The following is a 115,343-nucleotide window of genomic DNA, read 5'->3' on the forward strand; positions in this document are numbered from 1 at the left end:
GCCTTGGTAGGCCATTACCCCACCAACAAGCTGATAGGCCGCGGGCCCATCCTGCACCGATAAATCTTTCCACCACACACCATGCGGCATGCAGTCATATCCGGTATTAGACCCAGTTTCCCAAGCTTATCCCAGAGTGCAGGGCAGATCACCCACGTGTTACTCACCCGTTCGCCGCTCGTGTACCCCGAAAGGCCTTACCGCTCGACTTGCATGTGTTAAGCACGCCGCCAGCGTTCGTCCTGAGCCAGGATCAAACTCTCCGTAAAAGACTCTCGATCAACAGTCGAAACTGCAAATCAGTCATAAACATAAAGAGTCAAATCACTAGCAAAAAACTCAACTAGCAAAACAAATAAAACCTTCTCACCTCAGACGGGAAGAATGAAGCAAGAAGATGTCACGCTCACACCCCAAAAGGCATGAGCGCCAAAAACATTCGGCACTGACATTCATCGACACACTGTTGAGTTCTCAAAGAACACGCACACACCATTCACCTTCGAGCTGAAGCTCGTAGATGTCCGGGGCAACCGTTCCAGCTTAGATCAGATGATCAAGCGCAGTCAAACTGGCTTCACATCCGTGAAGAAGTCGAACCTGTCGGCTTTGACATCTTCATGGTGTCGGAAGCGAACTCCGCGTTGCTCAGGCCTTGCGGTCTGGGCTGGCGTCCGTGTCGCTCTGACCTGGACAAAGTTACGCCCCGGATAACAACGCGTCAAATCCCCAGGTCGTTCACACGTGATTCGCGTGAACGACCTGGTCGCAACCGGTCACTTACCCACCTGACGGGCGTCGTAACCAAATTACATGGATGTGACTCCGCCCACTGACAACAATCGAAGATTCAGCCGGCGATTCGGGCTCCTGCGAAGTTCCGCTTTCCGCGTCGGACCACCAACCACCGGCCGTGCAGGAGATCGTCCGCACCGGGCGTCCATTCTTCGTCGGAAATCTTGACGTTGTTGACCGATGCGCCGCCCTCCTTGACTGCGCGTCGGGCAGCGCCCTTGCTCTCGCTCAACCCCGTAGCGACGAGCAGATCGACGATGGTGTTCGGTGCACCGGCCTCGATGTCGGCCACAGACGCTTCCTGTAGCGCGGCGGCGAGCGTCTTCTCGTCGAGTTCGGTCAGTTCGGCCCGCCCGAAGAGCGCCTGGCTGGCCAGTTCGACCGAGCGAGTCGCGGCTTCGCCGTGGACGAGCGTGGTCATCTCGGCGGCCAGGCGCTTCTGCGCCTCACGCGCGTGCGGACGCTCGGTTGTCGCCGTCTCGAGTTCTGCCAACTCGTCCTTCGACAGGAAGGTGAACCAGCGCAGGTACTTCACCACGTCTGCGTCACCGGTGTTCACGAAGTACTGGTACCAGGCGTACGGGCTCGTCATCTCCGGGTCGAGCCACAGGCTGCCGCCTCCGGTGGATTTGCCGAATTTCTTGCCGTCGGCGGAGGTGACCAACGGAACCGTCATGGCGTGCACCGACTCGGCGTCCTGGCGCCGGTTCAGCTCCACCCCGGCGATGATGTTTCCCCATTGGTCGGAGCCGCCGATCTGAAGACTGCAGCCGTATTGCCTGCGGAGCTGCACGTAGTCGTTCGCCTGCAACAGCATGTAGCTGAACTCGGTGTACGACATTCCGTCGCTCTCGAGCCTGTTCTTCACCGTCTCGCGAGCAAGCATGACGTTGATCGAGAAGTGCTTACCGATGTCGCGAAGGAAATCGATCGCGGACAGCTCCCCCGTCCACGACAGATTGTTCACCACCACTGCACCCGTCGGGCTCTCGTCCAGGTCGACGAACCGTTCGAGCTGACCACGGATACGCGAGGCCCACTCGGTGACGACCTCGGGGGAATTCATGGTGCGCTCCCCTACATCGCGAGGGTCACCGATCAATCCCGTCGCACCTCCGGCGAGGATGATCGGGCGATGGCCGGCCCGCTGGAAACGCTTGAGCGCCAGCAACGGCACGAGGTGCCCTGCGTGCAGCGAGGGACCTGTCGGATCGAAACCGGAGTACAGCGTGATCGGGCCCTCGGACGTAGCCTTCTTCAGCGCGTCCACATCGGTGGACTGTGCGATCAGTCCACGCCAGGTCATTTCGTCGATGATGTTCTCACTCACGACGTCGATCCTCCCGTATGGACGCATCCAGGCGTCGGTCAGGCCTCCGAGCCACCGGGAGCGGTGGCGCGGGGACTGCGTTTGTAGCTCGACACCGCCTGCGACCCGATCACCCAGAAGCGCCACGGACGATCGGCTTCCGAACTCACCCCTACCCGTGGGCCGGATGCAACCGCCTTCTCGTTCAACGGGCGCTCCAGTAATTCGAGGGTGACGGCCGACGACGCGTCGAACACGTCCGATCCGTTGTCCGCCAGCGAGACGCCAAGGGCTCGACCGAGATTTCCGGGCCCGCGGGCCCAACCGGCCTCGACCGGTGCGGACCGCGGACCGCGGCCGGCGCGCCTGGTCTCGACGACATGGTGACCGGCCACCACTTCACCCGCTCGAAGCAACACCGCAGCGGCCGTACCGTCCGGGCCGCAGCTCACGTTCACACAAAGATGCATGCCGTAGCTCAGGTAGACGTACAGACGCCCCGCAGGACCGAACATCACCTCGTTGCGAGGGGTCGGGCCCCGGAAGGAATGCGCCGCCGGATCCGGCCATGGACCATCGAGCGGACCACCGTAGGCCTCGACTTCCACGATGCGCACCGACACGTCGCCCACGGTGACGGTTCCGCCGAGGATGCGTCGGGCTGCGGCGTCGGGTTCCCCGATCTCCAAGTCAGCGACATTCATCGCTTCCATGATGCTTCGCCCTTGACCACCGAGCGCCGACGGGGCTATGACTTCGACATCCGACAAGTCTGGAGGCCGCTATGGCGTTCACCGGTGAACACGCCGTCGAGATCACAGGGCTGACGGTTCGCCGCGGCAAACGAAAGGTGCTGAGCAATCTGTCCCTGACAATCCCCCGTGGTGTCATCACCGGACTTCTCGGTCCATCGGGCTGCGGTAAGACGACTCTGATGCGATCGATCGTCGGCACTCAGATCGTCAGTAGCGGAACCGTGACGGTACTCGGATCGCCGGCCGGCTCGGCACCGTTGCGCCGCACAGTCGGGTACGTGACCCAGGCACCGAGCGTCTACCGAGATCTCACCGTTCGCGAGAACGTGCAGTACTTCGGGTCGCTGTACGGTCGCCGGCGCGCGGACGTGGCATCCGCCATCGCATCGGTCGGGCTGGCCGACCACACGTCGTCACGGGCGGGCGAACTCTCCGGCGGCCAACTGGGGCGGGTCTCCCTGGCCAGCGCGCTGGTTGCCGAACCCGAACTGATCGTCCTCGACGAACCGACGGTCGGCTTGGATCCCGTGCTGCGCTCGGAGCTGTGGTCGCGTTTCGCCGATATCGCGGCAAGCGGCACAACGGTGCTGGTCTCGAGCCACGTGATGGAAGAGGCGGAGCACTGCAGCCGTCTCGTTCTGATGCGCGACGGCACCGTTCTCGCCCACTCGAGCCCGGACGCGCTACTCGCGCGCACGAACGAAACGACCCTCGATCGCGCATTCCTGTCCCTCATCAGATCCACCGAGGAGACATCGTGAACGCGCGGATCTACGCAGCCGGCACGGGCCGCATACTGCGACAGCTACGAGCAGACCATCGATCGGTGGCGATGGTGCTGCTCGTTCCGTCCCTGCTGATGGTGTTGCTGTATTACCTGTACCGAGACGTGCCGACCCCGCCTGATCAGCAGCCGTTGTTCGATCGGATCGCCATCACGATGCTCGGCATCCTGCCGTTCGTCGTCATGTTCCTGATCACGTCGATCTCGATGCAGCGTGAACGATCCTCGGGAACGCTCGAACGCCTGCTGACGACTCCGATGTCCAAACTGGATCTGCTCGCGAGCTACGGGTCCGCGTTCTCGCTGGCCGCCATCGGACAGGCGGTACTCGCATGCACCGTCGCGTTCGGATTTCTCGGGCTCGACATCGAGGGCTCGGTAGGTTGGGTACTGGTGATCGCAGTCCTGGGAGCGATGCTCGGGGTCGCCATCGGACTGCTGTGCAGCGCATTCGCTCGCACCGAGTTCCAAGCCGTCCAGTTCATGCCGGTGGTCGTGATTCCACAGCTGTTTCTGTGCGGACTCCTGGTGCCGCGCGACCAGATGCCGAACTGGCTGAGCACGATCAGCGATGTCCTGCCGCTGAGCTACCTGGTCGACGCGCTCCAGGAGGTATCCAGGTACCCCGGAGTCACCGGGCGCATGTGGACCGACATCGCCGTGGTCACGGCGTTCACCGTCGCTGCGCTGAGCGGAGCCGCCGCGACATTGCGTCGACGAACGCAGTAGTCGACGAACCCAGTAGTCGACGAACCCGGCGCGCGGCCGAGAGTTCTAGGACGTGGCGCGAGCCAGGATCGACTCGTGCTCGGCGTCGTCGACATCGCGGGCGTCGTCGGCGAGCAACACCGGGATGCCGTTCTCGATCGGATATGCACGCCGCAGTCGCGGGTTGTAGAGCAGTTCCCCTTCGATCAACAGCAGCGGGCCCTTGTCCACCGGGCACGCGAGTATGGAAAGCAGTGTCGAATCGATTGCCACAGGTGTCCTTTGCTCTGCTCCGGTCGAACCGGAGTGGTGTACTCGCTTACGCTACCGAACCCGTATTCTTCCGTGCCGACTCGTTCCTACGACGATTTTTCGGCCGCGGCCTCACGCCCGACGAACCGTTCGGCCACAACAGCTTTCGTCAATCGACGGTAGCCGTTCGACTCGGAGTCGTAGAACCACGAACGTGCACTCGGCGTCGGAATGCCGACCTTCTTCAACGCCGTCGCGGTCGGTCGGTACGCGCGTCCCACCGGAATCTCGGGCACCACGTGCACGATCGCCGGACGCTCGGCCGGGAGCAGCACTCCGAGTGCGTCCGTCAATGCACGAGCGGTGATCACCGCCTCCGGTTGCAGCGAGATGGCGCAGACGGCGACCTCGGTGGCCGACGCCTCGACGCGCACCGATCGTGGCCGATCGGATGTCACCCGCACTCCGTAGACCACGGCCGAATCGACCTGATCCAGGTCACCTACCGCATCGACGATCGGCTGGGTGTACACGGGACCGCACGCCGAGCGCACCACGGTGTCCTTACGGTCGACGAGCCAGTAATCGCCGTCGGAATCGCGGCGGAAGAGGTTCTCGGTGGGGATCCAGGCGTCTGTGGGCTCGAAGACTCCACGCATGACATGGCTGGTCGCTTCGCCGTCCCCGCTCGGTCGGCCGAGGAGCAGTCCGATCTCGTCGTCACGGCACTGCCGAACGAAACCGTCGTCGTCCTCTTCGAGGCGGCAGGTGATGGGGTCGTAGGCCGCCAACGCAACCCGTGCACTGCCCGGCAGCGGACGGCCTTTGGAGCCGATCTTCGAGCCGGCCACATTGGCCAGGATGACGTCGTTCTCGGTGGATGCGTAGAACTCGAGCACCCGAGCCGGGCTGAACCGCGCCAGCGTGCGACGCCACAGCCCCACCGGCATACCGGAGCCGATGAACAGGCGCACCGGGTGGCCGGAGTCGACCGGGAACCGGCCATCGTCGAGGATCTGCCGCATCATCGTCCAGGTGTAGCTCACGACGGTGACGCCGTAGCGATACACCTCTTCGCTGAACCGCTCGGGCTCGAGACCACGGGAAAGTGCGATGCGTGACCCGCCCGCAAGCGCACCACCGATCGTGACAAGAATCCCGGCCGAATGATGGAGCGGGGCAAGGCAATAGACAGTATCGCCGGGTCCGAGCGCGGCCGTCGTCGCGGTACCGAACGCCGACAACGCCCAGCGATGATTGGTGATGTATCGCGGTTCGAGACCGCGATCTGTGGTCGTGAACAGGATCATCGCCAGTTCGCGGGCACGACCGGGATCCGGCTCGTACCACTGAGGCAGACGCACCGCGTCGGGATCGATGGCCTCGAGATCGACCACCTCGTAGCCGGACGGGATGTCGAGGCGCCGAGTCTCACCGCCGCCGAGCACCAGGACGTTCGGCGCCACCGGGACCGCCGCCGCAGCGTTCTCCGGATCGGCGATCACCGTGTCGACGTCGACGGTTCGCAGGGCTGCGGTCAGGTCGCTGCCCGGCTGCAGCAGAACAGGTACGGCCCCGATCCGCGAGAGCGCCGCCATCGCGGCCAATGCGCTGGGACGAGTCTCCATCAACACACCGATGCGCGACGCGGGTCGCACCCCGACACTGATCAGTCCGCGCACCACGTTGTCGATGCGGACGTTGACAGCGTCGTAGGTGTGCACTCGGTCGTCGAACAGGAAGCACTCTCCGTTCGGAGACTTACGTCCCTGCTCGGCGATCAAGCGGCCCAACGAGACTCGACTGTGCGGCTGCATCTGCCCGAGGCGGGCGAGCCTCGGCAACGTACGCACGGCCTCGGAAGAGATCTCGCGGGTACCACGCACTGCGCCGGTCGCCGCCGATGCCAACCCGCGGCCGACACCGACGCCCACCTCTGCGATGGAGGCAGCAGTGTGGATCAGGCGATTGGTGATCGACACGCCGCTGTCGGAATCGCCGTGGTCCTCGCGCTCCATCACGCGGACCGCCTCCGGCTTCGGCCCGAGGTCCTCACGCCACCGAATCCAGTTTCCCGTCGTCGGCCAGGTCTGCGCAGCCGCGGTACTGCCGACAACCAAGCCGAAATGACCTGCACGCAAAGTGGTTTCGAACACCTGGGCGCGCGGAGCTGCGCGCTGAATGCCGCGCACGGCCAACGGTTGACCGATGTCGTCGACTTCGCCGACGAAGGCGAGCACGGGCACGGTGAGCTCGGCCAGGGTCAACAACCTGTCCTTGATGACGAACCCGCCGGTCATCATGCGGTTGTGAACGACGAACTGCTTCAACAACTCCGCAACGGCCGGGCCGGACCACGCCACCCACCCGTCCATCGCCAGAAAGCGTCGCTGCGGCTCGCGCGGCAACAGCGCCTCACGGTCGTGAAGCTGACGCAGAAAATCCACTCGCGATCGCACGGTCTTCGCCGGATCGAGTAGCTGAAATCCCGTCCGCGCCATCCACCCCGATACAGCGAGCCGAGTGAACACATGATCGGCCAGGAACTCCGCTCCCCGCGTGGCCACGCCGGCGGGGATCCCGAGAGGCAGACCGGCGAGCGTGTCGACCGGAGCCCCGAACGTGATGAGACTGGCCAGATTTCGGCCGCCTCGGTACGCGGCCGCCTGGTAGCAGAACATTCCGCCCTGGGAGTAACCACCCAGGTGGACGTCGCGGCCGGTGTGCTCGTGCACCTTGTCGACGACCTCGCTGATCGCCACGACGTGATCGGCGAGCGTACGGCCCCACCCGCCTTCTTCTGTATCCGGCGAGCCGAAGTCGACCACCCACGGATCCAGCCCCATGCCGTGCAGGATCCCGGCAGCGCCCTGGTCGGTCGTCACGTCGTAGACGTCCGCGGAGACCATCATCGGCGGAATGAGCACCACCGGAGGACTGTCGGCAGGCACATCGTCGGGGAAGTACCGTCGAAGCCGATACATCGGCTCGCGGTCCATCACCCGAAACGGCGACGGATCCACCTCGGTCTCGAGACCACCGAGACGGATGACCTCGAGACCGTTCTGCGCCGTGGCGATGGCACGGCGCAGTGGACCACGTACGGCGTCTGCATTCAGTCCCACAAATACACTCCTGCGTTCGGCCCCGACGAACGACCGGCATCGATCTTCGCGTGACGAAAGCTTCTCACATCACACTCGAGGAAACCGGCATGGATATCGATTGCGCACTCAGTGCCGCAACACCGGTTCCTCGGCCCATGCGCGCAGGGTCGCGGCCGTGGCCCGCACGCCCCCGAGCTGATGCGCAACCTGCACAGCGGCCGTGCCACCACGCGCATCCCGCGACGAGATGGAACCCTCCACCGTGAGAACCTCACGAACGGCCGGAGTGAGGGACGGATCGATCGCGGCCAGCTCCTCGTCGGTCAGATCCGCCAGCCCGACGCCTCGCGCCTCGGCCGCGCGGACGCAGGCTCCTGCAGCCTCGTGAGCAACGCGGAACGCAATCCCCTGCCGCACCATCCATTCGGCGATATCGGTGGCGAGCGTGAACCCGGCCGGTGCCAGCTCGGCCATGCGTTCGGTGTGGAATTCGAGCGTCGCCGTCAATCCGGTGAGCGCGGGCAGCAACAGCTCGAGCTGCGCCACCGAATCGAACACCGGCTCCTTGTCTTCCTGGAGATCACGGTTGTAGGCCAACGGCTGCGCCTTGAGCGTGGCCAGCAGTCCGGTCAGATTACCGATCAATCGTCCGGTCTTTCCGCGGGTCAACTCCGCGACGTCCGGATTCTTCTTCTGCGGCATGATCGAACTGCCGGTGGACCACGCATCGGCCAACGTCACGTAGCCGTACTCGGGAGTGCTCCACGAGATGACCTCCTCGGCGAACCGTGACAGATCGACTGCCGTCATCGCCAATACGAAGGCTGCTTCGGCGGCGAAGTCGCGCGAGGACGTGGCGTCGATCGAGTTCTCGGCGGACGAGTCGAACCCGAGCTCGGCTGCGATCTTCTCCGGACTCAGACCCAGTGACGAACCGGCGAGGGCACCGGAACCGTACGGGGACACCGCTGCTCGCGTGTCAAAATCTGCGAAGCGCTGCACATCGCGCAACAACGGATGGGTGTGCGCGAGCAGATGATGCGCCAGCAACACCGGCTGCGCGGCCTGCGAATGCGTCTTGCCCGGCATGACGGCCGTCGGATGCGCCGCTGCCTGGGTGGCCAACGCGTCGACCACATCGAGAACGCCGACCGACACCCGGCGAACCGCGTCGCGCAGCCACATGCGGAACAGTGTGGCCACCTGATCGTTGCGCGACCTGCCCGCGCGCAGCCGGCCACCGACCTCCGGTCCAACCCGGTCGATCAACCCGCGTTCGAGAGCGCCGTGCACGTCCTCGTCCGACACGGCTGCCACGAACGCGCCCGACGCGACATCGTCGGCGAGGCGCTGCAAACCGTCGAGCATTGTCTCGAGGTCCTGCGGGGTGAGCAGTCCGGCACCGTTCAGCACTCGGGCGTGCGCCATGGATGCGCGGATGTCGTACGGCGCGAGGACCCAGTCGAAGTGCGTCGACTTGCTCAACGCTGCCATGGCGGCGGCCGGCCCCGATGCGAATCTGCCGCCCCAGAGCGAACCTTCGTTGGTTCCGTGTGCGGTCTCCGAATTCGTCACAGGCCCAGGTCCCTCTTCGCGGCGATCTTCGACGACAATCCGTGCAGCTGAACGAATCCCTTGGCCGCGGACTGGTCGAACGTGTCGCCCTCGTCGTAGGTGGCGAGATTGAAGTCGTACAGCGACTCGCCACTGCGGCGTCCGTTGACGATGATCCCGCCCGCGTGCAGAACCAGGCGAATATCGCCGGAGACGTGCTCCTGCGTGTGCTCCACGAACGTGTCGAGAGCACCCTTGAGCGGGGAATACCACAGGCCGTCGTACACCAGCTCGGCCCACTTCTGGTCGGTGTGGCGCTTGTGGCGACCGAGTTCGCGCTCGAGGGTCACGTGCTCGAGCTCCTCATGGGCGCGGATGAGCACCATGGCACCGGGTGCCTCGTAGATCTCACGACTCTTGATGCCGACGAGCCGATCCTCGACCACGTCCAACCGGCCGACACCCTGCGCTCCCGCACGAGTGTTGAGCTCCTGGATCGCTTCGAGCACCGAGACCGGGCGACCGTCGATCGCGACCGGGCGACCCTTGTCGAACGAGACGATCAGTTCGTCCGGAGCCTGGAAGTTGACCGTCGGATCCTCGGTGTAGTCGTAGACGTCCTTGGTCGGCGCGTTCCACAGGTCTTCGAGGAAGCCGGTCTCCACCGCGCGTCCCCAGACGTTCTGGTCGATAGAGAACGGCGACTTGGTGGTCACGTTGATCGGGATGTCGTTCTCCTCGGCGAACTTGATCGCCTTCTCGCGCGTCCACGCGTAGTCGCGAACCGGTGCCAACACCTCGAGCTCGGGGGCGAGGGTGTTGAAGCCGACCTCGAAGCGAACCTGGTCGTTGCCCTTGCCCGTGCACCCGTGTGCGACAACGGTTCCGCCGTGCGCCCGCGCGTTCTCCACGAGGTGCTTGACGATGAGCGGACGACTGATCGCCGACACGAGGGGATACCGATCCATGTACAGCGCGTTGGACTGCACGGTCGGCAGGCAGTACTCGTCGGCGAACTCGTTCCTGGCATCGACGACGACGGATTCGACTGCGCCGCAATCGAGTGCGCGTTGGCGCACGACGTCCATGTCCTCGCCGCCCTGCCCCAGATCGATGGCGACGGCAACGACCTCCTTGCCGGTCTCCCTGCCGATCCAGCTGATGGCGACGGAGGTGTCGAGTCCGCCGGAGTAGGCGAGGATGACGCGTTCGGCCATGGTGTTCAAGCTCCTTCGTTGTTCTTGATGCGCATGATGGGTAACCGGATCTCAGTTACCGCGTCGAGCAAGCTTTTCGATCTTGTCCGCGACCTCGCCACCGGTGTGTGGCTCGCGGGCGATCAACAGAATCGTGTCGTCACCGGCGATGGTCCCGACGATCTCCGGCATCGCAGCACGGTCCAGAGCGCTGGCCAGGTAGTGCGCCGCGCCCGGTGGCGTGCGAAGGACGGCCTGGTTCCCACTGTGATCGGTGGACACCAACAACTCCCCCAGCAACTTCAGGAGTCGGTCGGTGCCGCCGGACACTCCCCGGACCGGGCTGCCGTCCTCGGGCACGACGTACACCCCCACTCCACCGTCCGGCGCGCGCAGTTTCACGGCACCCAGTTCCTCGAGGTCCCGCGAGAGGGTGGCCTGAGTGGTGTCGATCCCCTCGGCTGCGAGCAACGACGCCAGCTGCGGTTGACTGCGCACCTGATGGGTGGCCAGCAACGCGATGATCCGTGCCTGCCTGCCCGCGCGGGTCGACGCGGTCAACGGCACCGCAGTGACGTCTTCGCTCATGGTCGTCGGGCCTGTTCGAGGAGCCACACAAGCAGTGCCTTCTGCGCGTGCAGGCGGTTCTCGGCCTCGTCCCAGACAACACTCTGGGGGCCGTCGAGCACCTCGTCGGTGATCTCCTCGCCGCGATGTGCGGGTAGGCAGTGCAGCACGACGGCGTCCGACTGGGCCTTCGAGAGCAGGTCCGAATCGATTCGATACGGCCGGAACGGTGCGACGCGATCGAGACCGTCGTTCTCCTGGCCCATCGACGTCCAGGTGTCGGTGACGAGCGCATCGGCACCGGCCGCGGCCTCGACCGGGTCCTCGGTGATGGTGATGGTGGCCCCGGTTTCCTCGGCACGCGCATGCGCCGCGTCGAGAACGTAGCCGAGCGGCGCAAATTCCTTGGGCGCAGCGATCCGCACGTTCAGCCCGGCCGTCACTCCGCCGATGAGCAGCGAGTGCGCCATGTTGTTGGCACCGTCACCGAAGTAGGCCAAGGTCCGCCCCTGCAGATTTCCCTTGTGCTCGATCAGGGTCTGCAGATCCGCCAGAACCTGGCACGGGTGGAACTCGTTGGAGAGGGCGTTGACGATCGGAATCGTTGCGCCGGTCGCCATCTGCTCGAGCCGCTTCTGCCCGAACGTGCGCCACACGACCGCCTCGACATAGCGCGAGAGCACCCGCCCCGTGTCCTGCAGCGTCTCCTCACGACCCAACTGGGTGTCGCGGCCCGTCACCACCACGGCATGACCACCCAACTGCGCGATGCCCATCTCGAACGAGAAGCGGGTCCGTGTCGAGTTCTTCTCGAAAATGACGCCGACCCCCTTGGGGCCCTCGAGCGGACGCTTCGAGAACGGAGCACGCTTGAGTTCGGCTGCCAGAGCAAGGATTTCACCCTGCTGCGCGGGCGTGATGTCGTCGTCCCGGAGGAAATGCTGAACGGTCATGGCTGATGAGCCTCCTGTGCTGCGTCGAGAATTGCCGGTAACGCCGTCACGAACGACGCGGCTTGCTCTTCGGTGATGATCAACGGTGGTGCAAGCCGGAGCACGTCGGGCTGGGCCGCGTTGAGGAGGAAGCCTGCCTCGCGCGCGGCGGCTTCGGCCGCCGGTGCGACGGCGGCGGTGAGGACCACACCGAGGAGAAGGCCCGAACCCCGAACATGGCTCACCAGAGGATGATCCAGATTCTCGATGGAGTGTGCGATGGTCTTGCCGATGCTGTCGGCGTGCGAGAGCAGGTCCTCGTCGGCGATGGTGCGCAGCACGGCCAGAGCCGCCGCCGCGCATACAGGGTTACCACCGAACGTGGTGCCGTGCTTGCCCGGATGCAGCAACTCCCCCGCCGCTCCGATGCCGATGCAGGCCCCGATGGGCAGGCCGCCGCCCAGACCCTTGGCGAGTGTGATGACGTCGGGCACGATGCCGACCGACTGGTGGGCGTAGAACCATCCCGTTCGGCCGATACCGGTCTGCACCTCGTCCAGGACCAGCAGTGCACCGTGCTTCGCGGTGATCTCGCGCGCAGCGAGGAGGTATCCCTCGGGCGGAACCACCACTCCGCCCTCGCCCATGATCGGTTCGAGAAACACTGCGGCGGTATCGGAATCGACGACGGCTTCCAGCGCGGCCACATCGCCGTACGGAACGTGGTGCACGCCGGCAGGCATCGGCTCGAACGGGGTCCGCTTGTCCGGCTGACCGGTCAGTGCGAGAGCGCCCATCGTCCGGCCGTGAAAGGACTTCTCGGCTGCCACGATGTTGGGGCGGCCGGTCAGGCGAGCGATCTTGAACGCCGCCTCGTTGGCCTCGGTTCCCGAATTGCACAGGAACACCCGGCCGGTGGCCCCGGCACCGAGGTGCGCGAGCAATTGCTCGGCCAACGCGATACCGGGTTCTGTCGCATAGAGATTCGAGGTGTGCCCGAGAGTGGACAGCTGAGTGGTGACCGCCTCGATCACCGCCGGATGGGCGTGTCCGAGAATGTTCACGGCGATACCCGCGAGCAGGTCCAGATACTGCTTTCCGTCGGCGTCCGTCACCACCGCACCCTCGCCGCGGACGAGCGCCACGCGCGGAACACCGTAGTTGTCCATCAACGAATTCGACCACCGCTGTTGCAGATCGAGGGTGGACTCGGTGCCGGTCATGGCGTGACTCCTGACGTAGACGAGTGATCGGGGGTGACCATGGTGCCGATTCCCTCACCGGTGAACAGCTCCACCAGCACGGAATGTTCGACGCGACCGTCGATGACATGAGCCGACGGAACACCGGCTCGAACCGCCCGCAGGCACGCTTCCATCTTCGGCACCATCCCGGCGTCGAGCGAGGGCAGCAACGCCTCGAGCGTGGACGCATCGATCTCGGAGGTCAACGAGCTGCGATCGGGCCAATCCGTGTACAGGCCTTCGACATCGGTGAGCACCACCATCTTCTCGGCACCGATGGCACTGGCCAGCGCCGCTGCCGCAGTGTCCGCGTTGATGTTGTGGACGACGCCGTCGCGGTCGGGAGCGATGGTGGACACCACCGGAATACGTCCTGCCGCAATGAGATCGAAGACCGCTGCGGGGTTCACCGACGTGACGTCGCCGACGAGACCGATATCGGTCTCGGCGCCGTCGACCAGCACGGTGCGCCGCGTCGCGGTGAACAGGTGCGCATCCTCACCGGAGATTCCCACGGCGTAGGGACCGTGGCCGTTGATCAGGCCGACGAGCTCGCGCCCGACCTGCCCGAACAGCACCATCCGCGCGACGTCCATGACCTCGGGGGTGGTGACGCGGAATCCGCCGCGGAATTCACCTGTCAGGCCGAGTCTGGTCAGCATGGCCGAGATCTGTGGCCCGCCGCCGTGAACGACGACCGGATGGATTCCGACGGTGCGCAGAAACACCATGTCGGCCGCGAACGCCCGCTTCAGATCGTCGTCGATCATGGCGTTTCCGCCGTACTTCACGACGACGATCTTGCCCGAGAATCGCTGTAGCCAGGGCAGAGCCTCGGCGAGCGTGAAAGCCTTCTGCGCGGCCGTCAACTGCTGAGCGGCCGAGGTCATGACGAGTACGCCGAATTCTCTTCGACGTACGCGTGCGAGAGATCGGTGGTTCGAATGGTGGCCGACCCTGCGCCGAGACCGAGATCGATGGTCACCGCGATGTCGACACCGGACAGATCGACCTCCCGAGCCCCCGGCGCTCCCACGCCGTCGATGCACACCGGATTGCCGTTGAAGGACACGGCAATTCGATCCGGATCGAGCTCGATCGGGGCGATACCGATAGCCGCGAGCACCCGACCCCAGTTGGGATCCGACCCGAACAGGGCCGTCTTGGTCAGCGAGTCCCTGGCGACCGCGCGCGCGCCGATCAGGGCGTCGTCCTCGCTCATCGCGCCCGACACGGTGATCCGCACCCGCTTGGTGACGCCCTCCGCGTCGGCCATCATCTGGTCGGCCAGGTCGTCGCACACCGCCAGGACCGCGGCGTCGAGTTCTTCCTGAGACGGTGCGACTCCGCTGGCTCCGGACGAGAGCAGTAGCACGGTGTCGTTCGTCGAGGACGCGCCGTCGACGTCGAGCCGGTCGTAGGACATTCGAGTCGCCGCGCGCAGTGCCTTGTCCAACTGGTCCGCGGTGGCGACGGCATCGGTGGTGATGACGCTGAGCATCGTGGCCAACGACGGTGCGAGCATGCCTGCCCCCTTGGCCATACCGCCGACGTTCCATTTGTCGGCATGATGAACGGCCGCCTGCTTGGGCACTGTGTCGGTGGTCATGATCGCGTACGCCGCATCGGTGCCACCCGAAATTCCACCCGCGAGTTCGTGCACCACCTCGGTCACGCCGGGCAGCAGCTTGTCCATCGGGAGCCGATCACCGATGAGACCCGTCGAGCACACGGCAACCTCGATCGCTCCGGTCTCGGAACCCCAATTGCTCAGTGCGGACGCCACTTCCTCGGCTGTACGGTGCGAGTCCTGAAAGCCCGGCGCACCCGTGCAGGCATTGGCACCACCGGAATTGAGAATCACCGCGCGCAGCCGTCCGGTGGAGAGCACCTGCTGCGACCACAACACCGGCGCAGCCTTGACCTTGTTGCGGGTGAACACACCCGCCGCAGCGAAATCGGGACCCTCGTTGAACACCAAGGCCAGATCGGACTTGCCACTCGCCTTGATTCCGGCCGGAATACCGGCAGCGCGGAAACCCGCAGGACAGGTGACACCCTGCGTGCGCACGAGCTTGCCCGCCACCATGCCGACGGCCTCCGCCTGGCTCCCGACGCTGCTCATGGTGCTACTCCTACGGTAGAGAGACCATCGGTCTCGGTGATTCCCAGTGCAAGATTCATGGATTGGACGGCGGCTCCTGCCGTGCCCTTGGCCAGGTTGTCGATGGCGGCGATCACGACGAGCAAGCCGGCGTCCGCATCGACCGACACGCTCATCTGCACGGCGTTCGACCCGATGACCGAACCGGTCTGCGGAAGGCGACCGGCTGGAAGCACGTGCACGAACGGCTCTGCGGCATATGCCTTCTCGTAGACCTCGACGGCCTGCGCCTGCGTGGCGGTGGTGATCGCGGTGCAGGTGGCCAGGATTCCGCGAGGCATCGGTGCGAGAACCGGCGTGAAGGACACTGCAACAGCGCTACCGGCGAGCGCCGAGAGGTTCTGCACGATCTCGGGAGTATGGCGGTGCGCGCCCGCAACCGCGTACGCCCGAACCGAACCCATCACCTCCGAACCGAGAAGATCGGCCTTCGGAGCTCGGCCGGCACCCGAACTACCGCTGACGGCAACGATATTGACGCGGGGCTCGATGATGCCTGCGGCGACGGCAGGTGCGAGCGCGAGAGACGACACCGTCGGGTAACACCCGGGAACCGCGATGCGAGTGGCACCGACCAATCGCTCACGGCAGCCCGGCAACTCCGGCAATCCGTACGGCCAACTGCCCGCATGGGGACTCTTGTAGTACTTCTCCCAGGCCGCACCGTCGGTGAGGCGGAAGTCGGCCCCGCAGTCGATGATCACCACGGACTCGGGCAGCTGCAGCGCGAGTTCGGCGGACTTGCCGTGCGGGAGCCCCAGGAACACGACATCGTGACCCGCGAGCTCGTCGACGGTGGTCGGCGCGAGAACGCGGTCTGCGAGAGGCAACAGATGGGGATGGAATTCACCCAGCGTCGCACCGGCATTGCCGCCCGCGGTCAGCGTGCCGATGACCAACGAACCGTCGCGCACTCCCGGGTGCCCGAGCAGCAATCGAAGAATCTCGCCGCCGGCGTACCCACTTGCGCCCGCCACCGCGATGCGCCTCGGCGTGGCCTCCGAAATAGTCATGCGGTTTATTATGCAGCATCATGCAAGCTCATTCATGAACGGGTCCGGTGTGTCAACGTCCGCCCATGGACCTGCGGATCTCGTCGAGCTTCTTTCGGCCGGCGTCCTGCCGCTCGTTCCACTGCTCGTCGAGGTCACGGCCCGCCCTGGACTCTCGGTCCAGTTCCTCCGCGCCGACGGCTGTGCCCGATCGCTGTTCGACCTTGTCGCGTACACCGTCCCACGTGGGCACCCCCGAATCGGTGAAGTCACCGATCGGCGCGCTCACCGCACCGGCACCGTATCCGCTACCGACGGGCTGGTCCTCGACCAGCTCCGCATCGATTATCCCCGGAACCGTGCCGCCGAGCGGAGCCCCCGGCGGTGGATCACCGAGCGGCTGGTCGATCCGCGGCTTGGTCACCTGCGGAACGTCGACGTCGGGAACCGTCCCGGGTGGTGCACCGCGATCGGGTCCAGTGGATTCGGGCTCAGCATTGCGCAACTCGACCGCCAGCGCCGATGCGGCTGCCGCCACCGGGGCCAACCGGGACCGACCGGCCACTGCAGCCAGGATCTCCTCGATCACCTGAAGATCCGTCGCCGCACCGTCTGTTCCGAATTCACTCATGCGCTGCTCCCGTCACCCGTCGTACTCGTGACTCCACGCTACGGACACCGGAGCCCGGGTGTGCACGGATCGACTGCGCAACTGCGCTTGTTCAACTGCGCAACTGCGCTTGTTCAACTGCGCAACTGCGCTCCGACGGCCTTCGATGCCGCGTCGACCGCCGCATCGCGTGCAGCCGTTGCCTGATCCTCGGTCAAGGTGCCGTCTGCACCTCGGAACCGCAGCGCGAATGCCAGCGACTTGCGACCCTCGCCGACCTGTTCGCCCTCGTAGACGTCGAACAGCCGGATCGACTCGAGCAGGTCGCCCCCGCCGATCGTGAGCGCGGCTTCCACCGACGCCGCAGGTACGGATGCGTCGACCACCACTGCCACGTCCTGCAGCACCGCCGGATACGGCGACACCTCGGGGGCAGGGAGCGACTCGACGACGGGAAGAGCGCTCAAACTCAACTCGACGGCACACGTACGCGGCGGCAGGCCCGCCCGCTCGAGCACGGCCGGATGCAGCTCGCCCGCGTATCCGACGACCTCACCGTCGAGCAGGACCTCCGCGCACCGACCCGGATGCCACGGAAGGTGCTGCGCCGCCCGAAGATCGACGTGCACTCCGGACGCCTCGGCAACCGTACGTACCGCAGCGAACGCATCGGCGGCCTCTGCCGCGCGGCCGGGACCCCACGGACCCGACAACTCACGCTGACCGGTCAGCACCATGCCCACGTGCACCGGCTGCGCCGGCAACGAACCACGAAGCATGGCGATCTGGTCGTCGGTGGGACGACGGTCGACCGGCAACGCGTCCACAGCTGCGGTGGCATCGTGTCGGAGCACCACCTGAGCAATGCCGAACAGCGAGACGTCTCGCTGACCGCGCGCGATGTTCCGGCTCAGCATCTCGAGCAAACCGGGAAGCACAGTGGTCGCGAGCTCGGGACGGTCGGCCTCGAGTGGATTGAGCACCGAGGTGGTTGCGCGCCGTGGGTCGTCCGCGTCGAGACCCCACGTGTCGAACACGCCCTTGGGCAGGAACACCGGAGGCAACACCTCGACGTACCCGGAGAACGCGAGTGCCTTGCCGACGGCACGCCTGCGCTTCTGTTCGGCAGTGAGGCCACGACCGCCCGGGGCCGACGGCAGTACCGACGGGATCTGTTCGAGCCCTTCGAGCCGCAGCACCTCTTCCACCAGGTCGGCGCGCTGCACCAGATCCGGTCGCCAGGACGGCGGGGTGACGATGAGCTGGCCGTGTCCGGCGTCGTCGACCGATACCTCGACTCCGCAACCGATCTGCGTCAACCGTCGGGCAGCGGTTCCGTTGGGGTACTGCACTCCGGCGATTCGGTCCGGCAGGTCGAAGTCCATCGTGACCGTGGGATATTCGGCTGCCTCGCCGATATCGGTCAACACGGGCTCGATCCGGCCGCCGGCGATCTCGACCAACAACTGTGCGGCCCGATCGAGTGCTGCGACAGGCAGAGCCGAATCCACGGTCCGCTCGAAACGCTTGCTGGCCTCGCTGGAGAGCTTGTGGCGACGACCGGTGCGGAACACCGCGAGCGGATCGAACGATGCCGCTTCGAGCACGACCTCGGTGGTCGAGTCGTCGACTTCGGTGGACGCGCCGCCCATGACACCGGCCAACGAAATCGCTCCCGAGCCGTCGGCGATGACGACGTCCTCGGCATCGAGAGAACGCTCGACGCCGTCCAGCGTGGTCAGCTTCTCCCCCGCGTTCGCGCGGCGGACGACCAGATCGCCGTCGAGCTTGGCCGCGTCGAATGCGTGCAGCGGCTGGCCGAGTTCGTGGAGCACGTAGTTGGTGACATCGACGGCCGCCGAGATCGGGCGTACGCCTGCCAGCAGCAGTCGACGCTGCATCCACCAGGGCGTCGTCGCCGTCGGATCGATGCCGACGATCTTGCGCAACGCGAATCGCGATGCGCCCGAGTTCGGTTCGACGCTGACCGACCAGGCGTCACCGGTGACCTCGGTGGGGACCGTGCGCGCCGGATCCACGAACGGAAGATCGAAACTGCAGGCCAGTTCGCGGGCGAGGCCGCGGACCGAGAAGGCGTAGCCGCGATCCGGGGTCACGTTGAGCTCGATGACCGAGTCCAGCAGACCGAGAACGGCTTTGGCGTCGTCACCCGGAGCGGCCGTGCCCTCGGGCAGCACCAGAATTCCGGAGTGATCCTTACCCAACCCGAGTTCGAGCGTCGAGCAGATCATGCCGTTGGAGTTGCGGCCGTAGGTCTTGCGCGACGCGATGGCGAATCCCCCGGGCAGGACGCTGCCCGGCAGCGCGGCCACGATCAGGTCACCCTCGGCGAAGTTCCTGGCCCCGCACACGATTTCCTGTGGCTCGGCTGCTCCGACGTCCACCAGGCAGAAGCGAATCGGTTTCTTGAACTCGGTCAGCTCCTCGATGGAACTGACCCGACCGACCACGAGTGGTCCGGTCACGTTGTCCAGCGAATCGAGTTCCTCGACCTCGAACCCGACCCGCACGAAACCGGCGTCGAGCTCCTCGGGCGAGACGGCCCAGTCGGGCGTCCCCGCGTGCAGGACCTCGGTCAGCCAGGATTGTGGGACTCGCACGTGTGCTCAGCTCTTTCTTGTATCCGAGAAGAAGTGGGGCGGGTGAAGAACGTCCGTCAGGCCTGAACACCGAAGGGCAAAGTGAACCTGATGTCGCCCTCGACGATGTCGCGCATGTCCGGGATGTCGTTGCGGAACTGGAGCGTCCGCTCGAGACCCATTCCGAACGCGAATCCGGTGTAGACCTCGGGATCGATGCCGCTGGCCTGCAGCACCTTCGGGTTGACCATTCCGCAGCCACCCCACTCGACCCAACCGGCCCCGCCCTTCTTCTTCGGGAACCACACGTCGACCTCGGCCGACGGCTCGGTGAACGGAAAGTAGTTGGGGCGCATGCGTGTACGGGTGTCGTTGCCGAACAACGCCTTCGCGAACGCATCCAGTGTGCCGCGCAGGTGCGCCATGGTCAGGCCCTTGTCGATCGCAAGACCCTCGACCTGATGGAAGACCGGAGTGTGCGTCGTGTCGAGTTCGTCCGTGCGGAACGTCCGTCCCGGGCAGACGACGTAGATCGGAACCTCACGCGAGAGCATCGACCGAACCTGCACCGGGGAGGTATGAGTGCGCAGAACCTGACGCGAACCCTCCGGCGCGATGTGGAACGTGTCCTGCATCGTGCGTGCCGGGTGGTCGGGCAGGAAGTTCAGCGCGTCGAAATTGAAGTGTTCGGTCTCTACCTCGGGGCCTTCTTCGACCTCCCAGCCCATTCCGACGAACACGTCGGCAACCTGTTCGGCGATGATCGAGATCGGGTGCCGGGCACCGACGGGAGCTCGGTCGGTCGGCAGTGTCACGTCGATGGTTTCTGCGACCAGGATGGCGGCGTCACGCTCGGCCGACAGCACGGCGCGTCGCTCGTCGAAGGCCTTCTGCACTCGATCACGCGCTGCCTTGACGCGTTTGCCCGCGTCCGCCTTCTGGTCCCCCGGGATCGCACCGAGCGCGCGCTGCGCCAGTGCCAACGGAGCCTTGCCGCCCACGTGATCGATCTTGACCTTGGTCAGAGCATCGAGGTCCGACGCGTCGGCGAACGCCTGCTCGGCCGAGTCCACTGCGGATCCGAGCGCGGACTCCTCGAGAACGGACGGATCTACCGGCTCGGGTCCGCCATCTTTCTTCGCCACGACAGCTGCACTCCTCGAGTAATAGTCGGTGTCTGCTCAGAACAGACAGGTATCGATCCTAGGTGAGACCTGCTCACGGGGTTTCGGAGCGTCGCTGCGCCCTGGCACTCGCGTACAGGCAGATCGCCGCGGCGGTCGCCAGGTTGAGGCTCTCGGCGCGGCCGTGGATAGGGATTCGAATGCGGTGATCGGCGTCGCGCGTCACGGACTCCGAGAGTCCGTGTGCCTCGTTGCCGAACAACCACGCGGTCGGTTGCGTGAGCAGCTCGTCCGCGTCGTCCAAGTCCACTTCGCCATCGGCGGCCGTCGCGACGATGGTCAGACCCGCCCTGCGCAACGCGTCGATCCCGGACTCGATCGATCGCTCCCGAGCGATGGGCAGATGGAACACGCTGCCCGCCGAGGCGCGGACGCATTTGCCGTTGTGGGGATCCACCGAATCGCCCAGCAGAACGACCGAATCCGCTCCTGCCGCGTCGGCGACGCGAATCACAGTCCCGGCATTGCCCGGCTCGGCCGTCTCCACCGGTACGGCCACCAGCCGCGGTGTTCCGGCCAACGCACGGACGATCGGGACGTCGACCAACTCGGTGACCGCGATGAGACCCTGCGGAGTGACCGTGTCGGACAAGGCTTTCGCAGCACGGTCGGTGATCGGATGAACTCGTGCGCCACCCGCCTCGATGGACGTGATGAGGTCGCGGTGGCGCTCGAGAGCATCCGCGGTGAAGAACAGCTCACGAACCAACCGGGACCGGGCCGCCTCGGACACAGCATTGAAGCCTTCGGCCAGAAAGAGCCCGGCCTTCTTGCGTTCCGCGGCTCGAGCGAGCTTGACGGCCGAAACGACCCGCGGAGTTCGCTCGGTCAGCGAATCCACGGGCCGTTTCGGTGTTGAGTCGTCGTACGTCGACTCGCTCAGGCTGCTTCTCCGGCCGGAGCGTTGACATCGGCAGGCAGTGCGGCCTTGGCGATGGCGACCAGGCTTGCGAACGCCGCAGCATCCGACACAGCGAGCTCGGCGAGGATCTTGCGGTCGACCTCGACGCCCGCGGCCTTGAGGCCCTGGACGAAGCGGTTGTACGTGATGTCGTTGGCGCGAGCTGCAGCGTTGATACGCGTGATCCACAGCTTGCGGAAGTCACCCTTGCGCGCGCGGCGGTCCCGGTACGCATAGGTCAGCGAGTGGAGCTGCTGCTCCTTGGCCTTGGTGTACAGACGTGAGCGCTGTCCGCGGTAGCCCTTGGACGCTTCGAGAATCGAACGGCGCTTCTTCTGGGCGTTGACGGCCCTTTTTACGCGTGCCACTGGTGAATCCTGTCGATCTGGGGGTGTGTGAAACCCCGAATGGTAATGGGATGAAGCCGACCGAAATCAGTCGGCGGCGGGCCGAATCAGATGCCGAGCAGGCGCTTGATCCGCGGCACGTCGGCCTTCTTGACAACGGCGACACCATCGAGGCGACGAGTCACCTTGGTGGGCTTGTGCTCGAGCAGGTGGCGACGGCCGGCCTTCTGGCGCAGGATCTTGCCGCTGCCGGACACCTTGAATCGCTTCTTGGCACCACTGTGGGTCTTCTGCTTGGGCATGAAATCCTCTTCTTCTGTAATAGCTCTTCGGTGTTGCATGGCACAGCCGTACATCGCTACGGACCAGCTGTGTACCGAAGCAGGTGTAGGGCTGTCTTACTGGTAGAGCGCGAGGCTCAGTTGGTCTGCGCCGGAGTAGCCGGAGCTGCTGCGGCCGGTGCTTCGGCAGCCGGGGCTGCATCGACGGGCTGTTCCGGCGCGGGGGCCGGTGCGCGCTGCGCGGGCGGTGCCGCTGCGCTCTCCTGTGCCTTGACGCGAGTCTTGGCACCCTTGTGCGGTGCCAACACCATCGTCATGTTGCGGCCGTCCTGCTTGGCCGAGGTCTCCACGAAGCCGAGCTCCGCGACGTCCGCGCCCAGGCGCTGCAGCAGACGGAAGCCGAGCTCGGGACGCGACTGCTCGCGACCGCGGAACATGATGGTGACCTTGACCTTCGAGCCGGCTTCGAGGAAGCGAACGACGTTGCGCTTCTTCGTCTCGTAGTCGTGCGCGTCGATCTTGGGACGGAGCTTCTGCTCCTTGATGACGGTGAGCGTCTGGTTCTTGCGCGATTCGCGCGCCTTCTGCGCAGCCTCGTACTTGAACTTCCCGTAGTCCATGATCTTGCAGACCGGCGGACGTGCGTCGGGAGCTACTTCTACAAGATCGAGGTCGGCTTCGAGAGCCAAGCGGAGTGCATCTTCAACACGCACGATCCCCACCTGTTCACCACCCGGTCCGACAAGCCGGACCTCGGGAACTCGGATGCGATCGTTGATGCGGGTCTCAGTGCTGATGGGGCCTCCTAGGTAGTGCGGTGTGGTGTGCAACCCGACCGCCTGCCACTGGCACAGCCCGTCGCCGTCGATCCTCGACATTCCCCGCAGCGATGTGAACCGCTGCAACGAAAAAACCCTGCTTTCGGTGTGATCCGATAGCAGGGCCCGATGTCGACCGGTCGACCCGCACGACAACTGTCGCCGTACAGTCTCCTCACTGGGAGGAAGCACGCAGGAGGCCGGTGAGGACTTCCTTCGTGCGACCGGACCGGGAAGTAGCTTGTTGAAGGCTACGTGCCGGTGGGAGTCGGGCTCCACTTGCTGCCTCCGTGCGGTGAACTCCATCGAGGAGCGCACGCCGAAGACGGTCGTCGAGTCACACTACCAGCCGATTCGAGAAACCGACAATCGAGCTCGATCGTCCCCGACAGCGTCGGCACCCGATTCTCCCCGCTGCAGCCGGCGTGGGATTCTCGTAGGCATGACCAGCTCCCCCACTCCCGCCGATGGCGATCCCGCGGGTGCCGACCCCGTCGGCACCGAGCCCGAAGTCCGTGAACTCGCCGAAGTCCCCGCGGTCGAGGTCATCAGCCGCGCTGCGGTGATGCTGATGAGTTCCGCAGCCGAGAAGTTGGGACTGTCCGAGCCGGATCCCGCGGAGAGCCCATACCTCGACCTCGACGAGGCACGCCGCGTCATCACCGCCTTGGCCGGCCTGGTCACCGCGTCGGTGGAATACCTCGGCCCCCATGCCGGACCCATTCGCGACGGCCTGCAGGCCCTGCAGCGCGCATTCCGGGAAGCGTCGGCCCATCCGGACGAGCCGGGAAAGGGCCCCGGCGAGAAGTACACCGGTCCGGTGCACTGAGCAGAACACCAGCCAAGTCGAGACCGACGCACGAAGCCGCATCCGGTAGTCAACGGATGCGGCTTCGTCGTTCACGGGGTCCGAATCGGACGGCTCCAGCCGACTGCAGCGCTTATCGGACGGCGGCGACCTTGCGGGGCCTACGCTTCTTCGCAGCCGCCTTCACCGGCGGGGCGACGACCGACTCCCGGGTGAGCGCCTCTTGCAGGAACTTGCCGGTGTAGCTTTCCGAGACCGCCGCCACTGCCTCCGGATCACCCTGCGCCACAACCGTTCCGCCGCCCGAGCCACCTTCGGGGCCCATGTCGATGACCCAGTCCGAGACCTTGATGACGTCGAGATTGTGCTCGATCACGATCACCGTGTTGCCCTTGTCCACCAAGCCGTTCACGACGCCGAGCAGCTTGCGGATGTCCTCGAAGTGCAGGCCGGTGGTCGGTTCGTCGAGAATGTAGACCGTGCGGCCGGTGGACCGCTTCTGCAGTTCCGCTGCCAGCTTGACGCGTTGCGCCTCGCCGCCGGACAACGTCGTTGCCGGTTGGCCGAGTCGGACGTACCCGAGACCGACCTCGACGAGTGTCTTGAGGTAGCGGTGGATCGAGGTGATGGCCTCGAAGAAGTCGGCAGCCTCCTCGATCGGCATGTCCAGGACCTCGGCGATGGTCTTGCCCTTGTAATGGACTTCGAGTGTCTCGCGGTTGTATCGCGCTCCCTCACAGACCTCGCACGGAACGTAGACGTCCGGAAGGAAGTTCATCTCGATCTTGAGTGTGCCGTCTCCCGAGCATGCCTCGCACCGGCCGCCCTTGACGTTGAACGAGAATCGACCGGGCTGATAGCCGCGCACCTTGGCCTCGGTGGTCGCCGCGAACAGCGTGCGGATCTTGTCGAACACACCGGTGTACGTGGCCGCGTTCGAGCGCGGCGTGCGTCCGATCGGCGACTGATCCACCCGCACCAGCTTGTCGAGCTGATCGAGGCCGTTGATGCGCGTGTGCCGACCGGGAACCTGGCGGGCACCGTTGAGCTTGTTGGCCATCACCGTCGCGAGAATGTCGTTGACGAGTGTGGACTTGCCCGAACCCGACACCCCGGTGACCGAGGTCAGCACACCGAGCGGGAAGCTGACGTCGATGCCACGCAGATTGTGCTCGCGGGCACCGACCACGGTGACCTGACGCTTTTTGTCCACGACACGACGGGTGTCGGGCAGCGGAATCTCCATCCGTCCGGACAGATACGCACCGGTCAGCGATTCCTCGTTGGTCAGGAGGTCCTCGTACGAACCGCTGTGCACGACGCGTCCGCCGTGCTCACCCGCCAACGGACCGATGTCGACGATCCAGTCGGAAGTACGGATGGTGTCCTCGTCGTGCTCGACGACGATGAGGGTGTTTCCGAGGTCGCGCAATCGCGTCAACGTGTCGATGAGCCGACGGTTGTCGCGCTGATGCAGTCCGATCGACGGCTCGTCGAGGACGTACAGAACACCGACGAGTCCCGATCCGATCTGGGTTGCAAGGCGGATGCGCTGCGCCTCGCCGCCGGACAGCGAGCCGGCGGTCCTGGCCAGTGACAGGTATTCGAGACCGACGTCCAGCAGGAAGCCGAGGCGAGCCTGCACCTCCTTGAGGACCTGCCCGGCGATTGCTTCCTCGCGGCGACCGAGGGTGAGGCTGTTCAGGAAATTCGCGGTGTCGGCGATCGACAATTCGCACACCTCGGCGATCGACTTCGGGCCGAAGTCGCCCGCCGCGATCGTGACCGACAGGATCTCCGGCCGCAGCCGCGCCCCGTTGCAGGTGGGACACGGCACGTCGCGCATGTAGCCGTCGTAGCGTTCCTTCATCTGCTCGGACTCGGTCTGCTCCAACCGGCGGTGCAGGAACGGCATCACACCCTCGAACTCGGCGTAGTACGACCGCGTGCGGCCGTAGCGGTTCTTGTACTTCACGTGCACCTGGTGATCGCTGCCCTCGAGGACTGCGCGCTTGACCTTGGCGGGCAACTTGTTCCACGGCGCGTTCAGGTCGAATCCCATGGCGTCGGCGAGCCCGGAGAGCAGGCGGCCGAAGTACTCCGACGTCTGGCCCATCGACCACGGTGCGATGGCACCGTCGGCGAGGCTGAGATCGCCGTCGGGAACGACCAGCTCCGGATCGACCTCCTTGCGCACGCCGAGTCCGACGCAGTCCGGGCACGCACCGTACGGCGAGTTGAAGGAGAACGACCGCGGTTCGAGATCGTCGATGGACAACGGGTGCCCGTTGGGGCAGGCGAGCTTCTCGGAGAACCGGCGCTCACGGTCCGACGCATTCTCGTCACGGTCGACGAAGTCGAGCACCACGATGCCGTCGGCCAGCCGAAGGGCGGTTTCCACCGAGTCGGTCAGACGCTGCTTCGAGCTCGACTTGACGGTGAGGCGGTCGACGACGACCTCGATGTCGTGCTTCTCCTGCTTCTTGAGCACCGGCGGGCTCGTGAGCTGATGTACGACGCCGTCGACGCGAACGCGCGAGTAGCCCTGCGTGTTCAACGAGTCGAACAGGTCGACGAACTCACCCTTGCGGGTACGAACCACCGGCGCGAGAACCTGGAACTTCAGGCCCTCCTCCATGTCCAGCACCTGATCGACGATCTGCTGCGGTGTCTGCTTGGCGATCTGCTCGCCGCACACCGGGCAGTGAGCCGTTCCTGCACGCGCGTACAACAGCCGGAGGTAGTCGTAGACCTCGGTGATGGTGCCTACGGTCGATCGCGGGTTGCGGTTGGTCGATTTCTGATCGATGGAGACCGCAGGCGAGAGGCCCTCGATGAAATCGACGTCCGGCTTGTCCATCTGGCCGAGGAACTGCCGCGCGTATGCGGACAGCGACTCCACGTAGCGACGCTGCCCTTCGGCGAAGATCGTGTCGAAGGCGAGTGAGGATTTGCCCGATCCGGACAGACCCGTGAACACGATCAGCGCATCCCGCGGCAGGTCGATGTCGACTCCCCGCAGATTGTGCTCCCGTGCACCTCGCACTATCAGGCGATCCGCCACTGTGTTCCCTTCTTTCCGAACGAGCACGTCCAGCCGAGTTGCTGCGGGGCGCAGCACTGCACGACCTTCGAGTCGCGTGATGACGTGTGATGCCGACGCACCGGTCACACGTCGTGTAACCGTGGACCCCACGTCGAAAACCTGTTGTGGTGAGGGACGAACCTCACGCACTAGCAATGGTAGATCCAGGCACCGACACACTTTTCCAGCTGCGCGACCCCGACGCCCATCATGCCGTCGACGACGGTAGCGTCCTGGAAATGGACGAGCACCTCATGGTCATCGATGACAACTACACCGGCGTCGTCTCTCAGGGCTCGCAGCCGCAGCGGCGAACGATTCCCGGAGCGACGATCACGAAGATGTCGGTCGGCCCCATGGACAACAACACCTACCTTGTCGTCTGTTCCGCAACAGGCCACTCGGTGCTGATCGACGCTGCAAACGAGGCCGACCGCATCTCGTCGCTCATCGACAGGAACGCGCCGACGCTCTCACTCATCGTGACGACTCATCAGCACGCCGACCACTGGCAGGCGCTGGCAGACATCGCCGGCGGTACGGACTCTCCGACCGCAGCCCACGAACTCGATGCAGGTCCCCTGCCTGTGGCTCCCGACCGCCTGCTCGCCGATCGGGACACCGTGTCGGTGGGAGAGCTCACGTTCGATGTGGTGCACCTGATCGGACACACTCCCGGCTCCATCGCACTCGCACTGACCGATGCCGAGGGCGCGCGCACCCACCTCTTCACCGGAGATTCTCTCTTTCCCGGTGGCGTCGGCAAGACGGGCAGCCCCGAGGATTTCACCCGTCTGCTCGACGACGTGACAGCGAAACTGTTCGACCGCTTCGACGACGAGACCGTTGTCTACCCGGGGCACGGTAAGGACACGACGCTCGGTGCCGAGCGCCCTCACCTGGACGACTGGCGCGCCAGGGGTTGGTAACGATCGGCGTGCTTGAGACCGCGAACCACGGGGTATGAATAGTGTGACAAAAGGACGCACAGCGGTAGGTTTTCGGACCGCCGTGCCGTTCATGGTTCCACCGCCGATGACACGAGAAACTACGCAGGAGGCTGTCAATGCTGGTCCGCCGTATCGCCCGTCCGCTGATGTCTACGATTTTCATCGCAGGGGGCGTCGACGCACTCCGTAATCCCACCGGCAAGGCCCAGGCCGCCACCCCGTTGATCGAGCAGGGCAAGGACGTCCTCCCCAACGAGGTCACCGCGAACGTGCCGAACGACCCGGAGACGCTGGTCCGTATCAACGGTGGAATCCAGGTCGCGGGCGGCATTCTGCTGGCCACCGGCAAGGCACCGCGCATCGCCTCGCTGGCTCTCGCCGGAAGTCTCGTACCGACGACGCTCGCCGGACACGCCTTCTGGAACGAGACCGACCCGGAGACCAAGGCTGCGCAGCGTATCCACTTCTTCAAGAACCTGAGCCTGCTCGGCGGACTGCTCATCGCAGCCGTCGACACCGAGGGCAAGCCGTCCGTCGCATGGCGTAGCAAGCGGGCAGCACGCCGCGCGCAGGAGACCGTCGTCTCGGCCCTGCCGGGTCACTCCACCCACGAGACCGGTGAGCGCGTCAAGGAAATCGCAGCCGTCGCCGCGAGCCGCAGCGCCGATCTGGCCGAGGCTGCACAGCCGAAGCTGGCCAAGTTCGCCGACGCCGCCCAGCCCAAGTTGGCCAAGCTCGCCGATATCGCTACCGAGAAGGGCTCGGAGCTGGCCGACGTAGCTCAGCCGGCGCTGAACCGCTGGGCTCACGTGGCCGCCGACAAGGGTTCGGTGCTCGCCGAGGAAGCACAGAAGCGTGGATCCAAGCTGGCCGAACTGGCCGCCGACCGCGGTAGCGACTTGGCCGACGAGGCACAGAAGCGCGGCTCCAAGCTCGCCGACAAGGCAGCCCATCGCGGGACCGACCTGGCGGAGCTCGCACAGAAGCGTGGCTCCAAGCTCGTCGACGTCGCTGCCGATCGTCGCGGCGAATTGGCCGATGTCGCGCAGAAGCGCGCGTCCAAGCTCGCCGATCTGGCGGCCGAGAAGGGTTCCGTCCTCGCCGACGAGGCGCAGAAGCGCGGAGTCACGTGGGCCGATCTGGCGTCCGATCGCGTCGACACGCTGAGCAAGCGCGCTCGCAAGCGCGCCGAGAAGCAGAGCAAGGAGCTCGAGAAGGTGACCGAGCAGGCTCGCGCCAAGCTCGAGAAGCGAGTTGCCAAGGCTCAGAAGAACTTGGACAAGAAGCTGCAGCAGTACGCGAAGTAATTTTTCGCAGACACCACACAGCGACGTTCGCGTAGACGGCCCTGCCCCGGAACCAGCGGTTCTGCGGCAGGGCCGTTGTGCGGCGTAGACTGCTCTGGCTGATTTCGAGGCGATATCTTCGCCTCGGCCGAACTCCCGAGGAGACCCTTTGCCGGACGACGGCCACACATCGAGCGACTCCGTGGTGCCGCTCGAAGAAGACTTAGAGCAGGCGCATCTGACGCGGCTGTACACGCAGCTGGACGCGTTACGCGAGTATGCCGCGAACCGACTGCGCGCAGTGCTGTTGGAGACCGGCGGCACCCCGCAGGCCCGCAGCGAACGGGAATCGTTCAACCAGATGTACACAGAGGACATCGCCAAGTACGACGCCGCCGAGAACGGACTGTGCTTCGGACGCATCGACCTCGATCCCGAGACCCTCGACCCCAAGGTCGACGACCGGCCCGAGCGATACATCGGCCGCGTCGGGATTCTCGACGACAAGAACGACTACGAGACACTGCTGCTCGACTGGCGAGCACCGATGGCCCGGCCGTTCTACCTGGCGACGCCCGCCGCACCCGAAAACGTGTTGCGTCGCAGACACATTCGTACCCGCGGCCGGCGAGTGACATCGATCGCCGACGAATTCCTCGACCTGAACTCCGCCCGATCGTCGAACGATGCCGCCGTGGCAGGCGGCGTCGCGAGCGAAGGCGCGCTGCTTTCGGCGCTCGATGCCGCACGTACCGGTCAGATGAACGACATCGTCGAGACGATCCAGAGCGAGCAGGACGCGATCATCCGATCGCAGCATCGCAGTGTGTTGGTGGTTCAGGGCGGACCGGGCACCGGCAAGACTGCCGTCGCGCTGCACCGCGCCGCCTATCTGCTCTACACCTACCGTCAGCAGCTCGGTAAGAGCGGCGTGCTGATCATCGGACCCAACGCCACGTTCCTCGATTACATCGGTCAGGTACTGCCGTCACTCGGCGAGACAGGCGTGCTGCTGTCCACGATCGGCGACCTCTACCCGGGAGTCCGCGCGCAACGCGAGGACTCGGCCGTGGCGACCGAGGTCAAGGGCAGGCTGTCGATGGTGGAGGTGCTGACCCAAGCGGTACGCGACCGTCAGGAAGTTCCCGCGCAGCCCCGTCGGCTGAAGTTCGACACCTACGACATCACGCTCGATCGCAAGATCGTCACCAGGGCTCGCGGCCGTGCCCGCTCGTCCCGGCGACCGCACAACCTGGCTCGTCCGCTGTTCGTATCCTCGGTCATCGACCAGTTGGCCAACCAATTGGCAGCGAAACTCGGACAGAACCTCGTCGACGGGTCCAGCCTGCTCAGCGCCGACGACATCGCGGACATGCGCGACGAGATGCGCGAGGACCGAGACGTCATGGCCGCCGTCGACGAACTGTGGCCGGATCTGTCTCCCCAGCAGGTTCTCCGCGACCTGTTCGCCTCGCCCGAGAAAATCGCCTCGGCCGCGCCTGCACTGGACGAGATGGAGCGCGAAGCCCTCGTCCGCCGAGGCCACGGGTTCTCGTCGGCCGACGCTCCCCTGCTCGACGAACTCGCCGAGCTACTCGGCGTCGACGACGCGGCCGAACGTGAACAGGCACAACGTCAGTGGCGCGGCCAGATCGCCGACGCCCAGGGTGCCCTGGACATCCTGACCGGTTCGGCACCTCAGGACCTCGAGGACGAACTCGACCCGGAGATCCTGATGGCCTACGACCTCATCGACGCCGATCAGCTTGCGCGACGGCAGAATTCGGGCCAACGACTCACGACGGCCGAACGGGCCGCCGGTGACCGAACGTGGACCTACGGGCACGTGATCGTCGACGAAGCGCAGGAACTCTCTGCGATGGCGTGGCGAATGGTCATGCGGCGCATACCGAATCGGTGGATGACACTGGTGGGCGATACGGCGCAGACCGGTGATCCCGCCGGTACCTCGTCGTGGGGTTCGGTTCTGGAACCGTATGTGGCCAAGCGCTGGAAGCGAACCGAACTGACGGTGAACTATCGAACACCGTCGGAGATCATGACGGTGGCACACGACGTGTTGGCTGCCATCGACCCCGAGCAGTCCGAGCCGCGGTCCATCCGCAGCACCGGGGTACGACCGTGGGCCCAACGAGTGGCACCGGACGATCTGATCACCGCGGTCGAGAAGCGAGTGGCCGAGCACCCTCGCCCAGGCCTGAGTGCCGTGCTGGTTCCCGCAGGCCACGTCGACCGATTCCGCCATCTGGCATCGGAACTGGTCACCGTATCGACGGTCAAGGACGCCAAGGGACTGGAATTCGACTCGGTGCTGATCGTCGAACCCGGTGCCATCGTGGCGGATTCGGTCAAGGGTATGAACGACCTGTACGTGGCGCTCACCCGAGCGACTCAGCGACTCGGCGTCGTGCACGCGGACGCACTACCGGGTGAGCTCTCGGCGCTGCAGCCGTTCGAGCCGGAAGCCTAGAGAACCGCATACACCACCGGCCCGCTCCGTCGATTCGACAGAGCGGGCCGGTGGTGTGTGCAGCGTGCACTCAGCGGACGGTGTGCACGATCAGAACGTCGCAGGTGGACTTGCGAGCGGCGTCCGACGGAACCGAACCCAACAGACGGCCCGTCAACGAGTTCAGGCCGCGGTTGCCGACGACGAGCAGGTCACCCTTGACCTCGTCCACGAGTGCCAGCAGCGACTCGACGGGAGCACCGACGATCGCCTTCTCCTCGATGTTCTTCGCACCGGCCTTGGTGGCGTGCTCGCGCGCCGTGCGCAGAATCTCACGCGTCGGTGCCGATCCGGTGATCTGGTAGGCGTCCTCGCGCAATGCGTCGGCGGCAGCGGACGTGTCCTTCGGATCGGCCGGGTAGTACGCGCAAGCGATCACCAGGGTGGCATCGGCGTCTCCTGCCAGAGCCGCGGCCTTCTCCACTGCCCGCAGTGACGATTCGGAGCCATCGGTCCCGACGACGACGGTGCGGTAGGCGCTCATTCATTCCTCCATTTGTCGGTCACACACAGATGTGACACTTCTGGTCCAACTCGATTGGTGCAAGTCACAGGACCGAAAGACGTGGTCCGGGGACTGATTCGCTGACATTAGCCGCAAGCGGCCGATCGGCACGTGAACTTGGGGAACAACACGATCCGCGCCACTCACATACATTGGTTTGCATGCCGATTCCCCGCCCGCCACTGTCGAGACGGGCCATGACCGTCGGTGCCGCAGTGATTGCAGTTCTGGCGGTAGCCACTCTCGCATTCGTAGTCCTCCCCCAGGATTCGAGCGCCGACACATCCACGCGTGATGCGCGCATCACGCTACCGGACAGCCCCGGGTCGACGGGCACCGTCGACATCGACGCACGGCTCTACGCCCCTGCCGTCACCCCCGCGCCGACGGTGCTGCTCGCCCACGGCTTCGGCGGCAGCAAGGACTCGGTCGACGGTGAGGCACGTGACCTCGCGGCGCGCGGTTACACCGTGCTCGCCTACAGCGCACGCGGGTTCGGCGACAGCACGGGTTCGATCTCGCTCAACGACCCCGACCGCGAGGTCGCCGACGCACGCGGACTCATCGACTGGCTCGCCGAACAACCGGAAGTGGAACTCGACGCCCCCGGTGACCCGCACGTCGGTGTCGCCGGCGGATCGTACGGCGGCGCACTGGCTCTGAGCGCAGGCGGCACCGACCCCCGGATCGATTCGATAGCCGCAGCGATCACCTGGAACGACCTGGGTCAGGCGCTGTTCCCCAACTACGGCGTCACCTCCGCCGAGAGCCGAGAAGCCCTCGGCGACACCGCCACCCCCGCAGCTGCCGAATACGGCGGACCCGGCGTCCTCAAGCGCGGCTGGGCGGGAGTGTTCTTCGGAGTGGGCGCCTCCGGTGCAGCACCGGCCGGCGACGGCAACGGCAATGGCAATGAACCCGGCACCGCCGAGCAGGCATCCGCCTGCGGACGGTTCGCACCCGAGTTCTGCGACGCCTACACCCAATCCGCGGTGACCGGAATTCCCAGCCAAGAACTCCTCGATCTGCTCACGGCCCACTCGCCGGTCGCGGTGGCGTCGAACATCACCGCGCCGACCCTGCTGGTTCAGGGTAGCCAGGACACGCTGTTCGGTCTGGATCAGGCCGACGCGACGGCTCGTCAGATCGCGGCGGCCGGTGGGAACGTCACCGTGCGATGGTTCGACGGCGGTCACGACGCAGGTGGGACGGACGGCACGAGCGATCAGGCCATCGCCGACTTCTTCGACACGACCTTGCGTGAGAGCGATGCTGCTACAGATAGCCAGCCGTTCGTCTACTCCACTCAGCGGGCAGCCGACGAACGCGGCGGCGACCGCAACCGCCGAATGACAGCTCCTGACTACCCGGGGCTCATCCCCGACTCCGACCCCACCGAGACTCGATCGGTGACGTTCACTCCCGCTGCGGAGAACCAGTCGATCATCCGTCCGCCCGGAGCGTCGCCGTCGGCAATCTCGTCGATACCCGGTTTGGGCTCGGTGCTCTCGACCCTGGGATCGACCGGGGCCGGAGCAGCCCTGACCGCGGACCTGCCGGGCCAGTCTGCAACGTTCACCAGCGAACCCGTCGATTCGTCCGTGACGGTCACCGGTGTGCCGCGGGTGAATCTGCGGGTGGCGTCGTTGGCCTCGCCGGGTCAAGCGGTCCTGTTCGCGAAGCTCTACGACGTCGCGCCGAACGGCACGAGAACGCTTCCGGGCGGGGCTGTCTCGGCGATCCGCCTGCCCGACACCGAGGGCCTCGATCCCGTCGATGTCACCGTTGCCCTGCCGGGCATCAGCTACCTCGTCCAGCAGGGTCATCGCCTCGAACTGAGCATCTCCACCACCGATCAGGCGTACGCCGTGCCGCTCGAACCCGCACAGTTCAGCGTGGCCATGACCGACAACACCATCGCGTTGCCCACCGTCCCCGCGGAAGCGAGCGCCAACAGCACCGTTCCGGTGGCACCACTGATAGGCATCGGGATCGTCCTGCTCGCGGTCGCCGGTGCGATCGTGACCGGGGTCGTGCGGACCAGACGCCGCGCGGTCGCCGAAGTGGACGAGAGTCTGATCGACACTCCTCTGGTGATCACCGATCTGGCCAAGACGTACTCCAACGGCTTTCGCGCAGTCGACGGCGTCAGCTTCGAGGTGAAGCAGGGCCAGGTTCTGGGTCTGCTCGGGCCGAACGGTGCAGGCAAGACCACCACCCTGCGCATGTTGATGGGCCTGATCACTCCCACCGGTGGTGACATCAGGGTCTTCGGCCACAAGGTGACGCCAGGAGCACCGGTGCTGTCCAGGTTGGGCTCCTTCGTCGAGGGGTCGGGCTTTCTGCCGCACCTGACCGGAACACAGAATCTGCGGCTGTACTGGGAAGCGACAGGTCGCCCGATGGAGGACGCCCATGTCGAGGAAGCCCTCGAGATCGCAGACCTCGGCACCGCGATCGAACGCAAGGTCAAGTCGTACAGCCAAGGCATGCGGCAGAGGCTCGCCATCGCCCAGGCCATGCTGGGGTTGCCGGATCTGATGGTCCTGGACGAGCCGACCAACGGACTCGACCCACCGCAGATCAGGACGATGCGCGACGTGCTGATCAACTACGCGAAGACCGGACGAACCGTGTTGGTGTCGAGCCATCTCCTCGCCGAAGTGGAGCAGACCTGCACCCACGTGGTCGTCATGAATCGCGGATCGGTGATCAGTTCCGGCACTGTGCGCGAACTGACCGCGGCAGGCGGACAAACGGAGATCAGGGTCGACGACGCCGCCCGCGCGCAGTCGGTGCTCGGTACCTCCGGCCACGAGGGCGCAGTGATCGTCGACGACGGCACGGTGACCGTCGACCTGACCGACGCCGATGCCGCCGTCGTGATCCGAGAGCTAGTCACCGCGGGGATCTCGGTGCGCGGATTCTCGCAATCGACGCGCCTCGAAGACGTGTTCCTCGACCTCGTCCACCGAGACACCCCAGGGTCTTCCACCAGCAAGGATCGTTCATGAGCACCACACACGCAGACGGGCGCGCTGCCGGATACACCGGCGGCAGCACCTTGCCGTTCCGTACCGAGCTACGCAGGCAACTGGGACGTCGACGCACTCAGCTGGCGATCGGCTTCCTGGCGCTGCTGCCGGTAATTCTCGCCATCGCCTTCACGGTCGGCAGCTCGAGTGCCGACTCGGATGCCGATGGACTCATCGAGCTCGGCACTCGCGGCGGCATGAACTTCACGGTCTTCGCTCTGTTCATGTCCGTGGGATTTCTGCTGATCGTGGTGGTGGCACTGTTCTTCGGCGACTCGGTGGCAAGCGAAGCCTCGTGGTCGAGTCTGCGATACCTGCTGGCCATTCCCGTTCCCCGGAGTCGACTGCTGACGCAGAAGGCATTGGTGTCGGCGACGCTGTCCAGTGCTGCGATTCTGGTCCTCGTCGGGGTGTCCCTGCTGATCGGCACCGTGATGTACGGCGCGGAATCGTTGATCACCCCGCTGGGCGAGGGGCTGCCCTACGGCACCTCACTGGTTCGGCTACTGATCGCGGTCGCGTACATCGGCATCAACCTGCTGTGGGTCGCGGGCCTGGCCATGCTGCTGTCCGTGCTCACCGACGCCCCTCTCGGGGCCGTCGGCGGTGCGGTGATGACGTCGATTCTGATGCAGATTCTCGACCAGATCACGGCACTGGGATCACTCCGCAACTACCTGCCCGGGCACTACGCCAATTCGTGGATCGATGCATTCGGCACGAGCATCGACTGGAACGACTTGGTGGTCGGTTCGTTCTCGGCCGTCACGTACGCGGCACTGTTCGGGTTGATCGCGTGGCGACGCTTCGGCACCAAGGACATCACCAGCTGAGGCGGGCTACTTCTTCTTGATCGCGGGCCCGAACACACCATCCGGAATGACGCCCGCACCGACGATCGTCTCGCGCCACGGCGTCGCGAGCGAAACCAGCCGAGCGGCACCGTCCTCGCCGAGGGCGGCCCACGGTGCAACTGCGAGGTCGTTGGTGATGTCCTCGACCAACGTACGGAGATCTTTCCCGTCCTGGGTCAGCGCACCGTCGGACGAGAGCAGCTCACGGTCGGCCAGAGACGCGACCGCCCCGTCCCACTGCTCGGTCGACCATCCGCGACGCTTGCGGGCGAACTCCTTCTCGAAGCCGTAGCCGGTGGCGGTATGGGTGATGAGTGCTTCGAGACCGCTCAGTCCCGCCGTCTGCAGCGCCGCGAGGTGACCGTCGCCGCGGTATTCGCGGATCAGAGTCAGGGCGTGCCACAGCACGAGATGCGGAGCTGTCGGCCAGTCGAGCTCGGCATACGCGGCGTACAGGGGTCGGCCGTCGTCACCGGGAATGCCACGGGCTGCGATCGATGCCAGGTCTGCGGCCTCGGCCATGTCCGCGGACGTCAGGACCTCGGGCCCGAGCAGTCGGGCGAAGGCGGCATCGAGCGTGTCGTACCGGATTGCCATGATCTCGTCGGGCGACGCGATATCCCAGGCGGCCGGAATCAGCGGCGCGATCAGTTCACGATTGAAGTTGTAGAACGTAGCGGTGACGACACCTGCACCGACCCGCCCCAGAGGCGCTGCCCGGCCCGCGAAATAGCAGGCCCGCGGCGGCAACCCTGCGGCGACGAGAGCGTCCTGCGTCTCCGGAAGGAAATAGGTCATCGAGTGAATGAGCTCGAGCGCGCGAGAGGTGCGGCCGGCGGTGGTTGCGTCCATCGTTGAACCGTAACCGAACCTATTTGAGGCCTGCTGCATCCATCCCGCGCAGCTCCTTCTTCAGATCCTGGATCTCGTCGCGCAGTCGGCCGGCGAGCTCGAACTTGAGCTCGCGTGCCGCGTTCATCATCTGATCGGTCATGTTCTTGATCAGATCGGCCAGTTCGGCGCGGGGCATCGACGAGACGTCCTGGCCCTCGTACACCCCGGTGCTGACCGACCGGCCCGCCTCGCCCTGCGCTCGCCGACCCCGGCTGGCGTTGCGCCCGGATCCCCCGACTTCGACGACCGACTCGGTGTCCTCGGCTTCCTGGTACACCTGGTCGAGGATGTCGGCGATCTTCTTGCGCAGCGGCTGAGGGTCGACGCCTCGTTCCTTGTTGTACGCGATCTGCTTCTCACGCCGACGCTCGGTTTCCTCGATCGCGTAGGTCATGGAGTCGGTCATCTTGTCGGCGTACATGTGGACCTCGCCGGAGACGTTTCGGGCGGCACGGCCGATGGTCTGGATGAGGCTGGTGCCGCTCCGGAGGAAGCCTTCCTTGTCGGCGTCGAGAATCGCCACCAGCGAGACCTCGGGCAGGTCGAGACCCTCACGGAGCAGGTTGATGCCGACCAGCACGTCGTACTCGCCGAGTCGGAGCTGCCGGAGCAGTTCGACGCGGCGCAGCGTGTCGATGTCGGAGTGCAGGTAGCGGACACGAATGCCCAGTTCGAGCAGGTAGTCGGTCAGATCCTCCGACATCTTCTTGGTAAGCGTGGTCACCAGCACACGCTCGTCCTTCTCCGCGCGTTCTCGAATCTGATGGACCAGGTCGTCGATCTGGCCCTTGGTCGGTTTGATGACGACCTTGGGATCGACGAGTCCGGTCGGACGGATCACCTGCTCGACGAACTCTCCCCCGGTCTGGCCCAGCTCGTACTTTCCCGGAGTTGCCGAGAGGTAGACCGTCTGACCGATCCGCTGAGTGAACTCCTCCCACGTCAACGGCCGATTGTCGGTCGCGGACGGCAGGCGGAACCCGAAGTCGACGAGGTTGCGCTTGCGGGACATGTCGCCCTCGTACATCGCCCCGATCTGCGGAACCGTCACGTGAGACTCGTCGATGACGAGCAGAAAGTCCTCGGGAAAGTAATCGATCAACGTGGCAGGCGCGGTACCTGCACCGCGTCCGTCGATGTGCCGCGAGTAGTTCTCGATACCCGAGCAGAACCCGACCTGCTTGATCATCTCCAGGTCGTATTGCGTCCGCATCCGCAGCCGCTGAGCCTCGAGCAGCTTTCCCTTGCCCTCCAGCTCCGCGAGCCGACCTTCGAGTTCGGCTTCGATGTCCTTGACGGCCCGTTCCATCCGCTCCGGCCCGGCAACGTAGTGCGTGGCCGGGAAGATGCGCACCGAATCGACCTGCCGAACGATGTCGCCGGTCAGCGGATGGAGGTAGTACAGCGCTTCGATCTCGTCGCCGAAGAACTCGATGCGAATCGCCAGTTCCTCGTAGGACGGAATGATCTCGACCGTGTCACCACGAACTCTGAACGATCCGCGGGTGAAGGCCATGTCGTTGCGGGTGTACTGCACGTCCACGAGCAACCGGAGCAGCGCGTCACGCTGCACTTCGACGTTGACCTCCAGCTCGATCGACCGATCGACGTACGACTGCGGGGTACCGAGACCGTAGATGCACGACACCGACGCCACCACGACCACATCGCGGCGCGAGAGCAGAGATGCCGTCGCCGAGTGCCGCAGCCGCTCGACATCGTCGTTGATCGACGAGTCCTTCTCGATGTAGGTGTCGGTCTGCGCGATGTACGCCTCGGGCTGGTAGTAGTCGTAGTACGAGACGAAGTATTCGACTGCGTTGTTGGGCAACATGTCTCGCAGTTCGTTCGCCAACTGCGCCGCCAAGGTCTTGTTCGGTGCCATCACCAGAGTGGGGCGCTGCAGCTTCTCGATGAGCCAGGCAGTGGTGGCCGACTTACCGGTACCGGTGGCACCGAGCAGTACGACGTCCTTCTCGTCCGCCTTGATCCGCCGTTCCAGCTCGGCGATGGCGGTCGGCTGATCGCCTGCCGGCGTGTGTTCGCTGACGACCTCGAACGCCGGTCCGGTGCGCTCGATTGCGCCTACCGGACGGTGCTCGGAGTGCGCGACAACGGGATGTTCGGATGCAAACGCCATTTCACAAGCGTAGACGCGACCACCGACAAGTTCCGTCGGGCAGACCCCGGACGTCGGTTCCCGGTAGCTTCTACAGGCATGGTCGCTCACACGTCAGCCGGTGCGCACACCGTCGTTCATGCCCCCAAGCACGAGACGTTCGACCTCGTCGCCAAGACGAACGTGGATCCCAAGGGGTTCGTCCGTGTCGTCGACGAATACCGCGTCGAGCCGTGGGGGCTGTACATGGCCCGCCCGTCCGATCACGCCCACTTCGACTACCTGGAGTCCTGGTTGCTGCCCGCTCTGGGGCTACGGGCCTCGGTGTTCCACTATCTGCCCGCACACGCCCGCGATCAGGACTACTACGTCGACATCGGCGAGTACACCGCCGGCGCCACCCGATGGACATCCGTCGACCACTATCTCGACCTCAGCGTGCGTACCGGCCGCGATTACGACCTGCTCGACGTCGACGAGCTGTTCGACGCTCGGGTGGCGCACCATCTCGACACCCCCACGGCCGAGCTCGCGCTGGCCAGATCGATCACGGCCATCGAAGGACTGACGCGGCACGACTACGACCTGAACGCGTGGCTCGCATCCCTCGGAATGCCGACCGAGTGGAACGGCAAGCCGTCCTGACTCGGTCGGCCCCGATTCACGCGGTCCAGTCGGTCTGCTCCGCCCACTGCCATGCCCGACGGTATGCCACATCGAACCATGGGGCTTTCGCGTTCTCGTAGGCCTCGATGGCCGAGCCGAAGTCGGTGATACCGGCAGCGGCCTCGGAGGCGCGTCGCTTGATTCCGGCGTACTCGGTGGTGATGTTGTCGTCCGCTCGCAGCCAGTCCCGGAACAGCAGGGCGAACGTCTGATTCGGCCAGCCGTCGACCCGGATATGTACGTTCGCCGGCCGGCCGGGGTCTGCGCTGCCGTGAAAACGCTTGGCCCACACGGCAGGATCGGCTTCTCCGCCGATTCCGTATGCGGGCTTTGGATAGTCGAAGTTGCTGGCCTCTCGCCGAGGGAACCCTGCCACGCGCAGCTGCTCGGCGACAGCATCGGCGTCGTCGAGCCCGCGCACGGTGATCTGAATGTCGATGACATCCTTCGCGTCGAGACCGGGCACCGCGGTGGAGCCGATGTGGTCGATTCGGACCGCTCTGTCCGCGCAGGCAAGGGCCAGGCGCGAGATGATGCGTCGGGCCTGCGATTCCCACGTGGGGTCGGCCGTCACCTGTTCCGGATGAACGCGCGCGATGATCCCCTCCCTGATGTTGCGCTCGAAGGGAATCAGGCGCTCGTTCCACAGGGCTCGGACGACGTCGTCGACGCTGCCTGGCGCACCGGTGTTGTCGATCCACACGTCTGCTGCAGCGCGGCGCGCATCATCGGTTGCCTGCGCTGCGATCCGCGCGCGAGCGTCGGCCTCGGGCATGCCTCGCTGTCCCGTCAGACGACGCACCCGTTCCTCGGCGTCGACCCACACGATGACCACGAGGTGAAAGAACGGGCCCATCGATCCCTCCACGAGGAGCGGAATGTCCTGCACCACTACGGCATCCGGCGCTGCACCGTCGATGATCGCGGCGGTGCGCTCGCCGACCAACGGATGAACGATGGCGTTGAGCTTCTTGCGGGATTCCTCGTCGCCGAATGCCTTGGTCGCCAACGCCGGACGGTCGAGCGAGCCGTCGGGTGCGAGAATGTCGACTCCGAAGGTGTCCGTCAGTCGTTGCAGCCCAGGCGTTCCCGGCTCCACGACTTCACGGGCAAGCACATCGGAGTCGACGAGCACTCCCCCGAGTTCGGTCAGCACCTTGGCAACGGTCGATTTTCCGGCACCTATTCCACCGGTCAGTCCCAGTCTCAGCATGCAACCAGTCTGACACTCGAACACGCCGAATCACACCAGCCTCAAATGCACCGTTTTCGGAGGTGGGTCGGTTATCTTCGACGGGCGAGACCTCGATGTGCCGACCCACAGCTATTGAAAAGGACACCCATGCGAAGCAATCAGATCCAACCGGGTCGGCACCGCCTTGGCATGGATGCAGGCGTTCATTGCATTCTCATCCCGGAAGTAGCCTCGGCGTTGGCCGACCATCGGCGTAACTGGTTCACCAACCTCCTGACCCCCGCCCGCCACAGCTTCGCCAGCATGCGCAAGCGCACGGAGAGCGTCGGCCAGTGGAGTCCAGCCACCGCCGCGTAGTTCGCACTCCCCCTCACACATGGGCCCGGTTCATCGGAACCGGGTCCATTGTCGTGTCCGCAGCTTCTCTGCTCCCCTGATTCGAAACGAGAAAGCCCCGGTTCTCACGTGGAGAACCGGGGCTCGGTGTCACACCCTCACGGGTGGACCACTTCTATCAGGCGTTGCCCGACAGCTTCTCGCGAAGTGCAGCGAGCTGCGCATCGCTGGCCAGCGAACCACCGGTCGAGGCCGGAGCCGACGCTGCAGGAGCGTCGCCTTCTGCATCGGCGGGGGCCTGACCCGACTCGGAGGAGTAGTTGGTGTTGGCGGCTTCGGCAGCTTCGTCCTTGGCCGTCTTCTCCATCTGAGCGGTGTGCATCTTGTGGCGACGCTCCGCCTCGGCGTAGCGACCTTCCCACTCTTCACGCTGCTTCTCGTAACCTTCGAGCCATTCGTTGGTCTCGGAGTCGAAGCCCTCGGGGAAGATGTAGTTGCCACCCTCGTCGTACGAGTCGGCCATGCCGTACTTGGACGGATCGAACTCTTCTGCGTAGTCCTCGTTGGCCTGCTTGAGGCTCAACGAAATCCGGCGACGCTCGAGATCGATGTCGATGACCTTGACGAGTGCGTCGTCGCCGACACCCACGACCTGGTCCGGAACCTCCACGTGGCGCTCGGCCAGCTCGGAGATGTGCACGAGGCCCTCGATGCCCTCTTCGACGCGCACGAATGCACCGAAGGGAACGAGCTTGGTGACCTTGCCGGGCACGATCTGGCCGATCGCGTGGGTGCGAGCGAACTGGCGCCACGGATCTTCCTGAGTTGCCTTGAGCGACAGCGAAACACGCTCGCGGTCCAGGTCGACGTCGAGAACCTCGACGGTGACCTCGGTGCCGACCTCGACAACCTCGGACGGGTGATCGATGTGCTTCCAGGACAGCTCGGAGACGTGCACGAGTCCGTCGACGCCACCCAGGTCCACGAAGGCACCGAAGTTGACGATGGAGGACACGACGCCCTTGCGGACCTGGCCCTTCTGGAGCTGGTGCAGGAACTCGCTGCGGACCTCGGACTGGGTCTGCTCGAGCCATGCGCGGCGCGACAGGACCACGTTGTTGCGGTTCTTGTCGAGCTCGATGATCTTGGCCTCGATCTCCTTGCCGACGTACGGCTGGAGGTCGCGGACGCGACGCATCTCGACGAGCGAGGCGGGAAGGAAGCCACGAAGACCGATGTCCAGGATGAGTCCACCCTTGACGACCTCGATGACGGTGCCCTTGACGGCCTCGTCCTTCTCCTTGAGCTCCTCGATCGTGCCCCAAGCGCGCTCGTACTGAGCTCGCTTCTTGGACAGGATCAGACGGCCTTCCTTGTCCTCCTTGGTGAGGACGAGTGCTTCGATCTCATCTCCCACGGAGACGACCTCGTTGGGGTCGACGTCGTGCTTGATGGAGAGCTCGCGGGAAGGAATGACGCCTTCGGTCTTGTAACCGATGTCGAGTAGAACCTCGTCACGATCGACCTTGACGATGGTGCCCTCGACGATGTCACCATCGTTGAAGTACTTGATCGTGGCGTCGATGGCGGCGAGAAAATCCTCTGCGGAGCCGATATCGTTGACGGCTACCTGCGGTGAGGTTGTGGTTGAGGGCATGTGTTGAGTTGCTCCGGACGGGTTGGGTATCGGTTGATGGATGTTCGGTCGGACTTGGTGAAACGTGTGCAACACGAGCATCTTCGGCGAATCCGTTGCCGGATCCGTGTGCGCCGAGGTCGAGGGAACCCGACCTGGGCGCAGCATGAACACACTCGCGTTGAACAGGGTACGCGATGCCGCAGTACCAGCACAAACCCGGTTAGAGTCGGCGTGTGACCGATCTTTCCACACCGTCGTCCACTCCCGGCCGCGGCCGAATCGATTCGGTCGCGAGTGACCGCGCGAGTCGTCTCTGGTGGGATTCCGACGCCGAGAGCTACCACCGTACGCACGGCGCGTTTCTCGGAGTGTCGACCGAATCCGGGGAGTTCGTCTGGTGCCCGGAGGGGCTGCACGAGGGCGACGTGCATCTGCTGGGCGACGTCGCGGGCAAGGACGTCCTCGAAGTGGGCTGCGGCAGTGCACCGTGCGCCCGCTGGCTCGGAACCCAGGGTGCGCGCGCGATCGGTCTCGACATCTCGATGGGCATGTTGCAGCGCGGCGTCGATGCAATGGCCGCGGGCGGGTCGACGGTTCCGCTGGTGCAGGCCAGTGCCGAGTCCTTACCGTTTGCCGACGAGCGGTTCGACATCGTCTGCTCGGCCTTCGGTGCGGTGCCGTTCGTCGCGGACTCCGCCAATGTGATGAAGGAAGTCGCGCGGGTACTGCGGCCGGGCGGGATCTGGGTGTTCGCCGTCAACCATCCGATGCGCTGGGTGTTCCCCGACGATCCCGGGGTCGGCGGTCTGACCGCTACGATTCCGTACTTCGATCGAACCCCGTACGTCGAATACGACGCCGACGGGACTCCCAACTACGTGGAGCACCACCGGACGATCGGTGACCGCGTGCGCGAGCTGGTCGCCGCAGGTCTCGAGGTGCGCGACATCGTCGAACCGGACTGGCCGGAATGGCTCGACCGCGAGTGGGGACAGTGGAGTCCACTGCGCGGGCAACTCTTTCCGGGCACCGCGATCTTCAGCAGCCGCAAACCGCTCTGACCGAGTGCGCCGCGATCAGCGCCGGTGCACCCGGGCTTCCACGGCCTCGGTGAATGCGCTGGTCGACGCCTGCCCACCGAGGTCGGCTGTCGCGACCCCGGATTCGACCGTGGCGTCGACGGCGTCACGGATCCGGCCGGCGGCCGCGGCCAGCCGATCGTCCGTGTGGCGCGGGGCGAGCCACTCGAGCAGCATTGCAGCGGACAGGAAGAGTGCCGTCGGATTGGCCCGGTTCTTCCCTGCGATGTCCGGGGCCGACCCGTGCGAGGCCTGCGCCATCGCCTGGGTTTCCGAGGAGTTGATCGACGGCGCGGTGCCCAGCGACCCGGACAGCTCACCTGTCAGATCCGACAGAATGTCACCGAACATGTTCTCGGCCACGATGACGTCGTAGTCCTCGCCCCGCCGAACCAGGTGCGCCGCGAGCGCGTCGACGTGCTCCTCGGTGACCTGGACGTGAGGAAATTGCTCGCCCACGGCGCGGCACGCATCGCGGAACAGCCCCGTCGTCAGCGACAGCACGTTGGTCTTGTGCACGATGGTCAGTTTCCTGCTGCGTTGCTCGGCCAGCGAGAATGCCTCACATGCAATGCGTTCGCAGGCCGCGCGCGTGAACACTCCGACGGCCAACGCCACATCGGGAGTGGGCATGAACTCCCCGCTGCCGACGAACATGTTGCGATCTGCGTAGAACCCCTCGGTGTTCTCCCGCACGACCACCAGATCCATTCGCGGGGACAGCGCCCGTACGCCGGGCAGTGCCTTCGCCGGCCGGATGTTGGCGAACAGGTCGAATTTCTTGCGAATCCGTCCGCCTGGAGTCAGTTCGGATCGGAACGGCTCCGGATACGACGCGCTGTCGTGTGGACCCAGAACCCAGCTTTCGAGCTCGCCCAGTTCGTCCAGCGTGCTCCCGGGTACCGGCGTTCCGTGCTGGTCGATGGCGTCCATGCCCAGCGGGAGGCGCACCCAGTCCACGGCCGGGCCGCCGACGGACGCCAGGGCCGCGTCGACCACCCGGATCGTCGCGGGCACTATCTCGTGGCCTATCCCGTCGCCCGTCATGGCCCCGATCCTGAGCGTCGTCGTATTCCGGCCGTCAGTCTGCGACATCATGGGCTCCATGGTGCAGTCCGCAGAACTACTACTCGACTCCGGCCTCGACGCTGCGGTGCGCCGCGAGTGGGCGGCGCTGTCCGAGGCCGGGCTCCCGAGCCAGAACCGCCACCGCGGTGAGTCGAATCGCCCGCACGTCACCGTCGCAGTGGCGTCGTCGATGCCGACCGCGGTGGACGATGGCAATGCGGTCCGATTCGATCCGTTCGATGTGCGCCTGGGCGGGCTCGTCGTGTTCGGCGGTCGAACGATCACCCTGGCGCGACTGGTCGTTCCGTCGAGCGAGTTGCTCGATCTGCACGCCCGGATGCACGAGGCCGTGGGCGAACGTTCGCTCGACCACCTCGAACCCGGCCGATGGACACCGCACGTGACGGTGGCTCGCCGGTTGACGCCCGAGGAGGCAGGAGCGGCGGTGCGCCTGCTCTCGGCGGACATCGACGATCTGGTGGGATCTGCGGTTGCGCTGCGCCGGTGGGACGGCGATGCCAAGCGCGAATGGCGGATCGGCTGACCCCGGGCACCCTAGAACCGGAAGTCGCCGAACTGGGTCACCTCCGCGTGGGTATCGGGAGCGAGGCCTGCGAGCACGAGGACGTCGAGGGCCAGGAACAACAGCACAACTACCAATACAATTGTCATGCCGCTAGCCTTCCAACCTGCGAAGAATGCGCACGAGTGGCAGTAAGGCCATATATCGACGACTTTCTGCCATACTTCTTTTCATGCTGAAACGAGTGGTTGTCGCGCTGATGCCGTTGACCGAACAGTTCGAGTTGGGCGTCGCCTGCGAGGTGTTCGGATTCGATCGCTCGGACGAGGGCCTACCCACCTACGACTTCTCTCTGATCGCAGGTGTCCCCCAACCGATCCGTACCCGCGTCGGTTACACCATCGACGTGCCGCACGATCTCGACAGTCTCGACAGCGCCGATCTGATCATCATTCCGGCCGGTGGCACCGAGACGGCTGTGGACGGCAGCTTCGTGTGCGGAACCGAATACGACGCATCCATCGAACCCCTGCTGGCCAAGCTTCGCGCAGCGGTGGAACGAGGCGCGATGGTCGCGAGCCTGTGCAACGGTGCTTTCGTACTCGGCAAAGCGGGACTTCTCGACGGCAGACCCTGCACGACGCATTGGCGGCACTCCGCCTCACTGGCCGCAAAATACCCCCTGGCACAGGTGGATCCGAACGTCCTCTACGTGGATGCGGGCAACGTACTCACCAGCGCAGGGACGGCAGCCGGAATCGACCTGTGCCTGCACATCGTGCGCAAGTACCAGGGCAGCGTCGTGGCCAACGGGATCGCTCGCCGGATGGTCGTTCCTCCGCATCGTGATGGCGGCCAGGCTCAATTCGTCACCAGTCCGCTGCCCGCCACTCGTACCGAGACACTGGCTCCCCTGCTGGACTGGATGACCGAGAATCTCGACTCCGAGCTGACCATCGGTCGACTGGCGGCGCGGGTGAACATGTCGGCGCGAACCTTCGCCCGCAAGTTCGCGGCCGAAACCGGAACCACACCCGCGCGCTGGCTCAACGACCAACGAGTACTGGCGGCGCAGCAGCTGTTGGAGAACTCGGATCTGCCGATGGATTCGATCGCCGAGGTGGTCGGTTTCGGCAATGCCGCGGCCCTGCGGCAGCATTTCGTGAGGTTGCGATGCACCACGCCGAATGCGTATCGCCGCACGTTCCGTGCCGCACCCCAGCCCGCCTGATACAGGCGCTCCGACCCGACCGGGATGATTCCGGTCAATACCTGCGTTGAGACACACCAGAAGCGCAATCAATCGAAAGGGACCGCGTGGCCACTCAGACTTTGACCCAGCAGAATTTCGACGAGATCGTGACGAACAACGACGTGGTGTTGGTCGATTTCTGGGCGTCCTGGTGCGGACCGTGCCGCCAGTTCGCGCCGACGTTCGAGAAGTCGTCCGACGCGCACCCCGACGTGGTGCACGCCAAGGTGGACACCGAGGCCGAGCAGGGACTTGCTGCCGCGGCGCAGATCCAGTCGATCCCGACGATCATGGCGTTCCGCGAAGGAATTCTGGTGTACGCACAGCCCGGTGCACTGCCTGCGCCGGCGCTCGAGGACCTCGTCGGTCAGATCAAGGCACTCGACATGGATGTCGTGCGCCAGCAGATCGCCGAGCAGGCTCCCGCGGCGGAGTAGTTTTTCGCCGCTGCACACGACGCGAAGGGCCGCTCACCGAATTCGGTGAGCGGCCCTTCGTCGTTCTTCCTGCGCGGCCTCGAATCAGTGCGCAGCGGCATCCCAGCTGCGGCCGGTGCCGACCGAGACTTCCAAGGGCACCGACAGTTCGATGGCCGAGGACATCTTGTCGCGTACGAGCGCTTCGACTTCCTCACGCTCGGATTCGACGACCTCGAGCACCAGTTCGTCGTGGACCTGCAACAGCATTCGTGACTTCAGCGTCGACTCCGCCAGTGATCGGTGCACGTCGATCATCGCGACCTTGATGATGTCTGCGGCGGTGCCCTGGATCGGGGCGTTGAGAGCTGCCCGCTCGGCGACCTCGCGGCGCTGACGGTTGTCGCTGTTGAGATCGGGCAGGTAGCGGCGCCTGCCGTACAGCGTGGAGGTGTATCCGACCTTGCGCGCTTCCTCGACGGCGTTGCGCAGGTAGTCACGGACACCACCGAACCGCGCGAAGTACGCCTCCATCTGCTGCTTCGCCTCGTCGGTGGAGATCTTGAGCTGCGCGGCGAGACCGAATGCGCTGAGTCCGTAGGCCAATCCGTACGACATCGCCTTGACCCGGCGACGTAGTTCGGGGGTGACCTCCTCGATCGGCACGCCGAATGCCCGGGCACCGACGAAACTGTGCAGATCCTCGCCGGTGTTGAACGCCTCGATCAGACCTTCGTCGCCGGATACGTGCGCCATGATGCGCATTTCGATCTGGCTGTAGTCGGCAGTGAGCAGCGTGTCGTATCCGGCCCCGACGACGAAGCCGTCACGGATGTGGCGTCCCGCCTCGTTGCGTACCGGAATGTTCTGCAGGTTCGGCTCGGTGGACGACAGTCGTCCGGTGGCCGCGACCGTCTGGTTGAACGTGGTGTGAATGCGTCCGTCGTCGGCGACGGATTTCAGCAGGCCGTCGACCGTGACCTTCATCCGCGTCGCGTCCCGGTGATCGAGCAGGAATTTCAGGAACGGATGCTCGGTCTTCTCGAACAGCCCCTGCAGCGCATCGGCATCGGTGGTGTACCCGGTCTTCGTCTTCTTCGTCTTGGGCATGTCGAGTTCCTCGAACAGCACCACCTGCAACTGCTTTGGAGATCCGAGGTTGATCTGCTTGTCGATCACGCCGTAGGCGGAGTTCGCGGCCTCGTCCACCTGCGCGGCGAATCCGGACTGCAGCGCGCGGAGGTGATCACCGTTCACGGCGATACCCGTTGCCTCGACATCGGCCAACACCGTCAGCAGCGGCAGCTCCATCTCGGAGAGCAGGGTGGTCGACTCGATGGCGGCGAGCTCGGCGTCCAACGCATCGGCCAGGTCGATCACGGCCCGCGCCTTGAGAATCTCTCCCTCCGCGAACGCCGCATCGGCGGTGTCCTCCGCGTCGAGCAACGACATCTGACCTTCTCCCGCATCCTCGACGCGGAGTTCGCGCTTGAGGTAGCGCAACGACAGGTCGTCGAGATTGAACGATCGCTGACCGGGCCGCACCAGGTACGCCGCCAGCGCGGTGTCGGTGGTCAAGCCGCCGAGGGTCCAGCCGCGCCCACGAACCGCATGCAGAGCCCACTTGGCCTCGTGCAAGGCCTTGGGTTGCGCTGCATCTGCGAGCCAGGCCGCGAGTGCCTGCTCGTCGGATTCGTCCAGAGCGGTCGTCGTGACGAACGCGCCCTCGCCGTCGGCCGCGGCGATCGCCACCGACGTCGCATCGCTGTCGAACGGCCGACGCGGGCCGAGAATCGACAGCCCACTACGCCTGCCGTCGGCTGCGTGTTCCGCGAGCCATGCGGCCAGTTCACCCGGTGCGACGATGCCGCCGCGGACGTCGAACCCTTCCTCCGCCTCGGGTTCGACCGACGCGAGTGTCTCGAACAACCGGTCCCGCAGAATGCGGAACTCCAGGTCGTCGAACAAGGCGTGGATCTTCTCGCGGTCCCACGGAGCGAGTTCGAGCTGATCGGGGGTGTAGGGCAACGGCACATCTCGGACCATCTCGGTGAGCTCGCGGTTGAGCACCACGCTCGACAGGTTGGCGCGCAGTGCATCTCCCACCTTGCCCTTGACCTTGTCCACGTTGTCGACAAGGGCGGTGAGGGAACCGTATTCGATGATCCACTTGGTCGCCGTCTTCTCGCCGACACCAGGAATGCCAGGAAGGTTGTCGCTCGGGTCTCCGCGCAGGGCCGCGAAGTCAGGGTACTGCGACGGCGTCAACCCGTACTTGGTGGCGACCTCGTCGGGAGTGAACCGAGTCAGATCCGAGACGCCCTTGCGCGGATACAACACCGTGACGTTGTCGGTCACGAGCTGCAGCGCATCGCGGTCGCCGGTGACCACCAGGACGCGGTAGCCGAGCGCCTCTGCCTGGGTCACCAGAGTGGCGATGATGTCGTCCGCCTCGAAGCCGGCCTCTGCCATCACCGGAATACCCATGGCCCCGAGTACGTCCTTGGTGATGTCGACCTGGCCGGCGAACTCGTCCGGGGTCTTGCTGCGGTTGGCCTTGTACTCGGGGAACCGCTCGGCGCGGAAGGTCTGCCGCGAGACGTCGAACGCCGCCGCGATGTGCGTCGGTTTCTCGTCCCGCAGCAGATTGATCAACATCGAGGTGAACCCGTACACGGCGTTGGTGGACTGACCGCTGGTGGTCTTGAAGTTGTCCGCAGGCAACGCGAAGAAGGCACGGAACGCCATCGAGTGGCCGTCGATGAGCAGCAACGTGGGCCGCTCCCCGCCCGCCTTCGCGTCGGTCTCGGCTGCGGGCGCTGCACTTTTCTCCGTTACTGGGCTCACGGTTGACCAGTCTAGGGAGCGGGTCCGACAACTCGAAGCCGGATGCAGGCGCCGCGACGCGATCGCTCTCACGGCGCGCGTCGTGCACCGCGAAACACAACCGATACTTTCCGGAAATCTCAGTCGCCGATTTTGCGTCGTTTCAGCGGATAGAGTCCGACAATTGCAGTAAATCCCCAACCCGTGACTCAACGACAACCGTCCGGAGGACGTGCGTGGCTCCAAATGTTCGATGGACCAGAAAGGTGCAACCGCCGAGGTTGCGCGCAAGATCTGCCGTTCGGCTCTTCCAGCGAACACTCCTACTCGCCGTTCTGAGTTCCATTGCCGCGCTGCTGTTCAGTGCGCCGGCATTGGCCCAGGAACCTACCCCCACTCCCCCGGCAGCACCGGGGACCAGCGCCGAACAGGCACCGCCTGCGGACGCGGTCAGCGTCGCCGGATCTCTCAACAACGGTGGCGAAAGACTCATCGGCGTCGATGTCGCGGCGCTGGACGCGTCCGGCTCCGAAGTCGCCCGCACCACCAGTGAAACCGGCGGCCGGTGGACCCTCGAATTGTCTCCCGGCACATACACATTCCAGGTGGTCCAGGAAACGCTCCCCGACGGCGTCAGCGTTCAGGGCGAGGTCCAGCGCGATGTGGAGGCCGGGCGTTCCAACACCGTCATCTTCTCGTTCGGCGAGGCCAGAACCGCCACCAGCATTCCGTTCTACGAGAAGTTCGTACGCACTACGGTCGACGGCTTTCGCTTCGGCCTCGTCATCGCGCTCGCCGCGGTCGGACTGAGTCTGATCTTCGGCACCACCGGTCTGACGAACTTCGCGCACGGAGAGATGGTCACCCTCGGTGCCGTCGCGGCGTGGTTCTTCAACGTCAGTGTCGGGATACAACTCATCCCGGCCACGCTGCTGGCGATCGTCGTGGGAGTCGCGATCGGCTGGCTCAACAACGCTCTGATATGGCGGCCGTTGCGCAAACGACGGACCGGCCTCATCGCACAGCTCGTGGTGACGATCGGCCTCGCAATCGCACTGCGCTATCTCATCCTGATCTTCTTCTCGGACCGCTCCGAACCCTTCGACGACTACCAGGCTCAGACCGAGAACAACTGGGGTCCGCTCTCGATCACCAACGTCAACCTCGCCTGCATCGTCATCAGCATCGTCGTTCTGGTCGGCGTCGCACTGATGTTGCAGCGCACCAAGATCGGCAAGGCCATGCGTGCGGTTGCCGACAACCGGGACCTCGCTGCGTCCTCCGGCATCAACGTCGAGCGCGTGGTCACGTTCGTCTGGTGCCTCGGCGGCGGCCTGGCTGCCCTCGGCGGCGTGTTGTTCGGGCTCTCCGAACTCGGCGGTCGCGTCCAGTGGGAGATGGGCTTCAAACTCCTGTTGCTCATGTTCGCCGGCATCACACTCGGTGGACTGGGAACGGCCTACGGCGCCTTCCTCGGTTGCGTCATCGTCGGTCTGCTCGTGCAGTGGTCGACGCTGGTCATCAATCCCGATCTCAAATACATCGGAGGGTTGCTCGTCTTGATTCTCATCCTCGTCGTCCGTCCACAGGGCATCCTCGGCTCGCGACAAAGGATCGGGTGACCTTCACATGGATATCATCGGCGCACTTCAGATCTCACTCGCTCAGCTGGTCGGCCCGTCGGCCATCTTCTACGCTCTACTCGCCATCGGCCTGAACCTGCACTTCGGTTACGCCGGACTGCTCAACTTCGGTCAGATCGGCTTCGCACTGCTCGGCGGCTACGGCGTCGGCATCACCACGATCACCTACGAACAGCCGCTGTGGCTGGGCATTCTGGTCGGCCTCGCTGCAGCCGGGTTACTGGCCCTGGTTCTCGGCATTCCGACGCTGCGACTGCGAGCCGACTATCTCGCGATCGTCACCATCGCCGCCTCGGAAATTCTCCGATTGGTGTTTCGGTCCACCGCAACGGATTCGGTGACCAAATCCACCAACGGCATCACCGGCTTCGCCGGCCCGTTCACCAGCATGAGCCCGTTCGAGGGTGGTAAGTCCTACGAATTCATCGGCGTGCGGTTCCTCGGCAACGATCTGTGGGCCATGCTCGTCGGCTGGACGCTGGTCCTGCTGCTGTGCGGCGTGGTCTACCTGCTGACGCACAGCCCGTGGGGACGCGTCCTCAAGGCTGTCCGTGAGGACGAGGACGCAGCCCGTTCGCTGGGCAAGAACGTCTTCGTCTACAAGATGCAGGCACTGGTTCTCGGTGGCGTCATCGGCGGTATGGGCGGTGTGTTCAACGCACTGCAGACCCAATCCATCAACCCGGACTTCTACTCGACGGCGCAGACATTCTTCGCCTTCGGCGCACTGATTCTCGGTGGGGCGGCAACAGTGTTCGGCCCGGTACTGGGCGCGATGCTCTTCTGGTTCCTGCTGTCCATTCCCGATGCGATTCTGCGGCAATTGATCTCCGGCGACGACCCGGTGCTCAATCTCACCGGCGCTCAGGTCGGTGCCACGCGATTCGTGCTCCTGGGAATCCTGATCGCCGTCTTGATGGTGTTCAGACCTCAGGGCATTCTCGGCAACAAGCGAGAGGTTCAACTCAATGCCTGACCCGAGCAAGGATGCTGCTTCAACGGCCGCACCGAGCAAGAAAGCAAGCACACTCGAATCACGCGCTGCGCAGGCGTTGTCGAGCGATCAACGCGCCGCCCTGTTCGCCGGTGTTCCCAACGAACCCGGCGCACCGAAACCGGACGCCACGATGGTCGTCGACGGCGTCTCGCGCACCTTCGGTGGCCTCAAGGCCGTCGACGTGGCGCACCTCGAGATTCAGCGGGGCTGCATCACCGGACTGATCGGGCCCAACGGCGCAGGCAAGACCACCCTGTTCAACCTGCTCACGGGATTCGATCGACCCGACACGGGAACCTGGTCGATGGACGGTCAGGAACTGGGCCGGATGCATCCGCACCAGGTGGCACGCAAAGGTGTGGTGCGCACGTTCCAGTTGACCAAGGCGCTGTCGAAACTGACTGTGCTGGACAATGTTCGGCTGGGTGCGACGGGTCAGCGCGGTGAGCGCATGATCAACACCTTCATGCCGTGGACGTGGAAGGCCCAGGAACGTCAGATCACCGAACGCGCCTACGAGCTACTGGGCCGCTTCAAGCTCGACGCCAAGGCCGACGACCTCGCCGGCTCGTTGTCCGGCGGCCAGCGCAAGCTGCTGGAGATGGCGCGTGCGTTGATGACCGATCCGTCGGTGGTCATGCTCGACGAGCCCATGGCCGGGGTCAATCCGGCTCTGACGCAGTCACTTCTGGGGCACATCAAGTCGCTTCGCGACGACGGTATGACGGTGGTGTTCGTCGAGCACGACATGGACGTCATCCGCGACATCAGTGACTGGGTGGTGGTGATGGCTCAAGGCAGCATCATTGCCGAGTCCACCCCCGAGGAGCTCTCCAACAACGGAGCCGTCGTCGACGCGTATCTCGGTAGCCATCACGATCAGGCTCTCGAGTTCGATGCCGACGGCAATCCGGTCGGTGCCACAGCGGAGCTGGCGGAGGCACTGAAGAAGGCCGAGGCCGAGGAACTCGAAGCGGGAGGCGACCTCTCGGAGCCGGAGTTCGCCCGCCCGATCGCAACCGACGGCACCGAAGGCGGCTCGCACCGGGCCAAGGAGGACGACCGATGAGCGAACAGACATTGACGCCGGCGGAATTCGCCGCGACACCCGAGGAACATGCTCGACTCGCCGAAGGTGCACTGCTGCGCGCGGACGGGTTGGTGGCCGGATACATCCCCGGTGTCAACATCCTCAGCGAGTGCAACTTCTTTCTCAACGACGGCGAGATCGTCGGCATCATCGGACCCAACGGTGCCGGGAAGTCGACTCTCCTCAAGACCCTGTTCGGTCTGGTCGCCGTCCGTGAGGGCAGCGTCAAACTGCGCGGCGACAACATCACCTCCGCAGAAGCGCATGTGTTGGTCACCAAGGGAGTCGGCTACGTTCCGCAGACGCAGAACGTGTTCCCGTCACTCACCATCGAAGAGAACCTCGAGATGGGAATCTATCTGCGTCCCAAGAAGTTCGGTGAGCGTTTCGAGTTCGTCAGCGAGCTGTTCCCGCTGCTCGGCGAGCGCAAGAAGGTCAAAGCAGGCGCGCTGTCCGGCGGCGAACGACAGATGGTCGCCATGGGACGCGCACTGATGATGGAGCCGTCGGTACTGCTGCTCGACGAGCCGTCGGCCGGATTGTCTCCGATGTTCCAGGACGAGGTGTTCATCCGCTGCAAGAAGATCAATGCAGCGGGCGTCTCGATCATCATGGTCGAGCAGAACGCTCGTCGCTGCCTCCAGATCTGCGACCGTGGCTATGTACTCGATCAGGGCCGCAACGCCTACACCGACACCGGTCCGGCATTGATGAACGACCCGAAGGTGATCGAGCTGTACCTCGGCACACTGGCGGGAAGCAAAGAGAAGAAGTAGCTGCTCGGCAAACGACGACGGCCCCGGTTCGACATCGAACCGGGGCCGTCGTCGTTGCCGTCGAACGTGTGACACCTACGAAAACCTCTGGGCCCGAGTCCTGATCGAGGACTCGGGCCCAGAGGCCGTGTGACAGTTACAGATCACTCACCGACGACGATGTAATCTTCCGTCGTCAGGGTGTTGTCCGGTCCGAAGACCAGGTTGCCGTAGGAACCGGTGGCGGGCTCTCCTGCGTCACTGAAGTTCAGCGCGCCGGTGATTCCGTCGTAGTCGATATCGGTTCCGGCCTTGACGAGCGGAAGGCACTCGGCGTAGCTGGTGCACTTGGTGCCGTCCTTGGTGACGCTGTTGATGTTGGCCGCGATGTCGGTACCTGCCGTCGACTTGGCCTGCTCGGCAGCCAGCGCCGAGATGATCACTGCGTCGTAGGACTCACCCGCGTAGTTGAAGTCCACCAGAGCCGGATCGACGACCTTGAGACGATCCTGGAATCCGGTGCCGACATCGGTCAACGGAGTGGTGCCGCGCATCGTGTCCAGCAGACCCGCTGCGACCGACTCACCGAGGGCGTTGCCCATGTTGCCGTCGACGCCGTAGACCAGCGTGCCGTCGGACGGTCCGATGCCGATCTCGTGCATACGGGTGATGATCTTCGCGGACTCCTCGAAGCCGATGATGGCCACGGCGTCCGGGTTGAAGTTCTTCACACCGTCGACCTCGGCGTTGAACGACTGTGCGTTCGGGTCGTAGATCGTGGTCTGGATCTGGTCCGCCGCGATGCCCGCCTCTTCGAGGTTGTCCGCGGTGTTCGCGGCCAGGCCCGTGCCGTACGGGTCGTTGAGCGCGAGGATGGCGACGCGCTGCGCACCGTCCTGGGCGATCAGCTGGGACAGGGCCTGTGCCTGCAGCACGTCGGTGGGTGCGGTACGGAAGTACTGCCCCTTGTCCGGGTAGCAGACGAACTGATCGGACGTGTTGGCCGGCGAGAACTGCACGACGCCTGCGCTGGCGATCTTGTCGATGACCTTGAGCGAGACCGAGGACGACGCTGCACCGACGATGACGTCGGAACCGCCGGCGAGCAAGCGGTCCACCGTGGTGTTGGCGGTATCGGTCGTCGTGTCGCCCGAGTCACCGGGGATGAGCGTGACGGGCTGCTCGAGGACGCCACCGGCTTCGTTGACGTCGTTGACGGCCAGCTGCACACCGGCAACTTCGGGCGGGCCGAGGAAGGCCAGGGTTCCGGTCTCGGGGAGAAGGGTTCCCACCACCAGCGGGGCCGTGTCCGGGGTTGCCCCGGCAGTGGCCTGCTCGGGCGTGCAGTCGGTGGAGACGGTCGTTTCCGCGGCTGCAGTGCCGCCGCTGGCACTGGTGGAGTCGGTCGAGCCCGAGTCGTCGCTCGACGAACAGCCGAACAGTGCGAGCGAGGTAACGCTCAGCACCGCAGCCGTGCGGACATAGGTCCGAATTGCCATCTAGGTTCTCCTTGAAATTGCTCGTCGATGAAGCGCACCTGAGTTACATGTGGCTCACGTGTGGGTCAGACGCTAATGCGCGGAGCCGATTCGCAAGGCCTAGAACGACGCTCGTGACCTGACTGTGACCTAGAGAGTCGAAGTTTTACGTGGCCGTAGCTTTCGCCGGCCGATCAGCTTTCTCCCACGGGCTTGTTCGCAGGGGTACCGAGCGTGTCGATCACGACCTCCGCGACGGCCTTCATCGTGGTCCGGCGATCCATCGCGGCTCGCTGAATCCACTTGAACGCCTGCGGTTCTGTGAGCGATTGCGATTCCATCAGGATGCCCTTGGCCTTCTCGATGAGCTTGCGCGTCTCGAGCCGATCCTGCAGGTCGACGATCTCGGATTCGAGGGCGGAGATCTCACCGAAACGACTGGCGGCCAACTCCACCGCAGGCATCAGATCGGCTTTGGTGAACGGCTTGACCAGATACGCCATGGCCCCGGCATCGCGCGCTTTCTCCACGAGTTCGCGTTGACTGAACGCGGTGAGAATGACGACGGGCGCAATGCGCTTCTCTGCAATCTCCGACGCCGCATCGATTCCGTCCCGACGCGGCATCTTCACATCCATGATGACCAGATCGGGACGCAGTTCGACGGCCAACTCCACCGCCTGCTGACCGTCGGCCGCTTCACCGACCACGTCGTACCCCTCCTCGCGGAGCATCTCCACGAGGTCCAATCGGATCAGGGATTCGTCCTCTGCCACCACCACACGAAGCGGGGGCTTGCCAGTACCGTGCGCACCAGGAGCATTCATCTGTATCGGTCTCCTTTGACAGTCATCGCCCATCAGGGCCGTCGAGCATCTGAAGGGTACCGGTGCGCGAGGCCGAAAGCGCATCTTCTAAACTCGTCAATCGTTGCTTGAAAGACGCCAGCCCTCGTATCCCAATTGGCAGAGGAAACGGATTCAAAACCCGTCCAGTGTGAGTTCGAGTCTCACCGAGGGCACCACAGCAGCCACGAATCGGTATCGGTAAAGGCCGCTCGTGATCGCGCCTACAGTGGAGTGATGTACATACCCAGCAGTCTTCGATGCCACGACACCAGCGCGGGCAATTTGTGCGCAGCGAAGGTCGACCATCGTTTCGGGGATTCGGCGGACCAGTCCGCCCAGTGGGTCTTCTACACCTGCAGCGCCGATTCCACTCACGAGACCGGTTACGTCGACCGCCTGGTCACTGCCTGAACCATGTTCGTAGAACGCGCGTACGTCCATGCCGACGATGTCGGATCGGACTGGCCCTTCACCGTGCCTGCTGTCGCCGACCTCGCTCGCGAGGGACTCGAATTCCTGGCACCGGTCACAATTCTGGTCGGAGACAACGGTTCCGGTAAATCGACTCTCGTCGAAGCAATAGCCGAGGGATTCGGAATCGATGCCCGCGGCGGTCGCGCGGCGCAGCAGTCGCGTCGACTCGACGAGGTGACCAGCGCGCTCGGAGAGGTACTCGAACTCGAGACCACGCCACGAGGTTCTCGAATGCTTCGTGGCCCACGACTGAACAAGCGCGGCTTCTTCCTGCGCGCCGAGACCGCGTTCGACATGGCCGAGAACCTCGGCGGCGTGCCGGGTTTCTGGGACGAGAACACCGCCGAGATGAGCCACGGTGAAGGGTTCCTGACCATGTTCGGTGCAATGTTGGCCGAACCCGGTTTCTACGTTCTGGATGAGCCCGAATCGGCCCTGTCGTTCACCGCGAGCCTCCATCTCGTTGCACTGATGTCCGAGCTGGGCAATGACGGCGCGCAGATCGTCTGCGCCACCCACTCACCGATTCTGGCGTCGACGCCCGGTGCGGACATCGTCGAAGTAGGCGAACACGGTCTACGCCGAAGCACTTGGGACGAACTCGAATTGGTACAGCACTGGCGCCGCTACCTCGACGACCCGAACAGCTATCTCCGTCACCTGCTCGACTGACCGTCGGCCATCGACACCTCACGACGGCGACGCACACTTCCCGGCGAGACGCCCGTGGCGCGCTTGAACGCCTTCCCGAACGCAGCCTCCGACAGATACCCACTGCGCCGGGCCACTTCGGCCATCACCACGTCCTCGGATCGCAACGTGCCGTACGCGACCTGCATCCGCCACGTCGCGAGATAGCTCATCACGGAATCACCGACCAGCTCGGTGAAACGTGCCGAGAACGCAGAGCGAGACATGTTCACCCTCGATGCCAGACCCGCAACGGTCCACCGCTCGTGCGGGTGTCGATGGATCATCGCCAACGCCGTTCCGATCCGATCGTCCTGCAATGCACCGAGCCAACCCGACTGCGCACCTGGCGTATTCGCGATCCACGACCGCAGCGCGTGGATCACCAGAATGTCGGACAGCCGGGTGATCACCGCTTCTCCCCCGGGCTCGAGCACACGCGCCTCGTCCGCGACCATAGCCAGTACGTTCTGCATCCTCGATTGCCTCGGGCCCGGATCAGCGTCGCCCACCACCAGCGCGGGCAACAGGCGAACGAGCTTCTGCGCGGCAGGATGATCCAGCCGCACCGCCCCGCAGACGAGAGTCGCCGCACGGCCGGCACCGCCCGCGTCGTGAGTGAGCACCGCGTAGCGATCGCTGATGTACTCGTGCGGGAGATCGTGAACGCTCGTCGCCCGAACCGATGCGTCGCCGGCTGCGGTGAGCACGTGCCCTCGCCCGTGCGGTACCAACGCGAAATCGCCGGGGATCAGCTCACGCGTCGGCTCGCCGGGAACCGACAATGCGCAACTGCCGTCGACGACCGTGTGAAACCACAGCGCATCCTCCATGGCGGGCAATGCGAGACCCCAGGATCCGCTCATCTCGGAGCGCACGTAGAACGATCCGGTCATCCGTAGAAAGTGCAGCGCTTCACCCAGGGGGTCGGACGACTTCCAGGGATCTGCGCCGCGCATGCACCGATCGTCCCACGAAATGGACGATCGGACATCGAACGCGGCTGTGTGCGCATTGCTCATCCAGCCTCTCGGGACGAGGGTGGACAACTGAACGCTCACCTACTGGAGGGAATCACCGTGTTGGATCGAATGCTCGCAGTCGCCACCGCCGTTGCCGCCGTCGGATGTGGGCTCGTTGCCGGAGTGCTGCTCGCCTTCTCCATCAGCGTGCTCCCCGGCCTGGCAACACTGCCGGTACCCGACGCGATCGCCGCCATGCAGAGATTCAATGCTGCGATTCTGAACCCACTGTTCCTGGCACTGTTCGTCGGGACAGCCGTATCGTGCACTCTCGCAGCGATTCTCGCCGTATCGACCGGTCGGGGTTCACCGGTGCTGGTCGTGAGCGGAGCCGTTCTCTACGTTCTCGGATGCGTCGCGATCACGGCCGTTGCGAACGTCCCCCTCAACGACGCGTTGGCCGGGGTGGATCCCGGCAGTGCTGCCGGTGCCCAGGTGTGGCAGAACTTCACCGAGAAGTGGACGCGATGGAACACCGTCAGAACAGTGGCCGCGACTGCGGCCTGCGCCGTTCTGATCCTCGGTCAGGGCAGATCGGCGCTGGGCTGATCGGACACCGAGTCCTGGTGTCGCTTACGGATTTCTTCCTCGAACCGCGCGATGAGGTGGTCGGTGTCTGCCGTGGACACATCGCGCGCGCCCTCGTCCATCGAGGCGTCACGACCCCGGCGCAATGCAGCAAGTTCGGCTTCGAGTTCGTTGTTGTCGAGTACACGTGGATCCAGCATGACCTCCATTGTGGTCCCCTGTCCGGTGCCCCCGCGGGGATTTGCTGTAATCACGCAATGAACGTCGTGCACAGCTTCGCACCGATTCTCGGCCGCGGCGCGAACACCTTGATTCTGGGCTCGATGCCCGGCGTCGCGTCGCTGGCTGCGCAGCAGTACTACGCGCATCCACGAAATGCGTTCTGGCCGATCATGGGAACGCTCTTCGGTGCAGGCCCCGAACTTCCCTACGATGCGCGCACCGAGCGTCTGCGCAGCCAGGGCGTCGCGATATGGGACGTGCTGAAGCTGTGCACGCGTGAAGGAAGCCTGGATTCGGCGATCGTCGAATCGTCCATCGAGACAAACGATTTCGAGCAATTGTTCGCCGAGAATCCCGGCATCGACCGGGTGTTCTTCAACGGAGCCAAGGCCGCCGAGACCTACCGGCGGTACGTGAAATCGGCAACGCCCCAGGTGGGATTCGAACGACTACCGTCGACCAGTCCGGCGCACGCAGCACTCGATCTGCAGGCCAAGACGCGAATATGGACCGACGCACTCAGTCGCGGACCCGTTTCGGGAAGTGCCGGATGAGACCTTCCTGAACGACGGTGGCGAGCAGCTGCCCGTCCATCGAGAAGAAGCGGCCGGTGGCCAGTCCGCGCGAGCCGGCCGCAACCGGCGATTCGGTGGCGTAGAGAGCCCATTCGTCGAACCGGAACGGACGGTGAAACCAGATGGAGTGATTCACCGTCGCCGCGACGATGCGGTCGAGTCCCCACGACAGGCCGTGGGTGGTGATGATCGAATCGAGCACGGTGGTGTCCGACGCGTAGCCCATGGTCGCGGCGTGAAAGATCGACGCGTCGGGCAGATCCCCGTCGGCCTTCATCCACACGCGATTGTGATTGAGCTTCTCCCCGGTGCCGTGCATGATCCACGCGGGATCGTTCGCGTAGCGCATGTCGATCGGCTTGAGGGCGTCGACGAACATCTGCAGACGGTCCTCGTACCCGACGAAATGATCGCCGAGCGGAGGCAGTGCGTCGGGATACGGAACCTCGGGAACCTCGACGCTGTGCTCGAGGCCCTTACCGAAATCCTGGAAGGCCGCGAGCATGACGAACAGCTCGTTGCCGTCCTGTACGGCGGTGACCTGCCGGTTGGCGAAGGCTCGGCCGTCGCGCTGTCGCGAGACCCGGTACTCGATGGGCTTCTTGACGTCACCCCCGCGAATGAAGTGCGCGTTGATCGCGTGCACGTCCCGCGACGTACCGGATACGGTCCGGCCCGCCGCGATCAGGCCCTGAGCAACGAGCTGCCCCCCGAACGTTCGACTGCCCACCTGCTCGGGGTGAACCCCGAGGAACACGTCCTCCTCGATCTCCTCGAGTGCGAGGAGATCGAGGAGCGTCTCGAGATCTGTCCTGCGTACAGCTGTACTGCTCGGCGCGCTTTCGCTGACGCCGGTTCCCCCCGCTTCGACCACTTACCGGTCCTCTTCTCCGATTCGGTGCACATGGATCAAGTTGGTCGAGCCTACTGTGCCGGGAGGGGCACCGGCCACGATCACGACCTGATCGCCCTTGTTGTACCGACCGAGTTCGAGGAGCGCCTTGTCGACCTCTTTGACCATCGCGTCCGTCGAGCCGACATCGGGGACCAGGAACGTCTCGGTTCCCCAGCTCAGCGACAGCTGGCTGCGCACTTCGGAGATGGAGGTGAAGGCGAGCAACGGAAGCTTGGTGTGCAGACGAGCCAACCGTCGAACGGTGTCACCCGACTGGGTGAACGCAACGAGTGCCTTCGCGTCCAGGCGCTCACCGATGTCGCGGGCGGCGTAGGAGATGACGCCACGCTTGGTGCGCGGGACGTGCGTCAGCGGAGGAACACTGTCGCCCTCGGTCTCGACCGTCTCGACGATGCGAGCCATCGTCCGCACGGTTTCCATCACGTACTTACCGACCGAGGTCTCACCGGAGAGCATGACCGCGTCGGTACCGTCGAGCACTGCGTTGGCGACGTCGGACGCCTCGGCGCGCGTCGGGCGGGAGTTCTCGATCATCGATTCGAGCATCTGGGTCGCGACGATGACGGGCTTGGCGTTGGCGCGGGCGATCTGGATGGCGCGCTTCTGCACCAGAGGTACCTGCTCGAGGGGCAACTCGACGCCGAGGTCACCGCGGGCGACCATGATCGCGTCGAATGCGAGCACGATGGCTTCGAGATTGTCGACGGCCTCGGGCTTCTCGAGCTTGGCGATGACGGGAACTCGACGGCCCACGCGGTCCATCACGGCGTGGACGAGTTCGACGTCCGCGGGAGAACGGACGAACGAGAGCGCGATGAAGTCGACACCGAGGGCAAGGGCGAACTCGAGGTCGGCGATGTCCTTCTCGCTCATGGCGGGGACGGACACATCCATGCCCGGCAGGGACACGCCCTTGTTGTTGCTGACCGGTCCACCTTCGGTGACACGGCACAGTACGTCGTTGCCTTCGACGCCGGTGACCACGAGGCCGACCTTGCCGTCGTCGACGAGGAGGCGGTCGCCTTCCTTGGCGTCCTGGGCCAGCTCCTTGTACGTGGTCGACACTCGGTCGTGGGTGCCCTCGCACTCCTCGACGGTGATGCGGATCAGCTCACCGGCCGCCCAGGTGGTCGAACCCTCGGCGAATCGGCCGAGACGAATCTTCGGTCCCTGCAGGTCGGCCAAGATACCCACGGCTTTGCCGGTGGCGTCCGATGCTGCGCGGACCCTCTCGTAGTTGGCCTGATGATCGGGGTGATCACCATGGCTGAAGTTCAGTCGTGCGACATCCATTCCACTCTCGACGAGTTCGCGGATGCGCTCTGTGGTTGCGGTTGCGGGTCCAAGGGTGCAGACAATCTTCGTACGTCGGCTCACGAAGGCGAGCCTAGCCGCTGGACGCCGCGTTCTCTATCGCAGACGCATCCACCCGAATACTACCGACGGGTAGCCGCGCTATCCCGCAGCTGGGACGGTCTGTACCGGTTCAGAGACGGGAGTCACACGACCGCCAGAGGCAGTGCGGTCGGGTGTACGGGCGACGGCAATTCCGAGTGTCCGGTGAGGAAAGCATCGACTCCGTGAGCCGCGGATCGACCCTCCGCGATCGCCCACACGACCAACGACGCACCGCGATGCGCATCCCCGCACACGAACACGCCCGGTGCCGTGGTCTGCCAGTCGGGACCACACGAGAGCGCACCCCGCTTGGTCAGCGCCAGGCCGTACTCGTCGAGCAGCGGACCGTGCTCGACACCTTCGAAACCGATCGCGAACAACGCCAGATCACAGGGCAATTCGATCTCCTCCCCGATGGGTGTGACGATGCGTCGACCGTCCGCGTCGCGCTGCACCTCCACCTCGGCGAGCACCATCGCACGAACGTGCCCGCGCTCGTCACCGAGGAATCGCTGCACCGCGACCTGATGACGCACGACGCCACCCTCGGCGTGCGCGGGTGAGGTGCGCAGCACCAGCGGCCACGACGGCCACGGCGAGAGACTGTCGTCGCGAGCCCCGGGCAGAGCGGGGTTGTAATCGAGTTGCGTCACCGACGCAGCACCTTGGCGGTGCGCCGTTCCCAGGCAGTCGGCTCCGGTGTCGCCGCCGCCGATGATCACCACGTGCTTGTCTGCAGCGGAGATCGAGGTGGGACCGTCGCCCTCGCATTCCTTGTTCGACGGCACCAGATGCTCCATGGCCAGGTGGATGCCGTCGAGTTCGCGACCGATGACCTCGGCGTTGTCACGAGCCCGCAGAGCTCCGACTGCGAGAACGACTGCGTCGAAGGATTCACGCAGTTGCTCGACGGTGAAGTCGATCCCGACCTCGCAGTCGGTGACGAAGTGCGTTCCCTCGGCCCGCATCTGCATGAGGCGCTGATCCAGCACGGACTTCTCGAGCTTGAACTCGGGGATGCCGTAGCGCAGCAGACCGCCGAGACGATCGTCCCGCTCGTACACGGTGACGTCGTGCCCGGCGCGTGTGAGCTGTTGCGCTGCAGCCAATCCCGCAGGGCCGGATCCGACGACGGCGACCCGCTTGCCGGTGGTGATCGTCGGCGGCTGCGGAACGATGCTGCCGTCTTCCCAGGCCAGGTCCGCGATGGTCTGCTCGACCCGCTTGATCGTCACGCTTCCGCCGGTGGCCGCCTCGGAGATCGACAGCACACATGCCGATTCACACGGGGCCGGGCAGACCCGCCCGGTGAACTCCGGAAAATTGTTGGTCGCGTGCAGTCGGTCGCTGGCCGCATCCCAGCGGCCGCGGCGCACCAGGTCGTTCCATTCGGGGATCAGATTTCCCAGCGGGCAACCTGCAGTACCCGAGTGGCAGAACGGAATACCGCAGTCCATGCAGCGACGCGCCTGATCGGAGACCTCGGCGGCACGCTCGCTCGTCGGCTGGTGCGAGTACACCTCGTTCCAGTCCTTGACGCGCTCGCCGATCGGACGCTTGGCAGCCTCACGCTTGACGACTTTCAGAAATCCCTGTGGATCAGCCACGTGCAGCCTCCATGATCGCAGCATCGACGTCGCGCCCTTCGGCACGCGCCATTCTTGTCGCCTCCAGCACTCGCTGGTAGTCGACGGGCATGACTTTGGTGAACAACGCAGACCGGCGGGGCCAGTCGGCCAGCAGCGAGGTCGCGACGGTGGAACCGGTCCACCGGCGGTGATTCTCGACGGTCTCGCGCAGCCACACCAGATCGTCCGGGTTGGGCACCTGCAGTTCGACCATCGCCATGTTCACGTCCGCCGGATCGAGACCGAGGACGTACGCGATGCCGCCGGACATACCCGCAGCCATGTTGCGACCGGTCGGCCCGAGCACCACGACGCGACCGCCGGTCATGTACTCGAACGCGTGGTCGCCCACGCCCTCGTTCACCGCGACGGCTCCCGAGTTACGGACCGCGAACCGCTCCCCTGCCTTACCGCGCAGGTACACCTCACCCGAGGTGGCACCGTAGAGAATCGTGTTTCCTGCGATCACGTTGTCCTCTGCGACGAACGGTGCGTCGTCGGCAGGGCGCACGACTATTCGGCCGCCCGACAATCCCTTACCGACATAGTCGTTCGCGTCACCGACCAGATCGATGGTGATACCCGGCGGCAGGAAAGCCCCGAGAGACTGACCGGCCGATCCGGTGAACGCGATGCGAATGGTGTCGTCCGGCAACCCGACCGCGCCGTAGCGCCGGGTGACCTCGGACCCCAGCAGCGTTCCGACGGTGCGATTGACGTTGCGTACCGGCAGCTCGAGCTTGACCGGATGCGCATCCTCCAAAGCTCCCTCGGCCAACTGGATCAGAGTCCGGTCCAGCGCGAGATCGAGACCGTGGTCCTGCGCGCGGAGGCGTCGACGCTGCGTCATCGGGGCACCGTGGCGGTCGACGGGCATCGCGAAGATCGGCGTCAGATCGAGTCCCTTGCTCTTCCAGTGCGCCACTCCGGCTGCCGTCTCGAGCACGTCGGCGTGACCGACCGCCTCGTCGATACTCCGGAAACCGAGCTGCGCGAGGTACTTTCGCACGTCCTCGGCGATGAACTTGAAGAAGTCCTCGAGGAACTCGGGCTTGCCGGTGAACCTCTTGCGCAGCTCCGGGTTCTGGGTGGCGACACCGACCGGGCAGGTGTCCAGGTGGCAGACGCGCATCATGATGCAGCCCGCCACGATCAGCGGGGCCGTCGAGAACCCGAACTCCTCTGCGCCGAGCAATGCCGCAACGATGACGTCGCGTCCGGTGCGCATGCCGCCGTCGCACTGCACGGTGATGCGATCACGCAGGCCGTTGAGCACCAGCGTCTGCTGGGCGTCGGCGAGGCCGATCTCCCACGGAGCGCCTGCATGCTTGAGAGAGGTCAACGGCGCAGCACCGGTTCCGCCGTCGTATCCGGAGATGAGAACGACGTCGGCGTGTGCCTTGCTCACCCCCGTCGCCACCGTGCCGACGCCGACGGAACTGACGAGCTTGACGTGCACGCGCGCCTTCTCGTTGGCGTTCTTCAGATCGTGGATCAGCTGCGCGAGATCCTCGATCGAGTAGATGTCGTGGTGCGGGGGCGGCGAGATGAGGCCGACACCCGGCGTCGAGTGTCGGGTCTTGGCCACCCATGGATACACCTTGTACCCGGGCAGCTGACCGCCCTCGCCCGGCTTGGCACCCTGCGCCATCTTGATCTGAATGTCCGTGGCGTTGACCAGATAGTCGCTGGTGACACCGAACCGACCGCTGGCGACCTGCTTGACGGCACTGCGTCGCGTCGGATCGTAGAGCCGGTCGACGTCCTCGCCGCCCTCCCCCGAGTTGGACCGTCCGCCGAGATTGTTCATCGCGACGGCCATAGTCTCGTGCGCCTCGGCGGAGATGGATCCGTAGCTCATCGCGCCGGTGTTGAACCGGGTGACGATCGACTCGACCGATTCGACCTCGTCGAGCGGAACCGGCGGCCGGACACCGTCCTTGAACTCGAACAGACCGCGCAGCGCACCGCCCTCGCGAGCGAGCCGGTCCACCTCGTCGGTGTACTTCTGGAACACGTCGTATCGACCGGTGCGCGTGGCGTGCTGCAGCAGGAACACCGTCTCAGGGGTGAACAGGTGCAGCTCACCCTCGCGTCGGAACTGGTATTCGCCGCCGATTTCCAGCCGGCGATGGACGCGGTCGGTCGGATTCTCGGGGTACGCCCTGCGGTGGCGCAGCTTGACCTCCTCGGCGAGCACGTCGAGGCCGACGCCGCCGAGCTTGCTGACCGTGCCCTTGAAGTACTCGCGCACCACCTCGCGATCGAGACCGACGGCCTCGAAAACCTGTGCGCCGGTGTAGGACCCGACGGTCGAGATGCCCATCTTCGACATCACCTTGAGTACGCCCTTGCCGAGACCGTACAGATAGTTCCGTACCGCGATCGTCGGTTCGACTCCGGTCAGTTCGCCCTCGCCGACCAGATCCTCGATCGATTCCATCGCCAGATACGGATTGACGGCTGCGGCACCGAAGCCGATGAGCAGCGCCAGATGGTGCACCTCGCGCGCGTCACCGGATTCGACGACGAGCGCGATCTTGGTGCGCTCCTTGGTGCGAACCAGGTGATGGTGCACCGCCGAGGTGGCCAGCAGCGACGGGATCGGGGCCCGAGTGTGATCCGAATCGCGATCGGAGATGATCAGCGTGGTGTAGCCCGCAGCGATCGCTTCCGATGCCCGGGCCCGCAACTCCTCGATGGCCTCGGCAAGGCCTTCGCCGCCGCGCTCCACCTCGTACAGCCCACGCAACACCGTGGCCGACAGTCCCGGATGGTCTCCGTCGTCGTTGATGTGGATGATCTTGTTGAGCTCGTCGTTGTCGAGCACCGGCCACGGCAACACGATCTGCCTGCACGACGCCGCAGTGGGCTCGAGCAGGTTCTGCTCCGGACCCATCACCCGCGCGAGCGAGGTCACGATCTCCTCGCGGATCGAGTCCAGCGGCGGGTTGGTGACCTGTGCGAACAGTTCGATGAAGTAGTCGTAGAGCTGACGCGACCGCTGTGACATCACCGCGGCCGGGGTATCGGTACCCATCGATCCGAGCGGCTCGCCCCCGGATGCGGCCATCGGCGTCAGCACGACGCGGAGGTCTTCCTCGGTGTAGCCGAAAGCGACCTGCCTGCGCACCACCGAGTCGTGGTTGTACTGGATGTGAGCACGCTCGGGCAGGCTCTTGATCTCGAGCAGACCCGCGTGCAGCCACTCCTGGTACGGATGTTCGGTTGCCAGTTGGAGTTTGATCTCCTCGTCCGGCACGAGACGTCCGGCGACGGTGTCGATCAGGAACATCTTGCCGGGCTCGAGGCGACCTTTGGCGACGACCTCGGATTGGGGCACGTCGAGCACGCCTGCCTCACTGGCGAGGATCACGCGACCGTCCGCCGTCTGCCACCAGCGGCCGGGGCGAAGGCCGTTGCGATCCAGCACGGCTCCGACATAGCTGCCGTCGGTGAACGTCACGCAGGCCGGACCGTCCCAGGCCTCCATCATCGACGAGTGGAACTGGTAGAACGCTCGCACCCGCGGATCCATCGTGCGGTGGTTCTCCCACGGCTCGGGCACCATCATCATCACCACGTGCGGCACGCTGCGTCCGCCGAGGTGCAGTAGTTCGAGCACCTCGTCCAGCGACACCGAGTCCGAGGCATCGGGGTTGCAGATCGGGAACAAGCGCTCCAGGTCCCCGGGAATCAGGTCACTCGACAGCAACGCTTCGCGAGCCCGCATCCGGTTTCGGTTGCCCTTGACGGTGTTGATCTCGCCGTTGTGGGCGACGTAGCGATGCGGGTGCGCCAGCGGCCACGACGGGAACGTGTTGGTCGAGAAGCGACTGTGCACGATGGCAATGGCGCTCGTGCACAACGGGTTACGCAGTTCCGGAAAGTACAGCGGCAGCTGCATCGTGGTGAGCATGCCCTTGTAGACGATGGTGCGCGAGGACAACGACGGAAAGAACAGTCCCGACCCCTCGGCCTCGATCTCGGGGGTGACCCGCTCGGAACGCTTGCGCAATCCGTAGACGAGACGGTCGAGAGCGAGACCGGCCGGACGCGTGCCGTCGACCTCGGGAGCGGTGACGTAGAGGTAGCTCATGTACGGCATGCAACCGAGGGCGGTGAGGCCCACATCGGCTCGATCGGGATCGACCTCGACCGGAACCCAGCCCAGGATGTCCAGACCTTCTTCGGCCGCAACGGATTCGACGCGCTCGACGGCGATGGCCCGCTCACGGATACCCTGCGGCAGAAAACACACTCCGGCCGCGAACGTGTTGTCACCGTCGGCTCCGGGCGCGGGCAGGTCGAACGGCGCGAGGGAGTCGAGGAGTTCGACAGGGAGCTGAATCAGAATGCCCGCGCCGTCACCGCTGTTGGGCTCGGCACCGGCAGCTCCGCGATGTTCCAGGTTCTCCAGTGCCAGAACCCCGTCGGCGACGATCGCGTGAGAGCGGCGACCCGCGATGTCGGCGATCATCGCCACGCCACAGGAATCCTTCTCCGAGCTCGGGTCGTACAGACCTTGCTCCGCAGGCATCCGAGAAAACAGCACCACGATCACCTCCACGTAGGCCGGTGGGGTGCGTGCAAGCGGTGCAGTGTCTTCGACCCTGCGCCGGAAGTCTCGGCAACCCCGTCGGCTGGTCGGCTCGGATCGACCGAAACGGTCGGATGAGCCGAATTGAACTGCCTATCGGGAATTCACCGGGACAGCTCTGGCCCGCGAAAGAATCCGGGATCTCTCCCGGATGGCGAAATCGTAGCAGCTGGCATTCGCATCGATGCAATCACGAATGTCGGCTGTGACGAATGCGATCGTCAGTCGCGCAACGGTCGACCGTGCTGATCACGCACGCTGCCGGTGAGCATCAATATGCCGTCGATCAACGGCCAGATTCCGCCGATACCGCAGGTGAGCCACGTGACGGCTATCTGCGCCACCGCGATGCCCGGCTGGTTGAGATAGAAGCGACCTGCTCCGAACGCGCCCAACAGGATGCCGAGCAGACCTGCCGTCAGCTTCTGCTTGTCCGAGAACGGCTCACCGGTGACCGGGTGCCGACCGTACGGAGCCATCGGGTCCATGTATCCGGGCCCGCCCGCGTACTGGGGACCACCGTATTGGGGAGCGCCGTACTGTTGGCCGCCGTACTGGGGAGCGCCGTACTGGCCGGACCCCTCGGATGGCGGTGGGTAACCGGTGCCGGGTGGAGGCCCGAACTGCCCCTGCTCGTCGACGCCGGGAGTGCCGTAGGTCGGAGTGCTGTACTTGGGATCGGGTGCGCCGTAGACGGGACCCGGCCCTGTAGGGGTGTTCTTCTCGAACGAGATCGTCGGCTCCGTCGAACCGGATCCGTCTTCCGGCGAACCGTTGGACGGCCATTTACCTGAGTCACTCACGTCGGGCTCCCTTGTGCGGATGCGGTGCGAACAAGGGGTTCAGTCTCTCAGTTTTCGCCCCTGAGGGTCCGTCACATTGCCCACCAGTATCAGCACGCCGTCGACGAGGTGCCAGACGAACAGCCCGAACAACACGATCAGTCCGAGGCCGAACACTGCCGTGAGCAGCACCCCGAAGAAGAACAGGAGCAGCTGGGCGACACCGATCCCGATACTGCCGAGATAGAAGCGACCGACACCCAACCAGCCGAGAAATATCTGCAACAGGCCGCCGACGATCTTGGACTTGTCCGACAGCGGCTCGCCGGTCATCGGATCACGCCCGTACGGCGCATCGGGGCCTACACCGAACCCGGGTCCGCCCTGGTAGCCAGGGGGTACGCCATAGCCCTGCTGGCCGTAGCTCTGTTGCGGGAAACCCTGCTGGCCGTACCCCTGCTGTGGGTAGCCCTGCTGTTGATAACCCGGCTGTGGGTAACCCTGCTGTTGATACCCCTGCTGACCGAAATTCTGTGGCTGGCCGAAATTCTGTGGCTGGCCGTACCCCTGTTGCGGATAGCCCTGCTGCGGATACCCCTGTTGCGGATAACTCTGCTGGCCGTAACCCTGCTGCTGGTAGCCGGGGGGTGGCGGGAATCCACCAAGCGGATTGTCGGTACTGCCGTCCGGACTCGGTGCCGGGTAGCTCGGCGTGCTGGACCAACCCGGCCCGTTTCCGATACCCGAGTACGTGTCCCACCCCGGACCCGTGGGGCCGGTCGGACCGTGCGAGGGCGCGGACTCCGAGGTTCCAGGAGGCTCCGAGAGCGACGCTTCGGCAGTGGCGTCGTAGTCGAACGGCGTGCCGAACGATGCGGTCCGCTCGGTCGCGTTGTCGCTGGAATCGGCAGTGCCGGAACCCGGCTCGGGCTCGGGTCCAGGGGTCTTGTCGAAATCAACCACGCGTACTGCCTTCTTCCTCGGCTTTCTTGTCGGACGTCCCAGCGGGCTGCACGTCGGCGGTGCCCGCGTCCGTGGTGTCGTCGACCGGCGTCGGGCGCGAGTCTGTCGCATCCGACGAGGTGACCTCGGAGACCTCGCGATCCTCGTCGTCGTTCGACCTCAGCGTTGCCGGTTCTTCTCGGCCCTTGGTGGCGATCACGAAGTACGCGACCGCCAGAACGAAGATGATGGCGGAGGTGAAAGTGTTGATGCGGATACCGGCGATCGTCGTGGCGAAGTCGTCGCGCATGAGTTCCACCCAGAACCGCCCCGCGCAGTATCCGGCAACGTACAGCGCGAACAGTCGACCGTGGCTGATCGTGTACTTGCGGTCCACGAGAACCAGAAGGACGACGACCGCGACGCTCCACAACAGCTCGTACAGGAACGTCGGATGCACCACTTTTTCCACGAAACCGGTCGAGACTCCGTTGAGTGGATCGAGCCGTCCGTTGGCGTCGACCCGCTCGTAGATCTCCAGACCCCACGGCTGAGTGGTGGCACGGCCGTACAGTTCCTGGTTGAAGTAGTTGCCGATGCGGCCGATCGCCTGGGCGAGCAGAATCGGTGGGCCGACGGCGTCACCGAATGCCGGCAACGGAATTCCGCGTCGACGGCAGGCGATCCAGGCACCGACGCCGCCGAGGAACACCGCTCCCCAGATTCCCAATCCGCCGTTCCAGACGTACAACGCTTCGATCGGGTTTCCGCCGGGACCGAAGTAGGTCTTCCAGTCGGTTGCGACGTGGTACAGACGCCCGCCCAGCAGCCCGAACGGGACGGCCCAGACTGCGACGTCGAGGACTGTGCCCTTGGTTCCGCCTCGGGCCACCCAGCGTCGATCACCCCACACCACAGAAACGACGATGCCGATGATGATGAACAGGGCGTAGGCCCGCAGAGCCAACGGTCCGACGTGCCACACCCCCTGCGGCGGACTGGGAATGTAGGCCAGGATCGCGGTCGAAGTCACGACGCTACGTTAGCGGAACGGACACCCTCGGCGAGTTCCGTCGTCAGGTCGCGCACGGCGTCGAGTCCCTTGTCCACGGCACTGACCAATGCCGAACCGACGATCACGGCGTCGGCATACCGGGCGATCTCGGCAGCCTGCGCACCGGAACGGACACCGAGGCCGACACCGATCGGGATGTCGGAGTGCTCACGAATGCGCGCCGAGAGCGCGGGGGCCATCGAGGACACCGCGTCGCGGGCTCCGGTGACGCCCATAGTCGAGGCCGCGTAGACGAAGCCGCTACTTGCTTCGACGGTGCTGACGAGCCGCTCCTCGGTCGACGACGGAGCGACGAGGAAGATTCGGTCGAGTTCGTAGCGGTTCGAGACCTCGATCCATTCCTGTGCCTCGTCGGGAATGAGATCCGGAGTGATGATTCCGAGCCCACCAGCGCCTGCGAGATCCCGCGCGAAGTTCTCGATGCCGTACTTGAGCACCAGGTTCCAGTAGGTCATGACGACCGCTTTTCCGCCCGCGGCAGAGACCTGCTCGGTGACTGCGAACACGTCCTTGACCCGAGCACCGGCTCGCAGCGCAACGTCGGCTGCGGCCTGAATCGTGGGGCCGTCCATCACCGGATCGGAATACGGAATGCCGACCTCGACGATGTCGCATCCGGCGTCGACCATGGTCTTGAACACCTCGACCGAGCGCGGCACGGTCGGAAAACCTGCCGGGAGGTATCCGACGAGCGCTGCGCGCCCTTCGGCACGGCACTGCGCGAAGGTCCCCGAGAGGCGAGAGTCGTTGTTGCTCATGGCTTGATCCCCACTTCGTCGTCCACGTTCGCTTCGCCGCCTCCGTCGATCAAACCGAACCACTCGGCCGCGGTGTCGACATCCTTGTCGCCACGCCCGGAGAGGTTGACCAGGATGATCGCGCCTTCACCCAACTCCTTGCCGAGTGTCAATGCACCGGCGATGGCGTGCGAGGACTCGATGGCCGGAATGATGCCTTCGGTCCGGCACAGCAGCTTGAAGGCGTTCATGGCTTCGGTATCGGTGATGCCGCGGTACTCGGCGCGCCCGATGTCGTGCAGGTACGAATGCTCCGGACCGACGCCCGGGTAGTCCAACCCCGCCGAGATGGAGTGGGAGTCGACGGTCTGACCGTCCTCGTCCTGCAGCAGATACGAGTAGGCACCGTGCAGCGCTCCCGGGGTTCCACCGCTGATGGTCGCGGCGTGGCGACCCGTCTCGACGCCGTCACCTGCCGCCTCGAAACCGATCAGTCGAACGTCGGCGTCGTCGATGAAGGCGTGGAAGATGCCGATCGCGTTGGAGCCACCGCCGACGCAGGCAGCGATGGCGTCGGGCAGCCTGCCCGTGGACGCGAGCACCTGCTGCCGCGCTTCGAGGCCGATGATGCGCTGGAAGTCGCGCACCATGACCGGGAACGGGTGCGGCCCGGCGACAGTGCCGAAGCAGTAGTACGTGTTGTCCGCGTGGGTGACCCAGTCGCGCAGCGCCTCGTTGATCGCGTCCTTGAGAGTGCGTGAACCGGACTTCACTGCGACGACTTCCGACCCGAGCAAACGCATTCGGGCGACGTTGAGGGCCTGGCGCTCGGTGTCGACCTCGCCCATGTAGACGACGCAGTCGAGACCCATCAGCGCACAGGCCGTGGCGGTCGCGACGCCGTGTTGACCGGCACCTGTCTCCGCGATGACACGAGTCTTGCCCATCCGCTTGGCGAGCAAAACCTGGCCGAGAACGTTGTTGATCTTGTGAGAACCGGTGTGGTTGAGGTCTTCTCGCTTGAGAAGAATACGAGCGCCGCCGGCGTGCTCGGACAGCCGTGTCGCCTCGAAGACCGGTGACGGGCGACCGGTGTAATCGCGCTGCAGTCGGTCGAGTTCAGCGAGGAACTCGTTGTCGCTGCGCACCTTCTCGTACTCGGCGGTGACTTCCTCGATCACACCCATCAGAGCCTCGGGCACGAATCTGCCGCCGTAGACGCCGAAGTGGCCACCCACATCGGGCTCGTGCGCGCTGCGATCGGTGAGGCCGATGCTGCTCTGCGGCAGATCAGCGCCCTTGAAACGGACTGCCTGCGGGGCGTCCGTGGTGAAAGAAGAATTGCTGGTGCTCACCTGTCCAGTGTGCCCCAACGGCGGACCGCAGCCGCGCTCGGGTCAGCGTGCGGGCTTGGGGCACGACGGATGCGTTCCGGCCGTCACCAGGTCCGAGACGGCCGTGCGTGGATCCCCTGCCGTGACCAAGCCCTCGCCGACGAGTACCGCGTCGGCACCGGCACCGGCGTAGGCGAGCAGATCTGCAGTGCCCCGCACCCCGGACTCCGCGATACGGATGATCTCGCTGGGCAACCCGGGCGCGATACGGCCGAAGCTGTCACGGTCGATCTCGAGCGTCTTCAGATTGCGGGCGTTGATACCGATGACGCTGGCACCGGCTTCGAGGGCGCGATCCGCTTCGGCCTCGGTGTGCACCTCGACGAGCGCAGTCATACCCAGCGACTCGGTGCGGTCGAGCAACGAGGTCAACGCATCCTGTTCCAGTGCCGCGACGATCAGCAGGATGACATCGGCACCGTGGGCCCGAGCCTCGTGGATCTGATACGGACCGACGATGAAATCCTTGCGCAGCACGGGAATCGAGACGGCGGCACGGACCGCGTCGAGGTCCGCGAGTGAACCGTGGAACCGACGCTCCTCGGTGAGAACGCTGATGATGCGAGCGCCGCCCTGCTCGTATGCGCGAGCGAGAACAGCCGGATCACCGATGTCTGCCAACGCGCCCTTGGACGGGCTCGCCCGCTTCACTTCGGCGATGACGCCGATGCCGTCCTCACGGAGGGCAGCTGCCGCGTCGAGGGGGGCCGGGGCTGCTTTCGCTGCTGCTTTCACGGCGGCGAAATCGACCACCGATTCACGCGCGGCCACGTCGGCTCGCACACCGTCGAGAATCGAGTCGAGAACAGTCATGGTGCCCCCAGTCCTTTCTGAGCGTCGACGTCCGATGTGAGGAATCTCATCGGGGTCGGACCTAGCGTAGAGGTCCGTTTCAATCCGACGAACGCCGGGTACCGGACTCGTCGGTAGGGTCTTCGCCTGCGTCGAGCGCGTCCCACATCATGCGTTCGGTGAGGTCCTCTCCCTCGTCCGCCGCGCCGGCACCGGATGCCGTGGTGCGCGCGCGCCGAGCGACCTCGTCGCGACGCACCGCCGGGGCGTCGTACTTGGACGAGAGTACCTGCGGGGCAAACGTTTTCCGAATCGACACCACAGCAGCAGCGAAGGCGCAGACTGCACCGACGAGGGTGACGATCGCCGGCAGAATCGAGACGTCCGTCATCGAGACCTGGGCGCGTGCAGGAAGCTCAGCCAGCGCCGCGGATTCGGAATCCGAAGCCCCGGCAGTGAGCAGTCGAACTGCCGGAATCGCGGCCGCCACGGCTACGACGGCGATCAACAGGGCCAGCACCCGAGAGGCCCACCCTCGCACGGCGAACGACGCGGCGATCGCTGCCACCAGCACCAGCGCGAGCGGCGTCGTGGCAGCAGCCCAGGTGCTGCCGAGCAGCTCGTCGGTCCGGCTCTCACCGAGGCCGTCGAACGACGTCACCCGAACCCAGGTCATTCTCGACGCGCCCCACAGGCACGCCGCTGCAACGACCAGAAGCGCGACGGGAAGAGCGGACGACCCGCGGCGACCGGATCGCTCGGTCATCGGCCGCCGACCTCACGGAGCGATTCCGCTGCCGCGACGGCTCCCAGCACCGCCATCGCCTTGTTCCGTGCCTCGTCGTCCTCGTACTCCGCAACCGAGTCGGCCACGACGCCTGCCCCGGCCTGAACGTAGGCGGTGCCGTCCTTGATCAGAGCGGTCCGAATCGAAATGGCCGTGTCGGCGTCCCCCGCGAAATCGAGGTAACCCACGATGCCGCCGTAGATACCGCGTCGCGTCGGTTCCAGCTCGTCGATCAGTTCCATCGCGCGCACTTTCGGGGCCCCGGAGAGGGTGCCTGCCGGGAAGCAGGCCTTGACCGCGTCGAGGGCGCGCTTGCCCTCGGACAACCGTCCGGTGACCGTCGACACCAGATGCATGACGTGGCTGTATCGCTCGATGTGGCGGTAGTCGCTCACGCGAACGGTGCCGGGAGCGCAGACACGTCCGAGATCGTTGCGGCCCAGATCGACGAGCATCAGGTGCTCGGCGTTCTCCTTCTCGTCGGCGAGCAGGTCCTTCTCGAGCAGCACGTCCTCTTCCTCGGACGTGCCGCGCCACCGTGTACCCGCGATCGGATGCGTGGTGGCCAGACCGTCGACCACCGTCACCAATGCCTCGGGGCTCGATCCGACGATGGAGAAGGCCGTCTCGTCGTTCTCGCCCGGTACGTGCATCAGATACATGTACGGGCTGGGATTGGAGGCTCGTAGCATTCGGTAGACGTCGAGGGGTGATGCATCGGTGTCCATCTCGAAACGCTGGGAGAGCACAACTTGGAACGCCTCTCCTGCTTCGATCTCCTCGACCAGGCGAGCGACGTCGGCACCGAAGCCCTCGGACGTGCGCTGACGCCGGAACTGCGGCGCGGGCCTGGAGACGGTGGAGACGGTGGAGGCCGCGGGCTTCGACAGGTCCGCACACATGCGATCGAGGCGACGCACGGCGTCGTCGTACGCCTCGTCGACGTGCTCGTCGGTGCCGTTCCAGTTCACCGCGTTCGCGATCAGGGTGATCGCTCCCTCGTGGTGGTCGACGGCCGCGAGATCGGTGGCGAGCAGCATGACCATCTCCGGGACACCGAGGTCGTCCTGCGCGTGCTCGGGCAGTTTTTCGATGCGCCGCACCGAGTCGTATCCGAGGTAACCCACCATGCCGCCGGTCAACGGGGGTAGACCGGGCAGCCGCTCCGAGTGCAACAGCTCCAATGTCCGCGCCAGCACTTCGAGAGGATCACCGCCGCTCGGCACGCCCGCGGGGACGTTGCCGCGCCACGCGGCCTCACCGTCGATGACCGTGAGCGACGCCGGAGCGCCTGCACCGATGAACGACCACCTGGACCACGAGCTGCCGTTCTGCGCGGATTCCAGCAAGAAGGTTCCGGGTCGATCGGCACCGAGCTTGCGGTATGCAGACAGTGGAGTCTCGGAGTCGGCGAGCACCTTTCGCGTCACGGGCACCACGCGGTGCTCTGCGGCGAGATGCCGGAACACCTCACGTGAGGTGGTCGAGTCCGAGTTCTCGGTATCGGGAGTGGGGCTGGGGTCGGTGGTCGTCTCGCCGTGCATGCCACCATCCTCCCAGGTTCGGGTGCAGGGTCGGCGCTCGCGGTAACCTGCCGAGCATGAAACCAGGCGAGCTCGTTCCCGATTTTTCCCTTCCGGACCAGACCGGAAAGACCCGAACACTGACCGAATTGCTGGCGAACGGTCCGGTCGTGCTGTTCTTCTACCCCGCGGCCTTCACTCCCGGTTGCACCGCCGAGGCGTGCCACTTCCGGGACTTGGCATCGGAGTTCGCCGAGGTCGGAGCAACCCGCGTCGGCATCAGCGCCGATGCTGTCGCCAAGCAGGCAGAGTTCGCCGCCGCCAAGTCCTTCGACTACCCGCTGCTCTCCGACGAGGACGGCAGTGTCGCCACCGCATTCGGCGTCAAGCGCGGTCTGCTGGCAAAGCTCTCCCCGGTCAAACGCGCGACGTTCGTGATCGGCACCGACCGGAAGGTACTCGAGACCTTCTCGAGCGAAGTACGGTTCGAAGCCCATGCGGACAAGGCTCTGGAGTACCTGCGGGCACATCGCAGCTAGAGCACTGTCCGACGCGATGCCTCGGGTGGGGGGGAACCTCGAGGCATCATGTGCAGGCGACAACCAACTCGATCGAGAGGTTCCCCGCGATGAACACGTCGGCGACACCGCAACACACGGTGGATCCCCGTTGGCTCACCGAGAGTCAACAGGAGGCCTGGCGATCACTCGTCGCGCTGGTCACTCGGTTGCCGGCAGCGTTGGACGCTCAGCTGCAGCGCGATTCGCAGCTGACCCACTTCGACTACTTCGTCCTCGCGACGGTCAGCGAGAATCCCCAGCGGCGGATCCAACTCCGCGATCTGGCCGAGTACGCGAATGCGTCGCTCTCGCGCCTGTCACACGTGGTGACGAAGCTCGAGAAGGCCGGGTGGGTCGAGCGCGAGAGCATCCCGGGCAGCCGGGGATCCTACGCAGTGCTGACCGACGCAGGTATGGCCAAGGTCGTGGAATCGGCACCCGGGCACGTCGGCACGGTGCAGTCGCTGGTGTTCGAGGGTCTGTCCGACGCGGAGGTCGAGCAGCTCGGGACCCTGAGTTCGACTCTGCTGGCTCAGTTGGACAAGGGAATAGCAGCGGGAACCGGTCACGCCTGAGTATCGGGGCCCAACAGGACGTCGGCGTCGAAGCAGGTATGTGTGCCGGTGTGGCATGCCGCGCCGACCTGATCGACGACCAGCAGCACGGTGTCACCGTCGCAGTCGAGTCGAACCTCGTGCACGTACTGCGTGTGACCCGACGTCTCACCCTTGACCCAGTACTGCTGCCTGGACCGCGAGTAGTAAGTGCCCTTACGGGTGTCGAGGGTTCGAGCGAGTGCCTCGTCGTCCATCCAGGCAACCATGAGTACCTGACCGGTGGATCTTTCCTGCACGACAGCGCTGAACAGCCCGGCCTCGTTGCGCTTGAGCCGCGCGGACAGCGTCGGGTCGAGTGTCATCGAAAATCCTCTTCGCTATCGAACGACGATGTGCTCGGCGCGCATCGCATCTTTGACCTGGCCGATGGTGAGATCGCCGAAGTGGAAGACACTCGCGGCAAGAACGGCGTCCGCTCCGGCGTGCACTGCCGGCGAGAAGTGCTCGACGCTACCGGCTCCACCGCTGGCGATCACCGGCACGTGCACCGCAGACCGAACGGCGGCGATCATCGGCAGATCGAATCCAGCCTTCGTTCCGTCGGCGTCCATCGAATTGAGCAGGATCTCCCCGACGCCCAGTTCGGCACCGCGTACTGCCCATTCGACGGCGTCGATGCCGGTGCCGCGTTTGCCGCCGTGCGTGGTTACTTCCCAGCCCGACGGGGTGTCCTGCTGCCCCTGAGGGACGGTTCGGGCATCGACCGAGAGCACGATGCACTGTGAGCCGAACCGTTCGCTGAGCTCGCGCAACAACTCCGGTCGGGCGATCGCAGCGGTGTTGACGCTGACCTTGTCCGCACCGGCTCGCAACAGCCGATCCACATCGGCGACGGTGCGCACTCCCCCGCCGACGGTGAGCGGGATGAAGACCTGCTCGGCGGTGCGGCTGACGACGTCGAGCATCGTGCCCCTGTCCGAGGTCGACGCGGTGACGTCGAGGAAGGTCAGTTCGTCGGCACCCTGCGCGTCGTAGGCGGCCGCGAGCTCCACGGGATCGCCTGCGTCACGGAGGTTTTCGAAGTTGACTCCCTTGACGACCCGTCCGGCGTCGACGTCGAGGCACGGAATCACTCTGACCGCGACGCTCATCGCACCGGTCCTTCCAGATAGTCGACGGGATCACCGAGTTCGGTGATCACCTTCAGCAATTCTTCGTGCACTCCTGGCCCGGCTGCCAGGACCGATGCAGAGTCGACGGTCCAGGGTTCACCCGCGAGGTCGGTCACGATTCCGCCTGCTGCGCGTACCAGCAGCGCACCGGCCGCGTTGTCCCAGGCACGGTGACCGAAGACGACTGCGCCGCCGAGTACTCCGCTGGCCGTGTACGCCAGATCGACTCCGGTGGCACCGTGCATCCGCAGTCGCGAGGAATGCATCGACAACTCTTCGAGAATGCGGAATCGGAACCGGCCCGGCAGCGAACCGCGGCTGGCGACGTTGAACGCACCGAACCCGATCATGGACTCGCGCAACGCTTTCGGCTTCAGCGCCGGGAGGGCGACACCGTTGAGCAGCAGGGGCCCGCCTGCCACAGCGCCGAAACGCTGATCCACCAACGGCAGCCAGGTGAGCCCGAGCACCGGCTCGCCGTCGTCGAGCAACGCCAACAACGTTCCGGCCGAGGGCAATCCCGACGAGTAGTTGAAGGTCCCGTCGATCGGGTCCAGCACCCAGACGAGTCCCGAGTTCAGGTCCGGTCCCCCGAACTCCTCACCGTGAACGGCGATTCCGGTGGCCTCGTACAATTCCGCACCGAGCCGCCGCTCGAGTTCCAGGTCCACCGCCGTGGCGAAGTCGTCGGGGCCCTTCTGCACCGCGCTCGGTGCGCCGACGCCGGCGACGAACCGATCGTGGATGCCGTCGAGCAGACCGCCGGCGATCTCGAGCAGACGAGTCGGGTCCTCGGGAACGGTCATTCCTGCGTTACCGAGACACCGCGGCGAGGGCGTCCGGGAGCGTGAAACGTCCGGCGTACAGCGCCTTTCCGACGATGGATCCCTCCACCCCGCGGTCGACGAGTCCGGCGATCGCCTCCAGGTCTGCAATCGTGGACACGCCACCCGACGCGATGACCGGCTTGTCGGTCTTGGCACACACATCGGCGAGCAGTTCCAGGTTGGGTCCGGTCAACGTGCCGTCCTTGGTGACGTCGGTGACGACGTAGCGCGAGCACCCGTCGCGCTCGAGCCGCTCGAGAACCTCCCAGAGGTCGCCGCCGTCGCTCACCCAACCGCGACCGCGCAACCGCGGCGCTCCGTCGACGATGAGCACGTCCAGACCGACGGCGACACGATCACCGAACTCGCCGATCGCGCGGGAGCACCACTGCGGATCTTCGAGGGCTGCGGTGCCGAGATTGACTCGCGCGCAACCGGTCGCCAGCGCCGCGCGCAGCGACTCGTCGTCACGAATTCCGCCGGACAGCTCCACCTTGACGTCGAGCTCGCCGACGACCGACGCCAGCAGCTCGCGGTTGGATCCGCGGCCGAACGCAGCGTCGAGATCGACGAGGTGGACCCACTCGGCACCGTCGTTCTGCCACGCGAGTGCGGCGTCGCGAGGCGACCCGTACTTCGTTTCGCTTCCTGCTTCTCCTTGAACGAGACGGACAGCTTCGCCGCCTGCGACATCGACAGCAGGCAATAAGACCAGGCTCACGTGCGGTTATGCTACGGGCCGAGCGTGTGTGAACTCAAAACGGGTCGACTGTGGTGCTACCGGAGTTCCTTGCGCGTCATGCGGGTGGACACCACGCCCATGGCCGCGATCGCGCCGACCACACCGGCCAACGCGATGACCAGACCCACCCCGGCGCTCGGCTGCAGCACCGCGATCAGTGCCGTCGCGAGGGCGAGCACGATCACGGCTGCACCGAGTGCTCGAAAGGCCAAGCGCCCGAGTGAGAACTCGCGCTCGCTCACACCGATCGGACCCAGTTCTCCAGCAGCGCGGCCCCGGCGTCACCGGACTTCTCCGGGTGGAACTGAGTGGCCGAGAGCGCACCGTTCTCCACTGCAGCGAGAAACCGGCCGCCGTGATCGGCCCAGGTGAGCAACGGGGCAGCGATGGTGTCGCTGAGTTCGAGCTCCCACTGCTGCGCGGCGTAGGAATGGACGAAGTAGAACCGGGTCTCGGGATCGATGCCGTCGAACAGCACGCTCTTCTCCGGTGCCTCGACGGTGTTCCACCCCATGTGGGGCAGCACCTCGGCCTGCAAACGCTCCACCGTTCCCGGCCACTCCCCGCAACCGTTCGCCTCGACACCGAACTCGACGCCGCGGTCGAACAGGATCTGCATTCCGACGCAGATGCCGAGCACGGGACGTCCGCCGGCCAGGCGACGGCCGATGATGCGGTCGCCCTTCACCGCCAACAGACCTTCCATGCAGGCGGCGAACGCACCGACACCGGGAACGACCAACGCTTCTGCGTTCAGAGCCTCGTCGAAGTCAGAGGTCACGGTCACATCGGCACCGACCCGGGCGAGAGCTCTCTTCGCCGAGTGCAGATTGCCCGAGCCGTAATCGAGCAACACCACAGAAGTCATGTGGGAAGTCTATCGGGGCGTGGTCTCGCGATGAGCGCCACCGCCGCGACGACGACCACCGTGGCAGCCGCGGCGGCGAATCCGGCGGTGTACCCCACACTTGTCGCCAGGACGCCGAGGGCGAGGGCTCCGGCCCCGGTACCCGCGTCGAAGCTGATGTTCCAGACGGCGCTCGCGCTGCTGTACCGGGCGGGGCCGGCTGCGTCGAACGCCATCACGAGACTGTCGTTCTGGCATGCGCCGTACCCGATTCCGAACAGGACGGCTGCGACGAAGAACAGCGCCGCTGGCATGTTGCCGAGCGCGGCGATTGCGAAGAGAGCGATGCCGATCGCCGCCGACACCAGAGCCGGAAACACGGAGCGTCCGATTCCGATTCGGTCCGCCACCGACCCTGCGACGTATCGTCCGACGAGCATCGCGGCGCTGACGACGGCCAGTGCGAGTCCGATCATCGCGGCTCGGTTCGATTCGGCGATCGGCAACAGACTGGTGATTCCCCCGTATGCCGCGGACACCGAGGCAACGACGAGACACGGCACCAGGAATCGACGTACATCGAGGCGAACCCGCTCGATCCTCGGCGGCTGCGGTGCGGGCCGGGTCGGCGGCAACAGCGCCACTCCGATCAGGCCGGCTGCGGGCACCAGAGCACCGAGGACGAACACGGCCGTCGGACTCGCCGCGAAAATCACCAGACCCAGTGGCAGCGTGACCATCTGAGACAAGGCGACGGCGATGCCCTGCGCGCCCGTTGCCCGGCCGAGCAACGCCGTCGGAGCGAGCTCGGCGACGATGGCGGCACCGGCGACCGTCAACATTCCGAACCCGGTGCCCCGCAGGGCGGACACCGCCAGCGCCGGAGCGGCCTCGACGGAGACGATGAACAGCAGCGCGGGTAACCCGAGGAGCAAGCATCCGGCCGCGAGAACCGCGCGGTGGCCGACCTTCATCAGCATGCTCGGCACGAACAGTTGAGTGATCACCGTCGTGGCCATGAAGATCGCGGTGCTGGCAGCCGCCACTGCATCCGATGCCCCCGACTGGGACACCGCGAGGGGGACCACCGGAAGCAGCAGTCCCCAGCCACCGAACGACGCCGCACCCATGGCCATCGCGGCCGGAAGACCGCGGATGGAGCTCAGGCCGCTCAATGCACGAGCGCCGATCGACCGATCACAGACTTCCCTTGGTGGACAGCACACCGGTGACGCGGGGGTCGTACTCCGTTGCCTGACGCAGCGCCCGAGCCACTGCCTTGAACTCGGCCTCGGTGATGTGATGCTGGTCGCGGCCGTAGATCACCCGGACGTGCAGTGCGATCCGGGCATTCGAGGCCAGCGTCTCGAACACGTGCTTGTTGATCACCGTGGAGTACGGAACGCCGGGATAGCCGCCGATGACGGAGTGCACCATGTAGTCCGGCTCGCCGGTGTGTACGCAGTACGGACGACCGGACACGTCGACGGCCGCGTGCACGAGCGTTTCGTCCATCGGAATGAACGAGTCACCGAACCGAGTGATGCCCGCCTTGTCGCCGAGGGCCTGACCGAGGGCCTGGCCGAGCACGATCGCGGTGTCCTCGACGGTGTGGTGCGCCTCGATCTCGATGTCGCCCTTCGCGCGCACCGTCAGGTCGAAACGAGCATGGGTACCGAGCGCGGTGAGCATGTGGTCGTAGAACGGAACGCCGGTGGAGATGTCGACGATGCCGGTGCCGTCGAGGTTCAGCTCGACCGAGATGTCGGATTCCTTGGTGGTGCGCTCGATCTTGGCGATGCGGGGAGCGGGTGTGGTCACTTCGGTGCCTCTGCTGTTTCGGTCGATGCAAGTGCTGCGCTGACGGTGAGGAATCGGTCGTTCTCGTGCGCCAGTCCGATGGTGACGCGAAGATATCCGGGAATACCGACGTCCCGGATGAGCACGCCTTCGTCCAGGTATTGCTGCCAGGTCGCGGCCGCATCGGAGAACCGGCCGAAGAGCAGGAAGTTGGCATCGGACGGCACCACGTCGTACCCCTGATGGCCCAGAGCCGCTGCCACCCGATCTCGTTCGGCGGAGAGTTCGGCCACGCTCCCGAGGGTGTCCGAGGCATGCCGCAGCGCCGCTCGCGCAGCTGCCTGCGTGACGACCGACAGGTGATACGGCAAGCGCACCAACAACATTGCGTCGACCACGGCCGGAGCAGCAACGAGATATCCCAGCCGACCGCCGGCGAACGCGAACGCCTTGCTCATCGTTCGGCTGACCACGATCTTGCTCGGATAGCTCTCGATCAACCCGATCGCGCTCGGCGCAGAGGAGAACTCGGCATAGGCCTCGTCGACCACCACAATTCCCGGTGCCGCGTCGAGGATTCGGCGCAGATCCGCCTCGTCGATGCTGTGGCCCGTCGGATTGTTGGGGCTGGTGACGAACACGACGTCGGGTCGACGTTCTTCGATCGCCTGCACTGCATAGTCGACGTCGAGAGAGAAATCTGCCCGACGCTTCGCCGGAATCCATTCGGTCTGCGTCCCGGAGGAGATGATCGGGTGCATCGAGTACGACGGTACGAAGCCCAGCGCGGTGCGATCCGGTCCCCCGAATGCCTGCAGCAACTGCTGCAGAATCTCGTTGGAGCCGTTGGCCGCCCACACGTTGGCGGTGTCGACAGCGAAGCCGGTCTGCTCGGTGAGGTACCGGGCGAGGTCGGCCCGTAATTCGTCGGCATCGCGATCCGGGTAGCGGTGCAGCTGCCCGGCGGCGACCCGAACGGAGTCCGCCACATCATCGATCAAAGCCTGCGTCGGCGGGTGCGGATTCTCGTTGGTGTTCAACTGAACCGGCACGATGAGCTGCGGCGCACCGTACGGTGACTTGCCGATCAGTGCCTCACGCAGTGGGAGGTCGTCCAGCGAGACCGCCTGTCCCAGAGCATCGGTCATGACGGATCACCGGTACGCAACCCTTCGAACCGCAGCCGCACCGCTTCTCCGTGAGCCGGCAGGTCCTCTGCGTTCGCGAGCGCAATGACGTGTGCTGCAACATCTTTCAGCGCGGATTCGCTGTAGTCCACCACGTGGATTCCGCGCAGGAACGTCTGCACACTCAGGCCGGACGAGTGGCGCGCGCATCCCGCCGTCGGCAGGACGTGATTGGAGCCGGCGCAGTAGTCACCGAGGCTCACCGGAGACCACGCTCCGACGAACACGGCACCGGCGCTGCGCACCCGGGCTGCGACGTCGGACGCGTCCTTCGTCTGGATCTCGAGGTGCTCGGCGGCGTAGGCGTTGACCACGGCCAATCCCTGCGTGACGTCGTCGACCAGCACGATGCCGGACTGGCTTCCGTTCAGTGCGGTGGCCACGCGTTCTGCATGCCGGGTGGTCGCCATCTGTGCGTTGACGGCCTCGTCCACGGCATCGGCCAGTTCGATACTGTCGGTGACCAACACGCTGGCCGCCATGACGTCGTGTTCGGCCTGGCTGATGAGGTCCGCTGCCACGTGAATCGGGTCCGCGGTGGCGTCGGCGAGAATCGCGATCTCGGTTGGTCCTGCCTCGGAGTCGATTCCGATGAGCGAGCGACACAGTCGCTTGGCGGCCGTGACGTAGATGTTGCCCGGACCGGTGATCAGATCGACCGGTGCCAACTCGCCGCCGTCGGTGTCGACGCCGCCGTAGGTGAGCAGCGCAACACCCTGTCCACCGCCGACGGCCCAGACCTCGTCGACGCCGAGCAGCTGCGCCGCAGCCAGGATCGTCGGGTGCGGCAGGCCGCCGAAGTTCTTCTGCGGCGGCGATGCCACCACCAGAGAGCCGACGCCTGCGATCTGCGCGGGCACCACGTTCATCACGACCGACGACGGATACACGGCGTTGCCGCCGGGCACGTACAGGCCGACTCGATCGACGGGGATCCAGCGTTCGGTCACCGTGCCGCCGGGTACCACCTGGGTGGTGTGGTCGGTTCGACGCTGATCCGAGTGCACCAGACGGGTTCGTTCGATCGCGACCTCGAGAGCAGCGCGAACATCGGAATCGAGCTCGGCGAGGGCCTTGACCAGTTCTTCCTGCGGGACGCGAATGCGATCCGGCCGGACGCCGTCGAACTTCTCACTGAACTCGAGCGCAGCCTCGGTGCCGCGTTCGCGGACGGCATCGACGACGGGGCGAACCTGATGCAGCACCGAATCGACATCCACTCCGCCTCGAGGAAGTGCGCCGCGTAGTTCGGCGGTGGATGGAGTTCGTCCGCGTAGATCGACGCGGGCGAGCTCGATGCGGGCAGGCATAGTGGGCCCCTTCGTGAAGTCGGTTCGGTGCCGGGGTTCGGTCGAAACAGTGTGGTTCGAACACCCAGGATAGTTCCACCGAATTCCGCTCAGCCCCGCACGTCCCACAGATGATGGATGGGGTCGTGAATGTAGTAAGCGGCCAGTGATTCGACCGAGAAGTTCGATCCGTCGCTGCGCCGACCGGTCCGATGCCGATTCTCGGGCGGAACAGCGGCGAAATCGTCGGCAAGAGCGCGAGCGGCGTCACCGAGTTCCGACGCCACTGTCGCAGGATCCTGGGAGTTGTAGTCGTCCGCCAGCGCAGTGGCGTCCTGGTCCCAGTTGGCGAACTCGGGATCGTCCTCGGTCAGCACCAACGCCAGCCGGGTACGGAAGATGCGGTGCGCGTCACGCACGTGCGCGGCGTACTCGAGGGCGGACCACGTCGAGTCGTCGGGTCGCAGTTCAACGTTATTGCGCCGCAGAACCGCTTCCCAACGCTCGACGTCGGCGCGAATAAGGTCCGGGATGTCGTCGTATACGACGGCACTGGAGTCGAACCCGCAATCCGGGCAGGCTCGTTCGAGTACCCAGGTCCAGTTCTTGGTGTCGGGATCGATCGGCATGCCGGTCAGAATAGATGCAGGTCAGGCGTAGCGGGCGGCCAGGTTGTGCAGCGTGCTCTTGATGCCCTGCGCGTTCTTCTGCGGCATCTTGAACAGTTCCAGCATCTTCGGGGACTTCGCTGTTCCGTACTTGAAGCTCTCGGTGACCGTCGTCAGTCCCGGCTGCTTCTCCTCGAACTCCCAGCGCCAGCTGTGCCCCAGCGGATGCTGCCACTCGACGACCTTGTGCTTGTCTGCGTCGACGAACTCGGTGACGGTGCTGGTGATCTTGTACGGCACGCCGTACTGCTTCATGCCGACCGAGAATGTGGCACCGCTACTGAGACGATCGGGGCCTTTGACGGTGTCCTTGACGGTGCCGGACCCGTCGAGTTCGCCATGGCGGCGCGGATCGGCCACGATCGCGAACAATTCGGCCGCAGGCGCTCGAACCTCGGTCTGCTTGGAAACTTGCTGCGGTCCTGTGTCGATGGATCTGATGTCTGCCATTTGCGAGGTCTACCCCGTCGCGCTGCGTTCGACACCCGCGGCCGGGCGGAATCGGAGTTGACGGGCGTAGTTCAATGAACGCATGTCCTGGTCAGTGTGGCTCGCATTCCTCGGCGCAAGCATCGTCATCAGTCTCTCCCCCGGTGCCGGTGCCATCGCGTCGATGTCCACCGGGCTTCGCTACGGCCTACGCCGCGGATATTGGAACATCTTCGGGCTGCAGATCGGGTTGCTCCTGCAGATCGGCATCGTCGCCGTCGGGCTCGGAGCTGTTCTGGCGAACTCCGCACTGGCCTTCACCGCCATCAAGTGGTTCGGCGTCGCCTACCTGCTCTATCTGGGCGTTCGGCAATGGCGTGCGGCCCCCACCGATGTCGCCGACGCTCCAGCGGTGGCCGACCGCGGAACGACGATGCTCGCCCGCGGATTCCTCGTCAACGCAAGCAACCCGAAGGCGGTCGTCTTCATGGTCGCAGTGCTCCCCCAGTTCCTCGACCCGGCTCGGCCCCTGCTCGCCCAGTACCTCGCGATCGCGGCCACGATGGTGGCAGTCGACATGCTGGTGATGACCGGATACACCTCCCTGGCATCTCGGGTTCTGCGGCTGATGAAGTCGCAGCGCCAGCAGAAGACGATGAATCGCACGTTCGCCGGGATGTTCTTCGCCGCTGCGACGTTTCTCGCGACCGTCCGGCGCGTGACCCCGTGAGGAAATACCGCGTGATCATGAAGAACGCACTCGGCGGCGACCCGATCCGGATGGGACTGTTCGACACGCTTCTCGAGGCCAACACCTGGATCCAGGATGTCGGCAAGCGAGACGAGCACGAACTGGGCACCTATACGGTCGAGGTAGTCGACGAGTGAGTCGGCGGTGTCCGTGTTCGAGCGGTGACACGTTCGACGCATGCTGCGAGCCGTACCTGCTCGGAGTAGCGAACGCACCGACGGCGGAGACACTGATGCGTTCGCGATTCACCGCGTTCGCCGTCGCAGACGTGGACTATCTCCGCAGATCCTGGCATTCCGACACCGCTCCGGCCGAGCTGGAATTGGACCCCGATCAGCGGTGGTATCGCCTCGACATTCTGGCAACCGACGCCGGTGGATTGTTCGACGACGAGGGGACCGTCGAATTCCGAGCTCGGTACAAGCATCCCGATGGGGCGGGCTCGATGACCGAGGTGAGCCGCTTCGTCCGAGTGGACGGCGGCTGGCGTTACCTCGACGGGGTGGTCTCCCGCTAGAGGTTGCGGAGCTTGGTCGGCCGATTACCGGCGGTGCGACGTGCTTCCTGCTTCTCCTTGATGCGTTCGGCATCCTTGCGCACCTGGATCTGGGTGCGACGCTCCCGGACGAGCCACTGCGGCGGGCTGGCGACGAGCTCCTCGATGGCATCACCGGTCAATGCTTCGGTGACACCGCCGCGGGCCAGCCCTGCGATGGACACGCCGAGCTTCTTCGCGATGACGTCGCGCGGGAAGGGTCCGTTGGTCTGCAGGTCGGTCAACCACTGCGGCGGATCGCTGCGCAACGCGTCCAGTTCGGACCTGCTGATCATCGAGTTCTGGAATTCTTCGGGTGCTGCGGGAAGATAGATGCCGAGCTTGTTCGCCGCGGTCAATGGCTTCATGGTCTGCTGCTTGTTCTCCGGGCTCACCGGAACAGCTTATCCGGCCATCGGCACTCTCGACGCCACGGTCGCTCGCCGCCCGCGTCGTCCCATAGGCTCGACACCGTGAACATCGATGTGCAGACACTGCGCTGGTACGCGGCGGTGGCGCAGCAACTGCATTTCGCGCGCGCTGCTCAGTCACTGGGAATCTCGCGAATCCGCTTGAGCAAGACGGTGGTGGAACTCGAGGAACAGCTCGGCGTCGATCTGTTCGTGCCGGGGGCATCCCCCACCGAGCTCACTGCCGACGGCCGCGATCTGCTCGAGCGGGCGCTGGTGGAGATCGCCGAGGACGATCGACTCTCGGAACTCGCGCAGGTTGCTGCTGCCGAGCCGACGACGTTCACCATCGGGTATGCCGAGGGAGTGACGCTGACGAAATGGACGCGCATCTGGGCTGATCGGTTCCCTGATGTCACGCTCTCCGTGGTCGCGACCACACCCGAGACACAGGTGGCGGCGTTGCGCGACGGCACGGTCGATGTCGGCTTCGTTCGTCCGCCGATCGATCGCGAGGGCCTCAACGCGATCGGTCTCTACCAAGAAGTACAGGTCGTGGTGGTACCCAAGGACCACGCCGTCGCCGCATTCGATTCGGTCACCGCGACCGATCTCGCCGACGAGCACTTGCTCGCAGACCCCGCGACCGTGCCCGAATGGGCAGCTGTGGCAACCGAACTCACGACCGGCAATCGCCCGGAACTTCCGCCGATGAACTCCGCCGCGGAGACGTTCGAGTACGTGGCTGCCGGGCTGGGGGTGGCGATCGTGCCGCACTCGGTGGCGCGTTTCAACGCCCGTAAGGACCTCGTCTACCGCCCCGTGACCGACGTCGAGCAGTCGCAAATCGCACTGGCCTGGGTCGCCGAACGCGAGGACGACCGCATCGAGGAATTCATCGGCATCGTCCGCGGCCGCTCGACCCGCAGCTCACGCGGTGTATCGGACGAGGCACCGGTCAAGAAGAAGAAAGCGCACCCCTCCAAACCTGCTCGCCCTGTTGCCAAGACGAAAACGAACGCCCGACGCAGCGGGAAGCGTCGCTGACTCTGCACCCTCGCGCCGGCCCGAATCCTGGACGAACCTGTGTTCGAAAGTTTGTCGGTGGGTCGCGGTAGATTTCGATCATGCTTTCGGGGGACGGCGGATCAGGGGTGGACGGCATCGATACGGTGCCGCCTACCCTTGACGTGTCCGATCCCGAGTTGTCGGAACTGATTTCAGCGGTGGAATCAGCGGTCGCCGGTCTGGCCGGGCAGGCGTCGGTCGCGTGGTCGAACCCGGATCGGCGTGCGGTGATCCAACGCATGGAGATGCTGACACGGTCGCTGACCGCGTACTCGTACACCTGGCTCAACGAGCTGATCGCGCAGCACGGCCTCGACGTGTATCCGGGCTCGGTCCCGTCCTCGGTGGCGTGGATGCTGCGGATCACCCCTCGAGCAGCAGGAGCACGAGTCCGTCTGGCCGCGGAACTGGGTGACCGGACTGCGTTCTCCGGAGAAGTACTGGCCCCGTTGCTGCCGCGGACAGCGCAAGCACTGCGGGCGGGGTTGCTCGATGCCAAGCATGTGCAGATGATCCGCGAATTCTTCCGCCATCTGCCCTCGAGTGTCGATCCGCAGACCCGCGACCTCGCCGAACAACAGTTGGTGGAACAGGCAGTGAAATTGCGGCCGGACGATTTCGCACCGGTGGTGGCGTGCCTGGACGCGATGGTGAACCCGGACGGCGACCACGATGACGATGACGACGATGACGATGACGACGGAAACCCGCCGAAGCCACGGAAGCGGAGGGATGCGTTCTTCTACCTCGGCGAGCAAGGGGTCGACGGAATGTCGGAAGGAAAATTCTGCGTCGACCCCGAACTACGCGCCTACCTCGAAGCCCTGTTCTCCAAAGCGGCAAAACCGGGCATGTACAACCCCGCAGACCCGACATCGATCGTCCACGACGAGAACGGAAGCGACGAGGACGACCAGACCTCGGGCGAGGATGCTGACGCACGACCGCAGCCCGGCACCACGCCCCGCGAAGCAGGGGCGAGTGATGCAGGATCGGGGGACTCCAATTCCGAGACACCACCGCTACCTGAGCGTAAAGACCGGTGGCGAAGTGATGCGGGACTCTGGGACGACGGTCCATGTGGCTGTGACGGCCATTGCGGTGACGGCCCTTGCGGTCACGACGAGTGCGGAGGCGGCATCGAATGCGGTTGCGGTACAGGCTCTGACGACACCTCCCCCGACGGCACCTCCTCCGACGACACTTCCTCCGACGGCCCTGCTGCCAGGCGTACCGCTGCCGGGCACGGCGATACCGAGAGCAGTGAGGCACGGGCCGACGCGGCGGCGTCAACGCGCGAGGCCGCCGTCCAGCGTGACATCCGCACCCAGAACGAACGTCGTCACGACGCCCTGAAGCTGGCGCTCCGGCACACCCTCGCCTCCGGGACCCTCGGCACCCACCGAGGCCTGCCCGTCACCGCCATCGTCACCATGACCCTGAAGGATCTGGAAGCCGGCTGCGGATACGCGAAGACCGCCACCGGATCACGAGTGTCGATCCGCGACGCGATCCGCATGGCTTCCCACGCCCACCACTATCTGACCATCTTCGACGACGACGGCAGAGCCCTCTATCTGGGCCGTTCCAAACGCATCGCCTCCGCCGATCAGAGGATCGTGCTCATCGCCCGGGACCGTGGTTGCAGCTTCCCCTCCTGCACCCGCCCCGCAACCTGGTGCCAAGCCCACCACCTCACCGACTGGATCGACGGCGGCAACACCGACATCGACGGATTGACCTTCGGCTGCGACATGCACCACGCACTCGTCGGCACCGGACCAGGAAAGTGGGCAACCACGAAAACCGGAGCAGAACATCGCTATCCGGGCCGCACCCTGTGGCATCCACCGGCCGGGATGGACCCGCGTAGGCGTGGGCTGATCAATCACGCACACCACCCCGAAGAGGTGCTGTATCCACCCGACCAGCATGACGACACCGGCGACGAGGAACCACGACAACCCGCCTGACCACCCACACCAGTCTCAGGGCACAGCCCTGCCTGCACCCGCGCTGACGTGATTCAGCGAACCGGGTGGCGCTTTCGATTGTGAATCAGAACAGCTACCCCGAGTCCCACCAACGTCAACAGAAGCGGTGCAGCGATGACGAGGGAAGCGTCGATCGCCACGAACAGAATGAGCAGCAACGCTGCTGCCAGGAAATACACGGCGGCGAAACGTGGAGTCCACAGGACGGAGTCCATTCCACACCTCCTTGCGTACGAACTACTTGTCGTTACCGAAGGTAACTGAAAGGAGTCGGATGCACTAGAGGCCCAGGCCCCGCAGACGGTCGATCTCACGACGATCGCGCTTGGTGGGCCTACCCGCCCCTCGATCCCGTCTCGGTACGGAAGCCAGAACTTCTTTCGGGGGCGGCGGCGGACTGCGATCGATCAAGCACTCGGGAACGACCGCTGCGCCGACGCGTTTGCCGATGGCCCGCACCACGACGACGATCTTCTCCACTCCGTCGGACCGGAGCCTGATCTCGTCGTCGGGGCCGATGCGATGCCCGGGTTTGGCAGGAGTTCCGTTGACACGGACGTGGCCGCCGCGGCAGGCAGCAGCGGCGGCAGACCGCGTCTTGAACAACCGGACCGCCCAGATCCAACTGTCGAGGCGGACACTCTGAACTTCCATCTTCGAACGAATTCCTCACATTGCGAGGCTCGACTACATGTCCAGGCCGAGATCGAGCACTGTCACCGAGTGTGTCAGACCGCCGACAGCAAGAAAGTCGACCCCCGTGCGCGCATAGTCACGTGCCACGTCGACGGTCAGGCCACCCGAGGATTCCAGCTTCGTCTGCGGCGCGAACTTGTCTCGGCGCTGCACGGCCATCTGCGTCTGCCACAGCGCGAAGTTGTCCAGCAGAACGAGTTCCACGTTCTCCGCCAGCACCTGGTCGAGTTGCTCGAGGCTGTCGACCTCGACCTCGCACGCGATGTCGGGAGCCGCAGCCCGCACCGCGTTCAGAGCGGCGACGACCGAACCTGCCGCTGCCACGTGATTGTCCTTGATCAGCGCGGCATCGCCCAGACCCATCCGGTGATTGACGCCACCACCTGCGCGTACCGCGTACTTCTGCAGCGAACGCAACCCCGGCAACGTCTTTCGACTGTCCCGGATCTTGCACTCGGTGTCTGCGACCTCGGCGACCCAGCCGGCCGTCGCAGTGGCGATTCCAGAGAGATGGCAGACGATGTTGAGCATCGTGCGTTCGGCAGTGAGCAGACCCCGCGTCGGCGCCTCGACCGTCAGAACGGCCTGTCTCGGTTCGACCTCGGATCCGTCCTCGATGCGATGCACGACGGAGTATCCGTCGGCTCCGATCACCTCGTCGAGAACCAGGAGGCCGACGTCGATCCCGGCGATCGTGCCGAACTGGCGCGAGACCACCGACGCCGTGGTGACAGCATCCTCGGATACCGTCGCCAGCGTGGTGATGTCGGGTCCGTACCGCAGGTCCTCGTCGAGCGCGGTCCGAATCAGTGCGAGTACCTCGGTGCGATCGACGCCCGGGTTCACCTCGTTCGCGGTGTCGGTCATGTCAGCGTGCTCCCGTCATCACGTCGTCGTTGACTATCGCCAGCCGTCCGTCGAGATCTCGTTCGACGAACAGGCTTCGGCGTTGCGCAGGCGCGCTCTCCGGATGATCGCGTCGGGTATGGCACCCTCGGCTCTCACGGCGCTCGGCCGCGGCCAGCACGATCACCTCCGCCGCAGCGGTCAACGCTGCGTCCTCGACGGCGCGCGCATCCACCGGCGGTTCCGATACCACGCCGTGCGCCAGAACACCCTGCGCTGCAACAAGACCCGCTGCATCTCGCACCACTCCGACCTCGGCGGTCATGGTTCGCTGCAGTACCGCGCGGTCGATACGGGAATACGTGGGCATTGCGACATCGGAAATGCTGCCGTGTCTGCCGACTCGTTCGACGGCCACGTAGGCCGCACGCTCACCGACGACGAGACCCTCGAGCAGACTGTTCGACGCCAACCTGTTGGCTCCGTGCAAGCCGGTGCGCGCCACTTCACCTGCGGCGAGCAAGCCGGGAACCGAGGTGCGCCCGGATGTATCCGTCGCCACGCCCCCGCACGAGTAATGCGCTGCAGGTGCCACCGGAATCAGGTCTTTCGCCGGATCGATGCCGGCCTGTAGACATGAGGCGGTCACGGTCGGGAACCGTTCGTGGACGCGTTCCACCGCGCGGGCATCCAGCAGAACGTGGTCGTCACCACGCTCGTGCAGCAGCTCGGCGATGGCGCGGGACACCACGTCGCGTGGCGCGAGGTCGCCGAGCGGGTGCACTCCCGCCATGAAGGCACGGCCGGTGACATCGACCAGGCGGGCTCCCTCTCCTCGCACCGCCTCGCTGATCAACGGGCGACGGCCTGTGGACCCGGCGGCGAACAGCACCGTCGGATGGAACTGCACGAATTCCAGATCTGCGATCCGAGCACCGGCGTCGAGCGCGAGTGCGATGCCGTCGGCCGTCGCGCCCGGCGGGTTGGTGCTGCACGAGAAGAGTTGTCCCAGTCCGCCGGTCGCGAGCAGCACCGTCGGGCAATGAACGACGCCGACACCGCGAGGCCCGCGCACGAGCAGACCGACCACCTCGCCGTGGGTGGTCAGTACCCGCAGCGCGGTCGTGTCGAAATGCACAGTGGGCACGGACGCGTCCAACGTGCGCTGCACCTCCGCTCCGGTGGCGTCTCCCCCGGCATGAACGATGCGACGAACGCTGTGGCCACCCTCGCGGGTCCGCGCAACGGTGCCGTCGGCCGCTAGGTCAAACTGAGCGCCCGCAGCTTCGAGCGAGGTGATCGCCGCCCGCCCGCCGGAGACGATGGAACGCACCGCGTCCTCGTCGCACAGGCCGGCACCGGCGACGCAGGTGTCGGCCACATGCGATTCGATAGAATCCTCGAGTTCGGGGCCGACGACCGCGATCCCACCCTGGGCGTACTGCGTCGCGGTGTCGGTGGAACGCCCCTTGCTGACGGTAAGCACCCGCAGGCCGCGAGCTGCCGCCGTGCGAGCCGCGGTGAGTCCGGCAATTCCACCGCCGACCACGACGAGATCGGCCGCGGTTTCCCACGCGACCGATGGATTCACTCGCCGCCGCCAGGGGTGCCGATCTCGATCATCCGCTGCACCGACTTGCTCGCGATGTTCGCGGTCTCGAGGTCGACGTGCACCTCGTCGCGCCCCTCGACGAGGCAGCGCAGCAGAGCAGCAGGGGTGATCATCTTCATGTAGCCGCACGATGCGCGGTCGTTGACGGCGAGGAAGTCGACGTCGGGTGCAGCCATCCGCAGCTGATGCAGCATGCCGATCTCGGTGGCGACCAGAACCTGCTTGGACGCGGTGGTGCGGGCAGCGTCGAGCATGCCGCCGGTGGAGAGGATCTTGACCTTGTCGGCGGGTACGAACCCCTCGCCTGCGAGGTACAGAGCCGATGTGGCGCAGCCGCATTCGGGGTGCACGTACAGCTCGGCATCGGGGTGGGTGCGAGACTTCTCGGCCAACTCGTCGCCGTTGATACCGGCGTGCACATGGCATTCTCCGGCCCAGATGTGCAGGTTCTCGCGCCCGGTCACGCGCTTGACGTGCGCGCCGAGGAACTGATCGGGCAGGAACAGGATGTCGCGGCCCGGATCGATCGACTCGACGACCTCGACGGCGTTCGACGAAGTGCAGCAGATGTCGGTCAGTGCTTTGATCTCGGCGGTGGTGTTGACGTACGAGACGACGACGGCGTCGGGAAAATCGGCCTTCCATTCGCGGAGCTGGTCTGCGGTGATGGAATCGGCCAGTGAGCAGCCGGCGCGCTGGTCCGGGATGAGGATCGTTTTCTGTGGGCTCAGGATCTTTGCCGTCTCGGCCATGAAATGAACTCCGCAGAACACGATCGTGTCCTCGGAGACCTCGGCGGCCATCCGCGAAAGCGCGAGCGAGTCGCCGACATGGTCGGCAACGTCCTGAATCGCAGGCAGCTGGTAGTTGTGCGCGAGCAGCGTCGCGCCGCGCAGATCGGCGAGCCGTCGAACCTCTGCCGCCCACTGGGGAGTTGCCTCCACTCCCCCGTAACCACCTGCTCCGTCGACGATGTCGCGAACTCCGGCGAATGCCGAGTCCAGGATGTTCACCCGGGTAGCGCTGCTGGTCATGACGGTTCTCCTTCACCGATCATCCGGTCGTCGGTGACCGAATTTCCTCCGAGGGAGTTTTCGACCTATGATCGAAAACGTGACCTATCGTAGCACCGTCCACGAAGTACTCATTGCGGTGTTCCAAGTTCGAGCCTTTTCCGACCCCGACGCCCCGGAACTGGCGGTGCTGCTGTGGCAGCGCGCCCTCGACCCCGAGGCCGGCACCTGGTCGCTGCCCGGTGGCACGCTGCGCGACGACGAGAACCTCGCCGCCTCCGCGCGCCGTCAGCTCGCCGAGAAGGTCGACGTGCGCTCGGTGGCGCACCTCGAGCAGCTGTCGGTCTTCAGCGAACCCGAACGCGTACCGGGAGATCGGCGGATCGCGTCGACCTTCCTGGGCCTGGTACCGATCTCGGCCGAGCCGACACTTCCCTCGGACACCGCATGGCACCCGGTTGCGGCACTGCCCGACATGTCGTTCGATCACGGAACCGTCGTCGCGCACGCGAGACATCGACTTGTCGCCAAACTGTCTTACACCAACATCGGATTCGCACTGGCTCCGGTCGATTTCGCGATCTCGTCGCTGCGCGAGATCTACGGTGCCGCACTCGGATACCAGGTCGATGCCACCAATCTGCAGCGGGTGCTGAGCCGGCGCGGTGTCATCGAACCCACCGGACGGCGCGCGCCGTCGGGCAAGGCCGGTGGCAGACCGCCTGCACTGTTCCGCTTTGCCGACAACAGCATTCGAGTCACCGACGAGTTCGCCGCATTGCGGCCGCCCCAGGCGTGAACGGCTGCTGTCAGTCGGCTCGATTCGAGTCGAACGACGGTGGCGGCGGGAAGAACTCGACATCGAGGTCGTCCGGATCGGGATCGGTGTGTTGCAGATTGTCGTTGGGATTCATCGCCGCCAGAAGCATGATCACCAGCGAAGCCATCAGCGCCTGAACGATCAGCACCTGCGGAGTCTCGATACTGGGCGCAACGGTGACGATCGACCCGACCGCCGGATCGGTGACCTTCGGGAACCGAAGAGCAGCAATCCCGTTGCCCACCAGGATTGCAGCGACCGAGCCGACGAGTGCGCCGACGAAGACGGCACCGAACAGCCGTGGACCCCGCTCGGACCTCCACAGCCACCAACCGATCGGGAGAACGAGACCGAGGGCCAAGGAAAGGAACGAGAACATCGCGAGGCCGTCGAAGCTGTGCAGGCTCTCCCCGGTCAGGGCCGCCCCACGATCCTGCGCCACCACGAGCAACTGCTGCGCCGGTGCCAGGAATCCCCACAGCATCCCACCCAGAGCCGACACTGCCACCGAGATTCCGACAACCACCGACAACACCCGAACGGTGCTGCTCCGCGGCGGCACTTCGAGAACGTCCGACATGACCACCTAGCGCCTACCCGTCGCGGCCGAATCGACGAGGCCGTGACGCGAGCACAGCGACGTCCACCCGTCGGGGACTATCTGCACCACCAGGCGGCGACCGCATTCTGCGCAGAACCGCGGCGGCTCCAAACCGAGCCGGACGGCAACCGACAACGAACCCGCACTCACCTCGGCTCCGGCGTCGACAGGCCGACCGGTGTACGGGTCGTAGTGGGTCTCGCTCGTCATTCGACCCACCCTAATACGCCCATCAGATCGTCGAGTTCAGCGCTTTGATCGGCATCTGCAGCTCGCCGAGAAGATCGAGATCCTGCTCTGCCGGGCGGCCGAGTGTCGTCAGGTAGTTGCCGACGATGACGGCATTGATCCCGCCGAGAATTCCCTGCTTGGCACCGAGGTCGCCGAGGGTGATCTCCCGTCCGCCTGCAAATCGCAGAATCGTGCGTGGCAGAGCGAGACGAAACGCGGCGACGGCGCGCAGAGCATCGGATGCCGGCAGCACATCGAGATCTCCGAACGGCGTTCCAGGCCTGGGGTTGAGGAAGTTCAGGGGCACCTCGTCGGGTTCGAGAGCAGTGAGATCGGCGGCGAATTCGGCCCGCTGCGCGAGCGTCTCCCCCATACCGAGAATTCCGCCGCAGCACACCTCCATGCCGGCCTCCCGCACCATGCGCAGGGTATTCCACCGCTCCTCCCAGGTATGGGTGGTCACCACGTTCGGGAAATACGAGCGAGAGGTCTCGAGATTGTGGTTGTACCGATGCACGCCCATCGCCGCGAGCTGATCGACCTGGTCCTGGTCGAGCATGCCGAGCGAGCACGCGATATCGATCTCGACTTCGTTCCGGATGGCTTCGATACCGGCGGCGACCTGCGCGAGCAGCCGAGCGTCGGGGCCGCGCACCGCCGCGACGATGCAGAATTCCGTGGCTCCGGTCTTCGCGGTCTGCTTCGCAGCTTCCACCAGCGACGGAATGTCGAGCCACGCAGCACGAACCGGGGAAGCGAAAAGTCCGGACTGCGAACAGAAGTGACAATCCTCGGGACACCCACCGGTCTTGAGGCTGATGATTCCTTCCACCTCGACCTCGGGCCCGCACCACTTCATCCGCACCTCGTGGGCCAACAGCATCGTCTCCTCGAGACGGTCGTCGCCGAGCTCGAGAACCTCGAGAACCTGAGATCGATCGAGCGCGATGCCGTCGCCGAGCACCTGAGTACGCGCCGTGCGCAAAATGTCCATTCCGGGTCCCCTCGTAGTCGAACGGCATCATCATTGAACACCGTTCAAGTTGAACGGCGTTCACGTTAGGCGCCGGGCTCGGCTACTGTCAAAGCGAAGATGCGTCGAACGACTTGGGGGCAGCAGTGCAACTGAACAGGCAGGACGTCCTGGACGGCGCGATCGCCATTCTCGACGAGTACGGCCTGGCAGACCTGACGATGCGGCGACTCGCTACGTCGCTGCACGTGCAACCCGGCGCGCTGTACTGGCACTTCCCCAACAAACAGACGCTGCTCGGTGCCATCGCCGATCACATACTCTCCGGTGCCGATGCGCCGTCCACCGAAGATTCGTGGGACGCACAGATCGGGCAGATCGCCCACCGACTGCGCGACGCCCTTCTCTCCCGACGCGACGGTGCCGAATTGGTGGCCGCCACCTACGCGTCGAGGCTGACCACCAACCACATTCGCGAACGCATTGCCGCCGTGTGCATTCGAGCGGGACTGCCCCGACGCGACGCGGAACTCACCGCCGACACGTTGCTGTACTACATCCTGGGCCAGACCGTGGACGAGCAGGCGCGCCTACAGATGGACTCCGTCGGAGCCCTCACGCCCGACGCGTCACCGCTGTTCGAAGAACCCGACCCGACGAGCAGATTCGATTTCGGACTGAAGCTCTTCCTCGACGGAGTACGGCATACCGCGGCGGACCGCATCCGCCACTAGTCGATCAGAATTCGGCGAAGACGATCCGCCCGTTCCCGTTGTCCAAAGTCATGGTTCCGTCGTCCCGAGACCACCGCGGAGTGGAGGTCAGGAACTCCGACAGCCACCGGTCCTGCTCCATCAACGCCTCCGGGCAGGCCATCCGCGTCGACCCGAGAGAGTCGATGGTGATCCTGCCCTGCGAGGTGTCCACGGTGCCGAACAACCTGTTGCACCCGGCCTCGGCCGAGATTCGGTCGTCGACGAACTCGAGCCTGACCGTCGTTCCGGCGACCGGCGTGTAGGAGTCGGGTGCCTCGACCGACGAGTACGTCTTGCCTGCCGGGAATTCACCGTACGAGTCGGTGCACCCGGAGGCCACCGCACTCGCACCCAACGCGAGAGCGACCAGCGCGCGCCGCGCGTCAGCCACCGAAGATCGGCCCCAGACCGGCCGCACCGGCATTTCCGCGGGACGCGAACGGGTTGTCGTGCACCATGTACGTCCAGGTCGACGTCGGGCGTCGCAAGCCCGCTTCGTCCAGATCGATTCCGTCCGAGGTGATCTCGGCCGACTCGAACGTAGCGTGCGAGAGATCCATCGCCTTGGAGGACACCGTCTTGAACGCCTCGACAGCGATCCGGTGGTACTCGTCCAACGGATTCTCCCGACCCAGTGCGCGCAGGTGAATACTCTCGCGCACGTCGGCGAGGTGCGCGAGATAGTCCGACCACGACCGATCGAGGTGGTACAGAACGATCTGACGGGCGACCTCGACCAGAGTCTCCTCGGACACGTTCTCGCGCAACTCCTTCGAGCGCGCAGGCGCGTGCTGCTCGAGTAGCGTCAACGCCTCGTCGGTGTCGAGCAACGTGGCCCGGCGGCGGTCCAGGATCTCACGGTGCTGAGCCGTCAGCTGGTTGTAACGCCAGGTACGCGAATGTATCTCGAGCATCTGACCCTCGGCGATGCGCTGTGCATGATCGACGCGGTCGGCCGCAGCCGAGGAAGTGAACATTCCGCTCTCGTCGGTGTCCTTCGGTGCATCCTTGTCGCCGATGTTGTTCTTGACGACGTCGTCCTCCCAACTGCCGAAGAACAGCGAGCGCCCTGGATCTCCCTGCCTGCCTGCACGTCCGCGGAGCTGATTGTCGAGACGCTCGGTGGTGTGGCGACCGGTACCGAGAACGAACAGTCCGCCGAGCTCGGCAATACGTTCGCGATCGGTGCCCTCGGGACCACCGAGCTTGATGTCGGTTCCGCGCCCGGCGATCTGCGTCGATACCGTCACTGCGCCGTGCACACCCGCCGCGGCGATGACCGCCGCTTCCTCGGCGTCGTTCTTGGCGTTGAGTACCACCACGTCGACGCCCGAGGCGGTGAGCGTCTCGGCCAGCGCCTCGGACTCGGCGACATCGTGGGTACCGATGAGAATCGGCTGACCGGTCTCGTGAATCTCTTTCACCTGCAATGCAATTGCAGCGTTCTTGTGCTCGATCGTGTCGTACACACGGTCGTCCTCGTCGACGCGCACCGTCGGCACATTGGGGGCGATGACCGAGACACCGAGGCTGTAGAACGTGCGAAGCTGCTCCCCCGCCGCCATGGCCGTACCGGTCATACCGCACACCGTTGCGTACCGGTTGATCAACGCCTGCACGGTGATCGTGTCGAGAATCTCACCGGTCTCGGTGGGGGCGAGCCCTTCCTTGATCTCGACCGCGGCCTGCAACCCGTCCGGCCAGCGCTGCAGTTCGGCCACTCGGCCACGTGAGGCGTTGATCAGCTGCACGCGTCCGTCACGAACGATGTAATCGACGTCGCGCTGGACCAGCACCTGGGCGTGCAGGGCCACGTTGACCGCAACCAACGTCGTCCCTACGTGCTGCTCGGAGTACAGGTCGATTCCGCCCAGTTCCTTCTCCATCCGCAACGCGCCCTCGTCGGTGAGGAACACGTTGCGTCCTTCGGCATCGGTGTCGAAATGAACGCCCTTGTCCAACAACCGGACTGCATCCATGACCGTCGAAGTCGAGACGTCACCGGAGACCGAACCGGCCAACACCAGCGGAACGAGCGCCTCGTCGACCAGCACGGAATCGGCCTCGTCGATCAGGGCAACGTCCGGCACGGGCGCGACCAGATCGTCGCGGTCGTTCACCAGATGATCACGCAGAACATCGAAACCAATTTCGTTGACCGAGGCATAGGTGATGTCGCAGGCGTAGGCGGTGCGCCGCTCCTGGGCAGTCGAGGACTCGCCGATGGAACCTACGGTGATACCGAGGGACTCGAACAGCGGTTGCATCCACTGCGCGTCGCGTTGCGCGAGAAAGTCGTTGACCGAGATGACGTGCACCGCGCGTCCGGACAACACGTATCCGACGGCAGCGATCGCGCCGGCCAACGTCTTGCCCTCGCCGGTTGCCATTTCCACCACGTCACCGGCGAGCAACCGCACGGCACCGTGCAGCTGCACGTCGAAGGGCCGTAGCTTCAGCGCACGCTCACTCGCCTCGCGCGTCAGCGCCAGATACCGCGGAACGTCGAGACGCTCGGCGGCGTCGACACGCAGCGCGGCCGCCTCGGTCGCCAATTCACTCTCGCTCAGGGCGGCTGCCCACTCCGCGTGCTCCCGGGCCCGGTCGACGCTTCGACGCGAGGTGCTCTGCGCCTTCTGTGCGGATCGGCCGAGTACACGCCAGAATCGGTCGGAGCCCAAAGCCATCTGTTATCCCTACCTGAGAAAGAAAAACCGTTCTCACCCACAGTACCGATGCGGCTCCGCCCAGCTCTAGGCATCGAGCGGCGTCGTCACCGCAATCCGACGCGTGCCGTCGTCCAACGTCACCACCTGATAGGCATTGCGCTCGGTTCCCACCGGCGAACCGTCGGAGTCGAGGTTCTCGAGAAGAAGATGCCCGACCCAGATACCCGGCACCTCGGCCTCGGTGACGATGTCGCGGGCCCGCACACCCTCGATTCCGCGCGACCGATAGTAGGTCTGCCCCTGCCGAAAGAACTCTCGGGTCTGCTGCGGCTCGGCGATCGCCGCACATCCCCGCGCTGTGACCGCCAGAGCCGGATAGTTGTAGATCTCGGCCAGACCGTCGAGATCACCCGAGGTCAGGTACCCCGTATAACGAGCGAAGAAGCTGTCGACCGATTCGTTGTCAGGTGTCATATCGACAACGGTAGGACCCATTCCCGTCAGGGCTGTGTCGGGAATCGGGAAAAATTCGGACGGTGCCGAAGCAGAATGCGCCCCGGTCGCTCGACAGCGCACTCACCCTGCGCCGCGTCGCGCGTCAGCAACGGATCGTCGAGTGGCTGGGGTCGGCGGCTGCGCCGTTGACCTCGCCCGAACTCGCGCAGCGGCTCGGGGTCTCCGTGCGCACCGTCGAACGCGACCTCGCCCGGTTGCGTGAGTCCGGGGTCCCCCTCGATGCGGTGCCGGGTGTGCACGGCGGATCTCGGCTGGCAAGTGTCGCCTCGCCTCGGCCAGTGCGGTTGACCGCCCCCGAGATAGCAGCACTCATCGCCAGCCTCGCCGCTCTGGGGCCCACCGAAACCGACAGTGCCGCATCGGCAATGAACGCTCTGATCGAGGCATTGACCACCGAGTGACCTGGGAGTGGGCATCACCGTTTTCCACGCCACCAGAAGTCAGAGTTGCGCAACCAATGCCGGCAATCCCGTCGCGGCCGTGGTGCGCCACCGGTGATCGGCCATGTCCGAGACCTCGGTCTCGACCGGGTTGATCTCGACCACCGTCGCTCCGGCGCTGCGGGCGATCGCGGGCAGCCCGGCGAACGGGTACACCACTCCGGACGTACCGACGACGAGAACGAGGTCGGCCTCACGAACCGCGTGCTCGGCCGCCTCCCACGCGGCCTCGGGCAAAGATTCGCCGAACCATACCGCTCCGGGCCTGATCAGCCCGCCGCACAGCGGGCATTCCGGCGGCGGAACTCGCTGATCGGCCTCGGCCGGGGCGTCGGCCGCACCGTCGTCGAACGATGCTCGTGTTCCACAGTCGCTGCAGTACGGCTCGAACAGACTGCCGTGCACGTGCGCGAGAACCGTGGCCCCGGCCCTCTCGTGCAGGTCGTCGACATTCTGGGTGGCGATGTCCACGTGCGCCCGTTGCTGCCATTGCGCAAGTGCCACGTGACCGGCGTTGGGCTCGGAGCGTCGGACCAATTCGGCTCGCCATCGATACCAGCCCCACACCAGATCGCTGTCGGCCGACCACCCCTCCGGGCTCGCGAGATCTCTGGGGTCGAAGTCCTTCCACAATCCGCTCTGGGCATCCCGAAATGTGGCGATCCCCGACTCGGCGGACATGCCTGCGCCGGTGAGTACGGTGATCCGCGAGGCCTCTCGCGCGGAGTCCACGACGGGCTTCGGAACGGCTACGGGCGACTGGTTCTCGGAAGTGCTCACCCGGTTATTGTGCCGAGCGGTGTGCCAGGTCGCGCTACCGTGGTCGCATGAGCATCGACACCACCGCGCGCACTCGACGACGCCGGCCACTGTGGTTGGCCGCCGGCGCAGCTGCCGTCGTGGTGGTGGCTGTCGGGGTTCTGTGGCTGGCACCGAGCCGGTACCTCCCGTGGGACACCGAAGCGTTCCCCGAGGTGAGCACCGGCGAGCTGACCGCCGATCAGGCTCGGGTGGTCGAACTCCTGCGTACCGAGCACGAACTGCAGCGTCCGGGCACGTTCTACGCCGAGGGCGTCGAGGAAGCGTGGTGCGCCGATTTCGTCAGCTGGATCATGAAGGAGGCCGGCCTGCCGTTGTCGAACCCCCATTCGGGTTCGTGGCGCATTCCCGGCGTCTACACCCTGCAGGAGTACTACCAGGAGCAGGGACGATTCGAGGCCGTCGGCGACTACACGCCATCAGTGGGCGATGTGGTGCTCTACGACAACACGAGCTTCAGCGGACAACACACCAACGTGATCGTCGCAGTCGACGGCGACGAGGCCGTCACCGTCGGCGGCAACGAGGCCGGCAAGATCAGAGTGCACACGCTGCACTACGAATCCGATTCCGGGGTAGTCGGATTCGGTCGACTCCAGAGCTGACGGTCACTCCGGCGGGATTGCATCTGCGTCACCGTACGAACGAGCGCCGCCGTCTCGTTTGGCTCGATAGAGCAACATGTCCGCGCGGTCGAAGCAGTCGTCGACGGACTCCCCGGCACGCAGTGTCGTGTAGCCGGAAGAGAAGTTCTGTCCGTCGGGCACGACCGCCGACAACTCGGCCAGCACGGCCGACATGGTCGTCGCACCCACGCCGGGCATCACCAGAGCGAACTCCTCGCCGCCCCATCTGGCGATGGATCCGCGGCCACCGAGCAGGTCCTCGGCAGCAGCAGAGAACCGAATCAACAGCCGATCTCCGCGTCCGTGCCCGTACTTGTCGTTGTACGACTTGAACCGGTCGAAGTCGAGCATCGCCAGAGCCAATACGACATCGGCACCGCGCGGTGTCGTCAACTGATGCAGCCGATCTCGCCATCCTCGCCGGTTGAGCAATCCGGTGAGGGCATCGGTCTGCGCGGCCTGCCGAAGGTCGTCCTCGACGCGCCGACGATCGGTGGTGTCGTGCACTACAGCCATCGTCCACCGAATGCCCCCGGGGCCCGGGACCTCACTGGCCGAGACCCATCCCCACCGGACCGTGCCGTCCGGATGCAGGTAGCGCTTCTCGACGTGCACCGATTCCCCACGCGCCTTGGCGTCGGCCATGATCTGTTCCATGGCGGCATGCTGGGCCAGATCGTCGGGATGAGTGAACTCGCGAGAGGACCGGCCGGCCAACAGGTGACGGGGACAACCGACGATGGCCGCGTACGCCTCGTTTGCGAGAACCAACAATCCGTTCTCGTCGGCCAGGGCCAATCCGACCGTGCTGGCCTCGAACATCTCCCGATACCAACGTTCGGTGTCGACCATCTTCAGCCGGTCTCTTCCTCGAACAGTGCAAGCCACGTCGAATCGCACGGACCACCGAGAATACTCGGTGCGTCGCACCCGGGCGGCACGTGAGCAGGGCTCTGCCGATCTTGACCTTGACATAGCGTCACGGTTCACACTGAACACATGAGAATCGGATCCCTGGCCGACGCCGCCGGAACGACACCTCGAACAGTGCGGCACTATCACCGTCTCGGCCTGCTCGGTGAGCCACGCCGTCTGTCCAACGGGTATCGCGAGTACACGATCGACGACGTGGTTCGACTCATGAGAATCCGCTGGCTCGCCGATGCCGGAATGCCCCTCGGCGCGATAGCAGCCGCCCTCGACCGGTCCGAGGCGGACGAGAGCAACGTGGTCGCCGATCTACGGGCTCTGCTGGCCGGTATCGAATCGGAGCAGAAAGCGTTGGCGCACAAGCACACTCGACTGTCGGTCCTGCTCGACGACGCCGTCGAGCATCGTCCACTGACCGCTCTGCCGCGCGATGCGGCGGACACACTTGCCGCATTGATCGATGCCGCTGCGGAGACCGAGCGAGAAGCGCTGCTCCGTGAGCGTGACCTGCTCGAGGTGATGGCGATCGCGGGCACCGTCCCCGCATCGTTCTTCGAGACGACGACAGCGGCGCTGGCCGATCCCGGAACCCGGCAGACATACCTGGCGCTCCTGCGTAGATTCAGCGCGCTCGAAGGCCGAGACGTCGACGATGCCGCAGACGACATCGATTCGCTCGCAGCAGAATTGGCCTCGATGCTCGATATCGGCGCTCTTCTCTCGGCTGCGCCCGACGACACTGCCGACGAGACCGGCCCGCTGAGCATCGACGACATCGTGCCCGATCCCGCTCAGCGCGCAGTGATCATCGAAGCCACCGCACGTCTGCAGACCACCGAACCGAGCAGACCGGGTGATAGTCGATGACGGTCGTCGCGACGGTGGACCGAGCGAGCATTGTCTCCGCCCGAATTCACCACCGCTTCGGCGTCGTGTCGCCGACGCTCGACGGCGGCCGACTCGTCCTACCGAATCAGGACGGCACCACCGTCGACATCGATTTGTCCTGCGCAACAGTGGTGTCCGTGCCCGCACCCCTGCGGCGGTGGTGGGTCGAGGGTAGTGCCCACTCCTTCGGCCTTCACGTGGACGATCCCGCGGCACTGGTCGCAGCGCTCGGTCGGTCCGCCCCCTCGATCGGATCCGCGTCGGCGCGTCGGAGCAGTCCGGTTGCGAACAACAGCACCATCAAGGCCGCCGCGGTGATACCGGATCCGGCCCAGATGGGCGAGGTGTAGCCGAGACCGGCCGAGATCGTCACACCACCGAGCCACGCGCCCAACGCATTTCCCAGGTTGAACGCGGCGATGTTCGCGCCGGACGCCATCGTCGGAGCGTCGGATGCGAACGACATCACCCGCATCTGCAGCCCCGGGACCGTCGCGAAGCCGAACGCACCCATCAACACGAGGGATGCGATCGTCGCCGGGCGACTCTCCGCGGTGAGCGCGAAGAAGACGAGTACGACGGTCAGTGCACCCAGCAGAATCGTCAGCGATCCGGTGAGGTTGCGGTCTGCTGCCTTGCCGCCGAGGTAATTGCCGACGAACAATCCACCGCCGAACAGCACGAGCAGCCACGGCACCGAACTCGACGCGAAGCCACTGACGTCGGTGAGCGTGAACGCGATGTAGGTGAACGCACCGAACATGCCGCCGTACCCGAGCACCGTGACCGCGATGGACAGCCACACCTGCACCGACCGGAACGCGCGCAGCTCTCGACGCAGATTGCTTACCTCACCGCTCCCGGTGTCACGAGGAACGAGGGCGGCGATACCGATCAGCGCAACGACGCCGATCACCGTGATCGCCCAGAACGTCGAGCGCCAACCGTGGTTCTGACCCAGGAACGTCCCGAACGGAACTCCGAGGACGTTGGCGGCGGTCAGACCGGCGAACATCATGGCGATCGCACCCGCCTTCTTCGCCGGCTCGACGAGGCTGGCCGCCACGACGGCACCGATGCCGAAGAACGCTCCGTGACACAGCGCTGCAACGACGCGGCCGAGCAGCATCATTTCGTAGCTGCTCGACAGTGCGGAGACGAGATTGCCGACGATGAACAGACACATCAGTGCGAGCAGGACACTCTTGCGAGGAAACCGTGTCACGGCGGCGGTGACGAGCAGGGCCCCGACGACCACGGACAGCGCGTAGCCCGTGATGAGCCAACCGGCCGTGGCCTCGCTGACCGCGAAATCGGCCGCGACTTCGGGCAGTAGCCCCATGATGACGAATTCGGTCAAACCGATTCCGAATCCCCCGATGGCGAGGGCGAGCAGGCCGAGTGGCATGTCCGATACTCCTGATTGGAAGATGCGTACGCAATTATCGCGCTATCGCGTGTAGTTGCACGCGCTGAGCAAATGCTTGCATACGCGCTATACATGCGCAAGCCAGACACCGCTGGATCAGACCGAAACCGTCCCCGAACTGGGCACATCGCGGCAAAGCAGACTCCGAGGGTTACTTCACCTCACGTACACGTATTGTTTGCCCCAGAATCCCGTCTTCACCAGAACCGGGTACCACCGTCCGCGACCCCCGACCGAGTGGTCGATACACAGCCGGGAAGTCACTTCTCCTCCATGCACGTACCCCACAGCAGCTCCGATACTTCGGCTTCGGTTGTTCCGGCTCAGGGGGACACCGCTCTTTCGCCCAGCGGACCGCAGCGGCCACCGCAGCGGCACGACCTCGACGGGCTGCGCGGCGTGGCCATCGCGCTCGTTGTCGTATTCCACATCTGGATGGGTCGGGTGTCGGGAGGCGTCGATGTATTTCTCACCCTGTCCGGCTTCTTCTTCACCGCATCTCTGCTGAGATCGGCCGAGGCCGGGGCGAGCCTGAATCCGTTCACCCGGATCACTCGGGTGCTGCGCAGGCTCGGGCCTCCCCTGCTGATCACGCTGGCCGCGGTTGCCGTCGCATCGGTATTCCTGCTGCCGCGCACTCGCTGGGCCGACCTGGGCGATCAACTCGTATCCGGCGTCTTCTACTACGTGAACTGGCAGCTGGCGACCACCGCGAACGACTACCTTGCGGCCGACCCCTCGGTGAGCCCTCTTCAGCACCTGTGGTCGGTGGCCGTCCAGTTCCAGTTCTATCTACTGGCCATCGCTGTCGTGTTCGGTCTCGCGTGGATACGACGCACCGTGCGTCCCGACGGACCACGAAGCTTTCGACCGCTGACGTTCGCGGTGATATTCGCCGTCATCGCGGTGGTCTCCTTCGTGTACGCAGCGGACGGTGTGCAACGCCACCAGGCGTGGAACTACTACGACACCGGTGCCCGGCTGTGGGAAATCATGCTCGGAGCCGCAGTCGCCGCCGTGTTCGCCGCACGCAGCGGCGAGCCGTCCACCGAGCCGACCTCCGATGACACCCGAACGCGGTCGCAGCTACGCGGGGCCCTTGCCGGTATCGGAATAGCGGTCATCGTCGCGTGCGGCTTTCTCGTGGACGGTGTATCGGCGTTTCCCGGTCCCCTGGCCCTGATTCCGGTGCTGGCCACCCTCGCGTTGATCGTCGCGGGCTCCGAGACCGCAGTGGCGGCCACGCTCTCCAACCGGTTCTTCGCCTGGCTCGGATCCATCGCGTTTCCGCTGTACCTGTGGCACTGGCCGCTGCTGATCTTCTACCTGTCGGCCACTGGCCGACCTCACACCGACGTTCTCGGCGGTCTCGGCATCGTCGGAGCCTCGGTTGCATTGGCATGGCTCACCGTCCGCCTCGTCGAGCGACCCACGCAGTCGCCGACATTCACGCCGGCACGCATCGCGGTGACTGCGACTGCGGCGATCGCTGCCGTCACGGTGACGGCAGGGTCGATCGGATGGAACTTCCACATCGACCGGTCGATCAACGCCGTGCAAGCCGACGGATCGGTCGACGAGCAGACTCACCCCGGAGCGCTCGAACTGACCGACGGGATTCGCGTGGAGCCGGCCGACGTCAGTCCCCCGCTGTACTCCGCCCCCGAGGATCTGCCGGCCACCACCCTCGAGGGCTGCATCGCGGACTTCGAGACGCGCGACGCGGTCTCGTGTACCTACGGCGACGTCGACTCGGACCGGACGATCGTGCTTGCAGGCAGCTCGCACGCCGAACACTGGGTGACCGCCCTCGACACGCTCGGTCTCCGGCACGGCTTCGCGGTCGTCACGTTCTTGAAGATGGGCTGCCCGCTGAGCACGGACACGATGCCGATGCTCGGCCCCAACGAATACCCCGACTGCGTGGACTGGACACAGACCGTGCTGGCCGAGGTGGCCGAGATGCAACCCGACTACCTGTTCACCACCGCCACCCGGCCCAGGGAGGACGCGCCCGGCGACTTCACACCGCCCTGGTACGCCTCGGTGTGGCAGCAACTGACCGCGAACGGCGTCGGAATTCTGGGCATCCGAGACACCCCGTGGCTCGCGTATCGGGCCATCGACTGCCTCGCCGACGGCGGCACGGCCGCCTCCTGCGGTATCCCGAGGGACGAGGCGCTGGACCCCGTCAACCCGGCCCTGGCCTCCTCGTTCCAGCTGCCCGGGTTCTCTGCTCTCGACCTGTCCGATGCGGTGTGCGACGACACCGTGTGCCGCGCCGAGCAGGGGAACGTTCTGATCTACCGTGACGAACACCATCTGACCGCCACCTACGTGCGAACGCTCACCACCGAGCTGGGCCGACAGATCGGATCGGCCACCGGCTGGTGGGCCGGACCGTGATCGGAGTCGGTCCAAGGCCAGGGGCATGCGGCTCGCGCTCGGTAAGCCCGGGCCCAGCCGCCACAGTAGGGTTGATCCATGCTGCACGAAGCCTCCGACGACACGCCTGCCATCGCAGTATGGCCGGGATCCGCTTATCCGCTCGGCGCGACCTACGACGGAGCAGGAACCAATTTCGCATTGTTCTCCGAGGCCGCTGAGGCCGTGGATCTGTGCCTGATCGCCGCTGACGGAACCGAGACCCGCATCCGTTTCGAGGAGTCCGACGGCTACGTCTGGCACGCGTATCTGCCCACGGTGGAACCGGGTCAGCGCTACGGCTACCGCGTGCACGGCCCGTGGGATCCGGCAGCCGGGCACCGCTGCGATCCGAGCAAGCTGCTCGTCGATCCGTACGGCAAGGCGTTCGAGGGATCGTTCGACGGCGACCGATCGCTGTTCTCGTACAACATGGATGCGCCGGCTCCCGAACCCGAGGCCGCGGTACCGACCGACGACGAATCCGCGGATTCACTCGACTCCGAGGCACCGTTCGAGGACACCACCGATCTCACCGATCCCGACGACGAGATCATCGAGGACGCTCCCCTCGCGCACGACGACGCGCCGAACAACGACTTCCCCCAGCACGATTCGCTCGGACACACGATGACCACCGTCGTCATCAACCCCTTCTTCGACTGGCAGGCCGATCGCGCCCCCAAGCGCCCGTACCACGAGACGGTGATCTACGAGGCCCACGTCAAGGGCATGACGATCAACCATCCCGACATCCCCGAAGCCGAGCGCGGCACCTACGCGGGCCTGGCGCATCCGGTGATCATCGACCACCTCAACCACCTCGGTGTCACGGCCATCGAGCTGATGCCGGTGCACCAGTTCATGCAGGATCAGGTTCTGCTGGACAAAGGGCTGCGAAACTACTGGGGCTACAACACGTTCGGCTTCCTGGCCCCGCACGCGGAGTACTCCTCACACAAGTCCCCCGGTGCCGCCGTCACCGAGTTCAAGGCCATGGTTCGTTCGTTCCACGCCGCAGGCATCGAAGTGATCCTCGACGTGGTCTACAACCACACCGCCGAGGGCAACCACATGGGCCCGACCATCAGCTTCCGCGGGATCGACAACGCCGCGTACTACCGGCTCGTCGACGGCGACCTCGAGCACTACATGGACTACACCGGAACCGGCAACAGCCTCAATGCGCGACACCCGCACACGCTGCAGCTCATCATGGACTCACTGCGCTACTGGGTCACCGAGATGCACGTGGACGGATTCCGATTCGACCTCGCGTCCACCCTGGCGCGCGAACTGCACGACGTCGATCGCCTGAGCGCGTTCTTCGATCTGGTGCAACAGGATCCGGTCGTCAGCCAGGTGAAGCTGATCGCCGAGCCCTGGGACGTGGGCGAAGGCGGCTACCAGGTCGGCAACTTCCCCGGCCTGTGGACGGAGTGGAACGGCAAGTACCGCGACACCGTCCGCGACTACTGGCGGGGTGAGCCTGCCACGCTGGGCGAGTTCGCGTCGAGGCTGACCGGATCCTCGGATCTGTACGAGGCCACCGGTCGTCGCCCCGGTGCCAGCATCAACTTCGTCATCGCGCACGACGGGTTCACGCTCAACGATCTGGTGTCGTACAACGACAAGCACAACGACGCCAACGGTGAGGACAACAACGACGGCGAGAGCCACAACCGCTCGTGGAACTGCGGCGTGGAAGGCCCGACGGACGATCCGGAGATCCTGGACCTGCGTGCCCGCCAGATCCGCAATATCATGGCGACGTTGCTGCTCAGCCAGGGCACGCCCATGATCGCCCACGGCGACGAGATGGCGCGTACTCAGCAGGGCAACAACAATGTCTACTGCCAGGACTCCGAACTCGCCTGGATGGACTGGTCGTTGGCCGAGAAGAACGCCGAACTGATCGAGTTCACCCGCAACGCCATCTCGCTGCGCGCAGAGCATCCGGTGTTCCGGCGTCGACGATTCTTCGAGGGCCGCCCCATTCGCACCGGCGAGCAGGCCCGAGACATCGCCTGGCTCACTCCGGCGGGCGAGGAGATGACCCCGGAGGACTGGGACAGCGGTTTCGGCAAGTCGCTGACGGTCTTCCTCAACGGTGACGGAATCCCGGAACCGAACCAGCGCGGCGAGCGCGTCGTCGACGACTCGTTCCTGTTGTGCTTCAACGCACATCACGAGACCATCGAGTTCGTGACCCCGGACGGGAACTACGCCAAGGAATGGACTGTGGCGCTGAACACCGCGTCGCGAACCGGGACAAGTGAGAAATCGATCGAAGCGGGTACACCCGTGGAAGTCACCGCTCGTTCCCTGCTCGTTCTACGAAAGACTGCCTGACATATGCCGCTGCCCACCAGTACATACCGGTTACAACTGCGGGGCGATGCCTTCACCCTGGCCGACGCCTCCGACGTGGTCGACTACCTCCACGACCTCGGGGTCACCCACCTGTATCTGTCGCCCATCCTGACTGCGACCGAGGGCTCGACCCACGGCTACGACGTCACCGACACCGCCACGGTCTCGGCCGCACTGGGTGGCCGGGAAGCGTTGACGCAGTTGCATTCTCGCGCGGCAGAGCTGGGCATGGGGATCATCGTCGACATCGTCCCCAACCACGTCGGAGTGGAGGACCCGCGGCAGAACGCATGGTGGTGGGACGTGCTGCGACGCGGCCGTGACTCCGACTACGCGACGTACTTCGACATCGACTTCGGAGCCGACAACGGCGTCGACGGCAAGATCGCCATTCCGGTTCTCGGTAGCGCGAGCGACGTCGGCGAACTGACCGTCGACCGCTCCGAGGACCAGCCTCTGCTCGCGTTCTACGAGCACCGCTTCCCCATCGCCGACGGCACGGACAGCGGCGACGCGCAGGCCGTACACGATCGTCAGGCGTACCGACTGGTGAGCTGGTCCGATGGACTGATCGGGTACCGACGGTTCTTCTCGGTGAACGGCCTGGCAGGAATTCGGCAGGAAGACCTCGACGTCTTCACCGACTCCCATCGCCAGGTGGCCAGTTGGATCGAGGACGGTCTGATCGACGGACTTCGCGTCGACCATCCCGACGGCCTGGCCGACCCGGCCGGCTACCTCACCGAACTACGCGGGCTCCTCGGCCCCGACCGGTGGCTGGTCATCGAGAAGATTCTGGCCGACGGCGAACCGCTGGACGAATCGCTCCCCGTCGACGGCACGACCGGATACGACGCTCTGGCCGCGGTCGGCGGAGTCTTCGTCGATCCCGAGGGCGTGCACGCGCTCACCGCACTTTCTCAGGTGCGCTCGGGCATCGCCTACGACAGCGAGACGCTGCACGAGACGGAACTCGACCTCAAGACCGGTGTCGCCCGCGGGGATCTGTCCCCGGAGGTGCGACGCCTCGCCCGGGCGGTCGTACGGGAGTCCGGCACCACCGTCGAGCTCGAGTCCGTCATCGACGCGATCGTCGCTGTCGTCGCGGCCGTCCCCGTGTACAGGACCGACTATGCACCGCTGGCCCGCGTACTGCCCGGCGTGATCGCGGACGTCGGCGAGGAGCAGCCCGAATTGGCAGCCGGCCTCGGTGCGTTGACGACAGCTCTCATCGGCGGTGCCGAATCGCCGGTGCGATTCGATCAGGTGTGCGGTGCCGTCACCGCCAAGGGCGTCGAGGACTGCCTGTTCTACCGCGCCAACCGGCTCATCTCGTTGCAGGAGGTCGGCGGCGATCCCAGCCGATTCGGTTGCAGCACAGAGTTCTTCCATCTCACCAATGCGGACCGCGCGAAGCGATGGCCGGCGGCGATGACGACGCTGTCGACTCACGACACCAAGCGAGGCGAGGACGTGCGAGCGCGCATCGGCGTGCTGTCGCAGACTCCCGAGCTGTGGGCCCGATGCATCACGGACTGGGAAGAACTGACCCCGAGTCCCGACGGCACCACCGGAATGTTCTTGTGGCAGAACCTGTTCGGAGTTTGGCCGGCGGACGGCGTGGTCACCTCCTCGTTGCGTGAACGCGTCCATGCCTACGCGGAGAAGGCGATTCGCGAGGCCGCCCTTCGCACCACGTGGACCGATCCGGACGAGGAATTCGAGTCCGCGGTACACAGCTGGCTGGATGCGATCTTCGACGGTGCCGTCGCCCGTTCGATGTCGATGCTCGTCGAGAAGCTCGCTCCGCACGGCCATTCCGACGCTCTGGGCCAGAAGCTGTTGAATCTGGCCGGACCCGGCATCCCCGATGTGTACCAGGGCACCGAGCTGTGGGAGGACTCGCTCGTCGACCCCGACAACCGCAGGCCCGTCGACTACTCGGTTCGTCGATCGATGCTCGCCGCGTCGAACCCCGCTGCGCTCTCGGTCGATACGGGTGCCGCCAAGCTCGCCGTCGTTCGCTCCGCCCTGCACGTGCGACGCGAGCGACCCGCGAGTTTCGTCGGCGGAACCTACGCACCCATCGTCGCGGACGGATCCGCAGCCGAGCACCTCGTCGGATTCGCACGTGGCCCACTGCCCGGCAACGCCGACGTGGTGGCACTGGCCACCCGGCTCTCCCTCGGTTTGGCCGAGCAGGGGTGGGGCGAGACGACCGTGACCCTGCCCGACGGTCGCTGGCGCGATCGGCTCACCGACGTCGAACACACCGGCACCGTGTCGGTGGCCGAGGTGTTCGCCTCGCTCCCGGTCGCACTTCTGGTGCGCGACAACGAAGGAACGGTGACACAGTGACGTCTCCCGCAGTGACATCACCGGCAGTGACATCGGCAGCAGCAACTCGTCGGTTCCAGGTCTGGGCACCGACCCCCGAGACGGTCCGGCTCCAACTCGACGACACAGTGCATCCGATGCAGCGCTCCTCGAACGGGTGGTGGCACGCGGATGTCGAGTGCAGCCCGACGAGTCGTTACGGCTTCCTGCTCGACGACGCAGACAAGGCCCTCCCGGATCCGCGGTCGCCGCGGCAGCCCGACGGAGTCCACGAGCTGTCCCAGGTCTTCGACGTCGATCCGACGCTGTGGACCGACGCGGCCTGGACCGGCCGGCAGCTGCCCGGCTCGTCGATCTACGAAATGCATATCGGCACGTTCACCGACGAGGGCACGTTCGATGCGGCCATCACCAAGCTCGATCATCTCGTCGATCTCGGCGTGACGT

The 115,343-nt window shown here is 65.3% G+C and carries 108 protein-coding genes, 1 tRNA gene and 1 rRNA gene (1 of these 110 running past the window's edge); 39 read left to right on the plus strand and 71 right to left on the minus strand.

The window, feature by feature from the left end; genetic code table 11:
* The 3 genes from R3P93_RS06860 to R3P93_RS06870 all read right to left on the minus strand — a co-directional run.
* Nucleotides 1–269, minus strand: a 16S ribosomal RNA gene (locus R3P93_RS06860); the annotation flags it as partial.
* 581 nt (nt 270–850) lie between these two features.
* A complete protein-coding gene (tyrS, locus tag R3P93_RS06865; RefSeq protein WP_094688527.1) occupies nt 851–2,125 on the minus strand; it encodes a tyrosine--tRNA ligase in 1,275 nt (424 codons plus the stop codon).
* 38 nt (nt 2,126–2,163) lie between these two features.
* Complete coding sequence (locus R3P93_RS06870) at nt 2,164–2,808, minus strand: DNA-3-methyladenine glycosylase (protein ID WP_317532694.1); 645 nt, start codon at nt 2,806–2,808, stop codon at nt 2,164–2,166.
* A gap of 80 nt (nt 2,809–2,888) precedes the next feature.
* Here R3P93_RS06870 and R3P93_RS06875 point away from each other — a divergent pair, with 80 nt between their 5' ends.
* On the plus strand, nt 2,889–3,620 hold the full coding sequence (locus tag R3P93_RS06875; RefSeq protein ID WP_094688526.1) for an ABC transporter ATP-binding protein: 732 nt from the start codon (nt 2,889–2,891) through the stop codon (nt 3,618–3,620).
* The gene (locus R3P93_RS06880) at nt 3,617–4,372 is read left to right on the plus strand and encodes an ABC transporter permease (protein ID WP_068050939.1); all 756 of its coding nucleotides are present in this window, start codon (nt 3,617–3,619) and stop codon (nt 4,370–4,372) included. Before R3P93_RS06875 ends, R3P93_RS06880 begins: the two co-directional genes overlap by 4 nt.
* A 45-nt stretch (nt 4,373–4,417) precedes the next feature.
* Here R3P93_RS06880 and R3P93_RS06885 read toward each other — a convergent pair whose 3' ends face one another.
* From R3P93_RS06885 to infC, 17 genes are all read right to left on the minus strand, one after another.
* Nucleotides 4,418–4,624: a Trm112 family protein gene (locus R3P93_RS06885; protein ID WP_037192601.1), complete on the minus strand. Its 207-nt coding sequence runs from the start codon at nt 4,622–4,624 to the stop codon at nt 4,418–4,420.
* 86 nt (nt 4,625–4,710) lie between these two features.
* Entirely contained in the window at nt 4,711–7,728 is a 3,018-nt protein-coding gene (locus R3P93_RS06890) for an AMP-binding protein (protein WP_317532695.1), read from the minus strand.
* A 108-nt stretch (nt 7,729–7,836) separates the two neighbouring features.
* Nucleotides 7,837–9,285 carry an argininosuccinate lyase gene (argH, locus tag R3P93_RS06895; protein ID WP_094688524.1) on the minus strand — a complete coding sequence of 483 codons (1,449 nt, stop codon included), beginning with the start codon at nt 9,283–9,285 and terminating at the stop codon, nt 7,837–7,839.
* Nucleotides 9,282–10,481, minus strand: coding sequence for an argininosuccinate synthase (locus R3P93_RS06900; protein WP_317532696.1), 1,200 nt, complete (start codon nt 10,479–10,481; stop codon nt 9,282–9,284). The genes argH and R3P93_RS06900 overlap by 4 nt, the downstream gene beginning before the upstream one ends.
* Before the next feature lie 51 nt (nt 10,482–10,532).
* On the minus strand, nt 10,533–11,048 hold the full coding sequence (locus R3P93_RS06905) for an arginine repressor (protein WP_037192611.1): 516 nt from the start codon (nt 11,046–11,048) through the stop codon (nt 10,533–10,535).
* The gene (gene argF, locus R3P93_RS06910; protein WP_094640068.1) at nt 11,045–11,980 is read right to left on the minus strand and encodes an ornithine carbamoyltransferase; all 936 of its coding nucleotides are present in this window, start codon (nt 11,978–11,980) and stop codon (nt 11,045–11,047) included. Before argF ends, R3P93_RS06905 begins: the two co-directional genes overlap by 4 nt.
* On the minus strand, nt 11,977–13,182 hold the full coding sequence (locus R3P93_RS06915; protein ID WP_317532697.1) for an acetylornithine transaminase: 1,206 nt from the start codon (nt 13,180–13,182) through the stop codon (nt 11,977–11,979). Before R3P93_RS06915 ends, argF begins: the two co-directional genes overlap by 4 nt.
* Nucleotides 13,179–14,093, minus strand: a complete 915-nt coding sequence (gene argB / locus R3P93_RS06920) for an acetylglutamate kinase (RefSeq protein ID WP_317532698.1) — start codon at nt 14,091–14,093, stop codon at nt 13,179–13,181. The genes R3P93_RS06915 and argB overlap by 4 nt, the downstream gene beginning before the upstream one ends.
* Nucleotides 14,090–15,292, minus strand: a complete 1,203-nt coding sequence (gene argJ, locus R3P93_RS06925; RefSeq protein WP_317532863.1) for a bifunctional glutamate N-acetyltransferase/amino-acid acetyltransferase ArgJ — start codon at nt 15,290–15,292, stop codon at nt 14,090–14,092. Before argJ ends, argB begins: the two co-directional genes overlap by 4 nt.
* Nucleotides 15,293–15,324: 32 nt before the next feature.
* Nucleotides 15,325–16,380, minus strand: a complete 1,056-nt coding sequence (gene argC / locus R3P93_RS06930; protein WP_094640072.1) for an N-acetyl-gamma-glutamyl-phosphate reductase — start codon at nt 16,378–16,380, stop codon at nt 15,325–15,327.
* A gap of 52 nt (nt 16,381–16,432) precedes the next feature.
* Nucleotides 16,433–16,990: a hypothetical protein gene (locus tag R3P93_RS06935; protein WP_068050959.1), complete on the minus strand. Its 558-nt coding sequence runs from the start codon at nt 16,988–16,990 to the stop codon at nt 16,433–16,435.
* Nucleotides 16,991–17,103: 113 nt separating this feature from the next.
* A complete protein-coding gene (pheT, locus tag R3P93_RS06940; RefSeq protein ID WP_094640073.1) occupies nt 17,104–19,590 on the minus strand; it encodes a phenylalanine--tRNA ligase subunit beta in 2,487 nt (828 codons plus the stop codon).
* 56 nt (nt 19,591–19,646) lie between these two features.
* Entirely contained in the window at nt 19,647–20,714 is a 1,068-nt protein-coding gene (pheS, locus tag R3P93_RS06945) for a phenylalanine--tRNA ligase subunit alpha (protein ID WP_317532699.1), read from the minus strand.
* 73 nt (nt 20,715–20,787) lie between these two features.
* Nucleotides 20,788–21,594 (minus strand): TrmH family RNA methyltransferase, encoded by an 807-nt coding sequence (locus R3P93_RS06950; protein ID WP_317532700.1) that lies wholly within the window; start codon nt 21,592–21,594, stop codon nt 20,788–20,790.
* Nucleotides 21,595–21,632: 38 nt separating this feature from the next.
* Nucleotides 21,633–22,022, minus strand: coding sequence for a 50S ribosomal protein L20 (gene rplT / locus R3P93_RS06955; RefSeq protein WP_032378959.1), 390 nt, complete (start codon nt 22,020–22,022; stop codon nt 21,633–21,635).
* 86 nt (nt 22,023–22,108) lie between these two features.
* Entirely contained in the window at nt 22,109–22,303 is a 195-nt protein-coding gene (rpmI, locus tag R3P93_RS06960) for a 50S ribosomal protein L35 (protein ID WP_008715923.1), read from the minus strand.
* Nucleotides 22,304–22,419: 116 nt separating this feature from the next.
* Entirely contained in the window at nt 22,420–23,160 is a 741-nt protein-coding gene (gene infC, locus R3P93_RS06965) for a translation initiation factor IF-3 (RefSeq protein ID WP_394855269.1), read from the minus strand.
* 382 nt (nt 23,161–23,542) lie between these two features.
* Between infC and R3P93_RS06970 the strand changes: the two genes are divergently transcribed.
* Complete coding sequence (locus R3P93_RS06970) at nt 23,543–23,929, plus strand: DUF1844 domain-containing protein (RefSeq protein ID WP_037193458.1); 387 nt, start codon at nt 23,543–23,545, stop codon at nt 23,927–23,929.
* Nucleotides 23,930–24,041: 112 nt separating this feature from the next.
* On the opposite strand, the gene uvrA is transcribed toward R3P93_RS06970, so the two are convergent.
* Entirely contained in the window at nt 24,042–26,972 is a 2,931-nt protein-coding gene (uvrA, locus tag R3P93_RS06975) for an excinuclease ABC subunit UvrA (protein WP_094640381.1), read from the minus strand.
* A 260-nt stretch (nt 26,973–27,232) separates the two neighbouring features.
* On the opposite strand from uvrA, the gene R3P93_RS06980 reads away from it, so the two are divergent.
* The 3 genes from R3P93_RS06980 to R3P93_RS06990 all read left to right on the plus strand — a co-directional run bounded on the left by R3P93_RS06980 (nt 27,233) and on the right by R3P93_RS06990 (nt 31,720).
* Nucleotides 27,233–27,922: an MBL fold metallo-hydrolase gene (locus tag R3P93_RS06980; protein ID WP_149406339.1), complete on the plus strand. Its 690-nt coding sequence runs from the start codon at nt 27,233–27,235 to the stop codon at nt 27,920–27,922.
* A 137-nt stretch (nt 27,923–28,059) separates the two neighbouring features.
* Nucleotides 28,060–29,250, plus strand: coding sequence for a DoxX family protein (locus R3P93_RS06985; RefSeq protein ID WP_068050978.1), 1,191 nt, complete (start codon nt 28,060–28,062; stop codon nt 29,248–29,250).
* A gap of 148 nt (nt 29,251–29,398) precedes the next feature.
* The gene (locus R3P93_RS06990) at nt 29,399–31,720 is read left to right on the plus strand and encodes a HelD family protein (protein WP_094688516.1); all 2,322 of its coding nucleotides are present in this window, start codon (nt 29,399–29,401) and stop codon (nt 31,718–31,720) included.
* 70 nt (nt 31,721–31,790) lie between these two features.
* On the opposite strand, the gene R3P93_RS06995 is transcribed toward R3P93_RS06990, so the two are convergent.
* Nucleotides 31,791–32,243 (minus strand): universal stress protein, encoded by a 453-nt coding sequence (locus tag R3P93_RS06995; RefSeq protein ID WP_032378962.1) that lies wholly within the window; start codon nt 32,241–32,243, stop codon nt 31,791–31,793.
* Nucleotides 32,244–32,425: 182 nt separating this feature from the next.
* Between R3P93_RS06995 and R3P93_RS07000 the strand changes: the two genes are divergently transcribed.
* Together R3P93_RS07000 and R3P93_RS07005 are read left to right on the plus strand one after the other, a co-directional pair.
* The gene (locus R3P93_RS07000) at nt 32,426–35,278 is read left to right on the plus strand and encodes an alpha/beta fold hydrolase (RefSeq protein ID WP_149406082.1); all 2,853 of its coding nucleotides are present in this window, start codon (nt 32,426–32,428) and stop codon (nt 35,276–35,278) included.
* Complete coding sequence (locus R3P93_RS07005) at nt 35,275–36,132, plus strand: ABC transporter permease (RefSeq protein ID WP_149406083.1); 858 nt, start codon at nt 35,275–35,277, stop codon at nt 36,130–36,132. Before R3P93_RS07000 ends, R3P93_RS07005 begins: the two co-directional genes overlap by 4 nt.
* Before the next feature lie 6 nt (nt 36,133–36,138).
* Here the strand turns inward: R3P93_RS07005 and R3P93_RS07010 are convergent, their stop codons facing one another.
* Nucleotides 36,139–37,005: an SCO6745 family protein gene (locus tag R3P93_RS07010; RefSeq protein ID WP_068050988.1), complete on the minus strand. Its 867-nt coding sequence runs from the start codon at nt 37,003–37,005 to the stop codon at nt 36,139–36,141.
* 19 nt (nt 37,006–37,024) lie between these two features.
* The gene (gene uvrB, locus R3P93_RS07015) at nt 37,025–39,187 is read right to left on the minus strand and encodes an excinuclease ABC subunit UvrB (protein ID WP_068050990.1); all 2,163 of its coding nucleotides are present in this window, start codon (nt 39,185–39,187) and stop codon (nt 37,025–37,027) included.
* 78 nt (nt 39,188–39,265) lie between these two features.
* Between uvrB and R3P93_RS07020 the strand changes: the two genes are divergently transcribed.
* Nucleotides 39,266–39,811 (plus strand): DUF402 domain-containing protein, encoded by a 546-nt coding sequence (locus R3P93_RS07020; RefSeq protein WP_149406084.1) that lies wholly within the window; start codon nt 39,266–39,268, stop codon nt 39,809–39,811.
* Nucleotides 39,812–39,827: 16 nt separating this feature from the next.
* Here R3P93_RS07020 and coaE read toward each other — a convergent pair whose 3' ends face one another.
* Nucleotides 39,828–41,045: a dephospho-CoA kinase gene (gene coaE, locus R3P93_RS07025; protein ID WP_149406085.1), complete on the minus strand. Its 1,218-nt coding sequence runs from the start codon at nt 41,043–41,045 to the stop codon at nt 39,828–39,830.
* A gap of 129 nt (nt 41,046–41,174) precedes the next feature.
* Between coaE and R3P93_RS07030 the strand changes: the two genes are divergently transcribed.
* Nucleotides 41,175–41,384 (plus strand): hypothetical protein, encoded by a 210-nt coding sequence (locus tag R3P93_RS07030; RefSeq protein WP_068050934.1) that lies wholly within the window; start codon nt 41,175–41,177, stop codon nt 41,382–41,384.
* Between the two features lie 157 nt (nt 41,385–41,541).
* Here R3P93_RS07030 and rpsA read toward each other — a convergent pair whose 3' ends face one another.
* Nucleotides 41,542–43,020, minus strand: coding sequence for a 30S ribosomal protein S1 (gene rpsA / locus R3P93_RS07035; protein WP_027497255.1), 1,479 nt, complete (start codon nt 43,018–43,020; stop codon nt 41,542–41,544).
* A 215-nt stretch (nt 43,021–43,235) separates the two neighbouring features.
* On the opposite strand from rpsA, the gene R3P93_RS07040 reads away from it, so the two are divergent.
* Nucleotides 43,236–44,063: a class I SAM-dependent methyltransferase gene (locus R3P93_RS07040; RefSeq protein ID WP_068051863.1), complete on the plus strand. Its 828-nt coding sequence runs from the start codon at nt 43,236–43,238 to the stop codon at nt 44,061–44,063.
* A gap of 15 nt (nt 44,064–44,078) precedes the next feature.
* On the opposite strand, the gene R3P93_RS07045 is transcribed toward R3P93_RS07040, so the two are convergent.
* Complete coding sequence (locus R3P93_RS07045) at nt 44,079–45,176, minus strand: isocitrate/isopropylmalate dehydrogenase family protein (RefSeq protein WP_149406340.1); 1,098 nt, start codon at nt 45,174–45,176, stop codon at nt 44,079–44,081.
* A gap of 10 nt (nt 45,177–45,186) precedes the next feature.
* Here R3P93_RS07045 and R3P93_RS07050 point away from each other — a divergent pair, with 10 nt between their 5' ends.
* From R3P93_RS07050 to trxA, 3 genes are all read left to right on the plus strand, one after another.
* Nucleotides 45,187–45,693: a 2'-5' RNA ligase family protein gene (locus R3P93_RS07050; protein ID WP_149406086.1), complete on the plus strand. Its 507-nt coding sequence runs from the start codon at nt 45,187–45,189 to the stop codon at nt 45,691–45,693.
* A gap of 211 nt (nt 45,694–45,904) precedes the next feature.
* The gene (locus tag R3P93_RS07055; RefSeq protein ID WP_068051869.1) at nt 45,905–46,903 is read left to right on the plus strand and encodes a helix-turn-helix domain-containing protein; all 999 of its coding nucleotides are present in this window, start codon (nt 45,905–45,907) and stop codon (nt 46,901–46,903) included.
* Between the two features lie 86 nt (nt 46,904–46,989).
* Nucleotides 46,990–47,361 (plus strand): thioredoxin, encoded by a 372-nt coding sequence (gene trxA, locus R3P93_RS07060; RefSeq protein ID WP_037192657.1) that lies wholly within the window; start codon nt 46,990–46,992, stop codon nt 47,359–47,361.
* A gap of 84 nt (nt 47,362–47,445) precedes the next feature.
* On the opposite strand, the gene polA is transcribed toward trxA, so the two are convergent.
* Nucleotides 47,446–50,187 carry a DNA polymerase I gene (gene polA, locus R3P93_RS07065; protein WP_149406088.1) on the minus strand — a complete coding sequence of 914 codons (2,742 nt, stop codon included), beginning with the start codon at nt 50,185–50,187 and terminating at the stop codon, nt 47,446–47,448.
* Nucleotides 50,188–50,447: 260 nt separating this feature from the next.
* On the opposite strand from polA, the gene R3P93_RS07070 reads away from it, so the two are divergent.
* From R3P93_RS07070 to R3P93_RS07085, 4 genes are read left to right on the plus strand one after another with little or no spacing between them, the layout of a single operon-like run.
* Complete coding sequence (locus R3P93_RS07070) at nt 50,448–51,788, plus strand: branched-chain amino acid ABC transporter permease (RefSeq protein WP_068052133.1); 1,341 nt, start codon at nt 50,448–50,450, stop codon at nt 51,786–51,788.
* Between the two features lie 7 nt (nt 51,789–51,795).
* Entirely contained in the window at nt 51,796–52,785 is a 990-nt protein-coding gene (locus tag R3P93_RS07075) for a branched-chain amino acid ABC transporter permease (protein ID WP_068052136.1), read from the plus strand.
* Nucleotides 52,778–53,875 carry an ABC transporter ATP-binding protein gene (locus tag R3P93_RS07080; RefSeq protein ID WP_255183226.1) on the plus strand — a complete coding sequence of 366 codons (1,098 nt, stop codon included), beginning with the start codon at nt 52,778–52,780 and terminating at the stop codon, nt 53,873–53,875. Before R3P93_RS07075 ends, R3P93_RS07080 begins: the two co-directional genes overlap by 8 nt.
* Entirely contained in the window at nt 53,872–54,672 is an 801-nt protein-coding gene (locus R3P93_RS07085) for an ABC transporter ATP-binding protein (RefSeq protein WP_032394315.1), read from the plus strand. The genes R3P93_RS07080 and R3P93_RS07085 overlap by 4 nt, the downstream gene beginning before the upstream one ends.
* A gap of 143 nt (nt 54,673–54,815) precedes the next feature.
* Here the strand turns inward: R3P93_RS07085 and R3P93_RS07090 are convergent, their stop codons facing one another.
* Together R3P93_RS07090 and R3P93_RS07095 are read right to left on the minus strand one after the other, a co-directional pair.
* The gene (locus R3P93_RS07090; protein WP_068052226.1) at nt 54,816–56,150 is read right to left on the minus strand and encodes an ABC transporter substrate-binding protein; all 1,335 of its coding nucleotides are present in this window, start codon (nt 56,148–56,150) and stop codon (nt 54,816–54,818) included.
* A 173-nt stretch (nt 56,151–56,323) separates the two neighbouring features.
* Nucleotides 56,324–56,956, minus strand: coding sequence for an ANTAR domain-containing response regulator (locus R3P93_RS07095; protein WP_068052227.1), 633 nt, complete (start codon nt 56,954–56,956; stop codon nt 56,324–56,326).
* Nucleotides 56,957–57,076: 120 nt separating this feature from the next.
* Between R3P93_RS07095 and R3P93_RS07100 the strand changes: the two genes are divergently transcribed.
* The 3 genes from R3P93_RS07100 (at nt 57,077) to R3P93_RS07110 (ending at nt 58,123) form a co-directional block, all read left to right on the plus strand.
* Nucleotides 57,077–57,153: transfer RNA gene (locus R3P93_RS07100), tRNA-Leu, on the plus strand.
* 58 nt (nt 57,154–57,211) lie between these two features.
* Nucleotides 57,212–57,388, plus strand: coding sequence for a hypothetical protein (locus R3P93_RS07105; protein WP_188078653.1), 177 nt, complete (start codon nt 57,212–57,214; stop codon nt 57,386–57,388).
* 3 nt (nt 57,389–57,391) lie between these two features.
* Entirely contained in the window at nt 57,392–58,123 is a 732-nt protein-coding gene (locus tag R3P93_RS07110; protein ID WP_149406089.1) for an AAA family ATPase, read from the plus strand.
* Here the strand turns inward: R3P93_RS07110 and R3P93_RS07115 are convergent.
* Entirely contained in the window at nt 58,108–59,202 is a 1,095-nt protein-coding gene (locus R3P93_RS07115) for an AraC family transcriptional regulator (protein ID WP_262498360.1), read from the minus strand. The two genes, R3P93_RS07110 and R3P93_RS07115, sit on opposite strands and share 16 nt — an antisense overlap.
* 18 nt (nt 59,203–59,220) lie before the next feature.
* Here R3P93_RS07115 and R3P93_RS07120 point away from each other — a divergent pair, with 18 nt between their 5' ends.
* Complete coding sequence (locus R3P93_RS07120; protein ID WP_094688566.1) at nt 59,221–59,712, plus strand: anthrone oxygenase family protein; 492 nt, start codon at nt 59,221–59,223, stop codon at nt 59,710–59,712.
* Here the strand turns inward: R3P93_RS07120 and R3P93_RS07125 are convergent.
* Nucleotides 59,688–59,891, minus strand: a complete 204-nt coding sequence (locus tag R3P93_RS07125) for a hypothetical protein (RefSeq protein WP_141215240.1) — start codon at nt 59,889–59,891, stop codon at nt 59,688–59,690. The genes R3P93_RS07120 and R3P93_RS07125 overlap by 25 nt on opposite strands.
* 57 nt (nt 59,892–59,948) lie before the next feature.
* Between R3P93_RS07125 and R3P93_RS07130 the strand changes: the two genes are divergently transcribed.
* Nucleotides 59,949–60,467, plus strand: coding sequence for a DNA-deoxyinosine glycosylase (locus R3P93_RS07130; RefSeq protein WP_094640087.1), 519 nt, complete (start codon nt 59,949–59,951; stop codon nt 60,465–60,467).
* On the opposite strand, the gene R3P93_RS07135 is transcribed toward R3P93_RS07130, so the two are convergent.
* The 12 genes from R3P93_RS07135 to R3P93_RS07190 form a co-directional block, all read right to left on the minus strand.
* Nucleotides 60,433–61,257: an acyl-CoA thioesterase gene (locus R3P93_RS07135; protein WP_231893833.1), complete on the minus strand. Its 825-nt coding sequence runs from the start codon at nt 61,255–61,257 to the stop codon at nt 60,433–60,435. The genes R3P93_RS07130 and R3P93_RS07135 overlap by 35 nt on opposite strands.
* Nucleotides 61,258–61,362: 105 nt before the next feature.
* A complete protein-coding gene (gene pyk / locus R3P93_RS07140) occupies nt 61,363–62,781 on the minus strand; it encodes a pyruvate kinase (protein ID WP_082073683.1) in 1,419 nt (472 codons plus the stop codon).
* A gap of 122 nt (nt 62,782–62,903) precedes the next feature.
* Nucleotides 62,904–64,409, minus strand: a complete 1,506-nt coding sequence (locus R3P93_RS07145; RefSeq protein ID WP_094640088.1) for a glutamate synthase subunit beta — start codon at nt 64,407–64,409, stop codon at nt 62,904–62,906.
* Nucleotides 64,402–68,985, minus strand: a complete 4,584-nt coding sequence (gene gltB / locus R3P93_RS07150; protein ID WP_094670397.1) for a glutamate synthase large subunit — start codon at nt 68,983–68,985, stop codon at nt 64,402–64,404. Before gltB ends, R3P93_RS07145 begins: the two co-directional genes overlap by 8 nt.
* A 266-nt stretch (nt 68,986–69,251) precedes the next feature.
* Nucleotides 69,252–69,833, minus strand: a complete 582-nt coding sequence (locus R3P93_RS24610; RefSeq protein WP_394855261.1) for a TM2 domain-containing protein — start codon at nt 69,831–69,833, stop codon at nt 69,252–69,254.
* Nucleotides 69,834–69,872: 39 nt separating this feature from the next.
* Nucleotides 69,873–70,775: a TM2 domain-containing protein gene (locus tag R3P93_RS07160; protein ID WP_068052593.1), complete on the minus strand. Its 903-nt coding sequence runs from the start codon at nt 70,773–70,775 to the stop codon at nt 69,873–69,875.
* Complete coding sequence (gene lgt, locus R3P93_RS07165) at nt 70,768–71,787, minus strand: prolipoprotein diacylglyceryl transferase (protein WP_317532701.1); 1,020 nt, start codon at nt 71,785–71,787, stop codon at nt 70,768–70,770. The genes R3P93_RS07160 and lgt overlap by 8 nt, the downstream gene beginning before the upstream one ends.
* Entirely contained in the window at nt 71,784–72,587 is an 804-nt protein-coding gene (gene trpA / locus R3P93_RS07170) for a tryptophan synthase subunit alpha (protein WP_068052599.1), read from the minus strand. The genes lgt and trpA overlap by 4 nt, the downstream gene beginning before the upstream one ends.
* On the minus strand, nt 72,584–73,855 hold the full coding sequence (gene trpB, locus R3P93_RS07175) for a tryptophan synthase subunit beta (protein WP_068052608.1): 1,272 nt from the start codon (nt 73,853–73,855) through the stop codon (nt 72,584–72,586). Before trpB ends, trpA begins: the two co-directional genes overlap by 4 nt.
* A 108-nt stretch (nt 73,856–73,963) precedes the next feature.
* The gene (trpC, locus tag R3P93_RS07180) at nt 73,964–74,773 is read right to left on the minus strand and encodes an indole-3-glycerol phosphate synthase TrpC (protein WP_037192691.1); all 810 of its coding nucleotides are present in this window, start codon (nt 74,771–74,773) and stop codon (nt 73,964–73,966) included.
* 79 nt (nt 74,774–74,852) lie between these two features.
* Nucleotides 74,853–75,518 carry a TIGR02234 family membrane protein gene (locus R3P93_RS07185; protein ID WP_149406092.1) on the minus strand — a complete coding sequence of 222 codons (666 nt, stop codon included), beginning with the start codon at nt 75,516–75,518 and terminating at the stop codon, nt 74,853–74,855.
* Entirely contained in the window at nt 75,515–77,083 is a 1,569-nt protein-coding gene (locus R3P93_RS07190) for an anthranilate synthase component I (RefSeq protein WP_149406093.1), read from the minus strand. Before R3P93_RS07190 ends, R3P93_RS07185 begins: the two co-directional genes overlap by 4 nt.
* 56 nt (nt 77,084–77,139) lie before the next feature.
* On the opposite strand from R3P93_RS07190, the gene R3P93_RS07195 reads away from it, so the two are divergent.
* On the plus strand, nt 77,140–77,601 hold the full coding sequence (locus tag R3P93_RS07195) for a peroxiredoxin (protein WP_094670067.1): 462 nt from the start codon (nt 77,140–77,142) through the stop codon (nt 77,599–77,601).
* Nucleotides 77,602–77,690: 89 nt separating this feature from the next.
* Nucleotides 77,691–78,197, plus strand: a complete 507-nt coding sequence (locus R3P93_RS07200; RefSeq protein ID WP_068052632.1) for a MarR family winged helix-turn-helix transcriptional regulator — start codon at nt 77,691–77,693, stop codon at nt 78,195–78,197.
* On the opposite strand, the gene hisI is transcribed toward R3P93_RS07200, so the two are convergent.
* The 12 genes from hisI to R3P93_RS07260 form a co-directional block, all read right to left on the minus strand.
* Nucleotides 78,188–78,541: a phosphoribosyl-AMP cyclohydrolase gene (hisI, locus tag R3P93_RS07205; RefSeq protein WP_068052616.1), complete on the minus strand. Its 354-nt coding sequence runs from the start codon at nt 78,539–78,541 to the stop codon at nt 78,188–78,190. The genes R3P93_RS07200 and hisI overlap by 10 nt on opposite strands.
* Before the next feature lie 15 nt (nt 78,542–78,556).
* Nucleotides 78,557–79,330, minus strand: a complete 774-nt coding sequence (gene hisF, locus R3P93_RS07210; RefSeq protein ID WP_068052619.1) for an imidazole glycerol phosphate synthase subunit HisF — start codon at nt 79,328–79,330, stop codon at nt 78,557–78,559.
* A complete protein-coding gene (locus R3P93_RS07215) occupies nt 79,327–80,157 on the minus strand; it encodes an inositol monophosphatase family protein (RefSeq protein ID WP_094640092.1) in 831 nt (276 codons plus the stop codon). The genes hisF and R3P93_RS07215 overlap by 4 nt, the downstream gene beginning before the upstream one ends.
* 7 nt (nt 80,158–80,164) lie before the next feature.
* Nucleotides 80,165–80,899 carry a bifunctional 1-(5-phosphoribosyl)-5-((5-phosphoribosylamino)methylideneamino)imidazole-4-carboxamide isomerase/phosphoribosylanthranilate isomerase PriA gene (priA, locus tag R3P93_RS07220; protein WP_008715867.1) on the minus strand — a complete coding sequence of 245 codons (735 nt, stop codon included), beginning with the start codon at nt 80,897–80,899 and terminating at the stop codon, nt 80,165–80,167.
* Nucleotides 80,900–80,955: 56 nt separating this feature from the next.
* Nucleotides 80,956–81,162 carry a hypothetical protein gene (locus R3P93_RS07225; RefSeq protein ID WP_094669887.1) on the minus strand — a complete coding sequence of 69 codons (207 nt, stop codon included), beginning with the start codon at nt 81,160–81,162 and terminating at the stop codon, nt 80,956–80,958.
* The gene (gene hisH / locus R3P93_RS07230; protein ID WP_094688504.1) at nt 81,159–81,788 is read right to left on the minus strand and encodes an imidazole glycerol phosphate synthase subunit HisH; all 630 of its coding nucleotides are present in this window, start codon (nt 81,786–81,788) and stop codon (nt 81,159–81,161) included. The genes R3P93_RS07225 and hisH overlap by 4 nt, the downstream gene beginning before the upstream one ends.
* On the minus strand, nt 81,785–82,903 hold the full coding sequence (locus R3P93_RS07235; RefSeq protein WP_094669899.1) for an MFS transporter: 1,119 nt from the start codon (nt 82,901–82,903) through the stop codon (nt 81,785–81,787). The genes hisH and R3P93_RS07235 overlap by 4 nt, the downstream gene beginning before the upstream one ends.
* A gap of 61 nt (nt 82,904–82,964) precedes the next feature.
* Complete coding sequence (hisB, locus tag R3P93_RS07240; RefSeq protein ID WP_032394340.1) at nt 82,965–83,588, minus strand: imidazoleglycerol-phosphate dehydratase HisB; 624 nt, start codon at nt 83,586–83,588, stop codon at nt 82,965–82,967.
* Complete coding sequence (locus tag R3P93_RS07245; protein ID WP_317532702.1) at nt 83,585–84,715, minus strand: histidinol-phosphate transaminase; 1,131 nt, start codon at nt 84,713–84,715, stop codon at nt 83,585–83,587. Before R3P93_RS07245 ends, hisB begins: the two co-directional genes overlap by 4 nt.
* On the minus strand, nt 84,712–86,064 hold the full coding sequence (gene hisD, locus R3P93_RS07250) for a histidinol dehydrogenase (protein ID WP_094640095.1): 1,353 nt from the start codon (nt 86,062–86,064) through the stop codon (nt 84,712–84,714). Before hisD ends, R3P93_RS07245 begins: the two co-directional genes overlap by 4 nt.
* Nucleotides 86,065–86,153: 89 nt before the next feature.
* Nucleotides 86,154–86,672, minus strand: a complete 519-nt coding sequence (locus tag R3P93_RS07255; RefSeq protein WP_317532703.1) for a DinB family protein — start codon at nt 86,670–86,672, stop codon at nt 86,154–86,156.
* A 21-nt stretch (nt 86,673–86,693) separates the two neighbouring features.
* A complete protein-coding gene (locus R3P93_RS07260) occupies nt 86,694–87,161 on the minus strand; it encodes an SRPBCC family protein (protein WP_149406097.1) in 468 nt (155 codons plus the stop codon).
* A gap of 82 nt (nt 87,162–87,243) precedes the next feature.
* Between R3P93_RS07260 and rhtB the strand changes: the two genes are divergently transcribed.
* Genes rhtB through R3P93_RS07275 form a run of 3 tightly spaced genes read left to right on the plus strand, consistent with a single transcriptional unit; the run spans nt 87,244 to nt 88,408 of the window.
* The gene (gene rhtB, locus R3P93_RS07265) at nt 87,244–87,870 is read left to right on the plus strand and encodes a homoserine/homoserine lactone efflux protein (protein WP_317532704.1); all 627 of its coding nucleotides are present in this window, start codon (nt 87,244–87,246) and stop codon (nt 87,868–87,870) included.
* A gap of 11 nt (nt 87,871–87,881) precedes the next feature.
* Nucleotides 87,882–88,028 (plus strand): hypothetical protein, encoded by a 147-nt coding sequence (locus tag R3P93_RS07270; RefSeq protein WP_179272101.1) that lies wholly within the window; start codon nt 87,882–87,884, stop codon nt 88,026–88,028.
* Nucleotides 88,025–88,408 carry a YchJ family protein gene (locus R3P93_RS07275; RefSeq protein ID WP_317532705.1) on the plus strand — a complete coding sequence of 128 codons (384 nt, stop codon included), beginning with the start codon at nt 88,025–88,027 and terminating at the stop codon, nt 88,406–88,408. Before R3P93_RS07270 ends, R3P93_RS07275 begins: the two co-directional genes overlap by 4 nt.
* Here the strand turns inward: R3P93_RS07275 and R3P93_RS07280 are convergent.
* Nucleotides 88,405–88,821, minus strand: a complete 417-nt coding sequence (locus R3P93_RS07280; protein ID WP_394855262.1) for a DUF5997 family protein — start codon at nt 88,819–88,821, stop codon at nt 88,405–88,407. The two genes, R3P93_RS07275 and R3P93_RS07280, sit on opposite strands and share 4 nt — an antisense overlap.
* Nucleotides 88,822–88,899: 78 nt before the next feature.
* Between R3P93_RS07280 and R3P93_RS07285 the strand changes: the two genes are divergently transcribed.
* Nucleotides 88,900–89,883, plus strand: a complete 984-nt coding sequence (locus R3P93_RS07285; protein ID WP_094669879.1) for a LysR family transcriptional regulator — start codon at nt 88,900–88,902, stop codon at nt 89,881–89,883.
* 80 nt (nt 89,884–89,963) lie between these two features.
* A complete protein-coding gene (locus R3P93_RS07290) occupies nt 89,964–91,877 on the plus strand; it encodes an HNH endonuclease signature motif containing protein (protein WP_317532706.1) in 1,914 nt (637 codons plus the stop codon).
* A gap of 53 nt (nt 91,878–91,930) precedes the next feature.
* On the opposite strand, the gene R3P93_RS07295 is transcribed toward R3P93_RS07290, so the two are convergent.
* The 5 genes from R3P93_RS07295 to nadA all read right to left on the minus strand — a co-directional run bounded on the left by R3P93_RS07295 (nt 91,931) and on the right by nadA (nt 96,086).
* On the minus strand, nt 91,931–92,113 hold the full coding sequence (locus R3P93_RS07295) for a hypothetical protein (protein ID WP_068052666.1): 183 nt from the start codon (nt 92,111–92,113) through the stop codon (nt 91,931–91,933).
* Nucleotides 92,114–92,177: 64 nt separating this feature from the next.
* Nucleotides 92,178–92,552: an RNA-binding S4 domain-containing protein gene (locus tag R3P93_RS07300; RefSeq protein ID WP_037192726.1), complete on the minus strand. Its 375-nt coding sequence runs from the start codon at nt 92,550–92,552 to the stop codon at nt 92,178–92,180.
* Between the two features lie 33 nt (nt 92,553–92,585).
* Nucleotides 92,586–93,461 (minus strand): carboxylating nicotinate-nucleotide diphosphorylase, encoded by an 876-nt coding sequence (gene nadC, locus R3P93_RS07305; protein WP_317532707.1) that lies wholly within the window; start codon nt 93,459–93,461, stop codon nt 92,586–92,588.
* A gap of 1 nt (nt 93,462) precedes the next feature.
* Complete coding sequence (locus tag R3P93_RS07310) at nt 93,463–95,031, minus strand: L-aspartate oxidase (RefSeq protein WP_317532708.1); 1,569 nt, start codon at nt 95,029–95,031, stop codon at nt 93,463–93,465.
* Nucleotides 95,028–96,086, minus strand: coding sequence for a quinolinate synthase NadA (gene nadA / locus R3P93_RS07315; protein WP_262498362.1), 1,059 nt, complete (start codon nt 96,084–96,086; stop codon nt 95,028–95,030). The genes R3P93_RS07310 and nadA overlap by 4 nt, the downstream gene beginning before the upstream one ends.
* 67 nt (nt 96,087–96,153) lie before the next feature.
* Here nadA and R3P93_RS07320 point away from each other — a divergent pair, with 67 nt between their 5' ends.
* Nucleotides 96,154–96,864: an NUDIX hydrolase gene (locus R3P93_RS07320; protein WP_176460262.1), complete on the plus strand. Its 711-nt coding sequence runs from the start codon at nt 96,154–96,156 to the stop codon at nt 96,862–96,864.
* A 10-nt stretch (nt 96,865–96,874) separates the two neighbouring features.
* On the opposite strand, the gene R3P93_RS07325 is transcribed toward R3P93_RS07320, so the two are convergent.
* Genes R3P93_RS07325 through bioB form a run of 3 tightly spaced genes read right to left on the minus strand, consistent with a single transcriptional unit; the run spans nt 96,875 to nt 98,711 of the window.
* On the minus strand, nt 96,875–97,465 hold the full coding sequence (locus R3P93_RS07325; RefSeq protein WP_262498363.1) for a DUF2567 domain-containing protein: 591 nt from the start codon (nt 97,463–97,465) through the stop codon (nt 96,875–96,877).
* A gap of 6 nt (nt 97,466–97,471) precedes the next feature.
* Nucleotides 97,472–97,696, minus strand: coding sequence for a biotin synthase auxiliary protein BsaP (gene bsaP, locus R3P93_RS07330; protein ID WP_149406109.1), 225 nt, complete (start codon nt 97,694–97,696; stop codon nt 97,472–97,474).
* A gap of 22 nt (nt 97,697–97,718) precedes the next feature.
* Nucleotides 97,719–98,711, minus strand: a complete 993-nt coding sequence (gene bioB / locus R3P93_RS07335; RefSeq protein WP_068052684.1) for a biotin synthase BioB — start codon at nt 98,709–98,711, stop codon at nt 97,719–97,721.
* A gap of 125 nt (nt 98,712–98,836) precedes the next feature.
* Here bioB and R3P93_RS07340 point away from each other — a divergent pair, with 125 nt between their 5' ends.
* Nucleotides 98,837–99,424 carry a TetR/AcrR family transcriptional regulator C-terminal domain-containing protein gene (locus R3P93_RS07340; protein ID WP_149406110.1) on the plus strand — a complete coding sequence of 196 codons (588 nt, stop codon included), beginning with the start codon at nt 98,837–98,839 and terminating at the stop codon, nt 99,422–99,424.
* Nucleotides 99,425–99,428: 4 nt separating this feature from the next.
* Here R3P93_RS07340 and R3P93_RS07345 read toward each other — a convergent pair whose 3' ends face one another.
* From R3P93_RS07345 to R3P93_RS07355, 3 genes are all read right to left on the minus strand, one after another.
* On the minus strand, nt 99,429–99,836 hold the full coding sequence (locus R3P93_RS07345) for an META domain-containing protein (RefSeq protein WP_068052689.1): 408 nt from the start codon (nt 99,834–99,836) through the stop codon (nt 99,429–99,431).
* On the minus strand, nt 99,829–102,132 hold the full coding sequence (gene secA2, locus R3P93_RS07350) for an accessory Sec system translocase SecA2 (RefSeq protein ID WP_149406111.1): 2,304 nt from the start codon (nt 102,130–102,132) through the stop codon (nt 99,829–99,831). Before secA2 ends, R3P93_RS07345 begins: the two co-directional genes overlap by 8 nt.
* Before the next feature lie 66 nt (nt 102,133–102,198).
* Nucleotides 102,199–102,588: a hypothetical protein gene (locus tag R3P93_RS07355; protein WP_094640108.1), complete on the minus strand. Its 390-nt coding sequence runs from the start codon at nt 102,586–102,588 to the stop codon at nt 102,199–102,201.
* A 62-nt stretch (nt 102,589–102,650) separates the two neighbouring features.
* On the opposite strand from R3P93_RS07355, the gene R3P93_RS07360 reads away from it, so the two are divergent.
* Nucleotides 102,651–103,031: a helix-turn-helix transcriptional regulator gene (locus R3P93_RS07360; RefSeq protein WP_231893909.1), complete on the plus strand. Its 381-nt coding sequence runs from the start codon at nt 102,651–102,653 to the stop codon at nt 103,029–103,031.
* A gap of 39 nt (nt 103,032–103,070) precedes the next feature.
* On the opposite strand, the gene R3P93_RS07365 is transcribed toward R3P93_RS07360, so the two are convergent.
* Nucleotides 103,071–103,850, minus strand: coding sequence for an SIR2 family NAD-dependent protein deacylase (locus R3P93_RS07365; protein ID WP_094640109.1), 780 nt, complete (start codon nt 103,848–103,850; stop codon nt 103,071–103,073).
* A 47-nt stretch (nt 103,851–103,897) separates the two neighbouring features.
* On the opposite strand from R3P93_RS07365, the gene R3P93_RS07370 reads away from it, so the two are divergent.
* Nucleotides 103,898–104,494 (plus strand): CHAP domain-containing protein, encoded by a 597-nt coding sequence (locus R3P93_RS07370; protein ID WP_149406112.1) that lies wholly within the window; start codon nt 103,898–103,900, stop codon nt 104,492–104,494.
* A gap of 3 nt (nt 104,495–104,497) precedes the next feature.
* Here the strand turns inward: R3P93_RS07370 and R3P93_RS07375 are convergent, their stop codons facing one another.
* Nucleotides 104,498–105,367 (minus strand): GGDEF domain-containing protein, encoded by an 870-nt coding sequence (locus R3P93_RS07375; RefSeq protein ID WP_188078654.1) that lies wholly within the window; start codon nt 105,365–105,367, stop codon nt 104,498–104,500.
* A 147-nt stretch (nt 105,368–105,514) separates the two neighbouring features.
* Here R3P93_RS07375 and R3P93_RS07380 point away from each other — a divergent pair, with 147 nt between their 5' ends.
* Nucleotides 105,515–106,312 (plus strand): MerR family transcriptional regulator, encoded by a 798-nt coding sequence (locus R3P93_RS07380; RefSeq protein WP_068051886.1) that lies wholly within the window; start codon nt 105,515–105,517, stop codon nt 106,310–106,312.
* A 214-nt stretch (nt 106,313–106,526) separates the two neighbouring features.
* Here the strand turns inward: R3P93_RS07380 and R3P93_RS07385 are convergent, their stop codons facing one another.
* On the minus strand, nt 106,527–107,741 hold the full coding sequence (locus R3P93_RS07385) for an MFS transporter (RefSeq protein ID WP_149406114.1): 1,215 nt from the start codon (nt 107,739–107,741) through the stop codon (nt 106,527–106,529).
* Nucleotides 107,742–108,035: 294 nt separating this feature from the next.
* On the opposite strand from R3P93_RS07385, the gene R3P93_RS07390 reads away from it, so the two are divergent.
* The 4 genes from R3P93_RS07390 to treZ form a co-directional block, all read left to right on the plus strand.
* Nucleotides 108,036–110,168 carry an acyltransferase family protein gene (locus R3P93_RS07390; RefSeq protein ID WP_317532709.1) on the plus strand — a complete coding sequence of 711 codons (2,133 nt, stop codon included), beginning with the start codon at nt 108,036–108,038 and terminating at the stop codon, nt 110,166–110,168.
* 78 nt (nt 110,169–110,246) lie between these two features.
* Nucleotides 110,247–112,538, plus strand: coding sequence for a glycogen debranching protein GlgX (glgX, locus tag R3P93_RS07395; protein WP_094640114.1), 2,292 nt, complete (start codon nt 110,247–110,249; stop codon nt 112,536–112,538).
* Between the two features lie 3 nt (nt 112,539–112,541).
* Nucleotides 112,542–114,917 carry a malto-oligosyltrehalose synthase gene (gene treY / locus R3P93_RS07400; protein ID WP_149406116.1) on the plus strand — a complete coding sequence of 792 codons (2,376 nt, stop codon included), beginning with the start codon at nt 112,542–112,544 and terminating at the stop codon, nt 114,915–114,917.
* Nucleotides 114,918–114,943: 26 nt separating this feature from the next.
* Nucleotides 114,944–115,343: the start of a malto-oligosyltrehalose trehalohydrolase gene (treZ, locus tag R3P93_RS07405; RefSeq protein WP_149406344.1), read on the plus strand. The gene runs 1,346 nt beyond the window's last position; only the first 400 of its 1,746 coding nucleotides appear in the window; it begins with the start codon at nt 114,944–114,946; its stop codon lies beyond the right edge, outside the window.

It is taken from the genome of Rhodococcus cerastii, assembly GCF_033042195.1.
In the GTDB taxonomy this organism is placed as follows: Bacteria; Actinomycetota; Actinomycetes; order Mycobacteriales; family Mycobacteriaceae; genus Rhodococcoides.

Excerpts from the sequence above, each read along its gene's own strand:
- bsaP (WP_149406109.1), bottom strand. The coding sequence starts at position 97,696 with ATGACGAGCGAGACCCACTACGACCCGTACACCGGTCGGCCTGTCGAC.
- bioB (WP_068052684.1), bottom strand. The coding sequence starts at position 98,711 with ATGGACATTTTGCGCACGGCGCGTACTCAGGTGCTCGGCGACGGCATC.
- R3P93_RS07255 (WP_317532703.1), bottom strand. The coding sequence starts at position 86,672 with ATGCCGATCGATCCCGACACCAAGAACTGGACCTGGGTACTCGAACGA.
- R3P93_RS07385 (WP_149406114.1), bottom strand. The coding sequence starts at position 107,741 with ATGCCACTCGGCCTGCTCGCCCTCGCCATCGGGGGATTCGGAATCGGT.
- treY (WP_149406116.1), top strand. The coding sequence starts at position 112,542 with ATGCCGCTGCCCACCAGTACATACCGGTTACAACTGCGGGGCGATGCC.
- R3P93_RS06875 (WP_094688526.1), top strand. The coding sequence starts at position 2,889 with ATGGCGTTCACCGGTGAACACGCCGTCGAGATCACAGGGCTGACGGTT.
- argC (WP_094640072.1), bottom strand. The coding sequence starts at position 16,380 with ATGACTATTTCGGAGGCCACGCCGAGGCGCATCGCGGTGGCGGGCGCA.
- argF (WP_094640068.1), bottom strand. The coding sequence starts at position 11,980 with ATGACCGTTCAGCATTTCCTCCGGGACGACGACATCACGCCCGCGCAG.
- hisI (WP_068052616.1), bottom strand. The coding sequence starts at position 78,541 with ATGACACTCGACCCGACGCTGTCCGCGCGGCTCAAGCGCAACGAGGCC.
- rpmI (WP_008715923.1), bottom strand. The coding sequence starts at position 22,303 with ATGCCCAAGCAGAAGACCCACAGTGGTGCCAAGAAGCGATTCAAGGTG.
- R3P93_RS07055 (WP_068051869.1), top strand. The coding sequence starts at position 45,905 with ATGCTGAAACGAGTGGTTGTCGCGCTGATGCCGTTGACCGAACAGTTC.
- R3P93_RS07245 (WP_317532702.1), bottom strand. The coding sequence starts at position 84,715 with ATGACCGATGCTCTGGGACAGGCGGTCTCGCTGGACGACCTCCCACTG.
- R3P93_RS07215 (WP_094640092.1), bottom strand. The coding sequence starts at position 80,157 with ATGACCGTTCCCGAGGACCCGACTCGTCTGCTCGAGATCGCCGGCGGT.
- R3P93_RS06935 (WP_068050959.1), bottom strand. The coding sequence starts at position 16,990 with ATGAGTGAATTCGGAACAGACGGTGCGGCGACGGATCTTCAGGTGATC.
- R3P93_RS06915 (WP_317532697.1), bottom strand. The coding sequence starts at position 13,182 with ATGACCGGCACCGAGTCCACCCTCGATCTGCAACAGCGGTGGTCGAAT.
- glgX (WP_094640114.1), top strand. The coding sequence starts at position 110,247 with ATGCTGCACGAAGCCTCCGACGACACGCCTGCCATCGCAGTATGGCCG.
- R3P93_RS07090 (WP_068052226.1), bottom strand. The coding sequence starts at position 56,150 with ATGGCAATTCGGACCTATGTCCGCACGGCTGCGGTGCTGAGCGTTACC.
- R3P93_RS07190 (WP_149406093.1), bottom strand. The coding sequence starts at position 77,083 with ATGCACGGCGAGACGACCACCGACCCCAGCCCCACTCCCGATACCGAG.
- R3P93_RS07185 (WP_149406092.1), bottom strand. The coding sequence starts at position 75,518 with ATGACCGAGCGATCCGGTCGCCGCGGGTCGTCCGCTCTTCCCGTCGCG.
- R3P93_RS07375 (WP_188078654.1), bottom strand. The coding sequence starts at position 105,367 with ATGGTCGACACCGAACGTTGGTATCGGGAGATGTTCGAGGCCAGCACG.
- R3P93_RS07105 (WP_188078653.1), top strand. The coding sequence starts at position 57,212 with ATGTACATACCCAGCAGTCTTCGATGCCACGACACCAGCGCGGGCAAT.
- R3P93_RS07200 (WP_068052632.1), top strand. The coding sequence starts at position 77,691 with ATGAACACGTCGGCGACACCGCAACACACGGTGGATCCCCGTTGGCTC.
- R3P93_RS06985 (WP_068050978.1), top strand. The coding sequence starts at position 28,060 with ATGCTGGTCCGCCGTATCGCCCGTCCGCTGATGTCTACGATTTTCATC.
- R3P93_RS06970 (WP_037193458.1), top strand. The coding sequence starts at position 23,543 with ATGACCAGCTCCCCCACTCCCGCCGATGGCGATCCCGCGGGTGCCGAC.
- R3P93_RS07050 (WP_149406086.1), top strand. The coding sequence starts at position 45,187 with ATGGTGCAGTCCGCAGAACTACTACTCGACTCCGGCCTCGACGCTGCG.
- R3P93_RS07260 (WP_149406097.1), bottom strand. The coding sequence starts at position 87,161 with ATGGCAGACATCAGATCCATCGACACAGGACCGCAGCAAGTTTCCAAG.
- R3P93_RS07390 (WP_317532709.1), top strand. The coding sequence starts at position 108,036 with ATGCACGTACCCCACAGCAGCTCCGATACTTCGGCTTCGGTTGTTCCG.
- R3P93_RS06900 (WP_317532696.1), bottom strand. The coding sequence starts at position 10,481 with ATGGCCGAACGCGTCATCCTCGCCTACTCCGGCGGACTCGACACCTCC.
- R3P93_RS07370 (WP_149406112.1), top strand. The coding sequence starts at position 103,898 with ATGAGCATCGACACCACCGCGCGCACTCGACGACGCCGGCCACTGTGG.
- R3P93_RS07020 (WP_149406084.1), top strand. The coding sequence starts at position 39,266 with ATGGTCGCTCACACGTCAGCCGGTGCGCACACCGTCGTTCATGCCCCC.
- R3P93_RS07095 (WP_068052227.1), bottom strand. The coding sequence starts at position 56,956 with ATGAATGCTCCTGGTGCGCACGGTACTGGCAAGCCCCCGCTTCGTGTG.
- R3P93_RS07030 (WP_068050934.1), top strand. The coding sequence starts at position 41,175 with ATGCGAAGCAATCAGATCCAACCGGGTCGGCACCGCCTTGGCATGGAT.
- rhtB (WP_317532704.1), top strand. The coding sequence starts at position 87,244 with ATGTCCTGGTCAGTGTGGCTCGCATTCCTCGGCGCAAGCATCGTCATC.
- R3P93_RS07045 (WP_149406340.1), bottom strand. The coding sequence starts at position 45,176 with ATGTCGCAGACTGACGGCCGGAATACGACGACGCTCAGGATCGGGGCC.
- R3P93_RS07125 (WP_141215240.1), bottom strand. The coding sequence starts at position 59,891 with ATGCTGGATCCACGTGTACTCGACAACAACGAACTCGAAGCCGAACTT.
- R3P93_RS07295 (WP_068052666.1), bottom strand. The coding sequence starts at position 92,113 with ATGGACTCCGTCCTGTGGACTCCACGTTTCGCCGCCGTGTATTTCCTG.
- R3P93_RS07195 (WP_094670067.1), top strand. The coding sequence starts at position 77,140 with ATGAAACCAGGCGAGCTCGTTCCCGATTTTTCCCTTCCGGACCAGACC.
- R3P93_RS07355 (WP_094640108.1), bottom strand. The coding sequence starts at position 102,588 with ATGACACCTGACAACGAATCGGTCGACAGCTTCTTCGCTCGTTATACG.
- R3P93_RS07320 (WP_176460262.1), top strand. The coding sequence starts at position 96,154 with ATGATCGAAAACGTGACCTATCGTAGCACCGTCCACGAAGTACTCATT.
- R3P93_RS07085 (WP_032394315.1), top strand. The coding sequence starts at position 53,872 with ATGAGCGAACAGACATTGACGCCGGCGGAATTCGCCGCGACACCCGAG.
- argB (WP_317532698.1), bottom strand. The coding sequence starts at position 14,093 with ATGACCTCGGCCGCTCAGCAGTTGACGGCCGCGCAGAAGGCTTTCACG.
- rpsA (WP_027497255.1), bottom strand. The coding sequence starts at position 43,020 with ATGCCCTCAACCACAACCTCACCGCAGGTAGCCGTCAACGATATCGGC.
- R3P93_RS07075 (WP_068052136.1), top strand. The coding sequence starts at position 51,796 with ATGGATATCATCGGCGCACTTCAGATCTCACTCGCTCAGCTGGTCGGC.
- nadC (WP_317532707.1), bottom strand. The coding sequence starts at position 93,461 with ATGACCGACACCGCGAACGAGGTGAACCCGGGCGTCGATCGCACCGAG.
- R3P93_RS06995 (WP_032378962.1), bottom strand. The coding sequence starts at position 32,243 with ATGAGCGCCTACCGCACCGTCGTCGTCGGGACCGATGGCTCCGAATCG.
- coaE (WP_149406085.1), bottom strand. The coding sequence starts at position 41,045 with ATGCTGAGACTGGGACTGACCGGTGGAATAGGTGCCGGAAAATCGACC.
- infC (WP_394855269.1), bottom strand. The coding sequence starts at position 23,160 with ATGTCGAGGATCGACGGCGACGGGCTGTGCCAGTGGCAGGCGGTCGGG.
- R3P93_RS06870 (WP_317532694.1), bottom strand. The coding sequence starts at position 2,808 with ATGAATGTCGCTGACTTGGAGATCGGGGAACCCGACGCCGCAGCCCGA.
- R3P93_RS07130 (WP_094640087.1), top strand. The coding sequence starts at position 59,949 with ATGAACGTCGTGCACAGCTTCGCACCGATTCTCGGCCGCGGCGCGAAC.
- R3P93_RS07005 (WP_149406083.1), top strand. The coding sequence starts at position 35,275 with ATGAGCACCACACACGCAGACGGGCGCGCTGCCGGATACACCGGCGGC.
- secA2 (WP_149406111.1), bottom strand. The coding sequence starts at position 102,132 with ATGGCTTTGGGCTCCGACCGATTCTGGCGTGTACTCGGCCGATCCGCA.
- hisH (WP_094688504.1), bottom strand. The coding sequence starts at position 81,788 with ATGACTTCTGTGGTGTTGCTCGATTACGGCTCGGGCAATCTGCACTCG.
- R3P93_RS07380 (WP_068051886.1), top strand. The coding sequence starts at position 105,515 with ATGAGAATCGGATCCCTGGCCGACGCCGCCGGAACGACACCTCGAACA.
- R3P93_RS07000 (WP_149406082.1), top strand. The coding sequence starts at position 32,426 with ATGCCGATTCCCCGCCCGCCACTGTCGAGACGGGCCATGACCGTCGGT.
- R3P93_RS06905 (WP_037192611.1), bottom strand. The coding sequence starts at position 11,048 with ATGAGCGAAGACGTCACTGCGGTGCCGTTGACCGCGTCGACCCGCGCG.
- hisD (WP_094640095.1), bottom strand. The coding sequence starts at position 86,064 with ATGCCTGCCCGCATCGAGCTCGCCCGCGTCGATCTACGCGGACGAACT.
- R3P93_RS07080 (WP_255183226.1), top strand. The coding sequence starts at position 52,778 with ATGCCTGACCCGAGCAAGGATGCTGCTTCAACGGCCGCACCGAGCAAG.
- trpA (WP_068052599.1), bottom strand. The coding sequence starts at position 72,587 with ATGAGCAACAACGACTCTCGCCTCTCGGGGACCTTCGCGCAGTGCCGT.
- R3P93_RS07235 (WP_094669899.1), bottom strand. The coding sequence starts at position 82,903 with ATGGCCATGGGTGCGGCGTCGTTCGGTGGCTGGGGACTGCTGCTTCCG.
- R3P93_RS07290 (WP_317532706.1), top strand. The coding sequence starts at position 89,964 with ATGCTTTCGGGGGACGGCGGATCAGGGGTGGACGGCATCGATACGGTG.
- uvrB (WP_068050990.1), bottom strand. The coding sequence starts at position 39,187 with ATGGCGTTTGCATCCGAACATCCCGTTGTCGCGCACTCCGAGCACCGT.
- R3P93_RS07110 (WP_149406089.1), top strand. The coding sequence starts at position 57,392 with ATGTTCGTAGAACGCGCGTACGTCCATGCCGACGATGTCGGATCGGAC.
- argJ (WP_317532863.1), bottom strand. The coding sequence starts at position 15,292 with ATGGTGGCGGGCAAGCTCGTGCGCACGCAGGGTGTCACCTGTCCTGCG.
- hisF (WP_068052619.1), bottom strand. The coding sequence starts at position 79,330 with ATGAGCGTCGCGGTCAGAGTGATTCCGTGCCTCGACGTCGACGCCGGA.
- R3P93_RS07300 (WP_037192726.1), bottom strand. The coding sequence starts at position 92,552 with ATGGAAGTTCAGAGTGTCCGCCTCGACAGTTGGATCTGGGCGGTCCGG.
- trpC (WP_037192691.1), bottom strand. The coding sequence starts at position 74,773 with ATGACTGTTCTCGACTCGATTCTCGACGGTGTGCGAGCCGACGTGGCC.
- R3P93_RS06980 (WP_149406339.1), top strand. The coding sequence starts at position 27,233 with ATGGACGAGCACCTCATGGTCATCGATGACAACTACACCGGCGTCGTC.
- R3P93_RS07010 (WP_068050988.1), bottom strand. The coding sequence starts at position 37,005 with ATGGACGCAACCACCGCCGGCCGCACCTCTCGCGCGCTCGAGCTCATT.
- nadA (WP_262498362.1), bottom strand. The coding sequence starts at position 96,086 with ATGACCAGCAGCGCTACCCGGGTGAACATCCTGGACTCGGCATTCGCC.
- R3P93_RS07325 (WP_262498363.1), bottom strand. The coding sequence starts at position 97,465 with ATGTCGGACGTTCTCGAAGTGCCGCCGCGGAGCAGCACCGTTCGGGTG.